The sequence below is a fragment of the Cohnella pontilimi genome (assembly GCF_005049045.1).
Classification (GTDB): domain Bacteria; phylum Bacillota; class Bacilli; order Paenibacillales; family Paenibacillaceae; genus Cohnella; species Cohnella pontilimi.
Genome location: NZ_SUPK01000008.1, coordinates 1 through 115,343, shown reverse-complemented (window position 1 = coordinate 115,343; position 115,343 = coordinate 1). Strand labels below are relative to the sequence as shown.

General features: G+C 51.7%; 92 protein-coding genes (1 of these 92 running past the window's edge). 22 read left to right on the top strand and 70 right to left on the bottom strand.

Going from position 1 to position 115,343, the window contains the following annotated elements:
• From E5161_RS16295 to ligD, 8 genes are all read right to left on the bottom strand, one after another.
• Positions 1-322, bottom strand: partial view of a GNAT family N-acetyltransferase gene (locus E5161_RS16295; protein WP_136778900.1) — the 5' portion only. It extends 266 nt beyond the left edge of the window; only the first 322 of its 588 coding nucleotides appear in the window; its start codon is at positions 320-322; the stop codon falls past the left edge of the window.
• A 221-nt stretch (positions 323-543) separates the two neighbouring features.
• On the bottom strand, positions 544-1,587 hold the full coding sequence (locus E5161_RS16285) for a class I SAM-dependent methyltransferase (RefSeq protein WP_211246752.1): 1,044 nt from the start codon (positions 1,585-1,587) through the stop codon (positions 544-546).
• Positions 1,588-1,876: 289 nt separating this feature from the next.
• Positions 1,877-2,098 (bottom strand): cold-shock protein, encoded by a 222-nt coding sequence (locus tag E5161_RS16280; protein ID WP_136778899.1) that lies wholly within the window; start codon positions 2,096-2,098, stop codon positions 1,877-1,879.
• Positions 2,099-2,187: 89 nt separating this feature from the next.
• Positions 2,188-2,388, bottom strand: a complete 201-nt coding sequence (locus E5161_RS16275; RefSeq protein ID WP_136778898.1) for a cold-shock protein — start codon at positions 2,386-2,388, stop codon at positions 2,188-2,190.
• Between the two features lie 223 nt (positions 2,389-2,611).
• Complete coding sequence (locus tag E5161_RS16270; protein ID WP_136778897.1) at positions 2,612-3,268, bottom strand: FMN-dependent NADH-azoreductase; 657 nt, start codon at positions 3,266-3,268, stop codon at positions 2,612-2,614.
• A gap of 34 nt (positions 3,269-3,302) precedes the next feature.
• Positions 3,303-3,458, bottom strand: coding sequence for a hypothetical protein (locus E5161_RS20875; RefSeq protein WP_169306729.1), 156 nt, complete (start codon positions 3,456-3,458; stop codon positions 3,303-3,305).
• Positions 3,459-3,602: 144 nt separating this feature from the next.
• Positions 3,603-4,382, bottom strand: coding sequence for a protein-glutamine gamma-glutamyltransferase (locus tag E5161_RS16265; protein ID WP_136778896.1), 780 nt, complete (start codon positions 4,380-4,382; stop codon positions 3,603-3,605).
• A 578-nt stretch (positions 4,383-4,960) separates the two neighbouring features.
• Positions 4,961-5,869 (bottom strand): non-homologous end-joining DNA ligase, encoded by a 909-nt coding sequence (gene ligD / locus E5161_RS16260; RefSeq protein ID WP_136778895.1) that lies wholly within the window; start codon positions 5,867-5,869, stop codon positions 4,961-4,963.
• A gap of 89 nt (positions 5,870-5,958) precedes the next feature.
• Here ligD and E5161_RS16255 point away from each other — a divergent pair, with 89 nt between their 5' ends.
• Positions 5,959-6,906, top strand: a complete 948-nt coding sequence (locus E5161_RS16255; protein WP_246042340.1) for an ATP-dependent DNA ligase — start codon at positions 5,959-5,961, stop codon at positions 6,904-6,906.
• Here the strand turns inward: E5161_RS16255 and E5161_RS16250 are convergent.
• The 3 genes from E5161_RS16250 to E5161_RS16240 form a co-directional block, all read right to left on the bottom strand.
• On the bottom strand, positions 6,903-7,781 hold the full coding sequence (locus tag E5161_RS16250; RefSeq protein WP_136778893.1) for an alpha/beta hydrolase: 879 nt from the start codon (positions 7,779-7,781) through the stop codon (positions 6,903-6,905). The two genes, E5161_RS16255 and E5161_RS16250, sit on opposite strands and share 4 nt — an antisense overlap.
• A gap of 446 nt (positions 7,782-8,227) precedes the next feature.
• Positions 8,228-8,821 carry a TetR/AcrR family transcriptional regulator gene (locus tag E5161_RS16245; protein WP_136778892.1) on the bottom strand — a complete coding sequence of 198 codons (594 nt, stop codon included), beginning with the start codon at positions 8,819-8,821 and terminating at the stop codon, positions 8,228-8,230.
• A 145-nt stretch (positions 8,822-8,966) separates the two neighbouring features.
• Complete coding sequence (locus E5161_RS16240; protein ID WP_136778891.1) at positions 8,967-9,176, bottom strand: hypothetical protein; 210 nt, start codon at positions 9,174-9,176, stop codon at positions 8,967-8,969.
• A gap of 387 nt (positions 9,177-9,563) precedes the next feature.
• Between E5161_RS16240 and E5161_RS16235 the strand changes: the two genes are divergently transcribed.
• Positions 9,564-10,157 (top strand): YcxB family protein, encoded by a 594-nt coding sequence (locus E5161_RS16235; RefSeq protein WP_169306728.1) that lies wholly within the window; start codon positions 9,564-9,566, stop codon positions 10,155-10,157.
• Between the two features lie 110 nt (positions 10,158-10,267).
• On the opposite strand, the gene E5161_RS16230 is transcribed toward E5161_RS16235, so the two are convergent.
• The 5 genes from E5161_RS16230 to msrA all read right to left on the bottom strand — a co-directional run bounded on the left by E5161_RS16230 (position 10,268) and on the right by msrA (position 15,065).
• Positions 10,268-10,546 (bottom strand): GNAT family N-acetyltransferase, encoded by a 279-nt coding sequence (locus E5161_RS16230; RefSeq protein ID WP_136778889.1) that lies wholly within the window; start codon positions 10,544-10,546, stop codon positions 10,268-10,270.
• 107 nt (positions 10,547-10,653) lie between these two features.
• On the bottom strand, positions 10,654-11,025 hold the full coding sequence (locus tag E5161_RS16225) for a hypothetical protein (protein ID WP_136778888.1): 372 nt from the start codon (positions 11,023-11,025) through the stop codon (positions 10,654-10,656).
• A 155-nt stretch (positions 11,026-11,180) separates the two neighbouring features.
• Entirely contained in the window at positions 11,181-12,428 is a 1,248-nt protein-coding gene (locus E5161_RS16220) for a DUF445 domain-containing protein (protein WP_136778887.1), read from the bottom strand.
• 126 nt (positions 12,429-12,554) lie between these two features.
• Complete coding sequence (locus E5161_RS16215; RefSeq protein ID WP_136778886.1) at positions 12,555-14,357, bottom strand: carbon starvation CstA family protein; 1,803 nt, start codon at positions 14,355-14,357, stop codon at positions 12,555-12,557.
• A gap of 69 nt (positions 14,358-14,426) precedes the next feature.
• Positions 14,427-15,065, bottom strand: coding sequence for a peptide-methionine (S)-S-oxide reductase MsrA (gene msrA, locus E5161_RS16210; RefSeq protein WP_211246751.1), 639 nt, complete (start codon positions 15,063-15,065; stop codon positions 14,427-14,429).
• 124 nt (positions 15,066-15,189) lie between these two features.
• Here msrA and E5161_RS16205 point away from each other — a divergent pair, with 124 nt between their 5' ends.
• From E5161_RS16205 to E5161_RS16195, 3 genes are all read left to right on the top strand, one after another.
• On the top strand, positions 15,190-16,326 hold the full coding sequence (locus E5161_RS16205; RefSeq protein WP_136779065.1) for a GAF domain-containing sensor histidine kinase: 1,137 nt from the start codon (positions 15,190-15,192) through the stop codon (positions 16,324-16,326).
• Positions 16,323-16,976 (top strand): response regulator, encoded by a 654-nt coding sequence (locus E5161_RS16200; RefSeq protein WP_136778884.1) that lies wholly within the window; start codon positions 16,323-16,325, stop codon positions 16,974-16,976. Before E5161_RS16205 ends, E5161_RS16200 begins: the two co-directional genes overlap by 4 nt.
• A gap of 149 nt (positions 16,977-17,125) precedes the next feature.
• Entirely contained in the window at positions 17,126-17,692 is a 567-nt protein-coding gene (locus E5161_RS16195; RefSeq protein WP_136778883.1) for an NADPH-dependent FMN reductase, read from the top strand.
• Positions 17,693-17,839: 147 nt separating this feature from the next.
• On the opposite strand, the gene E5161_RS16190 is transcribed toward E5161_RS16195, so the two are convergent.
• Complete coding sequence (locus E5161_RS16190) at positions 17,840-18,334, bottom strand: GNAT family N-acetyltransferase (protein WP_136778882.1); 495 nt, start codon at positions 18,332-18,334, stop codon at positions 17,840-17,842.
• A 123-nt stretch (positions 18,335-18,457) separates the two neighbouring features.
• Between E5161_RS16190 and E5161_RS16185 the strand changes: the two genes are divergently transcribed.
• Together E5161_RS16185 and E5161_RS16180 are read left to right on the top strand one after the other, a co-directional pair.
• The gene (locus E5161_RS16185) at positions 18,458-19,006 is read left to right on the top strand and encodes an RNA polymerase sigma factor (protein WP_246042339.1); all 549 of its coding nucleotides are present in this window, start codon (positions 18,458-18,460) and stop codon (positions 19,004-19,006) included.
• A complete protein-coding gene (locus E5161_RS16180) occupies positions 19,006-20,220 on the top strand; it encodes a SurA N-terminal domain-containing protein (protein WP_136779063.1) in 1,215 nt (404 codons plus the stop codon). Before E5161_RS16185 ends, E5161_RS16180 begins: the two co-directional genes overlap by 1 nt.
• 10 nt (positions 20,221-20,230) lie before the next feature.
• Here E5161_RS16180 and E5161_RS16175 read toward each other — a convergent pair whose 3' ends face one another.
• The 22 genes from E5161_RS16175 to E5161_RS16070 form a co-directional block, all read right to left on the bottom strand.
• Positions 20,231-20,401, bottom strand: a complete 171-nt coding sequence (locus E5161_RS16175) for a type II toxin-antitoxin system antitoxin (protein ID WP_136778881.1) — start codon at positions 20,399-20,401, stop codon at positions 20,231-20,233.
• Positions 20,402-20,411: 10 nt separating this feature from the next.
• Positions 20,412-21,284 carry an SPFH domain-containing protein gene (locus E5161_RS16170; RefSeq protein ID WP_136778880.1) on the bottom strand — a complete coding sequence of 291 codons (873 nt, stop codon included), beginning with the start codon at positions 21,282-21,284 and terminating at the stop codon, positions 20,412-20,414.
• Between the two features lie 156 nt (positions 21,285-21,440).
• The gene (locus E5161_RS16165) at positions 21,441-22,691 is read right to left on the bottom strand and encodes a Zn-dependent hydrolase (RefSeq protein ID WP_136778879.1); all 1,251 of its coding nucleotides are present in this window, start codon (positions 22,689-22,691) and stop codon (positions 21,441-21,443) included.
• Positions 22,692-22,711: 20 nt separating this feature from the next.
• Positions 22,712-24,067: a dihydroorotase gene (locus E5161_RS16160; RefSeq protein ID WP_136778878.1), complete on the bottom strand. Its 1,356-nt coding sequence runs from the start codon at positions 24,065-24,067 to the stop codon at positions 22,712-22,714.
• Positions 24,068-24,095: 28 nt separating this feature from the next.
• A complete protein-coding gene (locus tag E5161_RS16155) occupies positions 24,096-24,839 on the bottom strand; it encodes an IclR family transcriptional regulator (RefSeq protein WP_136778877.1) in 744 nt (247 codons plus the stop codon).
• Positions 24,840-25,814 carry a nucleoside hydrolase gene (locus tag E5161_RS16150; RefSeq protein ID WP_136778876.1) on the bottom strand — a complete coding sequence of 325 codons (975 nt, stop codon included), beginning with the start codon at positions 25,812-25,814 and terminating at the stop codon, positions 24,840-24,842.
• A gap of 4 nt (positions 25,815-25,818) precedes the next feature.
• Positions 25,819-27,354: an HAL/PAL/TAL family ammonia-lyase gene (locus E5161_RS16145; RefSeq protein WP_136778875.1), complete on the bottom strand. Its 1,536-nt coding sequence runs from the start codon at positions 27,352-27,354 to the stop codon at positions 25,819-25,821.
• 20 nt (positions 27,355-27,374) lie between these two features.
• Entirely contained in the window at positions 27,375-28,460 is a 1,086-nt protein-coding gene (locus tag E5161_RS16140; RefSeq protein ID WP_246042337.1) for a thiohydantoin desulfurase, read from the bottom strand.
• Between the two features lies 1 nt (position 28,461).
• Positions 28,462-30,132 carry a thiourocanate hydratase gene (locus E5161_RS16135; protein WP_136778874.1) on the bottom strand — a complete coding sequence of 557 codons (1,671 nt, stop codon included), beginning with the start codon at positions 30,130-30,132 and terminating at the stop codon, positions 28,462-28,464.
• A 48-nt stretch (positions 30,133-30,180) separates the two neighbouring features.
• Positions 30,181-30,813: an ABC transporter permease gene (locus E5161_RS16130; RefSeq protein WP_136778873.1), complete on the bottom strand. Its 633-nt coding sequence runs from the start codon at positions 30,811-30,813 to the stop codon at positions 30,181-30,183.
• Between the two features lie 45 nt (positions 30,814-30,858).
• Positions 30,859-31,491: an ABC transporter permease gene (locus E5161_RS16125; protein ID WP_136778872.1), complete on the bottom strand. Its 633-nt coding sequence runs from the start codon at positions 31,489-31,491 to the stop codon at positions 30,859-30,861.
• A 6-nt stretch (positions 31,492-31,497) separates the two neighbouring features.
• On the bottom strand, positions 31,498-32,448 hold the full coding sequence (locus E5161_RS16120) for an ABC transporter ATP-binding protein (RefSeq protein ID WP_211246750.1): 951 nt from the start codon (positions 32,446-32,448) through the stop codon (positions 31,498-31,500).
• Between the two features lie 32 nt (positions 32,449-32,480).
• Entirely contained in the window at positions 32,481-33,380 is a 900-nt protein-coding gene (locus E5161_RS16115; protein ID WP_136778871.1) for a glycine betaine ABC transporter substrate-binding protein, read from the bottom strand.
• Between the two features lie 240 nt (positions 33,381-33,620).
• A complete protein-coding gene (locus E5161_RS16110; RefSeq protein ID WP_136778870.1) occupies positions 33,621-34,013 on the bottom strand; it encodes an iron chaperone in 393 nt (130 codons plus the stop codon).
• A gap of 116 nt (positions 34,014-34,129) precedes the next feature.
• On the bottom strand, positions 34,130-34,561 hold the full coding sequence (locus tag E5161_RS16105) for an RbsD/FucU family protein (protein ID WP_136778869.1): 432 nt from the start codon (positions 34,559-34,561) through the stop codon (positions 34,130-34,132).
• A gap of 18 nt (positions 34,562-34,579) precedes the next feature.
• Positions 34,580-36,073, bottom strand: a complete 1,494-nt coding sequence (locus E5161_RS16100; RefSeq protein ID WP_136778868.1) for a rhamnulokinase — start codon at positions 36,071-36,073, stop codon at positions 34,580-34,582.
• A 26-nt stretch (positions 36,074-36,099) separates the two neighbouring features.
• Positions 36,100-36,762, bottom strand: a complete 663-nt coding sequence (locus tag E5161_RS16095) for a class II aldolase/adducin family protein (RefSeq protein WP_136778867.1) — start codon at positions 36,760-36,762, stop codon at positions 36,100-36,102.
• A gap of 17 nt (positions 36,763-36,779) precedes the next feature.
• Positions 36,780-38,573 (bottom strand): L-fucose isomerase, encoded by a 1,794-nt coding sequence (locus E5161_RS16090; protein ID WP_136778866.1) that lies wholly within the window; start codon positions 38,571-38,573, stop codon positions 36,780-36,782.
• A 39-nt stretch (positions 38,574-38,612) separates the two neighbouring features.
• The gene (locus tag E5161_RS16085) at positions 38,613-40,802 is read right to left on the bottom strand and encodes an alpha-galactosidase (protein ID WP_136778865.1); all 2,190 of its coding nucleotides are present in this window, start codon (positions 40,800-40,802) and stop codon (positions 38,613-38,615) included.
• Between the two features lie 46 nt (positions 40,803-40,848).
• A complete protein-coding gene (locus tag E5161_RS16080; RefSeq protein ID WP_136778864.1) occupies positions 40,849-41,658 on the bottom strand; it encodes a carbohydrate ABC transporter permease in 810 nt (269 codons plus the stop codon).
• The gene (locus E5161_RS16075) at positions 41,655-42,593 is read right to left on the bottom strand and encodes a carbohydrate ABC transporter permease (protein WP_136778863.1); all 939 of its coding nucleotides are present in this window, start codon (positions 42,591-42,593) and stop codon (positions 41,655-41,657) included. The genes E5161_RS16080 and E5161_RS16075 overlap by 4 nt, the downstream gene beginning before the upstream one ends.
• Before the next feature lie 105 nt (positions 42,594-42,698).
• Positions 42,699-44,036, bottom strand: a complete 1,338-nt coding sequence (locus E5161_RS16070; protein WP_136778862.1) for an ABC transporter substrate-binding protein — start codon at positions 44,034-44,036, stop codon at positions 42,699-42,701.
• Between the two features lie 190 nt (positions 44,037-44,226).
• On the opposite strand from E5161_RS16070, the gene E5161_RS16065 reads away from it, so the two are divergent.
• The gene (locus E5161_RS16065; RefSeq protein ID WP_136778861.1) at positions 44,227-45,966 is read left to right on the top strand and encodes a cache domain-containing sensor histidine kinase; all 1,740 of its coding nucleotides are present in this window, start codon (positions 44,227-44,229) and stop codon (positions 45,964-45,966) included.
• A complete protein-coding gene (locus tag E5161_RS16060) occupies positions 45,963-47,471 on the top strand; it encodes a response regulator transcription factor (RefSeq protein ID WP_136778860.1) in 1,509 nt (502 codons plus the stop codon). Before E5161_RS16065 ends, E5161_RS16060 begins: the two co-directional genes overlap by 4 nt.
• 117 nt (positions 47,472-47,588) lie before the next feature.
• Here E5161_RS16060 and E5161_RS16055 read toward each other — a convergent pair whose 3' ends face one another.
• Together E5161_RS16055 and E5161_RS16050 are read right to left on the bottom strand one after the other, a co-directional pair.
• Complete coding sequence (locus E5161_RS16055; RefSeq protein WP_136778859.1) at positions 47,589-53,081, bottom strand: OmpL47-type beta-barrel domain-containing protein; 5,493 nt, start codon at positions 53,079-53,081, stop codon at positions 47,589-47,591.
• A 635-nt stretch (positions 53,082-53,716) separates the two neighbouring features.
• Positions 53,717-54,445, bottom strand: a complete 729-nt coding sequence (locus E5161_RS16050) for a hypothetical protein (protein WP_136778858.1) — start codon at positions 54,443-54,445, stop codon at positions 53,717-53,719.
• Between the two features lie 181 nt (positions 54,446-54,626).
• On the opposite strand from E5161_RS16050, the gene E5161_RS16045 reads away from it, so the two are divergent.
• Both E5161_RS16045 and E5161_RS16040 read left to right on the top strand, forming a co-directional pair.
• Entirely contained in the window at positions 54,627-54,890 is a 264-nt protein-coding gene (locus E5161_RS16045) for an AbrB/MazE/SpoVT family DNA-binding domain-containing protein (protein WP_136778857.1), read from the top strand.
• Between the two features lies 1 nt (position 54,891).
• The gene (locus E5161_RS16040) at positions 54,892-55,293 is read left to right on the top strand and encodes a type II toxin-antitoxin system death-on-curing family toxin (RefSeq protein ID WP_136778856.1); all 402 of its coding nucleotides are present in this window, start codon (positions 54,892-54,894) and stop codon (positions 55,291-55,293) included.
• 188 nt (positions 55,294-55,481) lie between these two features.
• Here the strand turns inward: E5161_RS16040 and E5161_RS16035 are convergent, their stop codons facing one another.
• Complete coding sequence (locus E5161_RS16035; RefSeq protein ID WP_136779058.1) at positions 55,482-55,949, bottom strand: SRPBCC family protein; 468 nt, start codon at positions 55,947-55,949, stop codon at positions 55,482-55,484.
• 267 nt (positions 55,950-56,216) lie between these two features.
• Between E5161_RS16035 and E5161_RS16030 the strand changes: the two genes are divergently transcribed.
• From E5161_RS16030 to E5161_RS16005, 6 genes are all read left to right on the top strand, one after another.
• Positions 56,217-57,413, top strand: coding sequence for a branched-chain amino acid ABC transporter substrate-binding protein (locus E5161_RS16030; protein WP_425456534.1), 1,197 nt, complete (start codon positions 56,217-56,219; stop codon positions 57,411-57,413).
• A gap of 104 nt (positions 57,414-57,517) precedes the next feature.
• The gene (locus tag E5161_RS16025) at positions 57,518-58,501 is read left to right on the top strand and encodes a branched-chain amino acid ABC transporter permease (protein ID WP_136778854.1); all 984 of its coding nucleotides are present in this window, start codon (positions 57,518-57,520) and stop codon (positions 58,499-58,501) included.
• 10 nt (positions 58,502-58,511) lie between these two features.
• Complete coding sequence (locus tag E5161_RS16020; protein ID WP_136778853.1) at positions 58,512-59,804, top strand: branched-chain amino acid ABC transporter permease; 1,293 nt, start codon at positions 58,512-58,514, stop codon at positions 59,802-59,804.
• On the top strand, positions 59,801-60,586 hold the full coding sequence (locus tag E5161_RS16015) for an ABC transporter ATP-binding protein (protein WP_136778852.1): 786 nt from the start codon (positions 59,801-59,803) through the stop codon (positions 60,584-60,586). The genes E5161_RS16020 and E5161_RS16015 overlap by 4 nt, the downstream gene beginning before the upstream one ends.
• Positions 60,583-61,287 (top strand): ABC transporter ATP-binding protein, encoded by a 705-nt coding sequence (locus E5161_RS16010; RefSeq protein WP_136778851.1) that lies wholly within the window; start codon positions 60,583-60,585, stop codon positions 61,285-61,287. Before E5161_RS16015 ends, E5161_RS16010 begins: the two co-directional genes overlap by 4 nt.
• Positions 61,288-61,345: 58 nt before the next feature.
• The gene (locus E5161_RS16005) at positions 61,346-62,461 is read left to right on the top strand and encodes a threonine aldolase family protein (RefSeq protein ID WP_136778850.1); all 1,116 of its coding nucleotides are present in this window, start codon (positions 61,346-61,348) and stop codon (positions 62,459-62,461) included.
• 45 nt (positions 62,462-62,506) lie between these two features.
• Here the strand turns inward: E5161_RS16005 and E5161_RS16000 are convergent, their stop codons facing one another.
• Complete coding sequence (locus E5161_RS16000; RefSeq protein ID WP_281279889.1) at positions 62,507-63,352, bottom strand: molybdopterin-dependent oxidoreductase; 846 nt, start codon at positions 63,350-63,352, stop codon at positions 62,507-62,509.
• Between the two features lie 236 nt (positions 63,353-63,588).
• Here E5161_RS16000 and E5161_RS15990 point away from each other — a divergent pair, with 236 nt between their 5' ends.
• The gene (locus E5161_RS15990) at positions 63,589-64,938 is read left to right on the top strand and encodes an MFS transporter (protein WP_136778848.1); all 1,350 of its coding nucleotides are present in this window, start codon (positions 63,589-63,591) and stop codon (positions 64,936-64,938) included.
• A 67-nt stretch (positions 64,939-65,005) separates the two neighbouring features.
• Here the strand turns inward: E5161_RS15990 and E5161_RS21185 are convergent, their stop codons facing one another.
• The gene (locus E5161_RS21185; protein ID WP_136778847.1) at positions 65,006-70,183 is read right to left on the bottom strand and encodes a glycoside hydrolase family 3 N-terminal domain-containing protein; all 5,178 of its coding nucleotides are present in this window, start codon (positions 70,181-70,183) and stop codon (positions 65,006-65,008) included.
• Between the two features lie 208 nt (positions 70,184-70,391).
• Positions 70,392-72,089, bottom strand: a complete 1,698-nt coding sequence (locus E5161_RS15980) for a M3 family oligoendopeptidase (RefSeq protein ID WP_136778846.1) — start codon at positions 72,087-72,089, stop codon at positions 70,392-70,394.
• A 146-nt stretch (positions 72,090-72,235) separates the two neighbouring features.
• On the opposite strand from E5161_RS15980, the gene E5161_RS15975 reads away from it, so the two are divergent.
• Positions 72,236-73,291, top strand: a complete 1,056-nt coding sequence (locus tag E5161_RS15975) for an LLM class flavin-dependent oxidoreductase (RefSeq protein ID WP_136778845.1) — start codon at positions 72,236-72,238, stop codon at positions 73,289-73,291.
• A gap of 229 nt (positions 73,292-73,520) precedes the next feature.
• Here E5161_RS15975 and E5161_RS15970 read toward each other — a convergent pair whose 3' ends face one another.
• The gene (locus E5161_RS15970; RefSeq protein ID WP_136778844.1) at positions 73,521-73,946 is read right to left on the bottom strand and encodes a GreA/GreB family elongation factor; all 426 of its coding nucleotides are present in this window, start codon (positions 73,944-73,946) and stop codon (positions 73,521-73,523) included.
• A 297-nt stretch (positions 73,947-74,243) separates the two neighbouring features.
• Positions 74,244-77,363: a beta-galactosidase, LacZ type gene (lacZ, locus tag E5161_RS15965; protein WP_246042332.1), complete on the bottom strand. Its 3,120-nt coding sequence runs from the start codon at positions 77,361-77,363 to the stop codon at positions 74,244-74,246.
• A 112-nt stretch (positions 77,364-77,475) separates the two neighbouring features.
• Here lacZ and E5161_RS15960 point away from each other — a divergent pair, with 112 nt between their 5' ends.
• Complete coding sequence (locus E5161_RS15960; protein WP_136778843.1) at positions 77,476-78,306, top strand: AraC family transcriptional regulator; 831 nt, start codon at positions 77,476-77,478, stop codon at positions 78,304-78,306.
• A 142-nt stretch (positions 78,307-78,448) separates the two neighbouring features.
• Here E5161_RS15960 and E5161_RS15955 read toward each other — a convergent pair whose 3' ends face one another.
• The 4 genes from E5161_RS15955 to E5161_RS15940 all read right to left on the bottom strand — a co-directional run bounded on the left by E5161_RS15955 (position 78,449) and on the right by E5161_RS15940 (position 86,665).
• The gene (locus E5161_RS15955; RefSeq protein WP_169306727.1) at positions 78,449-82,711 is read right to left on the bottom strand and encodes a phosphodiester glycosidase family protein; all 4,263 of its coding nucleotides are present in this window, start codon (positions 82,709-82,711) and stop codon (positions 78,449-78,451) included.
• A 266-nt stretch (positions 82,712-82,977) separates the two neighbouring features.
• Positions 82,978-84,036 carry an ABC transporter permease gene (locus tag E5161_RS15950; protein ID WP_136778841.1) on the bottom strand — a complete coding sequence of 353 codons (1,059 nt, stop codon included), beginning with the start codon at positions 84,034-84,036 and terminating at the stop codon, positions 82,978-82,980.
• 22 nt (positions 84,037-84,058) lie between these two features.
• Positions 84,059-85,546, bottom strand: a complete 1,488-nt coding sequence (locus E5161_RS15945; RefSeq protein WP_136778840.1) for a sugar ABC transporter ATP-binding protein — start codon at positions 85,544-85,546, stop codon at positions 84,059-84,061.
• Positions 85,547-85,639: 93 nt separating this feature from the next.
• On the bottom strand, positions 85,640-86,665 hold the full coding sequence (locus tag E5161_RS15940; RefSeq protein WP_136778839.1) for an ABC transporter substrate-binding protein: 1,026 nt from the start codon (positions 86,663-86,665) through the stop codon (positions 85,640-85,642).
• Between the two features lie 174 nt (positions 86,666-86,839).
• Between E5161_RS15940 and E5161_RS15935 the strand changes: the two genes are divergently transcribed.
• Positions 86,840-87,856: a glycosyl hydrolase gene (locus E5161_RS15935; RefSeq protein ID WP_211246749.1), complete on the top strand. Its 1,017-nt coding sequence runs from the start codon at positions 86,840-86,842 to the stop codon at positions 87,854-87,856.
• 136 nt (positions 87,857-87,992) lie between these two features.
• Here the strand turns inward: E5161_RS15935 and E5161_RS15930 are convergent, their stop codons facing one another.
• The 7 genes from E5161_RS15930 to E5161_RS15900 form a co-directional block, all read right to left on the bottom strand.
• Complete coding sequence (locus E5161_RS15930) at positions 87,993-88,643, bottom strand: amino acid ABC transporter permease (RefSeq protein WP_136778837.1); 651 nt, start codon at positions 88,641-88,643, stop codon at positions 87,993-87,995.
• 23 nt (positions 88,644-88,666) lie between these two features.
• Positions 88,667-89,323, bottom strand: a complete 657-nt coding sequence (locus E5161_RS15925; protein ID WP_136778836.1) for an amino acid ABC transporter permease — start codon at positions 89,321-89,323, stop codon at positions 88,667-88,669.
• Between the two features lie 72 nt (positions 89,324-89,395).
• Complete coding sequence (locus E5161_RS15920) at positions 89,396-90,196, bottom strand: glutamate ABC transporter substrate-binding protein (protein ID WP_136778835.1); 801 nt, start codon at positions 90,194-90,196, stop codon at positions 89,396-89,398.
• A 26-nt stretch (positions 90,197-90,222) separates the two neighbouring features.
• Positions 90,223-90,951: an amino acid ABC transporter ATP-binding protein gene (locus tag E5161_RS15915; protein ID WP_136778834.1), complete on the bottom strand. Its 729-nt coding sequence runs from the start codon at positions 90,949-90,951 to the stop codon at positions 90,223-90,225.
• Positions 90,952-91,342: 391 nt separating this feature from the next.
• Complete coding sequence (locus E5161_RS15910; protein WP_342773877.1) at positions 91,343-92,239, bottom strand: response regulator; 897 nt, start codon at positions 92,237-92,239, stop codon at positions 91,343-91,345.
• Positions 92,236-93,516 (bottom strand): sensor histidine kinase, encoded by a 1,281-nt coding sequence (locus tag E5161_RS15905; RefSeq protein ID WP_246042366.1) that lies wholly within the window; start codon positions 93,514-93,516, stop codon positions 92,236-92,238. Before E5161_RS15905 ends, E5161_RS15910 begins: the two co-directional genes overlap by 4 nt.
• 267 nt (positions 93,517-93,783) lie before the next feature.
• On the bottom strand, positions 93,784-94,617 hold the full coding sequence (locus E5161_RS15900; RefSeq protein WP_136778832.1) for a helix-turn-helix domain-containing protein: 834 nt from the start codon (positions 94,615-94,617) through the stop codon (positions 93,784-93,786).
• A 146-nt stretch (positions 94,618-94,763) separates the two neighbouring features.
• Between E5161_RS15900 and E5161_RS15895 the strand changes: the two genes are divergently transcribed.
• Positions 94,764-95,192: a VOC family protein gene (locus E5161_RS15895; RefSeq protein WP_136778831.1), complete on the top strand. Its 429-nt coding sequence runs from the start codon at positions 94,764-94,766 to the stop codon at positions 95,190-95,192.
• Positions 95,193-95,235: 43 nt separating this feature from the next.
• Here E5161_RS15895 and E5161_RS15890 read toward each other — a convergent pair whose 3' ends face one another.
• From E5161_RS15890 to E5161_RS15835, 12 genes are all read right to left on the bottom strand, one after another.
• Positions 95,236-96,690, bottom strand: coding sequence for a M56 family metallopeptidase (locus E5161_RS15890; RefSeq protein WP_136778830.1), 1,455 nt, complete (start codon positions 96,688-96,690; stop codon positions 95,236-95,238).
• Positions 96,687-97,046: a BlaI/MecI/CopY family transcriptional regulator gene (locus E5161_RS15885; protein WP_136778829.1), complete on the bottom strand. Its 360-nt coding sequence runs from the start codon at positions 97,044-97,046 to the stop codon at positions 96,687-96,689. Before E5161_RS15885 ends, E5161_RS15890 begins: the two co-directional genes overlap by 4 nt.
• Positions 97,047-97,153: 107 nt before the next feature.
• Positions 97,154-99,136, bottom strand: a complete 1,983-nt coding sequence (locus E5161_RS15880; protein WP_136778828.1) for an S-layer homology domain-containing protein — start codon at positions 99,134-99,136, stop codon at positions 97,154-97,156.
• A 304-nt stretch (positions 99,137-99,440) separates the two neighbouring features.
• Positions 99,441-100,007: a hypothetical protein gene (locus E5161_RS15875; RefSeq protein WP_246042328.1), complete on the bottom strand. Its 567-nt coding sequence runs from the start codon at positions 100,005-100,007 to the stop codon at positions 99,441-99,443.
• 81 nt (positions 100,008-100,088) lie between these two features.
• Entirely contained in the window at positions 100,089-101,444 is a 1,356-nt protein-coding gene (locus E5161_RS15870; RefSeq protein WP_169306726.1) for an acyl-CoA reductase, read from the bottom strand.
• Positions 101,441-102,646, bottom strand: a complete 1,206-nt coding sequence (locus E5161_RS15865) for a LuxE/PaaK family acyltransferase (RefSeq protein ID WP_169306725.1) — start codon at positions 102,644-102,646, stop codon at positions 101,441-101,443. Before E5161_RS15865 ends, E5161_RS15870 begins: the two co-directional genes overlap by 4 nt.
• Before the next feature lie 142 nt (positions 102,647-102,788).
• A complete protein-coding gene (locus tag E5161_RS15860) occupies positions 102,789-106,991 on the bottom strand; it encodes an FIMAH domain-containing protein (RefSeq protein ID WP_136778824.1) in 4,203 nt (1,400 codons plus the stop codon).
• 504 nt (positions 106,992-107,495) lie between these two features.
• A complete protein-coding gene (locus tag E5161_RS15855) occupies positions 107,496-110,618 on the bottom strand; it encodes a glycoside hydrolase family 2 TIM barrel-domain containing protein (RefSeq protein WP_136778823.1) in 3,123 nt (1,040 codons plus the stop codon).
• Positions 110,619-110,637: 19 nt separating this feature from the next.
• The gene (locus E5161_RS15850; RefSeq protein ID WP_136778822.1) at positions 110,638-111,468 is read right to left on the bottom strand and encodes a carbohydrate ABC transporter permease; all 831 of its coding nucleotides are present in this window, start codon (positions 111,466-111,468) and stop codon (positions 110,638-110,640) included.
• On the bottom strand, positions 111,468-112,328 hold the full coding sequence (locus tag E5161_RS15845; protein ID WP_136778821.1) for a carbohydrate ABC transporter permease: 861 nt from the start codon (positions 112,326-112,328) through the stop codon (positions 111,468-111,470). Before E5161_RS15845 ends, E5161_RS15850 begins: the two co-directional genes overlap by 1 nt.
• A gap of 66 nt (positions 112,329-112,394) precedes the next feature.
• Positions 112,395-113,693: an ABC transporter substrate-binding protein gene (locus tag E5161_RS15840; protein ID WP_136778820.1), complete on the bottom strand. Its 1,299-nt coding sequence runs from the start codon at positions 113,691-113,693 to the stop codon at positions 112,395-112,397.
• A 119-nt stretch (positions 113,694-113,812) separates the two neighbouring features.
• On the bottom strand, positions 113,813-114,844 hold the full coding sequence (locus E5161_RS15835) for a LacI family DNA-binding transcriptional regulator (RefSeq protein WP_136778819.1): 1,032 nt from the start codon (positions 114,842-114,844) through the stop codon (positions 113,813-113,815).
• Between the last annotated feature and the right edge of the window lie 499 nt (positions 114,845-115,343).

The window sequence follows — 115,343 nt, the reverse complement described above, 5'->3', positions numbered from 1 at the left end:
TAACCTCGCTTCTCCAGACCGAAGGCGTCAGCCAAGTCGATCCGATCTCCAAATTCCGGTTTGCCGCCGAAATATCGAAAAACCGCGTGCTTCCGATCAATTTGCCGGTCAGCCGGTCTTTGATGACAAATGGGACGGCTGCGGGCTGGTCCAGCGCTTTGCGCACATAAGCCCCCGCATCTTCCATCGACGCGATCCAGCCCTGGGTTACCGTCCAGATGTCAGGGAAATTCCCCGCTTCATACAGCCCTTCGGCATGCCCTTCTTCCATAGGCAGTAATTCGACCCTGTTCCCCGTTAAAACGACCGGTTTCACTTCCATAACGTCATCTCCTCCATCATCATCTCATATCATTTGTTTGACGAATAAACAACCCATTCGAATCGGAGGTGCCCGCAACTCATGAGCATGACGCGTTCATGCACCGAACCTTGCACCGCTTTGATCGCTCGCACGGACCCGAATGAACAAGAGAGCGTCCTTCTGCTGCCGGAACTCGATACCAAATAGAAGGAGCCGCTCGGATGAGCGGCTCTTCCTGTTTATCTCGGCTTCGCGACAATCCCGTTATGCACCTTGATGTACCCGTGCCGTAAAATATCGAACCCCGACTCATACACATACAAGCCCATTTGCCGCACGTCCATGAGTTCTCTATACGTATGATTCATAACATCGGCCATGATGGTGTAAAACAACCGTGACCTGAGCTGCACTCTCGGTGTCGTCATGACGGCATAGCCGCCCGGCTTCAGAAATTTGCGGTGCCAGTCCATCACTTCGGGCTTGAACTCGTCCGGGAAATGCTCCAGCAGCCCGACGCTGAGCACGATATCAAACTCTTTGCCGAAAGGCAGATTGCGGATATCGTCCACCAGGTAATGGATATTCATTTGCGATTTATGCCAAACCTGCGATTGGCCGGTGGCTGGATTCGCGCCTAGAAAAGGATAGCTGTCCGGGAAGTGCCCGAACCGGTCCGTGCGGCAAAAATCGTCGTAGTCGACCATCACGACTTCGCCTTCCGGATACATCGCATGCAGCTGCATTGCCTCGTACCCTTCCGCTGCTCCCAAGAACAGAATGCGGGGCTTACGAATGTCGAGTCCTTGGAATAACGCCCGTTTGCCGCGCGGATCCCAAATCCCGTCCTGAATCCGGTGCGCATAGTTCCACAGAGACAAGCGGGCGGTTTCGCCCAGCGCTTCCTTCACCTCGTGAACTTGAAACCGCGCCAAATGTTTATAAAGTTTCTTTTTCGCTTCGGACAGTTCCTCCGGCACATCTTTCACAAACCACTCATGAAAAGAACGATTGAAAAATTCCCACGAGGTTTTCACCGACATGTGTCCGTTCTGTTGTTCCCATTCTTGCTTGGACTTCGCCATCGTCTTGACTTCATAAGGCTTCCCGACTGTTTTCCAAGTCAGCTGCGACCAGTCCGATACCAGGTTGGCGTTGATGAAGCGGTCCAATTGCTCATTCCCGGGATTCCGCAAATCGATACGGTAATTAGGGGTCAGGCGTGTTGTGCCTAGTTCCACATCCGAAATCGACATCGGATCGCTCAAACTTGCTTCCGGCATCCCTGCACCTCCTCTATCCGATTCCGGCAGTTCCAACCGTTTCTCTTCGTTTTGCATTCGACATGCAGCTGGCGTTTCCTTCCGGCAGTTTAATCAGCACATATGACATTAAATGATTATATAATTATTCGTTGATTTCATATCAATTGGGATTACAAAATAAAGCCCATGACCAAGGACACCGTACATAACGTAAAAAACGCGGTCAGCACCAGCAGAAAATTATACTCCAAACAAAATAAAAAGGCCCGCCAGAATGATCCGGCTGGCCCTTCATAAACGGGGACGCTTAGTGAGCGTCCGTTTTGTACTGAGCAGGACTGGAGTTGACGATAACGGCGAGCATTCTCTCGCCTTTCTCCATCTCGGATCGGCATAGCGGACAGACGGGCTGATCAGAAAACGTGAAGTTCGCCCGCGTCCAGCCGTTGCATGCATCGTTGGTGCAGGACCAAATTGCGGTAAGTTCTTCAGGTATTTCTTCCACCGGTTTTTTCCGTGAGTTATACATGAACGTCCCTCCTTGAAAGTCCTGGCTCATTCCGTATTAGAAAAACAAAAGTACCCCGAACCGCAAGGCTCGGGGTACTTTGCTGTGGATTACAGTTTTACGACGTTCTCGGCTTGCGGTCCGCGGTTGCCCTGAACCACATTGAATTCAACGCGTTGTCCTTCGTCCAACGTTTTGAAACCATCGCCAGTGATTGCACTGTAGTGCACGAATACGTCGTTGCCGCCTTCAACTTCGATGAAACCGAAGCCTTTCTCAGCGTTGAACCATTTCACTGTTCCTTGTTGCATGTGTAAAACACCTCCTTTATAGTTACGCGACCTCTTTATTTCGTGAGAAATAAAAAATTCACATATTGTACAAGGTTATTTCCAAATCATAACCCTCTACAATATGCGAGTTCAGGTCAAGAATTTGAATTACCTCCATAATACCCGATCAATCGTGGAATTGCAAGCGGATGGGCAATTGTATTCAACTTTCAAAGATCAGCGTAACCGAAACAGCGCCCGACTATACCCGAACCGGCTCTTTCGCAAACCATTTCGCTTTATCTGCCGCACCGCTGATGGCCTTCTCTTTGATTTGCTGGGCCTTATCCGGCATTTGCGCCATGCCTTCGATGACGAGCGTGTCGGCATCCGTAATCCCGATGAATTGGAAAATTGCCCTCAAGAACCGGTCGCCGAATTCGATCTCTTTGGCGGGACCTTCCGAGTATACGCCGCCTCGTGCCTGGATATGCAGCGCTTTTTTGTCCGTCAGCAGACCCACCGCGCCGTTCGCCGTGTACTTGAAGGTTTTGCCGGCAATACAAATATTATCGATGTAGGCTTTGACGCGCGGAGGGAAGCTGAAGTTCCACATCGGCGTCACGAACACATATTTGTCGGCTGCGACAAACTGATCCGTCAGTTCGTTGATTCTCGCCACCTTGGCCTTCTCGTCCGCCGACAATTGGTCGAAGGCTTTGCCTTGTTGCAGCTTGCCCCAACCGCTGAACACATCGGTATCGATATAGGGGATGTCGATTTGATAAAGATCCAAATGGACGATTTCGTCTTCCGGTTTTTCTTTCCGGTAGGCGTCCAAAAAAGCCCGTCCCACGGAAAGGCTGAACGATTGTTCTTCCGCTTTCGGGTTCGCCGTGATATAGAGCACTTTTGCCACTTTCGCTCCACCTCTCCTGGAATTGAGTATTTCGTTACGTGATTGAGGAATCGGAAGACGTCTCAGGATAGATGTCTTTTCCATATTCGAACGGGTACTGCATCGGACTTGCCGGCTCGGTTGGAATCGGATCCTTCCGATCCTGGGGCACGACGTCATCCAATGGGATATCTTGTCCGTAAACGAACACTTGACTAACCTCCTTCACTCAGGCTGATGTCAGTATGCCCCGTTTTCCGGCATTCATGAGAACTTCTGCACAAAAAAATTCGCCATTACCTGTCCGAGGTGGGGGACAGATCGGCGAACTGCAGCCCATGCTAACCTAAGAAGTTCACAAGTTCTGGATGTAAATGCTCGATCCGATCCTCCCCACAATGCCGGATAATCTGCGCAAATACGCAAAATCCGGAAACACCACCCGGTCCGTCAGGTAGGCGGAAATCTGGCTTCCCGGTCTCCTCCTTCGGTTCAAACCGGCGATAATCCCTTCCGTACTCTTGATTCCAATACCGTGGCCGTAATGTACGCCGCCCGGGAGCAGAACCGTATTCTCGCCTTGCCATTGCGGCTGGTCCGGGGCATGATCGGGATTTTTGAAGTACAAAACATCTCCCACATTGGCTTCCTCAATATTGTCGATCGATTTCATCCGCAAATCTTCATCATAGTGCCAATCGTACAACAGCAGATCCCGGAAATAGAGGTTAAACGGCCCCCGTCCGATCGACTCCAGTACCGCTCGATACAAAACGATCACGATCGCGGTTGCGCATTCTACGGCGTATGCTCTTCCATTGTAGAAAATATCGAGAATGGCCTCGGATGGCTGTATGTCCGGATTCAGACGGAGGCCCCCGTTCACCATTCGAAACCAATACGGCTCACGGCCCTCGGAATATTCGAAAGTGGTAAACCGGATTCCGCTGGCCAGCAATGCATAAGCCGAGTCCACGATCCGGCTTCTCATTCTGAGCTCAAACAGCAAGGCGTCGGTCGATTCATAACGGTAAGTAACCGGACTGCGCTGTTTTTTCATGGCCACGGCTCTTTCCGTTTGGGACAACGGCAGTGCGCCGATATCGACCGAATCGCTATTCCCGATCAGGATCATGACGTACCTCCCAACTCCATCGTTACAAATTATTGTATGGGCGCTCCCCCAATCAGGTGTGGAAAAAAAACAAATAGCCTCCGTTTATATACTGCATAAACGAAGGCTATCGCTTGCCGAACCTACTATTCATTTTTGATTGTTCCCTGCCCTTTCACTGACATGCACGACATGTCCTGGATATTCATGAATTTTCGGATTTCCATTGCCTTTCATGGGGACATGTTCAGCATGTTAATCCAACCGTATGCTTGCTCTTGCTCTTGCTCTCGGTACCCGCATGCCCACAGATTACGAAAAAGTTGTCACCGGCTTTTTCACTGTGCAATCTGCTTTCCGCATGCTTCGCCTATCCCTTTTCCATTGGACTATCCCCTTTGTCTATGGAATGTATTTTAATCAGCTCGAGGCGGCGTCGATTCTTTCGGTGACCCGTCCCTCGGAATGCAGGACCTGTTGTTGTCACCCGTGAACGCCTGAGTCTGACTAAAATCGTTGGGCTGAAGCGTCATTTGTTTCTACTCTTTATTAACCCTATGTAAAGAAAAATAAACATTTTGTCGAAAATAAAATCCCGTTTATGATGTCCGCTCAATAAACTTCAATATTTCCTCCACCGGCTGCTCCGTTCGGAACTCTGATGAAGATATCGCTCGAAACAAGTCCCCAACCTTTTGGAGGCGCTGCGGCACTGTGACGATCGTAAAATCGGACGGATGGAATCCTTGGTCTACTTCGTTCCAGGTGACAGGCGTGGAGACGGTAGCCCGCGGTTTCGCACGAACCGAATAAGCGGCCGCCATCGTGCGGCCGCGCCACAGCTGCAAGTAGTCAAAATAAAGCTTGTCCCCGCGCTTCTCCACCACCCGCTCTAACGTGATGAGGCGCGGCATTTGCTGCAGCATGTACCTGGCGATGAACGTATTGATGCGGCGAGTTTCCTCGAATGTATATTTCGGTTCGATGGGCACGAAAATCTGCAGCCCTGTCGCGCCGGATGTTTTCGGAAAGCTCTGCAGGGACAGTCCTTCCAGCACGTCTCTCAGCTTCAGCGCCACCTCGCGCACCGCGTCGAAAGGCATGCTGTCCGCCGGATCCAGGTCGAATACCAGCTCGGTCGGATAATCCTTGCGGTCATGCCGGTCGAAAGGCACATGGAGTTCGATCCCGCCTCGGTTGGCCACCCATACCAGCGTTGCGGTATCGTTAAGCAAAATCCTTTCCTTATCCGCATACTCGACTCGGGGAACCCAATCCGGGGCATGGCCGTGAATGGATCGCTCCTCGACCCTCCTTCCCTGGATGCCGTTGGGATATCGCCATACCATCAGCATGCGGTCTCTCGTATAAGGCAGAAGAAAGGGCGCAGCTTGAATGAGGTATTTTAAATAATCCAGCTTGGTAATGCCCGCTTCCGGCCATATGACGCGTTCCGGATGAGAGATTTCGACTTCTTTGCCTTCTATCGCGACGATCTGCTTCTCCATAGGAAAATCTCCTTACTGGGTACAAGCTGGTCATTATTTTGCGTCCGGCTGTTCAGAATATGTAAGAAGGAAAGATGAGAGGAGCAGCCATGGAGCCGATTTATCCGTTCGAACCGGTGATCAGCGACACGATCCCGGCGGAACCTTATTGGAGGTACGAGATCAAGTGGGACGGCACGCGTATCCTTACTTACCATGATGAGGAAAGTACCAAACTGTATAACCGCAAGCAAAATGAACGTACCCGCCATTATCCCGAGCTGCTGGACACCCCCTCCTACTGCCGGGCCTCTTCCGTCATTCTGGACGGAGAGGTCATCGCTTTGGCCGGGGACGGCAAGCCTTCTTTTCATGAAGTGATGCGCCGCGATCTCATTCAGAAGCTCGACCGCGTCCAAGAAATGCAGCGGCTCGTGCCGGTCAGCTATATGATTTTCGATATTGTCTATTTCAACGGCGAGTGGGTGAACAGCCGGCCTTTGTCCGAAAGATTGGCCTTGCTGCAGGATATCGTCACGCCGAACGAGAACGTCCAGCTTGCCGCGTTCCACCATGACGGCGATAAGCTTTTCGAGGTGATGCGGCAGCAAGGCATGGAAGGGATCGTATGCAAAGATTTGCGTAGTTCCTATTCCCTCGGAGGGAAGGACGATCGGTGGAAAAAAGTCAAAAACTACGGAGATGTGATCGCGGTCATAGGCGGTTTTACGTTAAGCGGTGGATTCGTAAACGCCGTGCTGCTGGGGCAATACGATCAAGAGGGGAAGCTGTGGTATATCGGCCATACCGGAACCGGCAAGCTGTCGAAGGCCGAATGGCGGGATCTGACGGAGATTTTGACGCCCATGAGGTTGAACAAATCCCCGTTCGCCAATCGGCCTGACCGACATCGGGATGCTTATTGGGTTACACCGAAGCTAACCGTAAAAGTGCAGTACAGCGAATGGAGATGGCAGGAAGGCCGCGCGCTGCGACAGCCCTCCATCCAATCCTTCGTCAAAACAGCCCCCGAAGAGTGCAAGCTGCCCTGGGTTTAAGCCAGGCCCTCTCTGAGGAATGGAAGCAACTCGCTCCAAAAGTGTGGATCTTTGTGGGAATTCCGATGACCGGGTGTATGGAGATACCGGTGCCGGGTTCGGGGTGCGTGATCCATCAGATACTGTAATTCACTCACTGGGACATAATCGTCGTTTAACGAATGCATCATGAGAAGCGGCGTGGTTGTACTTTGGATAATCGGCACGAGATCGAAACCGGCTGCCTCTTGGCTGCTGATTCCGGCTCTCCACATTCCGATTCGTAACAGAAAATACGGCAGCGGCAAGCGTCTCAGCTTGGATTTTGATAAGTATGCTTTCATGATGGAGTCAAAACGTGCAGGCATCGAATCTGTCACCAATGCCCGGATTTTTTGCGTTTTCTTCAATGCCAGCACACTGCCGAAGCCTCCGAACGAATGCGCCAATATTGCGATACAGTCCGAATCCACCTCATCCCTTCGCGAAGCATATTCGAGTGCGGCTAACACATCGTCCCGGAATGACTTCACTGTAGGCGCGTCGATCGGCCCGCTTTCCCCATGACCTCTGGCATCGAACATGAGGATCGCATAACCCGCCTCATATAAAGGCGTAACGTATCGAAGCATTCTGGATTTACCGGATCCCCAACCGTGAGCCAAAATGACCACCGGTCTTTTATGTACACTGTTCTCCGGTTGATTCGGAATGAACCAACCCGCGATCGATGTTCCTTCGCTGGAAAATAACACTTTCTCATACGGGTAAGCCGGCTGCTCCCCTCCCGCCAATCTTTTGGGCGACTGACTCTTCACGGTAAGATACCACAACGATAGGCCCGCAACTGCCCCTGCTGCGAACAGCACCCCGATAATGATCCACATCAATTGCATACGAACGTCTCCTTCCCTTGCTCACAAGGTAGATTGGATTTTTTGGCTACAAAAGCTTCCCAGACCACGATCTCATAACCTTTCTTTTCAATTGCCGGTTAAGACCGATCGGTCTTTTTTTGTGTCAAAAGAGAAGACGCCATTGCGTCTTCATGGATTTGAAGAGAATCACATCGTTATGGCCGTATCACCAACTTGAAACTTTCTTGTGTAACTATATTTTGCCAAATTGCAGAGCAGACTTAGGGACCAACGCATGCTGTAACGACAATTTACGAGCTTACAGAAGCTATGTGAGCACGCAACTCCACCCAACACCTTTCCAATTTCGCAAAATATCACTGCGGAAATATTCTGGGTAAGTTTGCTGCTGCAATTTGGCGAAATGTCGTAAGAGCTCCCCTGAGGAATTACAAGCAACGGCGATCCGTGAGTTCTTAAGTTTCTTATTTCACTAATTCTTTCAGTATATAAGCCTTCATCTGCCGGAAGGTCTGCTGCATATACCCGCTGTCACCGTATAACTTGCTCAGCATCACACCGCCCTCGAAGGTCGCGGTAAGATAAGTAACGACGGGCTCGATATCCAGATCATCCCGGAATTCGCCTTTTTTTATGCCTGAGCGTATGATCATTCGTACCAAGTCGTACCATCGGTTCATGGCAGCTTGCGCTTTCTGCTTCAGTTCGGGGTGTGTATCGTCGGAATCGACCGCTGTGTTCAACAACGGGCAGCCCCCTTCAAGCGGCGGATCCTCTACGATGTTGTTGTAGATGGAGAACAAGGAAATCAATTGATCCACCCTTGATTCCTTGCCTTCGATCGCTTTCATATAGCGTTCTTTCAACACGTTAACGGCGTAATCGAACGCCTCGAAAGCCAGCTCGTCTTTGGAAGAAAAATGATTATAGATCCCGCCTTTGCGCAGGCCCGTCTCTTCCATAATGTCCGAGATCGCGGATCCGCGGTACCCTTGCCGATTGAACAGCCGAGCCGCTTTGCCGATTATGTACTCCCTCGTTTGTTGCCCTTTTCGCATGCTGACCTCCCCACTCACAATCCAAAAACAAACCGATCGGTCTCATTTTATCCCAACGGTTTCCGAAGGTCAATGGGCCAAAACAAAAAGCCGGACACGTGAAGTGCCCAGCTTGGATATCCCTGCGCCTCAGCCTAATGCCGCTTTAAAATAAAATCCGGTCGGTGGGGAGCATTTTTTTATGCATCAAGAGTTGAATGGCCACAATGACTTGCAAATCGGTCAAATGGCACTTCTTGGCGATTTGCGCGATGTCTACCGGCCTGCCCTTTTCATCGGCTAAAGCGTGGTAAACGAGCTTTTCCGAGACGGTTAATTGCTCCAATGTATTGGAGGACGCGTTCGTATCTGACATCGATTAATTCTCCCGCTACCGTATTTCATCACATTATAGGTAGATTACCCGAATGCTTGGTTGGTGACACACTTTGTATCATATTTTTTTCAGCATATTTTGCAATTCCTTGGTAGAATAAGAAAAACCAGTGCATCATGGAGGGGAACGAGTTGGAACGAATCCGAAGAAAAGCTTTATTGACGGATGGAAGACTCGACGCCACTCATCCTCCGACCGGACACCGGATGAAGTATATCGATTCGTTAAGACTCTATGAGCCGCTATACCAAATGACCAATGAGACCCACCGGCGACTTCTCAATGAAGTTTCCACGTTATTTCAGCCAATGGAAACCGAAATTTTGGATCGTTACAGAAACTACTTATATTACTGAGGGTGATGACATGAGCGAAACCGTGCAGGCTTCTACCGTTGGAATTGAATTGACCAAAAAAGATATTTTGGATTTTAATTTCTCGTTCTGGCGTAAAAACGGAACGCTATGGATCATGCTGTTTTTCGGGTTCGTGATCCTGTTGGCCGTGATGGCTGAAATTGCGGACGGACGTCCATTTCAGGATTACGTATCTTTTCTCGTTTTCCTGCTGATTATTATCCTGATGCCCTTTCTCATGTATTTCAGCGCGAAAAGAAGCTTCAACAACAAGTTTCTCCAAGAGAAAAAGACATATGTTTTTACCCCTGAAGGATTTACTGCAACCTCTGCGTCGACGTCGGTAAACACGCTGTGGACGGATGTTCAGAAAGTGCAGATGACGAAAAACACGGTATTATTGTTTATCGCCAGCAACGCCGCGCATATTCTCCCGCGGAGATATTTGACGGGACATCCGGAGATTTATACGATGATCCAGCAGTATATTCCGAAAGAAAGCCGCAAAAAGGGCAAGTCCCGATGGCTTCGGAATGTTGTCTTTTATATGGTGATCTTTTTGGTCACTGTCGCTATTGTACAGTTCATGCTGAGCCGCCAGTAATCCGGCTATGCTACCAACAGATAGGTCCGCAGGGTGGCTGTCTGTTAGTCAGTCTCGCTGACTGACGGTGCAGATTAGTGTATGCTGCAGGCGGTTTTACCGCCTGCATGTCAATCCTGCTGCCAAACATCCTGGTATTCTTTTTTTCGCCTGAACAGCGCGTGCGCATAGGAACAAGCCGGAATAATTTTGCGGTTCGTTTCCCGCGCATGTTCCACCACCCGCATCACCAGCTCTTCCGCGAGCTTCTGACCCCGCCAGGCCGGATCCACGTAGGTATGATCGATTACGAGCGTTGCTTCCCCTTGCGGCACGAAAGTGATTTCGGCGACCGCCTCTCCATCGTCCTTCATGACGAAACGATTGCCATCCTTTAACGTTTCCAGCATTCTGCTCACTCCTTTATCTTACAGGACTACCATCCGAATATTTTACCCCATCAAACAAACAAAAAAACCGGCCTTGCGGCCGGCGTATCGTTGGATAACTCCCTTGCTTATGCTTTCGATTTCGATTTAAAGATGCCGAACATCAGAATGACACAGGAAGCAATGTAGACATACGGACCGCTTGCCGCCGCATTCACGGATGAGCCGAAGAATTCGATCGTTTTCGAATTGATGTACACGATGCCCAAAATAACGCCGATCACAGCCGAGATAAAACCTATCATTTTATTGAGCGGTTTCCCCGTCCACACCATGATCGCCGGATATGCGAAAGCGAGGATCAAATAGATCGCACCTTGCCCGAAGCCGGTTTGGGAAATAAACCCGACATCCACCCACTTAAAAAAGAACGAAAGAAATGCGAGAATCGTAGAGCCGATAATGACTTTTTTGCCCAAATCCCAGCTGCCGAAATTCAATGTGGTTTCCTCCTGCTGTATGTAGTGCCGACGGACGGCTAGAGCACAGTATAGCAAGAGTGTTTATTTTTATATAGGACAATAAGTGGAATATTCTTATAAATTTTTCATAAAGCCTCCTAAAGACAAATGAAAAGGAATGGATCGCTCCATTCCTAGTGGCGTAACAGTTCGATCGCGGAGAGCACCAGTCCGATCACAAAGCCGCAAATCGCCCCGTTCACGCGGATCCACTGCAGGTCTTTGCCGATTTTCTCCTCGAGCATCCGAACCAGAGAAGCGTCGTCCATGCGGTCGAGATTCTCTTTCACCAGTTGGCCGATCCGGTAATGGTTCGACTCCACCAAATTGACGACATAATCTAGCAGCCGGTTCTCGGCGGTCTCCAGCCATTCCGATTCCTTGCTCAGGCTTCGTACCACATTCCGATAAAACGAAAATACGGCGCGCCCCCCTCGTGAGCGTTCCAACGCCAGCTTATCCAGCAGCATGCTTCGCATTTCTTCCAGCCGCACTTTCAGGAAAGCTTGGCCTTCTTCACTGTTCAGCCTGCTCACCGCCCACTCCTTGATTTGACCGAGCCGATTTTCGTCGCCCGCGATTTGAAACAGTTGAATCCGGATTTCCTGCATGATCCTTTCCCTGTATTCATTGTCCTGATCCAATAACTCCTCACCGGCGGAGATCAGCATATTTTGAATCATAGAGCCCAGCTTATTTTCATCCATAAATCCGGCAAAAGCCTGGATCGCAAATCCCATCAGGCCTTTCGCTCTCGCTTCGGACAACTTCCCGAGCGCCATTCTGCCGAGCAAGCTTCCGGTTTCCGGCCGCGCCGCCCATTGAAGCGCTTCGGTGATGACATAATCGAACGCTTTTTGATCCAGCCGGGCATACATCGCTTTCGTCAGCGCCGATTCGGCGGCCGCCGCGGCATCTACACGGCGAATGTAATCCGAAATACCGGATTGCAGCACGGGAAGCGATTGTTCCAACGGCAGCCGGCGCACGATGGTCATGAGGAAGTCGACGATGCTTGTCCTAACCGTACGTTTGCGAAGCAGCTTGACGGAAATAGAGCCAACAGCCCGCAGCAAGTGAAGCTGACGCAATTTATTTTCAATGCTCTCTTTGTTGAGCAACTCGTTTTCCATGGCCGATATGAGCGAACGCACAATTTTGTCCCGGTTCTTGAGCAGCAGCGAAGTGTGCGGAATGGGAATACCGAACGGATGGCGAAACAGGGCGGTGACGGCGAACCAGTCCGCGATGCCCCCGACCAAACCGGCTTCAAAGGCTCCTCTCAGCAAAAAAACGAGAGCAGTCTGCGGCATCCATAACGTGACCAGAAAGCCGCATGCCATGATCGCCAATGACAACCCGGCTAAATATTTTGAACGCATGCCGCATCCCTCCTTTACGCACTCCATTCTACCCATTTTCACAGCCGGCGATCAAATCGCCTTTCTTACAAATATAAACGGGCTGCGTTTAACGCAACCCGTTTATCATATAACCTATTTTATACATTAAGCCGTTTTCGAACGTACGGGGCGTTCCAACCGGAGTCTGGGCCGCTTCCACAGCTGACGCCATTTGCCTATCGCGGTGACGATGATGACCACACCGAGCGCCAGCATAATGATCGACAGTACCGCGTTCAGTACACTGTGTCCCGGACCGGAACCGAGATATACTTTGGTGATCATCCAGATCCCGGCGTACATTACCGTGGCATACAGATAAATGAGCGGAACGAGACAGGTTAAGGCGTACATGCGGTGACTCGCCATTTTCAGAATCACCGTCGTGCCGACGATCAGCCCGATGGCCGCCATCAGCTGGTTGGACACCCCGAACAGCACCCAAATCGAACTGATATCGCCCGAGTAGAGCAGGTATCCCCACATGAAGCAGGCTAACACGCTTGAAATAATGACGCCGGGCATCCAGTCCGACTTGCGAAGCGGCTTATATAGGGAACCGAAAAAGTCCTGAATAATATAGCGGGAGACGCGTGTACCGGCATCGATCGCCGTCAAAATGAACACAGCTTCGAACATAATGACGAACTGGAAGAAATACGAGGCCAAGTGGTTAAACCAAGGGACGCTGCGAAAAATGTCGGTCATACCCACCGCCAAGCTCACGGCGCCGCCGGGTCTGCCTTCCAGATTTAATCCGATTTCTTGGCTCAATGCCGGCAGGTGATGGACCGTCATGCCGAGCGTTTGGAACTTCTCCGGCGTCGAATTGATGGCGAAATAATCGCCCGGCATCAGTACCGTAGCGGCCACAAGAGCCATAACGGCGACCATGCTCTCGACCAGCATCGCGCCGAAACCGACCATTTTGATATCCTTCCATCGGTTCAGCATCTTCGGTGTCGTGCCGGAGCCGATAAACGCGTGAAAACCGGAAATCGCTCCGCACGCGATCGTGATCGAAACAAACGGCCACACCGGGCCTCCGATGATCGGTCCACCGCCGTTAACGAACTGGGTGAACGCCGGGAACTGAATCGCCGGATTTACCACGAACACGCCGGCAATCAAAGCGACGAATACGCCGATTTTCATAAAGCTGCTCAAGTAGTCGCGCGGGGCGAGCAGCAGCCAAACCGGAAGCGCCGCAGCAAAAAAGGCGTAAATCGGCAAAATGATCGCCAATGTCTTGATATCCAGCGTGAGCAGATCACCGATGGCCGTATCCTTGATGTAGGGACCGGCAATCACAGCGCCTGCAAGCAATAGAATCCCGACGACGGACGCCTTTTTCAAATCGCCGGTTTTCCGATGATACAAACCGATCAGGATGGCGATCGGAATCGTCATCGCGACCGCGAACGTACCCCACGGATTTTGGGCCAAAGCATTGAGTACGACCATGGAAAGACCGGCCATCGTAATCGTGATGATGAACAGCATCGCGAGACCCGTACAAAACCCCGCAACCGGGCCCAATTGCTCTTTGGCCACTTCGGAGAGGGACTTTCCTTCCTGCCTCATCGAGGCGAACAGGACAACCATATCATGCACAGCGCCGCCGAGCACGGCACCGATCAGGATCCACAGCAGGCCGGGCAAAAAACCGAACTGCGCCGCCAGCACCGGTCCCACGAGGGGTCCGGCAGCCGCAATGGCCGCAAAATGATGGCCGAATGCCACCCATTTGTTCGTCGGGACATAATCTTTGCCGTCCTCCAGCGCATGAGCCGGTGTCGGGCGCGTCTCTTCGATTCGAAGAACCTTCACCGCCATGAACGTCCCGTACAGACGATACGCAATCATCAACACACAAGCCGCCGCAATCACAATTGTAACCGCATTCATTAATGCTTGCCTCCTCTCTACACACCTGCCTCATCTGTAAACACAAAATGCGACGGCTGAAACTGCCGTTTACCACCGGATTTGACGGATCAGGTCCATGCATCGAGACTGATTCTCCGGAGTTATTGGCCATTGTTCGATCTCTTCCTTGATCTGTTGCAAATTGGTATAACCTTTAGCCAATCCGTTCAAGCGGGCCGCCAAAGTAGAATTCGTGATCTCGTCCTCAGAACAATAGAGTATGTTCATCTTCTCCACGGCATTCGGATAACGTTTCAAATAATATTTTTGGTGCCTGTCTTCGGCTATGTAAAATTGCGTGAATGGCAGAATCTCCGTATCCAGCTTCCCCTTTTCTTGCTCCATCCGCTGCTTCACGCGATGCATGGCCTCTTGTTGCTCGCGATCGCGATAAAACAATAGGGACATATATTGACGTCCTTTATAACCGTTAATATTCAAGGGATTGTGGTTGTTCCAGAACACGTTCAAGATCTCATCTATCGAGACAATACCGGGATCAAAATCGATTTCGACCGTCTCGGAATGGTCGCCCATCTCACGATAAGTAGGATCCGGAGAATGACCGCCCGCATAACCGACGCGTGTACGAAGAACACCCGGCAATGACCCGAACAAGGCGTCCGGACTCCAGAAGCAACCCATGCCCAACGTAAGCGTGTCGGTATTCTTCGTTTTATTACTCATGTTCGTCCCTCCCCGCATATGAACACATTATAAAGCAAAAACCACAGCCTCATACGGGAAATGGTCTGCCATGTTCAATTCCGTTGCGGTAAGATAGAAAGCAAAGGAGAGAACGCCCGTGACGATGGATCGGCATGTGCAGGAGCTGGTGACGCTCAAAACGATCGCCGAATCCTTAAATCAATCCAACGATTTAACCCCTATGTTGAACAGCGTGCTGAAAAAACTGCTGGAACTGACGGGATTGACCACCGGTTGGATCTTTCTGGAGGACGGACCGCGTCATTATCGTTTCGTAGCCGATCACCATCTTCCTCCCGCCCTGCAAATCGACGACAAGCAGCCCATGCGCTGCGGCGACTGCTGGTGTATGGACCGCTATTGGGCCGGAAGGCTGAAAAACGCGGTCAACATTCTGAATTGCAAACGGATAGAAGATGCGATCGAGCATCGGACGGGTGATACATACGGGATTACGCATCATGCTACCGTTCCGCTGAAAGCCGGCAATCGCCGATTAGGCGTCATGAATGTGGCCTCGCCCGGCAAAAGCAAATTCACCGATGAGGAGCTCGCCCTGCTGGAAGCGGTCGCCTTGCAGATCGGCAGCGCCATCGAAAGAGTTCGTCTGTTTGAAGCGCAGCAGCAGCGCGCGCGTATGGAAGAGCGCAACCGGCTCGCGAGAGATTTGCACGATTCGGTCTCTCAGATGCTGTTCTCACTCTCCATGACGGCCAAAGGCGTGGAAAGCCTGATCGCTTCCGGGCAATTGGATGCCGCGCGGGACAGCATACGGGATATCCAATCGCTCTCTCAGAATGCTTTGAAAGAAATGCGCGCCCTGATCATGCAGCTGCGCCCAGCGGGCCTGGAAGCCGGGCTTCTCACAGCCCTGAAAGCATATGGCAGCCAGCTCGGCTTAACGATTGACGCAAGCATGACGGGCGTCCGGCAGCTGCCGCGCCACGTAGAAGAGGCGCTATGGCGCATCGGCCAAGAAGCGCTGAATAACGTCATCAAACACGCCGGTGTCCTTGAAGCGAAGGTGGAGCTGGAGATGGAGGCCGAAAAAGTGGTTCTGCGCATTACCGACAAGGGCCGGGGCATGACCACTAGAAGCCGCCGGTCCGGACAATCGATTGGCCTATCCACGATGCGGGAACGGTGCGAAGCGCTGGGCGGCCGATTTGCGTTGACAAGCCTGCACCGTAAAGGAACGGTGGTTGAAATTACACTCCCGCTCGAGGTGGCAAACCCGTGACGATCAAATTATTGTTGGCCGACGACCACGCGATGGTCCGTAAAGGATTGCAAGTCTTTTTATCCACGCAGCCCGACCTGGAGCTGGTCGGTGAAGCTTCGAACGGAATGGAAGTGCTGGAAAAAGCGGCGCTCTTATTACCGGATATTATTCTCATGGATTTACAAATGCCCGTTTTGGACGGAATGGAAACGACGAAGCGGCTCAAGGAAGTACAGCCTTCCGTGAAGGTCATCGTGTTGACCTCCTTCGCCGATCAGGCGCATGTACTGCCCGCTATCCGCGCCGGAGCCAGGGGTTATTTGCTCAAGGACGTGGAACCGGAGGAGCTGGTACGCGCCATCCACAGGGTGCAGGAAGGAAAAATCGAGCTGCATCCGGAGGCAGCGGGCCAATTGGTGAACCTCGTGTCGGCACCGGAACCACCCCCGGAATCGCGAGACGCTTCTCCGTTCTCTTTGCTGACCAAACGCGAGCAGGATGTGCTCCGTCTTCTGGCGGCCGGCAAAAGCAACAAGGAAATCGGCAGCGCTTTGTTCATTACCGAGAAAACGGTGAAAACCCACGTCAGCCATGTACTCGACAAGCTCGGATTGGCGGACCGGACTCAGGCGGCCATACTTGCCGTCAAGAACGGATTTGAAATGTAAGCACACTCCGCCTCATACCAAAGTCGTAGAAATGTTCAGCCGAAGGTTGAACATTTTTTTTCGTGAAATCAGCCGTTTCGCCGACGTCTCGGCCCGGGAGCTGCTCTACAATAAAATCATAGAAGAGCAACCAGAAAGGAAGATCGCGCATGAACATTGTCATTATCGCAGGCAGCAACCGGAAAGACTCGACCAGCACCCGACTGGCCGAATATATGGGGCGTCTTATCCGTCAGCAGGGCCATCAGGCCGCCTTATTCGATTTGCACGTCTCGCCTCTTCCGTTTTATTCACCGGACGAATCTTATGTGGAGCACGCGACGCTCCAACAATTTAAAAAGGCGATGCTCGAAGCGGACGCGGTCATTTTGTCGACTCCCGAGTATCATGGCGGCATGTCGGGCGTACTCAAAAATGCTCTCGATCATCTAGGCCAAGACCATTTCAGCGGCAAGGTCGTGCTGAGCATGAGTTCTGCGGGCGGAGCCGTCGGCGTCAGTTCTCTCCAGCAAATGCAGGCGATCGTCCGAAACCTTCACGGCATCAACTGCCCGGATTGGATCTCGATCGGCGGCTCTCAGCGGAGATCGTTCGAGAGCGGACAAGACGAATACGAGAGGCCGGAAATCGATGACCGCCTTCACCGCGTACTGGCTTCTTTTTTGAATCTTGCCCGGTTGGTTCGCGGTCAGTCGAATCATTCCAAAGCCGTGTAAGACGAAAAAGCCGCCGGATCGCCTCCGGCGGCCAAGTACCCTCTTTTTTTCTACTTCCTTAGATCGTCATGCCTGCTGCGTATGTTCATGGCGTTTTGTTGGACAGGACTCTTGTTCAGTGCAAGTGAATTTAAGTAGAAACCATTATTATAACAGCTTATAAAGGTAGTACTCGTTTACATATTCACCGTTCACTTTCAAGGAATGTACTTTTTCTCCCTCTAGGATGAATCCCATCTTCCTATATAAGTTAAATGCTTTATGGTTGTCTTTCATCACCGTGAGTCCTATTCTTAATAATCCAGCTTCTTTTGCCCATTCGAACACTTTATGGAACAATTTTGTCGCAATACCTTGCCCTCGATAGTCTTCAAGCACTCCTACAACGAGATGTGCGGAATGTCGATTCCGGATCAGATTGCCGCCCAACGCAGCAATAAAGCCTACAAGATTGTTTTCCATTTCGGCTACAAAGAAAATTGTGGTCGGTTCGGCTAGAATTTTTTGAATATATTGTTTTTGTTGTTCAACGGTGGTCTGTCGTTCTCCAGGATCGTACAACATAAAACCGGACTCATCGAGTTCTTTGTTTAAATTCAAAAAGTTTTCCGCATCATCAACTTCAATCGGTCTAATGTTCATCTATGGCTCTCCTCGGTAAGCTTTGCTTCAATAATAACAAGTAAAGGGTTCAAAAAAAATGTTGGAAAATAATTGAACTCTTTCATGGTGATCGTTGTCTATGTTTAAGGGGGGATGCGCTCAGTGGAATATGATTACCTTCGGGTTATGACCGGAGAATATTCGAAAAATGAAATATTAACCGATATCATGCGATCATACGGCAAGGACGTCTGGAACTACGCATTCGCCTTATCAGGCACACGGGACATGGCCGACGATATTATGCAGGACGTGTTCTTCAAAGCACTTAAGCATCTGGACACTTTTCGCGGTGAGTCCTCGATGAAAACGTGGCTATTGAAAATAACACGAAACACAGCCCTAAACCATAAAACAACATGGTTTATTCGAAAGGTCGTTCCAATCGATAAGTGGCTTGAGCACGGCAATAAATCTGAGTTTCCATCAGCAGAGACAAAGGCATTGGAGCGCATTCAATTAAATGAGGCTTGGACCCATGTGATGAAGCTGCCGGTGAAATTTCGAGAAGTTCTGATTTTGTTCGCGTATCACGGCATGACGCAAAAGGAGATCGCGGAGACGATCCGTATTCCCGAAGGAACGGTGAAATCGCGACTGCATCATGCACGGATAAGATTTGCGGAGCATTACCAAAGGGGTGACGACTAATGGCTCAGTACCGCTTAGATCTGGAAAACGAGTTAAAGCAGTCGCCCATTGACGATAGCGCCATTTTCTCGAGTATTGAAAAGGTTACAGCTCGCCACAATAAACACCTAGAAAAATCGAAAAGAAGGGCCTTGCTTACCATTAGCTTTACGGCATTATTATTGATTGGTGTTATCGCACTCCTAGCTCTCGGTCCCCTTTCCGAAACTTTTTTTCATACAAAGACTGCAAACACAGCTGAAACGCCTTTGGTCGAAGGTGACGGCATTCGGATCATGCCGGAGGAGTTTTTTCTCTATAAAAGCGGTGTTGCGTTAGGTAATCAGCAGCCCGGTCTCAGTAAAATCAACGTTACCGACGAGCAAATTGTAGAAAATTTGATTATGGGGCAATTAACTGTACGATACGCTAAAAAATTGGGTCTCACCGTATCGCCGAAAGAATTGGATAAGGAAATTTCTTTTCAGAGAGACTCCCTAAAACAAGCTTCGAATGATAACCCAGTAAAACAGGTGATGGCAAAACGTATTGAACAAAGCGGTCTTACCGAGGATGAATTCTGGAGAAGCGAACTCATCAGAAGAAAATATGAAGAATCGATTTTGAAGGGGAAACTTTATACAAAACTCATTCAGGACGGAACGATCAAGAGTGGGGATGGGTCGGAGTTCGGGGAATTCCAGAAGAAACTGCTCGCCGAGAAAAAAGAAAAGCTTACTATTAACTGGTCAACTGTTTCTGGAAGCAAAGCGCAATGGATAGAAAGAATCGCCCACCCATACGAAAACGTTAAAACTTTGACAGGAACAGCAGTCATCCAAAATCAATCGTTATCCCAAAAAGTTGAGTTCCAAAGGACCAAGAGTTCAAATGGAACGCAGTTCTCATTTACGAGCCCGGGTGCGACAAGTCCTCCTACCCCTTTTGAAGAGAAAGCTACTCGTACTTTTATTGCACCTATGACGACTCTTTCGTGGCTGGCTTCTGATATTAACCTGTGGTCGATTGAAAAGCCGGAAACGTATCTGGGCCGCAACGCCCATGTACTAGAAGGCAAACTGCCATTGGCGAAAGCACAGCAATGGCAGGCGGAGACATTTAAGCTGTGGTTGGATGACGAAACGAGCATGGTGTTAAAAATGGAACTTTACGATTCTAAAGGCGATGTTGTGGAGAGCATTGCGGTGAAATCTTTGCAAGTGACTTATGAGTAAGAATTGACGGTCAGTTTTTATCCTGAGATTTGCGGAGACGACCGGCCTTATTCGCCGTTTCACGAAGCAAATATTCGATATGGGCGTTCACGCTGCGAAACTCGTCGGAAGCCCATTTTTCGAGTACTTGATATAATTCAGGATCGAGCCGGAGCGGAAATGCTTTCTTCTCTTTAGGCATGGGCTCGGTCCTAGCTGTAGAGCGTTCCCGTATTGATGACCGGTGTTGCCGCGCGATCGGAGACGATCGAGACCATCAGATTGTTCACCATAGACGCCCGACGTTCGCTGTCCAGCTCGATCCCTTTTTCCGCCAGCCGGGTCAGGGCCATATCCACCATGCCCACCGCACCCTCAACGATGATTTGCCGGGCCGATACGATGGCGGATGCTTGTTGTCTCTGCAGCATCGCGCTGGCGATCTCCGGAGCGTAAGCCAGATGGGTGAGGCGCGTCTCAATGATCTCAACGCCGGCTACCACGAGGCGGTTTTGCAGCTCCGCCATAAGCTCGGACGCCACTTCGTCGGCATTGCCTCGCAATGAATGACGCTGATCGTCCGCATAGGTATCGTAAGGATATTGCGCCGCGATATGGCGAATGGCGGTTTCACTTTGTATTTCTACAAACTTCTCGTAATTGTCCACATCAAACTTCGCTTTTGCCGTGTCGACGACTTTGAACACGACGACGGCAGCGATTTCGACCGGGTTACCCTCGGCGTCATTCACTTTCAGCGTTTGGCTGTTAAAGTTACGTACCTTTAGCGACACCTTCGATTTGCTCGTGAACGGAACGACCAGCCAGATGCCGCTATCCAGCACGGTCCCCATATACCGGCCGAAAAAAGTGAGCACTTTCGCTTCGTTAGGCTGAACGATGGTGAGCGATGTCAACGCCACAATAAACAGGATAATCAAAATAATGCCCAAAGTGATGAGCCACCCGTTCGGATTCGTTTCGGACCCTCCGGCGACGAAGCTCGCAATCGAACCGGCGAGCATCACGAAGGAGAGCAGCAGTACCAAAAAACCGTTCACATGCCATGCGATACGTTCCTTCATCCCGGCACACTCCTCAAATCATTTTGATATATTTATGATATCACTTTATTAAGAATATGGTAAGTGCGTGCATGAAAAACCCCCTCTCGTATCATGGGTGAATCGCCAGAGTGGCGTTTGGCCAATATCCACGAGAAGGGGTGCTATGGTTGTACATTATAATTTCTGGTCGAACAGCAGCAGCGCCCTCGCTACCGCCTCGACTCCCAGCGCCACATCTTCATATTCCGTCCATTCCTCGGGACAGTGGCTTCTGCCGTCACGGCTGGGGACGAAGATCATGCCGACCGGTGCAATTCGTGCCAGCTGATTGGCGTCGTGTCCGGCGCCGCTGGGCAGATCGAACGATGGAGCGGTCTCCCGGCAAGCGGCTCGGATCGTTTGCTGCACGTCGTCGGCTACTCGGATCGCTTCCGATTTGGACAAGCAATCGACATGAGCCTGCAGCTTTCTCTCGCCCGCAATCCGATGAACGCTCTCTTGGAACCGGCGCATGATGCCTTCGAGAATGTCCGCATCCAGAGATCGAACCTCCAGCTCAAACACCGTTCTACCGGGAATAACGTTCGCGCCGTTCGGTTCTACATGCAGCTTGCCGATGGTGCCGACCACCTGTTCGGCGTATGTTTCCCGGCAGATCGATTCTAGCTCCAGCACCATTTGGGAAGCGCCGGTTAAAGCGTCAAAGCGCATGTTCATCGGTGTCGTCCCGGCATGATTCGGCTTTCCTTCGACCGTGACGCGGTAGCGGTGAATACCGACGATGCCGGTCACGACACCCAGCTTGTTCCCGGTCTGCTCCAGCACGGGACCTTGCTCAATGTGCAGCTCCAAATAGAGCGACACATCGCCTTTGTTCCTGGCTTCCCCGGCGATGAGCTCTGGGCGTCCTCCCGCCATACGGATTCCGTCTTTCAGCAGCAAGCCGGTCAAATCTTGCCTGTCCATCATTTCCGCGGACAGGTTGTTCACCATCCCCCTGCTTCCGATCGTCGAGATGCCGAATTCGCTCGGTTCCTCCGCGGTAAAATCCACGATTTCTAACGGATGCCGCAGCACGGTGCCCGTTTCGCGGAGGCGGCGGGCTATCTCGATCCCGGCGATCACACCAATGATCCCGTCGTATCTTCCGCCTCCCGTTACGGTATCGGTATGAGAGCCGATCATAATCGGGGGCAGCCCCGGCTCGCTTCCCGCGATCCGGCCAATCAGGTTGGATGCCGCATCGATGCTGACATCCAAGCCGCAAGCCGCCATTTCTTCCCGCAGCCAGTCTCTTCCCTGTTGATACCAGCCGGTGAATGGACGGCGCGTCCAACCGGGCTTGCTCTCATCCACGAATGCAGCCAACGATTCAATATTGCTCCGCACTCGCTCCGCATCCGGTTTTAGCGGGAATGTGCTCATTTTCCGACACCTCCGGAACTTTACTTATGGTTCGCACGGACAAACCGCCCATAACCTTCTTGCCCCACGACCTCACCGTTATAGACGGCCGTGCCTCTTACGTAGGTCGAACGGATTTTCCCATAATGGAGCATGCCGTTGTACGGGCTCCAGCCGGCGCTGGAATGCAGCGTGGATTCATCCAGGACGTAACGGTCATTCGGATCGAGAATGACCAGGTCGGCGTCCAGTCCCGCTTCAATTTTGCCTTTGCGGTCTTCGAGGCCGAATCTCCGGGCCGGATTCTCGCTTAGGAGACGTACCAGATCCAGAATGGTCATTCTGCCTTTTGCGACGCCTTCGCTATAGATCACCGGCAGCAAGTTCTCCACACCCGGAGCGCCGGACGAATTTTTGAAAATATCCGGATTTGTTTTCTTTTCCAGCAGCCAAGGAGCGTGGTCGGACGTAATCATGTCCACCTGCCCCTTAGCGATAAGCCGCCACAGCTCCTCTACATCACTCTTCGACCGTAACGGCGGGTTGATTTTCGCCTTTGCGTGCAAGGTGAGCATGTCATCCTCGCTGAGCGTGAGGTAATGGGTGCACGTTTCCGCCGTAATGTCCGCACCTTGGGACTTGTAATATTCGACGAGCTCGAACACGCGGGGAAATGTCGAGTGGTAGAGATGCAGCTTGACCTGTGTGTAGTAAGCCAGCTCCATCACCAGCAGAGCGGCGGCCGATTCCGCGACCTTGGGCCGGCTCCAGGCATGAGAGCGCGGGTCTTCCGTGCCCTGATGCTCAAATTTTCGGATGTACCGGCGCACAATCTCGTCGTTCTCCGCATGCACGCCTACCGGACAGCCCGTTTCCGCGATGACGCCGAAAGCTTCCAACAATTGCGCGTCGTCGATGCGGGGAAACCTGAACGAATCCGTGTTAAACATCGAAACCTTGAATCCGCACGCGCCAGCACGAGCCAGTTTAGGGATCTCATCCAGTCCGTTCTCTTTATGAATAGTGGCCAGCAGCGCCATGTCCACGACCGATTCGCGCTCCAGCTTGGCGGCTTTCTCGACAAACAGCTCTTCCGTACAAATCATGCCCGTCGCATCATAAGGCATCTCAATAATCGTCGTAACGCCGCCTGCCGCCGCGGAGCGGCTCGCGGTCGCGAATCCCTCGTCCAGCGAGCTGTAGCAATGCACGTGGGCATCAATTGCTCCAGGCAAAATATAACACCCGGACGCGTCCACGACTTCGCCGGCTGTGACGCCTTCATCCGTCTCCAATACCTGCTCAATTTTGCCTGCGCGGATCCCGATTACAGCATCGTACAACACACGATCGGGCAAAACGGCATTCCCTTTTACAATCAGATCGAAGTTTTTCATGTTAATTGTACGCCCCCGCTTCCCTGTCTTATCGCTTCAATTTGGCCAGCTTCTCGGAGATTTCCCGGGCGGACTCCATAACGAGTACGATCGCTTGATCCCTGGCTTCCTTCGGAAAGCGGTCAATCGGTCCGACAACGGTGAGACTGGCGATGACGCGCCGGTAACCATCATAGATCGGGGCGGCAATGCCGCACACGTCCATATCCACCTCGCCGATCGTCATGCTGTAGCCGTTCTGCACGATATCGCCCAGCTCTTTGTCCAACTGCCCGCTCACCTGCGAATCCTTGCTTGCATGCGTAAGCTGCTCTAGAATTCGCTTGTTTTCATATGCCAGAATCGCTTTCCCTGAAGCTCCTTTATGAAGAGGGAGTATTTTCCCTTTCGGTATGGTGAACCGAATGAAACGAGGAGATTCGACACAGTCGATACAAATCGCCTGAAGACCTGTTCGGAAAGCCAACAAAGAGGTCTCGTTCGTCTTTTCGGTCAGCTGCTCCATCACCTCACGTGCGGCTATGATCAGCTCATGGTCGATTTGCTGGTGCAAGTTTCTGGCCAGATCCAAAATGCGGAGTCCGAGCCCAATCTGCCCTTTCGCTTTGCGCTCGACGATCCCGTTCTGCTCGAGTGTTTGCAGCAATCGGTACGCGGTACTTTCGGGAATCGCGACTTTCTCCGCAATTTCACATACCGATAACGTCCTCTCCGATTCCCCGAGCACAAACAAAATATCAAGCGCACGGCCCAGCACTTGCGTTCCGTTCATTCATCTCTCCCTCCCGACGCGATTAGGGCCGTTCTCGAGCAGCTCAACCATCCATGCCCAAAAAGCCTCGACATCCACTTCAACCGCCGCATCGACATTCGGTTCTTTTTGCATCACGTCGTTAAAATCGGCTACAGTCATACCGCGGGTAATATCCCCTTGCGTTTCTACTGTCATAAAGTACTTGCGAGTCTTTACGAGATCGGGGCGCACAGTAACCGCGAGAGCCAATGCATCATGCACAAAAGCCTCGTTCAATTCTACGGTCCCGTACAACGAAACTCCGGTCGTTTCGTTTCTATGCAACATGTATCGAAAAATTCGAGCGGCCAGTTCGGCAAAAGGGTTTGAAATGGAGCAAATCCGCTCATACACCGGCAAAGGGACTTTGCACTTCAGCGTAACGTCGAGTCCGATCATGGTGAGCGGAATGCCGCTGTCGAACACGATTTTGGCCGCATCCGGATCGACCCACATATTGAATTCGGACGTCGGCGTCATGTTGCCGCCCACCAGAGCGCCGCCCATAATTGTAATCTGCTTGATCATGTGCTTGATTTCCGGATAACGGGTCAACGCCAGCGCCAAATTGGTAAGAGGGCCGACGGCCAGGACACACAACTCCCCCTCACACTCTTTCGCAAAATGATAGAGGGTGTCGGCGCCGTCCTTATCGTATAAACCACGCGGCGACGACGGCAGAACGACATTCCCGAGACCGGTGGTGCCGTGGCTGATGGCGGTATAAAGTTCTCTTCGGAGCGGTGCCGCTGCGCCTTTCGCTACCGGGATGTCAAAGCCCAATTGGTCGACAATGTTTAGTGTGTTCGCGCTCGTCTTTGTGACCTCAACGTTGCCGGCAACGGTTGTGAAGGCTTTGATATCCAGCCTGTCTTGGGCAAGCAGCGCACAAATGATTGCGATCGCATCGTCCGTACCCGTGTCACAATCTATCACATACGGGATTTTGCTCATACCATCATCCCTCTCTCGTCGAATAGGAACAGGAACGGATCAGCGAGCGATCGAGAATCATCTCGTAAGCTAAACGAATTTCGTCCGACAACACTTTGTCCAGCTCCAGCGGTTCGATCTGTTCACGGAAGCGGGAGTACGCTTTTTCAACCCCATCGCCGAGGCGTATCTCCCCTCTCAAGTGGATAGCTTGGGCGGCATGAAGCATCTCAATTGCCGCAATATGCCTCGACAGATCGATGATTCGTTCCAGTTTGCGGACGGCAAGGGGCGCGTTAACCGCGAGATCCTCCATATCCCCCGCAAGGACGGCGGAATCCAAGGAAGAAGGCTGGGCCAGCAAACGAATCTCCGACTCTAGCGAAGAAATCGTCTTCTGCAGCGTAGAAAAGCCAATGACACTCTGATCATCCGGGGACAAAAAACGCGGAAGACCCGTGAACGCAGGCGTCCCGAGCCGTAGTGTCCGCTGAACGGAAGCTTTGGCCACGTGCGCCAGCGCAATCGCCAGTCCTTCCAGAGGCAGAATCCAATGAATGATTTCAAAATGCGCAGAAGGGATGATGACTCCTTCTTCCGGCAGCACACACGGATTATCGTCCGAGTGATTGATATGAAACAAGAATTGCCGCAGGCTGGCTTGCAATGCCGAACGTGCCGCGCCATGAATATGCGGGGCGCTGCGGAAGCTGATCGGATCTTGAAGCGGGCGGCTGAGCTCCGGGTTCCAGAGATCGCTGCCCTCTAGCAGCCCTCGAATTCTTGAAGCCGTTGCGGTGCAACCCTCTTCGGTCCGCACCGCGACCACTCTCGGATCAATCGAAGATACATTGCCCCGGATTCCTTCGAGCGACAAAGCCAGCACCATGTCGAAGTTGTCGAGCAAGTCAACACAATCGAGAAGCGCCAAACCGGCCTTACCCGCCGAGAAGGCGTTGGAACTGACGATCCCGAGTCCGTCTTTAGGTCCAAGCCGAAGCGGCTCCAGGCCCGCATGCTGCAGCGCTTCGCCCGCAGGCATGCGTTGTCCCCGATAGATGACATCGCCTTCACCGATCATCGCAAGCCCGATATGGGAGAGAAGCGTAATATCCGCCTCTCCCACGGAACCGAGCTCCGGAATGATGGGGTGGATGCCCAGATTGAGGAATTGCATGTACCTTTTCACGACATCCGGCGATAATCCGGCATGTCCGTTCAGCGCGGCGTTCAGCCGGATCAGCATGGCGGCACGCACCGTTTCCTCAGACGCATCCGGCCCGGTTCCGGCGCAATGGGAGCGAATCAGGTTTCGGTTGAAATCCGCCATCGCATCGGCTAAAACAAGCCTGTCCTTATTCAGCCCGACGCCGCGGTTTAATCCGTACACCGCTTCGTTGCCATGAAGGTAGGACAGCACCACTTCATTCGCATTGGCCACGATCGCAGACTGGGAAGGATCAATTGCTACTTGCCGGCGATGTAGCGCAACCGCCTCGATTTGTAAGAGTGATAATGTTTTGCCTGTTAAAAGAACGGCATCCTCGTGTCGATGCTCCAAACGAACTCATCCTTCCCTTTTCACGCGAAAGCGTAGGAAACCAAATCGATGCCGAGCGCTTTCTCGACTTCCGGATACACGCTCCGGTCCGTCACGCTGGAACTGAGCGGAATATAATTTTTGTGGATGTGGAACACGGCGATTTTCATCCCTTTTTTCAAATGCCCTACGCTGACGGGCGCCCCTGTTTCGGCATTGATCGTCGTGATGACGTCCGGGAAGGTCGCGAGGCGGTTCCCCTTGCTGTCCTCTATCGCCATATGTTCATTCATGACATGAATCTTGAATGGATTGCCAGGTACGTCGATCGTGATCGTGCCGATATCGAAAGCGCCGGAGTAGTGTACGTCAATCGAAGAAACTTCTCCCACACCCAGCACTTGTCCGTTTGTTTTATTGCAAATCGTTTGAATGATCGCGTCTCCGCCCTTGGACTCCACTTCTATAATCGCGTTGCCCAGGTCGATCGCCTTAGAGATGCCTCCGATCGCCGCGTGCTTCTTAATGTAGCTGGCCGGAAGCGGATGTCTCGCCGACGCGATAAATCCGCCGGACATGTCCGACGCAGTGCGTAAAATATTCGAGGTTTTGGCGGGAGTTCCTTTCACCACGAGCTCGAGATAAGAACCGGTCGAGCGCTTGCCCCCGACGACTACCTGAATTGTCTGGTAATCCAAACGGCTCGCCATGCCCATCGATCCCATCTTACCGGTCGGATGCGCGCGGATATCGCCGGTGGCGTCGACGACAACCAAATCCAGAGCCGCCGCAGGCAGCCAGCCGTTGATGGAGCTGGACATACCGTTTTGCGGCGTCATCACGCCGTATACCTTACCGTCGAAATTATCCATTAACAGTTTAACGGCTTTAATATAATCGCTGCCGAGCATTTCCCACTCGTTCCCTGCCGGGGCGCCGATCGCCGTTGTCGTAATGATGATCGCGTCGTCGGGAATTTCATCCACCGAGGCGAGCTTCGGCTGCCCGATCGTGACCGCCGCGCCGCCGATTTCCAACCCGTGATCGACCCAGCCGCCGCCTCCGCAAGCGTATACGGAACCGCCTTTTACTGCCGCTTTTACATCATCCATCGTTAATGTCCGCATTTCATTTCACTCCTTCGGTTTCAATCCGGCGAATGCCTTTTTTATCAATTTCATCGAACGATTCTTCATATCCCGCATCGGCATAGCGCAACACGCCGATGCCGGTATCGTTATCGAGCGCAGTCTTCAATCGTAGATCTGACATCTCGGTGCCGTCGGCCACGATTGTCACGCCTGCGCTGGTCATGTAACCGGAATACCCGCCGCCGCCGGAATGGATCGCGACAAGGTCGGCCATCGACGAGCAATTCAACATCGCATTTAGCAGCGGCCAGTCGGATATCGCGTCGCTGCCGTCTTTCATGCGTTCCGTCATAATATTCGGATGGGTCATCGCACCGGCATCCAAGTGATCGCGCGAGAAAGCGACCGGTCCGCTCAGGACGCCCTCCCTTACCATTTGGTTCACGGCAAGCGCCAGCTTCGTGCGCTCTCCGTGCCCGAACCAGCCGATCCGCGCAGGCAGCCCCTGGAAAGGAACATACTTGTTGGCGAGGGAGATCCAATTGGTCACAATTTCGTTATCCGCAAAATGTTTCAGAATATACTGGTCGATTTTGCGAATGTCCTCCGGATCGCCGGTCAAGGCCACCCACCGGAACGGTCCGATCGCTCTGGCAAACAGCGGACGCAAGAAGGCTTCCGTGAAAATATCGATGTCGAAAGCGTCCTTCACGCCATACTGTTGCGCTTGCGTCCGAATGTTGTTGCCGTTGTCGAACACGATGGCCCCTTTGCGCTTGAAGGCGAGCATCGCTTCGACTTGACGGGCGATGGAAGCTCCCGCCTTCGATTGGAGTTCCTCGGGATGTTGTCCCCTCATGCTGCGAACCTCTTCTTGACTTAAGCCGACCGGGATATAACCGTACATCAGATCGTGAGCCGATGTCTGATCGGTGACGATATCCGGTGTAATGCCTCTTTCCACGAGCTCGGGATAAATTTCCGCAGCATTGCCCACGAGCCCGACCGAGACACTTTCTTTGCGCTCCATCGCCTCCCGGATCCAGGCCAGCGCTTCGTCCAAGCTCCGGGTCTTCTTTTGCAAATAGCCGACTTCAATGCGCTTGTCGACACGCGATTCGTCGGCTTCAACGCAAAGAATCGCGGCGCCGACCATGACGCCGGCCAAAGGCTGTGCGCCACCCATGCCGCCCAAACCGGCGGTAAGGATGAAGCGTCCGGCCAGGCTTCCGCCGAAATGCTGGCTTCGGATCGTCGAGAAAATTTCGTACGTTCCTTGAATCACGCCTTGGGAGCCGATATATTGCCAAGCGGCTGCCGTCAGGCCGCCCCAGATGATCAGCCCTTTCTCCTGCAGATCGTAGAAGTTTTCGCTTGTCGCCCATTTGCCGACCATATTGCAGTTCGCCATAATGACGATCGGCGCCAACGCGTGCGTCTTCATGATGCCGATCGGTTTGCCGGATTGGATAACCAGCGTTTCGTCATCTTCCAAGTTTGTCAGGGTGTCCACGATCGCGTGATACGATCCCCAGTTTCTCGCCGCTTTGCCGAGCGCCGCGTAAACGATCAGCTCTTTTTGATTTTCGCCGTTTTCCAGCACATTCTCCAGCATGCGAAGCAGCGCTTCCTGTCTCCAGCCTTTGCAGCGGAGCTCCGTGCCTCGAGCCGCTTTGATCAATTCCACGTTACCACCCTTTTCGCCCATTTATGACACAAACTAGACTGAAATTCAGTCTAGTCCTCGTCGTCATTCTTATATAAATCGGCTGTACCTTCTCTGAACCAGAGAAAGAATCACTTCCGCCAACAGCGCAATGACGGCAATCGAAATCCCGCCAAGCACCAGCTTCACCATGTCGTTCATCATCATGCCCCGGAAAATGTAAATGCCGAGGCCGCCTCCGCCCACGATCGCCGCCAAAGTGGCGCTGGAAATTACATCGATAAAAGCGGAGCGAATTCCGACGAGAATGAGCGGCATGGCCAAAGGAAATTCCACTTTCGTAAAAATATCTCTCTTGCTGAGCCCCAGCCCGGTTGCCGATTCGATGGCGAACCGGTCGACGCCGGTTAATCCCGAATACGTATTGATGCAGATCGCCGGCAGCGCGAGAATCGTCAGCGCGAAAGCCGTGGGCATAAAGCCGGTCTTCAGGATCGGCATAAACACGATGAGCAGGGCGATGCTCGGAATCAACCGCAAAAAGGTAAACACTCCGATAATCGGGTTGGCCAGCTTATCGTATTTCGCACACAGAATGCCGATCAGCACCCCGACCAAAACCGCCGCAATCAGGGACACCAAGCTGAGCAAGACATGCTCCCGGATGGCCAAAGTAAACTCTTCCCGATGATCCATTACGTATTGCCACATGTCATGAATCAATGCCGCGCACCTCCCGTTTCCCTTGGGTTATCTTCCGCCTTATCCTTATCGTTCTCCCCGCGCGATACGCAGCGAGCGTTTTTCAAGCACGGAAAGCCCCCAGTTCAACAGGAGGGTGAAACTGCACACGAGAATGACACCCAGCCAAATTTTATCGAAATTGTTGGTGCGGATTCCGTCAAACAGAAGTACGCCTAACCCGCCTGCGTTGATCAAGGCGGCCACCGTCACAATGCCCGATGTGCTGATCGTTGCCACCCGAAGTCCGCCTAGGATCGCAGGCAACGCAAGAGGCAATTCCACTTTCCGCAGCCCGTTTAAGAACCCGATGCCCATGCCCTTGGCCGCTTCCGATACCGACGAGGGCACCGATTTAAAAGCGGCGAGAATACTGCGGATCAAGAGCACCTGATTATAAAGGACGAGCGCTAAAATAGCTGTCGGTTGGCCCAATCCGAAGAAGGGAATGAGGAAAGCGAACAGCGCAAGACTTGGAATACAATAAACACCGATAAACAAGGCCAGCAACACACCTGACATCGCCTTGAACCTGCGCGCCACAATGCTTAGGGCGAAAGCAAGTACAAACGAGATCAGTATGCTCACAAATACCAGTTTGCAGTGATCGACCAACATCGTGAAAATTTGGTCGTAGTACTTTCCGATGTATTCCAGCATGCTTTTTTACCTCTTGATTAGGATATCGTCACGCGATAAGGTCAGCACCGGCTTGGCGTTCTCCACCAGAATGATCTTGTCGACATTTTTGTCACTCATAAAAAGATCGAACGCTTGCTCCATTTCGGCGTCGATCTCGATTTGCGGACCCTGATCGCCGGGTGCATAAGGCTTGGCCAAATCCCTGGCGTTCAGCATTAAGAGACGCTGAATTTCGCCCCGGTTGCCGACGATGTCCGCCACATACTGATTTTCTTTGTTCAACAGAACATTAGCCGGCGTATCAAACTGCTGAAGCACGCCTTCCTTCATCACCATGACCCGAGTTCCAAGGCGCATGGCTTCATGCACGTCATGGGTTACGAAGAGAATCGTTTTGCCGAATTGCTTATGGATATCTTTCAATTCCTCTTGCAGCTCAATCCGGATTAGCGCATCGATGGCGCCGAACGGCTCGTCCATCAGCATGACATCCGGGTCGGCGACCAGCGCGCGCGCAATGCTCACCCGCTGCTGCTGACCGCCGGAGAGTTGACGCGGATATCGGTCTTTGTACTGGCCGGGCTCGAGACGGACAAGGCGCAGAAGCTCCCGCACCCGCTCCCGGGTTTTTTTGCGATCCTGTTTCAGGCAATCCGGCAGCAAAGCGATATTATCCTCCACGGTCATGTGGGGAAACAAGCCGCTCTGCTGAATGACGTACCCGATCTCCCGGCGGAGCTTGTCCGGCTCGAGAGTCATGATGTCTTGGCCTTTGAAGAAAATCGTTCCGCCGGAAGGCTCGATGATGCGGTTGATCATTTTCAAAACGGTCGTTTTCCCGGAACCGGAACCGCCGAGAATGGTAATGAATTCTCCCGGCAAAATCCCGACGCTCAAATTCTTCACGGCAGGATTCTGGCTGTTTTTGTACTGCTTCGATACGTTTTCGAATTGAATCATGAATTCATTCGCCAAGGCGATTCCTCCCGGGAAAACAAGACAACGTCTTATTTTTTGAAATTATTGTCGTAAAACTCTTTCGCCACTTCCGCATACTCGCGTTTCTTCAAGTCGACTTCGCCGTTCAGCTTCTGCATGGTCGGAGTATCCAGCTTCGCGGAAATTTTGTTCAGCACGTCTTTGATCTCCGGATACTTGTCCAGCGTCTCTTGCTTTACGATCGGCGCAATGTTGTAAGGCGGCCATACATGCTTGTCGTCTTCGAGCAGCACATATTTCGGGTCGGTCAATTGTCCCTCGGTGGTGAACGCGACGGCCAAATCCATTTGTCCGTTTTCCAGAACCGAGTATCTCAAACCGTTGTCGAACGCTTTAAGCTCTTTAAAGTCGAACTTGCCGTATGTTTTCTCCAGCGCCGGCAGTCCGTCCGCCACTTCTGCGAAAATCGGCGTCGCCGCAAAGCGGATGTTGGACGCCTGCTTCTGCAAGTCGGAGATCGTCTTGATGCCGTACTTGTCAGAAGCCGCTTTGGTGATGACAAGACCTTGCGAGTCATTGGCTTCGGTTTGGCTCAGCCATACCATATTGAATTTCTTCTTATACTCTGCCGCTACCGTGTCATACACTTGCTGCGCGTCCGTCATCATCGGCAGCTTCAGAACCTGGAGAAGACCGGTGCCCGTATATTCCGGGTACATCTGGATGTCGCCTTTCTCCATCGCCGCTTGTGCAACGGCGGTTCCGCCCAGGTTGAACTTCCTGTCTACCTTAAAGCCCTGGTCCTCAAGAGCCAAGCTGTACAATTCAGCCAGGATGAAAGACTCCGTGAAGTCTTTCGAACCGACAGCAATCGTTTTTCCGTTCGATTTGCTGCCGCCGCAAGCGCTCAGCACGAAAAGCAGGATCAAGCTTAAAGCCGATAGCAAAATCGCTTTGCCTTTTCTCATTCGGGTGACCCTCCATCATATAGTGATAATTCATTTGAATTAATTATCATATTATTTGAGTGTACTTGTTTCTGTCAACGCCAAATTCCTACAATACCTACTATGTTAGTATGGATTTAAAAGCCGACAGCACGAATCAACTGCCACCCTTATTTTAGCCTTGCGGAAACGAAAGGAAACGCAAATACACAAAAGCCTCGGCGCATCTGCCGAAGCTTTTCGATTTTGTTACTGTTGCATCTATTTTTTCTTTTTCTTGCTCAGAGCTTTTTGAAGATTTTCATTCGCTTTGAACGCGGCGATCTTCTGGATGAGCTCCAAAGGTACCGGTTGGCTCGCCGGAAACTTGACCGCCGTTTTGGACATCTCATAGCCGGACAGTTCTTCCTTAAAGGCTTCGAAAACGGTGAAGGGCGGCGGAACCGAAATCGAATAGTGATCCTTATACGCGGAGTAGTAAATCACCATTCCTTGGTAAGAAAAGGCCGGCAGCTGGTAGCTGATCACTTCCTCTGCTTCAGGTATAGCCTCTCGGATCGCGCTCTGCATTTGCCGCAGAACGTGTTGCACTTCCGGCGGAAAGCTCGCTATGTAGTCATCTACCGTCTCGAATTTTACTTTCTCGCTTGCCATGTCACCCTCCTACCTCGCCATATGTACGGCGCTATGTTTACCCTCTATAAGAATACCAATTTTGTATAAATTTGAAAATGGAAAGACCCGCACCGTGTGCGAGTCTTATTCAAGGCCTATTCCGAGATGACTCCCTTTTTCAGGATCACGTTGGCGTACAGCGCTTGTTCTCCCGTGGCGACAATGGCGTATGCCTGCTTTGCCTTGTCGTAAAACGCGAACCTTTCGATAGGGTCGAACGGATCGGTACGTCCAGTACGGCTTCGGATAATGTCGGCATAACGATCCCAGATCGGTGTTTCAACCGTGTCCCCAGGTACGACCTGCATAAGGGCAGCCGGCCGCAGCACGTAAGTATCGAGGGGAAACAGCTTCAATATCGCGTCGAGCAGTTCGGGGATTCCGTGTCCGTCGCAGCGAATCAGTCGCCGCGCGTGGCTGGCGGAAGGGAAATTCCCGTCCGCCAGCACGATCTCATCTCCGTGGCCCATTTCCATCAGTACCTTCAGAAGATCAGGCGACAGGATGGCCGGCACGCCGATCAACATTTTGCATACCCCCTTCTTTTAACGCCATGCGCGGCAGAACCGTTCATACTCATCCTCCCACTCGGAAGCGTCTTCCGGCGGATCGTACACTTCAACCGGAAACGATGCGGCCGACAACCGGCGGGCGTCATTCAAATCCGTGCACAGCCCCTGCGCGATAAATTGCACCAGCAGGTTGCCGATGGCACTGGCTTCCACGGGTCCGGCCCATACGGGACGCCCGAGCGCATTCGCTGTGAACCGGCACAAGAGCCGATTTTGGATGCCTCCTCCCACCATATGCAACCGCTCAAAGCTGTAGCCGGTCAGCCTTTCGGCTTGGTCCAGCGCCTGGCGATAGCGAAGGGCCAAACTTTCGAGGATGCATCGCACGAAATCCCCTTCGTTTCGAGGCTCCGGCTGGGCGGTTTCACGGCAAACGGCCCGGATTTTGTCTGTCATCCCGCCGGGCCCGTAGAACCTCGGGTCATCTGGATTAACGAGAGACCGGAACGGCTCCGCTGCTTCCGCGGCGGCTACCAGTTGGGGATAACCGATTTCGTTGCCCGCTTCCTCCCACTCTCTTTTGCACTCTTGGAGCAGCCATAATCCCATAATATTTTTGAGAAGCTGGTAAGTCCCGCCCACGCCGCCTTCGTTCGAGAACTGAAGCTCCATCGCCTCCGGCGTCAGCAAGGGGGAATCCATTTCCGTGCCGAGCAGCGACCAGGTTCCGCATACGAGATAAGCGAACGGACCCGCCTCGGCCGGAATGGCCGCTACGGCGGATTCCGTGTCGTGTGAGCCGACGGCAACCCCGGTTACCGCCGGCACTCCGAGTTCGCGGCATACTTCCGGGGCCAAAGGTCCGACCGAATGACCGGGTAGAACGGGCTTCAAAAACAGATGCGGCGGAATGCCGAGCTGCTCCATCAAGCCGGTGTTCCAAGCTCTGTCCACCGGATGGAACAACTGGGTGGTCGTCGCCATACTAAACTCGCATACTCGCACACCTGTCAGCAAATACATCAAGAGATCGGGGGTAAGCAAAAGCGTGTCGGCAATTTGCAGCTTCGGCGAACCGGCCTTTTTCATTGCTAAAAGTTGATAGAGGGTGTTAAACGGCATAAATTGCAAGCCGCTTTGCCGATATAAAGCCTCACTGCCGATCAGCCCGTTCACTTCCTCGATCAGTCCCTCGGTTTGAGGGTCCCGGTAATGATACGGATTGCCGAGCAGCTCTCCATCCGCATCCAGCAGTCCGAAGTCGACTCCCCAGGAGTCGATGCCGAAAGTAGCCGGTTGATAACCTTCCCGAAAGGTCTTTCGAATGGAAATTTTGATTTCATGAAGCAGTCTCAAAATGTCCCAATGCAAATGGCGTCCGACCTGAACGGCATAGTTCGGGAAGCGGTGCAATTCCGACACTTCGAGCTTTCGCCGGCCGTCAGCCTCTACCGTCAGCCGGCCGATCAAAGCGCGCCCGCTGGACGCGCCGAGATCGAATGCCAGGGCGGCGGGTATTTCCCACATGGGCGTTCACCTCTTATCGCGGCTGCCTACTTCATTTTCTGAAGCAGCTGGATTCGATAGGCCTCGCTCTCCAAGGAGGCGATTTCATCCACTTCCTCGTCGCTGAGCACTTTCGGTTCCCGGACGGATTTGGCGATCAAATAAATTTTCGCGCTCTCTTCCACAACTTCCGTCCGGTAATACGCCTCTCTCAAATTGCGGCCGGTCGTCACGAGTCCATGATTGCCGAGCACGATGGTACTGGCTTCGTTCACCTTCTCCGCGACAGCTTCCGCGAGTATGTCCGTCGTCGGAAGCACGTAGGGAACGTACGTCGTTCTTCCGACAAGGGCGGCCTGATCCGGGAACATGATCGGCAGCTCCCGCTCCACCAGCGAGAAAGCGATGCAAAAGGGCGGATGTGTATGCACAATGGCCCCGATCCCGGGATTCGCCCGGTAAGCGTACAAGTGCATGAGGACCTCGGAAGAGGGACGCAAGCCGATATCGATGACGCTTCCGGAAGCGATGTCGACCTCGACCCATTGCTCCGGAGCGATTTCATCCAAGGCGAATCCGCTTGGAGACAAATACATTTTTCCTTCGTGACGAGCGCTGATGTTGCCGCCGGGACCGACGACAAGTTTGTTTGCGACGGTCTTCTGCGCGTACTTGCACAGTTCCTCGCGAATTCGGCCGTTGCCGCTCATGCTGAATGCCCCCTTCGTCAACGCCCGTAAAGCGGCCCATAATTCGAACAGGCGCGATAATCAGCGCTTTCCATATCGTCCGTGCCGAACAAGCTCCATGCACGAGGGCGGAAAATTCGCTCAGGCGCCACATTGTGCATGTTCACCGGGATGCGAAGCATCGAAGCGAGCGTGATCAGATCGGCACCGATATGACCATAGCTAACGGAACCGTGGTTGGCTCCCCAGTTATCCATCACGTCGTACACCGAACGGAATGCCCCGCGTCTGGTCAAAATCGGAGCGAACCAGGTCGTCGGCCAGGTCGGATCCGTCCGCTTGTCGAGCGCATCGTGCACGTGTTCCGGCAATTCGACCGAGTAGCCCTCCGCGATTTGAAGCACGGGTCCGATGCCTTTGATGAGATTGATTCTGGACATCGTCATCGGCATGCCTCCGCGTGTCAGGAAATCGGACGAGAAGCCGCCTCCCCGGAAATATTCCACCGATGCCGGACGCCAAGAGGTTGCCTGCAGACATTTGTCCGCCTCTTCCTCGCTGATCTCCCAGAACGGCTTCATCGCAGGTTTGCCGTCCTTCGTCTGCTCTCCGGTGCCGTCCAAAGCCGCGGAGCCGGAATTGATCAGATGAAGCAATCCGCCGGCTGCAGGCCCTGTCAGTTCGTGACCGGTCACCCGTTTGACCGATTCCGGGCTCCAGTAGGTCCGGACGTCGGCGAAAATTTGCGCCGTATTCGTCAGCAGGTAGCCCATCAGCATAACCGTTCCGTTGAGACTGTCGTTTTCCGTGGCCACGAGGTATGGGGCTCGGATCCCGTTCCAGTCGAACGAGGAGTTCAGGATCGACTCCAGGAAATCTCCGTTCGGAAAATGGTCCGTCCATTGCCGCTGCCCTTGGAATCCGGACAATATGGCATGGTGCCCCAGCGCCTCTTCCCCGAAGCCGAGCTCCGCCAAACGCGGATTGCCGGCCATGAGGTCCCGGGCGATCATCGTCATCTTGACGACCGTCTCCCAATCCTTGTCCTTCTGCTCTCGGGAGGTTTGCAGATGCGGCGGATTGTTGTCGGGTCCTTCTTTGCAGTTCTCCTTCACCCATTTCAGCGCGGCCTCAAATTCTGCAGGATCGTAAATGCCTTCGTCCATCCGGCGTACGAACTCCGTCATATCGATATATTCGTTGCGCATCCCCAAATAATCTTGGAAAAAGGAATCGTTCACGACCGAGCCGGCGATCCCCATCGATACGGAACCCATGGAGAGATACGATTTCCCCCTCATGATTGCCACGGCCAAGCCCGCTTTCGCGAAAGCGATCAGTTTCCCTTGCACATCTTTCGGAACCGAAGTGTCGCCGGCATCCTGTACATGCTCGCCGTAGATTCCAAACGCCGGAAGACCTTTTTGCGCGTATCCCGACAGCACCGCCGCCAAGTAGACCGCACCGGGCCTCTCCGTTCCGTTAAAGCCCCACACCGCCTTCGGTATTGTCGGATCCGTATCCATCGTTTCGGTTCCGTAACACCAACAAGGCGTAACCGTAATCGATACGCCCACCCCCGCCTTGGCGAACTTATCCGCGCAAGCCGCCGATTCCGCCACACCGCCGATGCACGTATCGGCAATGACACATTCGACGGACGAGCCGTCCGGATAACGCAGGCTTTCCGACAGCAGCTTGGCCGTCGCCTTCGCCATGTTCATTGTCTGCTCTTCGAGCGATTCGCGAACACCCTTGCGCCGTCCGTCAATGGCAGGCCGAATGCCGATTTTCGGGAACCCGCCCGCCCACCGATAGTTTTCATGCGTCATGCTCATAACCTCCCATGAATCATTTAGTATCGCGAGCTGTTAAGCACGCTGTTTCAACCACCAGGTTGCGCTTTGAAAATCCCCTTGCAAAGACGGGATTGCGACACCCGCATGCAGCAGCTGATCCCCTCCGTAACGCTCTCCGCTGCCTTCGACGACATATTCGGCTTCCGGATCCAAGCCCTTCAGCTTCAACCAACCCGTCGGAGCATAGGATTCCGATAACACCCGGAAATACGCGACGAACGCTTCCGAGCGATCCTCGGATACGACCATCCAGGCTGCGTCGTTCCCTTCAAACGGGTTCCGCAAACGATAAAATTCACCGAATTGAATCAGGCTGCGCAACGCTTTATATTCCATCACCTGCCCGGCAGCTATTTTCTTCTCCTCCGAGGTAAGCTGCGACAAATCGAGCTCATACCCGAAATTGCCGAACATGGCCACATCGCCGCGCATGCGCAATGAAGTCGTGCGGTGAACCTGATGATTTGGAACGGCCGTGACGTGGGCGCCCATCGCGCTAATCGGATAGACGAGGCTGGTTCCGTACTGGATATACAGCCGGCTGACCGCATCCGAATTGTCGCTCGTCCAGGTTTGCGGCATGTAGTACAGCATCCCGGGATCGAAACGGCCGCCGCCTCCCGAGCAGCATTCGAACAGCACATTCGGAAACCGGGCGGTGATCGCTTCCAACACTTCGTACAAGCCCAGAATATAACGATGCGCCGTCTCCCGCTGACGTTCCGGCGGAAGCTTCGCGGAGCCGATCTCCGTCATGTGCCGGTTCATGTCCCACTTCACGTAATCGATCGGCGCGGAAGCGAGCACTTCGCCGACTGTCTCGACAATATAGGAGCGGACATCTTCCCGGGACAAATCCAAGATGAGCTGGTTTCTTCCCTGAGTGCGCCGCGCTTCGGGCACGTGCAGGCACCAGTCGGGATGCTTGCGGTACAGCTCGCTGTCCGGGGATACCATCTCGGGCTCGAACCACAAACCGAACCGCAAGCCCATGCCGTTCATCCGGCTCGCGAGCGCATCCAGCCCCTGCGGCAGCTTGTTCCGGTTCACGAACCAATCTCCGAGCGAGCTGGTGTCGTCGTTTCGCTTGCCGAACCAGCCGTCGTCGAGTACGAACAGCTCGATGCCCAGGCCGGCCGCTTCCTCGGCAATCGCCGTCAGCTTATCCGGGTCGAAATCGAAATACGTCGCTTCCCAGTTGTTGACCAAGATGGGACGCGGACGGTTCCGGTACTCCCCGCGGCACAGTCTTTCGCGGTACAACCGGTGATAGACGCGGGACATGCCTCCGAGCCCTTCACCGGAATACACCAGCACTGCCTCCGGCGTCTGGAATGCTTCCCCCGGCTCGAGCCGCCAGCTGAAATCAAACGAATGGATGCCCAGCGATACGCGCGCGGTGCGGAACTGGTCCACCTCCGCCTTCGCGGTGAAGTTTCCGCTGTACACCAGGCTAAAGCCGTAAACTTCACCCGCGTCCTCACTGGCGTTCGGCGACAGCAACGCCACGAACGGGTTGTGCTGGTGGCTGCTTGCCCCCCTGCTGCTGCTCACGCCTTGCACGCCGGACGCGAGCCGACGCCGTTCGATATGCCGCTCCCGCGACCAAGAACCCGACAGATGCAGCAACTCATAATCGGCATGACGAAAATCGACGCTCGCGCTCAATGCCCGAAGCAGCGAGACCGTCTGCCCGCCGGCATTGACGATCCGAGCCGATCGGGCAACGGCATCGTGCTCCCGGAAAACCGAGTAGAGCAGCTCCACACGTAAGCCCGTTCTCGCATCCGCCAACGTCAGCTCCAGCGTCTCCGCTTCCCCATCCTCCTCCACATAAGTGGCCGGGAGCCCATCGAGCCGCGACTTTCCGGAGAGAATCCGGTGAGATTCGTAGAGAAGCTCCGTTACGGTCGTACCATCGGTAAACTGCACTTGATAAGCCGGCGTCCGGTAATCTCCGGTTCCGTAGCCCGGGTACTCTTGAGGCAGCGTGTCATAAGCGATGCTTTTGTCGTCCGGGAAAGGATTGGGCGAAAAGCCGGTCCTTTCTTCAAAGGTGAGCATACCGGGCCAGACGGCTGTACGAAGCCTGGGTCCCCAGTAAACGTGCGCCGCGTTTCCGCGGATCAACCGGATGATGTAGCTCGTGTTCGGTGTCTGCAAATGAAAGACGCCGTTCAAGGCGTCGTAATGGATGGGCATCGGTTCATTCCCCCGGTTGTCTGAACGGACGGACCGCGAATCGCGCTTACCCTTTGATCGCGCCGTCCGCCATTCCTTTGATGAAATACTTTTGCAGGAACAGGTAGAGCACGGTCAGCGGCAGCATTCCGATCAAACACCCCGCGGCCACCCAGTTGATATTGTTGGAGAACTGCGAGATAAACATGGATAAGGCGACCGGAATCGTATTCACCTGCGGCTTCTGCAAGAAAAACACGGAAAATTGATAATCGTTCCAAACCTGAACTCCGATGACGATGATAATAGTGGCGACGATCGGCTTCAGCAAAGGCAAAATGATCCGGAAAAAAATCGCATACCGGCTGCACCCGTCAATCAGGCCGGCTTCATCCAGCTCCTTGGGCACCGTGCCCATGAATCCCGTCAGCAGGAAGATGGTCAGCGGAAGCGAGAAGGTGACCTGAATCAGGATTGTGGCCCAGTAGTGATTCATTCCGCCGATGTCCACCACAAACTTGTAGAGCGGCACCAGAATGGTGAGTGCAGGAACGATCAAGCACGAAATGCTGAGTCCGTAAACGAAATTGTTCCAGCGGGTGCGATGACGAGCGAGCGGATACGAAGCGAATGCGCCGAGCAGTACAACAAGCGCGACTGAGCTTATGGTGACGATCAAATTGCTCATGAGCGCTCTGTCGATATGCGCGTTCACCCACGCGTTTTTGAAATTCCCCCCGTATATCGTGTGGGGAGGCAGCCATTTGCTGCTCGTATCGTTGGACGGCTTGAAAGAGAGATTCACCAGCAAATAGAACGGGATTAAATGAAAGAGAACGATCAACACCGAAAGAGTACGGGAAACGGCCTTGCTCATAACCGCAGCTCCTTTCGGCGGAGCATAATCAGCGCGGCCATGCTGATGATCAGGATAATCACGAACATCAGATTGCCGAGCGCTGCGGCATAGCCGGCATCCTGTCTGGCGAAATAGAGATTGTACATCATTGTGGACAGCGACTGAGAGGCATAGCCGGGTCCGCCGTTCGTCATGGCGACGATGACGTCGAACAGCTTCAACCCGCCGATGATGTTGATGACGATGTTCACCGTGATGGCGGGCGCGAGCATCGGCCAAGTGATATTGCGGAACTGCGAGCCCCAGCTCGCCCCGTCGATTTGCGCCGCTTCATAATAATCCTTCGGGATCGACTGCAATCCTCCCAAATAAATAATCATCGCAATGCCCATATACTGAAAGGTATTCACGAGGGTGATGATATTGACGGCGCGAGGTCCGTTGGACAGCCAGTCGAGGGGCTCTTTGCCCAGCCAAATCATGATGTCGTTGAGCGCTCCCCCGTCATATTGAAAAAAGAAGTAAAAAATATATCCCATAATGAGCGGGCTGATAATCACCGGCAGGTATACGACCGTCCGGATCAGTCCCTTGCCCCGGATATTCCGATCGAGAAATAAAGCGTAGGCGAGCCCGAACAAGTTTTGAAGCAAGGTGCTGCCGAGCCCGTAAATCAGCGTATTTTTCACCGTTGTCGCGATTTTCTTATCATGGAACATCAAGGAATACTTTTTGAGGCCGGCCCAGGTCGATTGCTGCGAATAGCCGTCCCAGTTGGTGAAAGAGATTCGGATGCCTTTGGCAAGCGGATATAGAATGAATACCCCGAACAGAAGGAGTGCGGGGACGTACATGAGATTCAAAGCCGTGGGCGATTGAAAAAATTTGCGAATCCATGAAGGCGGTTTAGCCGGCCTCCGGTTGTTCTGCGGCAGAGGTTGCGCTGACTGCATCGGTTCTCTTCCTCCTCTCTCTCTGTTCGCTCTTGCGAATGGAAACGGCAGCCCGCTGCAGTCTCTCTGCAGGCAGGCCGCCTCCATTCCCCTCGTCAGTCCGCCTTATTTGGAAGCGGCACGAAGGCGCTCATACTCTTGCTTCATATTTTCCGAGAACTGGCTGACGTTGATGCCGCCCGCAAGCAGATCCTGTCCGTTCTTACACATCACGTCCCACATGCCGTTCGGCAGATAGACACGGTCGAAGTAAGGGATTACCGGAGTCGAAGCGTACTTTTGGAAGTCGGCAGTCATGTCGCCCGCATCGATGTCCACGCCTTTGATGCCCGGAGGCAGAGCGTCCGCCTTGGCAAATTTGGCGACATTTTCAGGCTTCGCATAATAAGCGACGAATTTTTTGGCGGCTTCCTGGTTCGGCGAATCTTTCCATACGCCCCAAGTTGCTTTCTCGCCGCCGGCAAGCGTAGGCTGATCGCCCGCAACGACAGAAGGAATCGGCATCAAGCCGCCTTTGACGTTCGGATTCGTTTTCTTGGCTTCTTCGATCAGGAACGGTCCGTAGAAGCCGAAAGCCGTTTTGCCTTCGCCGAACGCTTTAGCACTGTCGCTGTATTTGGCGGTCAGGACGTCTTTATTCAGGTAGCCCTTCTTCTGAAGGTCGAGGAACATTTGCGGCAGCTTGTCGAAGTTCTTCCAATCGAAGGAACCGTCAAGCAGCTGGGAAGCATTGTTCGTCGGCGCGCTGATGAACGAAGGCGTCGCCATGAAGTCAAAGAATTGTCCGATCGGCCAGGAATCCGCGCCGCCGATATGAATCGGAGTCACTGCGCCTTTGCTTTTCGTCTTGATTTCTTCGCAGGCTTTCATGAATTCGTCCCATGTGGTCGGCACCTGCACGCCGTATTTGTCCAGCACCTCTTTGTTGTAGACCGGACCGGACTTATCCTGGTCGATCGGCAGCACGTACACTTTGCCGGATTCGTCCGTGACGGCCGGCTTGATGGCGTCGTCGATCTGGGAAGCCCACGCTTCGTCTTTCAGATCGGCCAGGTATTGACCGTAACGGATTTTGGCCCATCCGTGCGTGGAGAACACGTCAGGCATGGCGTTGGAGGCCATTTTGACTTTCATGATATTCTCGTATTCGGCGCCGGGAGCGCTGAATTCGACTTTAATGTTCGGATTTTCGGATTCGAAAGCTTTTGCGATTTCCTCGAGCACTTTCGACGGTTCGCCGACAATGTTCGTCATGACGGTCAACGTCACTTCTTTGTCTGACGCGGAAGAACTTGCGGACGGGCTTGCAGATGAGGCCGCCGGCGAGGATGCCGGAGCGCTTGAAGAAGCGTTATTGCCCTTGCTTCCGGAGCCGCATGCCGCCAGTGTGAAGCTTAACAGAAGCAAACTGCTCAGCAGCAGCAACCATTTCGATCTTTTCATGCTATGTCCCCCTGGTATGTGGATTGAGGGCGGGAACGCCCTGCTGCCTTTAATCTACCTCATGATGCGAACGCTTTCATATGTAACTTATCTACGATGAGAGCGCTATTTTCTACACTGGCGAACAATCGTTATTGACCCCCGGCACCCGCAAAGGATACCTTAATAAATAGAGGGGTCGATATCCGACATGAGACTGTTCCATACGCTGCGCTTCAAACTGACCATTTTTTACGTTCTCTTTATCGTCACTCCGTTCGTCATTTCGGCGTTTGCGCTGCCCTACTATATCCAAGGCATGTTGACCCGGGAAACCCGACAGCTCACCGCGGGCACCGTAGCCGCGATGTCGAGGAATATCGAGACTTACTTGGACGATTTGGACCGGCTGTCAACCTCTCCTTATCTCAGCGATGAGGTGATGTACGCCCTGAAGCTGAAAGCCAACGACCGGTACCGGACGGCGAACGAGTATACGAAGCTGAAAACCGACCGCGCGCTGAGCGGAACGCTGCCGCAATACTTGATCAACACACGCCCCGACATCCTCAACACCATCATCATTCCGAGAACCGGCCCCGCCTATTTGACGGCCAAGGGCGGACAGTTCGAGCTGGTACGGGAGTTTCCTTTTCAGGAGCAGGAATGGTACCGGCAAGCGGTGGAAGCGGACGGCCGCGGCGTCATTGTCAGCTCGCATCCGCAGAACTATTTCACGGCGAGTCCGGCCCGCCAAGTGTTCTCCGTAGCCCGGCTGATCAAGGATCCCGACTCCAGACAGCCGTTAGCCGTCATTTTGGCCGATGCCGATACCCAGATTTTGCGGAGAATCGCCAAAGACACCCGCTTTAACGTCTCGTCTACGATCGTTATTTTAGATCAAAATGAAAGCGTTCTCTATTCCAGCTCCAAGCTGCCCCAGGAACTGACGTCGATGCTGCCGAAATTTCATCAGGAGAACGAATGGCAAACGGACGCGTACACGGCGGTGTCGGATAAGGTCGGCCGGTTCGGTTGGCGGATCGCCGTCTTTCTTTCCAATCAGGAGTTCGATTCCAAGGTGCGCTGGATATATGTCCTCGCCTTGACGCTTTCGGCAGGAGCGCTTACGGTAACATTCGGCGTATTTCTCTATTTCTCCCGATGGATCGTCAAACCCTTCAAAAAAATGAACCTGATCATGAGCAAAGCCAAAATGGGAGACATGTCCGAAAGATTCGTCGCTCGAGGACAAGACGAAATCGCCCAGCTCGGTATTTCCCTTAACAGCATGGTTTCTCGTCTGGATGAGCTGATCAACCAGGAATACCGCGCCAAGCTGGCCACGCAAAACGCCGAGTATCGGGCGCTGCAGTCGCAGATTCGTCCCCATTTCCTTTTCAATACGCTGAACGGCTTTATCGGATTGAACCGCCAAGGCAGAACCAAGGAACTGGAAAACGCCATCCTCTCCTTGAGCTCCATGATGAGATACACGCTCGAAGACAATCAGACTACGACCATCGAAAAAGAGTTCCAATTCTTACAAAAATATTGCCTGCTGCAGCAAACCCGGTTCGATGAAAGTTTCACGGCGCACGTGGAGTGGGAGGAAGAACTTGCGGGCGTACCCATCCCGAAGCTGCTCATTCAACCGTTGGTGGAGAACGCTGTCATCCACGGCATCGAGCCGGACGAGAAACAAAATGTCCTTCTGGTGACGGCACATGCCGTACAGGAGAATGGAAAGAAATACGTGGAAATCACGGTGCAAGACGATGGATTGGGTTTCGACTCCATACAAGCCTCGTCGCAAGGACATGTCGGGCTGTCGAACGTCCGAAGCCGCCTTCTCATGAACGATCCGGACGCGACTTTCACCGTCACCAGCCGTCCAGGGCACGGGACGAAAGCCGTCATCCGAATTCCGATAGGAGCTGCCGCCTCATGAACATCCTCATTGCAGACGACGAAATTCTCGTTCGTTCCAGCCTGAGAAGCATGCTGGAAGAGCTGGACCTCCCCATCCGGATCGCGGGAGAAGCGCGAAACGGCGAAGAACTGCTGGCCCTTCTGGATTCGGAATCTCCGGACCTCGTCTTCGTCGATATCCGGATGCCGAAGCTGAGCGGGCTCGATGCCATAAGATTGGGCAAGGAAAAAGCGCCGGGAGCGCATTGGATTATTTTGACCGGCTTCACCGAATTTGAGTATGCCCAGGAGGCCATTCGGCTTGGAGCCACGAATTATTTGCTAAAGCCGGCCGACCCGGCCGAGCTTGCCTCGTGTGTGCAGCATACCCTCCGGGAAGTGCAGAGGCAGGCGCATTCCCTCAACTGCGAATTCGAGCATTGGATAAGCCTGCAGATCCGGGAGCTTCATACTCGTTTAGCGGGCGGATCGCAGAATCCTTTTCCCGAATATTCCTTTGCGGCGATGGAAGTGGTGGCGGATAGCCGACGCGCGGCGGATGACACGCAATCCCGGTTGCAGAAGGTTGTCGGAAAGCTTCTCGACGTAACCGTTCCCGCCGAGTTCCGTACCCAAGTAAGGTTTTGCAGCTCAGGCGACGATCCGCACCGGATGTCTTGTTATTGGGCGTGGCCGGCAATCGAAGGAATTGCAAGGTCAGGCACGCGGTTTCCTTGGCGGGAATCGGCGGAACACGTTCTGCGCGGTTCGGAGGATGACGGCTTTTCCGTGACCGCTCTGCTCACAGATTCATGTGGTGACATCCGGACCTTGCTCCGACAGGCGGAAGAGCTTCACTCGCTTGCGCCTTTGCGGATATTCCGGCCCGAAGACACCGTTCTTACGCCTTCGATATTGCGTGCGGAAGCCTCAATCGCCGGTCGGCTCGAACGTTCCAAAGCCTGGATGCTGCTCACCGATTCGTGCAGCCGGCGGGATTTCATCGAATACGCCAAGCGTCTCGGAGAGCTTCGGAAACAAGAATCGCGGGACTGGCATCCCGATTCGCCCTCGTGCCGTGCGCTGACCCGCTTCGTCCGGACAACAGTCGGCGCCCGGGTGCAGGAAAGCATGCAGGTCGACGAATGGTTTCACGCCCTCTCCGCCGTTGGAGACAAGATGCTGGCAAGCGAGGCGGGAGGCTCTGCTTCCCAGGAAAGCATTGTGCAGCGCGTGATCCGGTATGTCGACCTGCACTACATGGAGGAAATCGGGATCGGCAAGCTGGCCGAAGAGTTCGGCTTGACGCCCAATTACTTGAGCTCCGTATTTCATAAGAAGCAAGGCGTCACGTTCGTCAAGTATTTGACTTCCACAAGGATGCTCAAGGCGAAGCAGCTGCTGCTTACCCAGCCCAGCCTCAAGGTGAATCAAGTGGCCGAAGCCGTCGGCTACTTCAGCACGAGGCATTTCACCAAATTGTTCGTCGAGCATTTTGGCGTGTATCCTTCGGATTTCCGCGACAAAGCGGCGCAGTCTTCGTAACGATGTAAACATAGAGGGTAACCGAAAACATTCGGTTACCCTCTATCTATTGAAAACAATGTACCGCACGCCATGCGGCTCATATCGAGGCGCTGGCGTGCGGTTTTTTGTGTAAGGTTATTTCTTGGACAAGGAGCGCATGATCGTGTCGAGATCCTTTTCGATCACGGCTTTCGCCTTCTCGCTCACGGTAACTTGTTTCGGGTTGTGGTTGATATGCTGCATGACTTGCGGCAGCACTTCCAGCGCATCGTTTACCTCGCCTTTTTGAAGAAGCGAGAGCGCTTTATCCAAGATTTCTGTGAGCTTCGCAGCAAACATGCCTGTAATGTCGCCCGATGCGATATACCGCTCGATCAGCTTTTTCAGCGACCCGATCTCGGTCTTCACTTCGAACGAAATCGTGCGGTCTGTGACATTGCCCGCTTCATCGCGGACAACGACCCGAAGTTCGTGTTTTCCGAGCTTGCCTGCTAAATCGACAGCCGATCCTCCGGTGTACGGCTTTCCATCCAAGAACATCTGCTTGTCGGCTGCTCCGGACGTCGCGTCTACAGCGGTCAGTTCGAAGGAAATGATCTTATCATCCGTGAACACGGCCTGATCCGCAAAAGGAGCTCCGTTCACCGTCAGCTCAAAAGAAGCCGGCGTTTGATCGATGCGAACGGTGAGTGACTTGGCCGACTCCTCGTTGCCTGCGCGATCCGTCGAGCGGTAGAACAATTCGTAGATGCCGTCCTCGCTGAGGACAACAGGTGACTCGTAGGTTTGCCACTCTGCATCTGCGGACAGCTTGTATTCGGTCATGGCAATACCCGAAACGTCGTCCTCGGCGGTCAGGGTCACCGTCACCGGACTGCGGAACCAGCCGTCGGTGTACGCCGGATCGGTCTCAGCCCGGGTTACCGGAGCCTCCGTATCGGGGACGAGATTCGCCACTGCGGTTTTGACCGCTTGCTCGGCTGAGTCGATGCGCTCCTGCGGCGCGTTCGGATCCTCGTTTACCGCTGCCGCGCGTTGAACCGCGGACTGCAGGGCAGCCCAGGAATCCGGTGTGTACTTCTCTTCGATCAATGCCTCTGCTGCCGTAATGGTCTCTGCCAAGTCGGTCTTATCCACGTTGATATAGAGCTCCATTTCAGCAATGTTCGCATGGCTGCCGTTGGTTCCGAGCCAGCGGTAATAGCGGTAAGCCGTCGTATTGTTCAGCGCTTTGACATACCACGAAGAAGCGTTGGCCGTGCTCGGCTGATCGGTAATCGTGACCAAATCTACGTATCCCGCGGTAGGCGATTCGTTAGATCCTTGCAGCTTCGCTTGGTAAATACGTGCGGCGTTCGTGCCCGAACGCGGCAGGAACCGCAGCATGTTCATCGCTGCCGGCTTACCGAAATCCCAGCCTACATAAGGAACGGTGGCGCTGTGATCGTAGAAGGTGCTTGCATTGCCGTCGAACGCGTTTTTCGGCGGATAGCTGCCGCCGCTCGTCGAGCCGAAATAGGTGCCGAAACCTGTCGTGCTGGAAGCCAGGTTAGGCATCGCTGCTAAATTGCTCACGGTGACGGAGACCGTTTCCGCTTCACCTCCGGCCGGCGTAGAGGTGATCAAGTAAGTTTCTTCTGCCGTTGCGTACAGCAGTCCCGTCGAATCGATCTTGGCATCCGCGGTTGCGGAGCCGTCCGGATTTGTGACAGTCCAAGTCCGGGCCGCAACGCCGCTCGCCAGGAACTGCACCAGGTGACTGCCATAGATTGAGGCGGTACCCGCAGATATGTCCACCACCGGCACCCGGCCGGCAGATACCGAAATCTTGGCTTTCGCCATGGCAGCCTGCAGGGCTGTCAATGCCGCATCCACTTCTTCCTGGGTTGCTTCTGCATTGTCATTGACCGAAATGGCCGCGGCCAGCGCCGCTTGCAGTTCGTTCCACTGCTGCTCGGTATCGAAGTTGGAATCCGTCAATTTCGAGGCGGATTGAATGGCGGCCGCCAGCGAGGTTTTATCGATACCGTTCAACTCAATTGCCTTGGAAGGATCGATAACCCGGATGGCTTCATTCAGCGCGACTGCGGCAAAATAGGCGGTGTCCCGGCTGATGTTAACCGTCGAATAGCCGGAATATTTGTCTTTCACACCCAGGGCGTTGATATGTGCCATCTGGAAAATCTCCTGCTTACCCTCCCAATCCGGGCTGGAAGACACACGCCGGAAGCCTCCGCTGGACGTTTTGTTGCCGGAATAGATGGAGATGGCTTTGGCATTCTCAAGCACGGCGGCAAGATTGCCCTCATTGGAGTAGTCGACTCCCGCTGCGGTGACGGTAACGGTTGTGGTCACCGGTGGCAGCGCCGGGTTCGCCATGCTCGTTCCGGTAATCGTTGCCGTTCCCGCTCCGCGGGCGATCACCAGACCGTTCTTATCGACCATGGCCACATTGTTGTTACTGGATTTCCACATGATTCGCTTATCGAACACATTGGAAGGCTGGATGGCCGCCGTGAGCTGCAGCCTGTTGGTCCCGGTTACTTTGGCCGTGGAAGCGCCCGTGCTGGCCGGTCCGTAAATCGTGGCTGTGCTTGGACTAATCAAAGTAAGGCTTGTCGGAACTGTGCTCACGTCCGCTACCCTGACCTTAAAGGTGCGTTTAATGCCCGGATCCTGAGCGCTCGCAGCGGTGATCGTGGCTTGCGCCACTTTGCCGGAGCCGGTTCCGACCGCCGTCACGGTCGCCGTTGCGCCGTTGGCCGTGACACTAGCTACTGCCGGGTCGGAGGAACTCCACGTTACCGTATCGCCCGGATTGCCCTCTACCGTAGCTTGAACGGCTATAGTATTCGTCTCGCCCGTTCCGCCGAGAATCAAATCCGCGGAGTAACGGTTTAGCGTAATGCCCGATGTATGGACGGCAGGGTCGGAAGAATCGTTCATGACCATGTAGCGGGTATTCTGACGCGCATCAAAAATGATTTTGCCGGCACGAATTTCATAGCTGACATCCGCGCCCAACGTTCCGTCCGCAGATACCTCGCGGATGACCGGTGTTCCTTGGGTCCATGGATTGACCAACGCGATTTTGCCGTTACGCTTGCTCTTCAGGTCCACATAGGGAACGTTCTGCGTTTGCGCATCGTAGGCACTTGATATTTCGACGTTGCCCATCGCACCCAGACGTTCGTAGGTGACGGAACGGGATTTGTCCCAGTTCGGGAACGCCCAGACGGTGGTCGGCAATTCCGGCGTTGTGCTGCTCTGCATCAGCATGGAATTCAGCGCTTCCATCGACGCAACCGTCTCGATGGCCCCTCCGCTGCCGTAGTAGGTGAGATTGCTGGTTCGCACTTTGGCGTTAAGTGCGATTCTGAACTTGGCAAGAAGATCGGCCGCCGGCCAGCCCGCTCGAGCTGCGATCGGATACACTTTCGGGAATCCGTTGTTCTGGCTGCTCCAGCCGGCAAAGCTTCCCGCCGCCCAGCCGTTCATATACTCCAGCGTGTTCCGCACCTTTTGCAAAAGTTCCGGATCGCCATCGAGCAACTGTGCATTTTCAAAAGGGAACACGACTCCCTCGAGCTCTACCGGCTGATCTCCGGGTTCGATCAAATCGACATGCGCCTGGTTGGGCGACATATAGTCGACCGCGAGCAATGTAGGAACGTAATTGTCCGTATTTGCGGCGTTGAAAATCCCTTTCGGAAGCATCGCTTCCGGGAAAGAGGTGTGGTCGGCAATATCCTTCCAACGCGTGAGGCTGGCCGGATCTTCGTTCATTTTGAACGCGTGCAAGCTGAGGAAATTGGACAAAAATTTAATCGCGCCGATATCGAGATCGGGATTGATGTCCGCGGCGTCACCCTCATGAATCGATGATCCGATCACCGAGTAGTGATATAGTCCGTTTCCGTCGTCCTGTCGGAGCACATAGGAATCGTAAAATTTCATGAGCTCCTTGAGATATGGATACAGGACGTTGCGCAAATACTCCTCGTCCAAGGTGTATTCGTAATAGAACACCATCGGAACGACGGCAAACATGCCGTTCGACTTCTGGTCCGTGGAACTGGCATTAAAGCCGTACACCTTCGTTGATGTCTTCGGATTCAAGGCGGGCTGCGCGCTTGCCATCAGATGGAAGGGGGAGAGCGTTCGTACATGAACCGCTCCGTCATGCCCTTGGGCTGCGGCATTGTTGATTTGCCATGGTTTGTCGTAGGCAATGACCCGGTTATAAGGAACGGCCGTTTCGATCCGATTCGTGGAACCTGAGGCGTAGTAATGCGCCTGCTGGTTGTAGTTCAGGAAGTATCGCCCTCCCCAGCCCATGTTATCTGCCGGAATCCAAGGGCCGTACATGGAAGCGGGAAGATTGTACTTGTTCACTTTACCGTTTGCGCTCGTAGGCCGGTTGGAGCTTCCGAGCACATAGAGCGAGCCGTAATAATACTGATTCAGGTCGGCGTCGTTGAATTGTACATAGCTTTTCAGCCAATAGTTCTTCCACCAGTCCGAATGCTCTTGCTTCAGACGATTAATCGCCTCTTCCGTCGTGTAGGAGGCAATTCCGGATACCGCGTCCGCCTGCACTTGAGATACGGATTTGATGGCATTGTACGGACCGCTGCTGCTGGCAAAATAACTGAGGACATAAACCTTCGACCCGGCGTTCACCGTGAAATCGCCGGCTTCCCCGAGAGAATTGTAATATTTCCCCTTGTTGCTATCGTAGTAGTCGGTTGCCTCTATTTTTTGACGTGCATTCTCCAGCTGTGAACCGACCACTGTTGTTGCCGTAGCCATGCGGCTGCGGAAATTCGAAGTGTTGCCGTTCGCACCCGCATTTGTGTCCCGCGTGGTCCACAGCACAGGATTGTTTCCCTTGGAATCGATTCCTCCCGTGTAGGGATACGTGCTTTGGGCATCCGTCAGGTCTGTCGCCGAACCCGAAGCATACGCCATAGCCGGCACCCACTGCTTGGCGCTCAGCGTCACGGGACTTGTCCCTTCGTTCGTGATTTCCGTGACGAACACGTTGTCGGTGTCCGCCGTCCATGAATTCATCGTGATGGTAGCATCACTGCCGGCGGTATCCTTAAGCTGAAGCGTTGTGATCACTTGCGCGTTAAGAAGGTCCTGTTTCATGTTAAACACCGAAGCGGCCTTGCTGCCTGCGGCGCCTGTCGGTCCGATGGAAAGACCGCCTCCCGACAAAATCCCTTGGTTATCCTTCACTGCATTGCTTTGCGCATGAAGCGTTCCCCAGAAATCCTGCTTGGCAAAGTAAAACTGCTGGGACGTCGTCGAAATGCCGGCGGCAATCGCGCCGATGTCCCCGTTGCCGACCAGCTGACCCATGGTGTATTTTCCTGAGTTGACGTCGGTAATCTTAAGCGGCGTGGTGATCGTGCCGTAAATACCTGACAGAATGTTTCGCAATTCGCCCCAATCATCCTTGTGCAGATGATCGAGTACGGCCTGCGGCGGCACAAAGCCGGAGGCCGCTCGGACCGTGCCTGCAAAACCGGTAACACCGGTCATGCATGCGCTGACGGTCAATGCGGCGGAAAGCGTGACGGACAGAATACGACGCAGCGATCGTGGCTTGGTGGCTGACATGACAAACCTCCCCCAATAATTTGGTGAAACCGTTTTCAATATATCACGAGCCTACTATCGCCAACATGATGCAATTCTCCAGTCGAAGCGCTCTTTTCTCCACCTAGCAAGCAGTCATAGATTGGGAACTGATTCTGTCTAACAGGAAATCCCCGCCCAGCAGGACGGCCAAGAGGGGATTTCTTATGCATGCGCGGTATTTTGCTTGATTTGTATATTCACACTGTCAGCAGGCTTATCCAAGCATATCCTATTAATGTGATGAAAAATCACAAATTCAAGCTTGGAGGTGATTCATATGACTCATCACGTTGGTATCGGTAGAATGGCAGCCATCGTACTTGTTCTTTTCATTCTGCTGGTCATTATTTTGAGATCCTGGTAATCGGAAGTTGACCGCTTTCTTGTGGAGGTGAGACACAAATTGGCGAAAGCAAAGAAAGGGCATAGGAAAGCAAAAGCCGTTCGCACGAAAGCTTTCTTCCCGTTCGATCCGTTCGAACGATTTGAATCCCCCTTTTTCGAGCGATTCGAGGGATTTTTTCCATTCTTCTTCTAAAATTCTATCTTATTTGCACAATCCCAATAGAGAATCCAACACAAAATTGAGCAGTGACGCTATCTCCCTGCTCTTTTTATTTTGCAAGCCTGATCCGCCAATCCGCCAATTCGATGAATTTCATCAAATACTCGGTCAGGACGGACAAATCCGCCTCCAGGTATTCTTTCCAATAGCTTTCGACCTGCCAGCCGCGAACCCGCAGTTCTTGTTCCGTCATCCTATAATCCTTGTATTCCTGATAGCTGCATCTTTTCTCCACAATTTCGTCTCCGGGAAATTGAAACGCGATCAGCTTCTCGAACTTGGCCGGATAAATATACAGACAGTGAGGAACACGCTTCCCCGGAATCGGAAACCCGACCTTCAGGTCGCTGAAATCGTAGTTGCATATCGGTCCCCACAGTTCTTGCAGGAACAGTCTCAATTCTTCAAAGTGTTTCTTGGCCGTGCTCGTGCGAAGCTTGCTCTCGATCCAGCGAATCACATTCGGATGAGTATGCTCCAAGCTTGTCTGCGGTTTCTTTCGTTCGGGCAAACGAAGCCAGTCGAATTCAAAATCCAGCGCGCCGTCCGTCAAGGATACGAGTTCTCCCGATTGATCGAATATAATAGTCGCACTAGTAATCGAATTTTTATAAACAAACCGCTCGTTCTCGTTGCCCATGAACATCAAATAACCGATCATGCAATCCGCCTGCTCCCGGTGATGGCGGTCAAGATAGTCTTGAAGCGGAGCAAAAGCCCCCTTCAGCCATTCTTGTGACGGATTGCCCTTCTTCGGAAGTGAAACTTTCGGATACATAGCCCATCCTCCTCTTGGATCTGTTGAAAATAAAAAACACCGTAACTGCAGGAATTCCTCCTGCAGTTACGGTGCTTCCGTAAATACATCATTCGATTGAGCAAAGTATACCATGTTATTCCTAACTTTTACAGTGTATAATTGTTATAACGATTGAATAGTATAATAAGGAGGGAATTTCGTGACCGAGGTGATGAAAATGGAACGCAAGGTTGCCAAGTTCGGCAATAGTCTGGGCATTACGATGACGGAAGCTTTAAAGCAAATCGGCCTTGATTCAGGAGATACTGTGGTTGTAGATGTCCGCAGCAACAGCGATGAAATCGTAATCCGTAAAGCCAACAAGGTCACTCTGCCGCCCGGGATAAGCGCCGACTTTTTAAAAACGTTGTCAGACGTCATGGTTCAGTACGATGAAACTTTAAAAGGCTTGAAGGATCGTTAAAATGCCAGATGTTCGTTATCTCCAGGCGCAAGAAGTTATCGGCATTAATGTCGCTGTGATTCAGAAATATAGTCCGGGTGAGCAAGTCGGCGTAAAAGACGACAATATGCTTCAATCCGCCGTTATGCGCCCCCAGTCCTCGGCTTTCAGCAAAGACGCTTACCTTTCCGTTTTTGAAAAGGCTGCCGCACTATTTGAATCGTTAGGCCAAAACCATCCTTTTCATAACGCCAACAAAAGAACCGCTTTTACCGCACTCGTCATTTTCCTGCGATATAACGGTTTTTCTTTTGAAATGGAACCGAAAGCCGCTGAAAATTTTACTGTGGACATGGTCAATCATGCGTTTGCCTTTGAAGAACTCACCTCCCTAATCAAGGAAAGTTGTAGAAAAAACCACTGACTCATGCGGTCAGTGGTGGCTGCCAGCTCATTTTTTGCTGGCTACATTGTGTATCCCCCTTAAGGTGTGATAATCTGATTATGCGAACTTTTGCAACCGCATACAATGAAGTCCCCTTCCACCTATCGGCGCATCCCAGCCACGAACCTTCCTAAAGTTAAGACCTCAAATTTAAGCCGGCATTATCTTTAATATTTCACATTCGCATCCGGAGCTTTGTCCGCGACAAGATTCAATGAGATATTATGTTCCAGAAGCGCCTTCAGCCCGCAAAGCACCATCGTATAACCTCCCATAGAGTCAATGGCTTGGTTTACAATATCGTCTCCGCTTCCCGAAAATCCTGAAATGACAATGGTGACCATGGTGCCCGTATTTTCCCGGGGACTGAAGATCCACTCGACGCTAGTGCCGTCCGACAATTTGATCTGAATCCGCTCGTTGGGCTCGACAGCTTCAACATTAATGTCATCTCCGACGCCGTACATCTCCCAATCCCATCGAACGCGTTTTCCCGCTTCCAATCTTCCGCTGCTCTTGGTAAACCAGAATTTCGTCGTTACAGCCGGATCGACGAATGCTTCAAAAACCTCTTCCACCGGTTTGCGAATCAACATCTCGGCCTTAACCACAGGTATTTCGTTCAGCGTGATCATCGTTTTGCTCCTCTCCGTGTTCAGATAAAGATCCATTTCCAATGCTGCTTCCCAACCTCATTAGTCTTCTCTTTCTTTCATTCTATCAAACCAACAAATGACGTTGTATAAAAGCCGCCAAAAAAAGCTCGAGCAGGCGGATTCACGCATAAAGCGCGGCTGTTGAACGGAAAGGAGTGGTGGCGGTACACCGGATCGGCTTACATATTTATGAATGGATGAGATGTGAACGTAAAACACACTAGTCTATGGAGGATGGATATGAGCATGAAAAAAAGTTTCGTTGCGCTTCTTATCTTTGTGTTAGCGGGCAGCTTGCTCGCAGCATGTGGTAAAAAATCCAACTCCGAGGCGTCGTCCGGAGGCGGCGGCTCCAATAAAACCGTGATCAAGATCGCAACACAATCGCCGCTGTCCGGCGGAAGCGCGGTTCAAGGCGAAGCTATCAAGCTTGGGGCCCAATTGTCGCTCGACGACCATAAAGACGAGTTTGCCAAACTGGGCTTCGATATTCAGCTGGCGCCATATGACGACCAAGCGGATCCCAAAAAAGGGGTAGCCAACGCCGAATTGGTCGCCGCCGACAAGCAGATCCTGGCTGTGGTCGGGCATATGAACTCAGGCGTCGCCATCCCTTCCTCCGTCGTTTACGAGAAATACAATATCCCCATGGTGTCACCCTCCAATACGGCAACGCAAGTGACCGACCGCAAGCTCAAGGTCGTGAACCGGATCGTCGCCCGCGACGATTTCCAAGGTCCCGCCGCCGCCCAGTATGCGGTGCAAACGGCAGGCGCCAAGAATATATTTGTCATTCAGGACAAGACCGCATACGGCCAAGGCTTGGCGGAGGCGTTTAAGACCGAGGCCGAGAAGCAGGGCGCCAAGATCGCCGGCTATGAATCCATTACGATCGGCGAAAAAGACTTCAACGGCATCCTGAACCAAGCGCTCACCAAAAAGCCGGATTTCATCTTCTTCGGCGGCTTATATGCGGAAGCCGGCCTGCTGGTAAAACAAGCGAAGGAAAAGGGACTTGACGTTCCTTTCATGGGCGCTGACGGCATCGACACGCAAGGGATCGTGGACGTCGCCGGAGACAAAGTAACGGGCGTTCTCTATACTTCCATCTCGACGGATATTACGAAAACCGCAGATGGCAAAGCATGGGCCGACAAGTATAAACAAAAATTCGGTAAAAACGTCGACGGATATTCGGCCTATGCCTATGACTGCATGAGCGTCATTCTGGAGGCACTGAAAAAAGCGATCAACGACAACGGAGGCAAGCTGCCTTCCCGCGAACAGGTTCGCGATGCGGTCCGGGCCACCAAAGATTTTCAAGGCGTCGCCACGAAAGTCACCTTCGACGACAAAGGCGACAACGACTACGCCAAAGTGTTCATTTACAAGTTTGAAAAGGCTGCTTACCCGGGTTCGATGATCTCCGATATCAGCAAGTAAAGAGCCGTGACCGGCAATCCCCGATCTTCCAAATTGCAAAAGAGGTAAGTGCGGACCGCTCTGCCTCTTTTGCCATTTTTATAATCAAATAAAGGAGCAATTCCATGGTCTCCAGCATTCTTCACTCCCTGCCTCAAGTTTTGGTCGACGGACTCACCCTGGGCGCCGTTTACGCCGTCGTCGCCTTGGGCTATACCATGGTCTACGGAATCCTTGAGCTCATTAATTTTGCGCACGGCGAAATATTCATGACCGGCGCCTACGTGGGCACCGCTGTGCTGTTCGGTTTTCATGCCTTGGGCTGGTTCGAAGGCGCGGGGTGGATCGCCTATATGCTGATTCTAGCGGCGGCGATGCTGTTTACAGGGCTGCTGGGCGTAGGCATCGAACGCGTCGCTTACCGGCCTTTAAGGAAAGCCCCCAAGCTCATCTCCCTCATCTCCGCCATCGGAGTTTCTTTTCTTCTCCAAGATTTCGTGCGTTTCATTGCCGAACTGAGGACCGGAAACTATATCGTGACGGGCATTACGCTCTACAACGACAATCACAAAATCGCGACCTCTTCGGTGTCGGGCGTGTTTGGTGACGCATTTTTGAAAACGAATACGATCATCGTGTTCATCGTCGCCGTGCTCATGATGGTCGGTTTGGATATGTTCTCGAAGCGAAGCAAATGGGGAGTCGCCATGCGCGCGGTGGCGCAGGACCGCGAAACCGCCTCGCTGATGTCCATCAACGTGAACAAAGTGATCGCGTTAACCTTTTTTATCGGTTCGGCGCTGGGCGGCGCCACCGGGGTACTCTTCGCGCAGCAATATGCCACGATCGATCCTTTCATCGGCTATATTCTCGGCTTGAAAGCTTTCACCGCCGCCGTGCTCGGCGGGATCGGCAATATCCGCGGCGCAATGTTCGGCGGACTGCTCATCGGTTTGTTGGAAATGTTCGCCGCCGCCAATTTGGGATTGATCACCCACGGCAATTTTGGAGCCGAGTATAAAGACGTCTTCACGTTCCTCATTTTGATTCTGGTTCTGATCTTCAAACCGCAAGGGCTCCTCGGCAAAGCCGTCAAAGAGAAAGTGTAGGTGAGCGCACATGAAAAAATGGATGGAGCACGTAAAGTCGAGTCTATGGGCGCAAGCTTCGTTGTACACGCTGTTTGTGCTCGCCACCTCACTAAGCGTCTATCTCATGGATAAATCGGCGATCGCCTTTTTGCTGCTGCTCGCCTCTCTGCTGCTGCTGTATTACACATCTTTTCCGGTCAAGCTGAAGTGGGCGGCAGCCGGCCTCCTCCTCGTTATTGTGATTCCGTTCGCCACCTCAGGCGGCCCCTCCCACGAATCGTATATGGAAGTCGCCACGCAATGCGGCATCTATATCGCTATGGCGCTCGGTCTCAACATCGTCGTCGGATTCGCCGGACTGCTGGATTTGGGATTCGTCGCTTTTTTCGCCATCGGAGCGTACACCTACGCCATTTTTGCCACCCCCCAGGCGAATAACTTTATTTCCGGTCATCTTTTTCCCGTTTCCGGGTCCACGTTCTGGTTGTTCATCTTCATCGGCGGGTTTATCGCCGCGTTGTTCGGCATCCTGCTCGGGCTGCCCGTGCTACGGGTAAAAGGGGATTATTTGGCCATCGTGACGCTCGGTTTCGGCGAAATTATCCGAATTATTTTCAACAACCTGGAGAAGCCCGTGAACATCACGAACGGAGCCATGGGTCTCTCTTCGATCAAACCGCCCGATCTATTCGGAATGGATTTTATATTCCCGCATCAAATCTACTTTATCGTGCTCGCGATCTTGCTTCTTGTCCTTTTCGGCGTACGCAGATTGGAGCATTCCCGCTTGGGGCGCTCCTGGAAAGCGATTCGCGATAATGAAATCGCGGCTCAGGCCATGGGCGTGCCCTTGACGCTTACTAAGCTGTCCGCTTTTGCCGTCGGCGCTTCCTTCTCCGGGATGATGGGCGTCGTCTTCGCCGCCAAACAAACCTATGTCGATCCGACCAGCTTTACGCTGCTGGAATCCATTACGATTCTGGCCATGGTTATATTGGGCGGTATGGGCAGCGTTCCCGGCGTCATTCTCGGAGCCTCTCTCGTCACTCTCCTCAATATCCAAGTATTGACGGATGTGACACAATGGCTGAACGAATTGACCGCACAAGGCGTTATTAACGTCCCGAGTGCATTGTCTCCCGCGAAAATGCAGCGTTTCATCTTTGGCGCCATTTTGGTGTTGATTGCAGTATTCCGACCTTATGGCTTGATTGCGTCCAGAAATCGGAAAGAAGACGTCGAAAAACTGAAGGAGCGCCGTTCTTCTGCGGCCATATCCGTCAATAGCACGAACGGTCCGAGCGGAGGGGTGACCCCATGACGGTTTTGAAGGTGACGAGATTGACGAAACGGTTCGGCGGATTGGTATGTCTGAGCAAGGTGGATTTTGCGTTTGAGAGAGGGAAAATTTCGGCTGTCATCGGTCCCAACGGTGCCGGGAAAACGACGGTTTTCAATGTGATAACCGGAATTTACAAGCCGGATGAAGGCGAGATTGATCTGGACGGCAAATCGATCGTGAATTTGAAGCCCGATCAAATTACGAGGCGGGGAATCGCCCGGACTTTTCAGAATATTCGGCTGTTCGGGAGCATGACCGTTTTGGAAAACGTGTTGGTCGGGATGCACCTTCATTTGAAAGCGGGTTTGTTCGGCACCTTGCTGTCACTGCCCCGGATTCGCCGGGAAGAAGAGAAAGCGAAGGAAGAAGCCTACCGGCTGCTTGTTTATGTCGGCTTGGAGGCCTTGTTGAACGAGCAGGCAGACAGCCTCCCCTATGGCGCCCAACGACGGTTAGAACTGGCCAGGGCGCTGGCGACGAAGCCGAGAGTGTTGCTGCTTGACGAGCCGGCGGCGGGGATGAATCCTCGCGAAACGGCAGAGCTCATCCGACTGATCAAGCGAATACAGCAGGATTTGGACATGACGGTGATTCTCATCGAACATGACATGAAATTGGTCATGGATCTGTCGGAACATATCATCGTGCTCGATCACGGTATGAAGATCGCGGAAGGCTCTCCCGCCGATATCCGTTCGAATCCCAAAGTGATTGAAGCTTATTTAGGCAAAAGCGCTGTCGGACAAGAGGTGGTCTCATGAGCTTGCTGCAGCTTCGCGGGTTGCATGCTTACTACGGTGGAATCGAAGCGTTGAAGGGAATCTCCCTTACGGTTAATGAAGGAGAGATTGTCACGTTGATCGGTTCGAACGGCGCCGGGAAATCCACAACGCTCAAATCGATCTGCGGCCAGGTCAAAATTCAAGGCTCGGTTGTATTCAACGGGAAAGATATTTCGGCCCGTCCCCCGCATCTGACCGCGTTGGAAGGCATCGCCCATGTGCCGGAAGGACGGCGGATCTTCCCCAGGCTCACCGTCAAGGAAAATCTGGAGATGGGCGCATTCTCGGTCAAAGACAAAAAGGTGATCCGGGAACGAACAGAACGGGCTTTTGCCTACTTTCCCCGACTGAAGGAACGCTATCATCAGCAGGGCGGGACGATGAGCGGCGGTGAGCAGCAAATGCTGGCCATTGGCCGCGCCTTGATGATGCAGCCCAAAATCCTTCTTCTGGACGAACCGTCCATGGGTCTGGCTCCCGTCCTCGTCGAGCTCATTTTTGAAATCATTCAGGAGCTGAACCGCGGCGGAATGACCATTCTGCTCGTCGAGCAGAACGCCTATCAAGCGCTCCAGATCGCGCATCGGGGCTATGTGATCCAAACCGGCGAAATTCTCATGGAAGACGAGGCCCAATCGCTGCTCAGCAACGAGCAAGTCAAGGAGGCCTATCTGGCTTAGAGACGCCGGAAGCGGTATACTTTACATATTTTCGTGTCCGGAATGGGAGAGGATCAGCATGGATGACAACAAGACGCTTATGGAAGCTTTTAAACAAGCACCGTATCCTTTAGGCGGACACGGGAAGCGAAACATTCAAATATTGAAAGAAGCGTTTCGCGAAATCGATGGCAGCCTGCCAAGCGATATGTATGGCAAAGGAGAAATCATCGAAGACTTTCAGGCGCGAATGGCGGATGTGCTAGGCAAAGAGGCGGCCGTCTTTTTCCCGAGCGGGACGATGGCCCAACAAATTGCGCTGCGCATCTGGTGCGATGCCAATGGGCTGCCGCGCGTCGCCTATCATCCTTTGTGCCATTTGGAAATTCATGAAGAAGACGGCCTCAAAAAATTGCATCGAATCGAGCCGGTTCTGCTGGCCGACAAGCATCGGTTGATCACGCTGGAAGATGTCATGAGGCTGCAGGAGGACATTTCCTGTCTCTTGCTGGAATTGCCTCAGCGGGAAATTGGCGGGCAGTTGCCGGCCTACGAAGAGCTGGAAGCGATCTCGGCCTGGTGCCGGGACAAGGGGATCAAGCTGCATCTGGACGGGGCGAGGCTGTTTGAAATTTTGCCGTATTACCGGAAGTCCGCTGCAGAAATCTGCCGGTTGTTCGATTCGGTATATATCTCCTTCTATAAAGGGATCGGCGGCATAGCTGGGGCGATTCTGGCCGGGGACGAGCCGTTCGTGCAGGAAGCGAAGGTATGGAAAAGACGTCACGGCGGCGATTTGATCAGCTTGTATCCTTACATCGTGAGCTCGGATTATTATTTTCAGCAAAGAATCGATAAGATGGACCCATACTATCGCGACGCGAAACAACTGGCCGGTTTGTTCAATCAATGCAATGGCGTTGCCACCCTGCCTGAGGTGCCCGTGTCCAATATGTTTCACGTTCATTTCCAGCTTCCGAAAGAGACGGTGGAACCTTTGCTCATCGGCGTTTATGAGTCAACGGGAATCGGCTTCACCTCCTATTTGCGGGATAACGATGCAGCGGGCTGCTTCTTTGAACTCAGTCTGGGTGACGCCTATGCCGATGTACCCGAGGATCGGATGAAGCTGGCCCTGCGAATGTTGAGCGACAAACTGAAAGAAAGTGCAATGGAAAAATCCACAACCTCATGAGGTTGTGGATTTTCGTGTTAAAGCGATCGCGGAATCATTTCTACTCTATACAACTACTTTCACTCGGTCCGCCGCATGATAACCGTAACCTTTTCGATTCCAATAGGCTTCCAGAGGCTGAGCTCTGCCATAGATATCTGAGGATCTTGAGAGTATCGTGAACTCCCCGGATTGATTGATCTCCCATTCATAACTCCAGTGCACCCAAGAAGGCGGCTCGAAAGAAGTTCTTCCGATCGTTGCCGCAACCCATGTATTCCCCTCATCCAAACTGAGCTCCACCCGGCTGATTTGTCCCAAGCCTGTCCAAGCAATCCCCTGAATGGCATGCTTGCCCTTCCTCAGAACAGACCGGTCAAGCGGCTGCAGAATCGAGGAATTTACATTCAGAATCGTCACCGGATATTTTACTTGTTCGTTCTCATTATCCGGATAGTACTGGTAATCCACGCTCTGAAAAGGACCCTGAAACAGGGCATCGACCGCAACAATTCTTCTTACCCACTTCACCGACGCCATGGCGTACCAATGCGGAACGATGAGTCTAAAAGGAAATCCGTGCCTCCACGTTAAGGGCTGTCCATTATATTCGTAGGCCAGGAGGGTATCGGGATGCATCGCTTTCGTTATCGGAAGGCTGCGTGCATAAGGGAATATTCCCGGCATATCCTCACGGCTTCCGGCATCCCAGCCTTCCACGATGACTTCCTGAGCCGACGGCTTCAAATCCGCTAATCGAAGCAAATGAGATAGAGATACTCCCTTCCAGAATCCTTGTGCTATAGCGCCTCTTTCCCACTGTTCACCGAATGTTTTCGGCTCGAAAAATGAACGTTTATTGCCCGCACATTCCAACACGACCGGAACGGTTCTGGATGGCAGGGAACGGATAAAGTCATGGGAAATGTTGCTCTAACGTATGTGGGGATATGCTCCTTCATTACATAAGCAGCTGTTTCTCGAAGCATAAGTAAGGTGTCTTCCGCATCGGAAACCGGATCGTCCCGACTTCCTCATACCCGGCCCGGCGGTACATCCCAATGGCTCCCGGATTTTCGGCAAATACATCTTTTGTGAAGAGTTATAATGGATAAATAATTGTTACGGAATATTGGGAGAGTTCACACATGCGCGCTATACGAAAAGAAACGCTATTGATCGCAGCCGTCGCACTCGGCACGCTGCTCAACCCACTGAACACCACCATGATTTCGGTCGCTTTGACACGCCTGCAAGAGGACTTCCATCTCACGTTCGCGGACGTATCCTGGCTGATTTCCACCTACTATCTGGCGAGCGCGATCGCCCAGCCTGTCATGGGTAAGCTCAGCGATTTGTTCGGACGCAAAAGAGTGTTCATGCTCGGCTTGTTTTTGGTCACCCTATCTTCATGCCTGGCTCCCCTGTCACCCGGATTCGGATGGCTGATCGGCTTCCGAATCATTCAAGCGGTCGGCTCTTCCTCCCTGTATCCGGCCGGCATGGGCATGATCCGCAGCCAAATCACAACCAATCAGGCGAGGGCTCTCGGCATTCTCTCCGTGTTCTCCGGAACTTCAGCCGCTTTGGGGCCGTCTTTGGGCGGGTTTCTCGTGCATTACGGGGATTGGCCGCTTATTTTCCTGTTCAATTTTCCGTTTATTCTCGCTTCCTTCGTGCTCGCCTGGAGACTGTTCCCCAAGGATGCCGCGCGCGGCGGCCCGAAGCCCGAAATGGACTGGTGGGGAGTTTTGTTCTTCTCGGTTATGATCTTTATGTGGCTGCTGTTCTTCTTGTCTTTCGAAAATGGAATCCAGTGGTGGATGATGGCGGTCAGCATCGTACTGACCTTCGGGTTTTACCGTTTCGAGCTTCGTAAAAGCAAACCTTTCATCGATATGACATTCCTGCGGAAAAATCGGAATGTTAGACTCATCTACTCGGGCTTTATTTTGATCAACATCGTGTTTTATTCCATTATCTTCGGCATCCCGTCCTACCTGATGCGAGTCCAGCATATGGATACGCAGCAAGCCGGCATCATCATGCTCTCGGTGGCGGGATTTGGAGTACTGACGACACCTCTGGTCAGCCGTTGGATTGACAGGAGCGGTTCCAAACCGGCTCTCTTGCTCGGCGCTTCGGCATTCGTGGCCGGCACACTGCTGCTTCTGTTCATTCAAGACGGCATGAATCCCTTTGTGCTGTTTGCCATTCTTTCGGTACTCGGCATCAGCAACGGGGTCAGCAATCTCGGCTCGCAAACCGCGCTGTACGATTATGTCTCCAAAGAAGAGACAGGCATCGCTTCCGGCATGTTCATGACGTCCAGATTTATGGGGACGATTCTCTCCTCCAGCCTGCTGGCAGCCCTGTTCGGCAAAAACATCACGACGGAGCATCTGCACAGTATGGCCTGGATTTGCGCGGTGATTAGTGTGGTGCTGGTTCTGCTTGTGGCGGCCTTGCCGCGGGCGGGTCGGGAAAATGCAGTGTGATCGTTTAACGGTTAAAAGAAAGGTGCAGCCCCGCTGGGGTCTGCACCTTTTGTCGTTCACGTTCCGATTACCGCTTGGAATTATCCGTCGAGTAGTAAATTTCATTGTTGGAATAGAGGACGACGAAGCTGTTCTCCATTCCTTCTTTGACCGAAATCGCACGAATGACGGAACCGCTCTTCACGTTGATTGGCCCTGAATAGATAGGGCTCTCCTTGGTCGGCAGCGAGCCGTCTGTCGTGTAATGGATGACGGCTCCTTCGGTGTTGGTCGACAGCTTGATCGCATGCGGTTTGCCTTGATGCCCGCGGTCGCCGTCTATGACAGGCGCTGCGGCTCGTCCGCCTGGTGCGGATCCGGGAACCGTTTTCTCCAGCTGGATCCAATCCAAGTTGGCGCCGTCACCGAGAATCGTGAGCCGAATCGTCTGCACGCCGCCGTTCAACTTCACGGTATCCGTGACTTGGGAATAGGTTCCCCAGCCGCCCGTGCTCGGCAGTGCGGTCACCGCTTTCGTTTGCCCGCCGGACACCAGAGACATGGAGACTCCGCCTTGTGTCGTCGAATAGCGGTATTTTACCACATAGTATCCGTCCTCAGGGACCGTGATCAAATAATCCAGATAAGTGCCCGCCACGGTGTAACCCAGGTTGACGACGCCTCCCTCATACTGGATCACATTTTGGCCGCCCTGGGTAAAGCTTTCCGCCTCGATCTTCAAGATCCCGTCCACTCCGGCCGTTTGCGGCACCACCTCTTCGACGGCGATCTCCTGCAAGTCGAACGACCCGACACTGCCGACGATTCGAAGCGTCTGGACTCCCGCTTTCAGATCAACGGCCGTCCTAGCCCCTATCCAGGCGGTCGATCCGAATAGAGAAGGGATGGTGACTGTAACCGCCGACACGCCTTCCGGGGAAATCCGGAAGCTGCTTCCGTTCGGCGATTTCGCTTTCACCGTGAAAGCATATTTGCCGTCCTTCGGTACGTTGATTTTGTAATCCGCCCAATCTCCCGGACCGAAGCCGGAGATGCTTCCCGCTCCAGCCGACACACCCGACAGCTGATAGTAATCGTCAGCGGTAATCGTGCCCGGAAGCGGCTTGGGCTCCGTCTTGTAGACGGTTCCTTGCAAGTTCACATTCACCGACAACGTCTCGCCTCCGGTCGAATCCGTATAAGCCGAAGGCGGAACGTTGAGGGTCAGCTTCGAGTTGCCATAGTATGGCGTCTTATTCCAACCCAACGTAACCGTAACTTCATCCGGTTTCCCATAGGTCACGCCGGTCACGGTAACTCCCATAGCCGCCGCTTCCCCTGAAACCGTGATCCCGCTCAATTGGTCCTCAACGAAAGTGCCTCCAGCAAGCTTGAGCAGAATTGATTTGCCGTCCACATCGTAATCCAGAGATTCCGGATCTGCGGTCAGCACCGGCGTTTGGCCAGGTTCGGAGTTATCTCCGTTTCGGTTCCACCGATACGTAGCAACCGATTTGGCCGGCAGCTTGGCGGCAATTTGCGTTCCTTCGCTTACCAGCTTGAATGTCTGTTCCGAGTTCGTCTGATTAATCACGACCGTAACGATCGTTTTCTGATCGGGACTCAGGAACGAAACGTTGGTCACGTTGTCCTTGGAGCCGTAATCGCTGTCGATCCGGACATACCCCGGCTCCACGAATTTCGAGAAGTTGCCCAAAAAGTAATATTCAGAAGTCATCCAATAATGGTTGCGGTCGGACGAATCCTGGACGAGCAGCGTCGGATCCGGCGTGCCGACCCACTGATGCGAGGCGATGTCGCTGTCGAGCATGGCGACCCAAGAATTGTAGCTTCTAGCCCAGTTACGGAAATATTGGGCGATCCGGTCGGCTCCTTCCGTTCCCCATACCGCGCGTTCCGTCAAATACACGTTTTTGTCGGGGTACATATCGTGCAATTGGGTCATCATCGCAAGGTCTCCGCCATAATCGTGGAAGGCGGTTCCGTCCACGGCGTCCCGGTTCTCCGGCACGGCGAGGAGCGGAGCAGGATAGCTCATCGTATCACTCGGGTTATGGTCGAAGATCCACAGCTTCACGTCCAAGCCCGCAGCCGCCAGCTTCGCCTTCAGAAGCTTGGCCAGTTCGGCTTCCTGCTGCCACGGAATTTTCGTGCTGGGATAATCGATCTCTAGAAGCGGCTCGTTCTGCAGCGTCATCGCTTCGATGTCGATTCCTTGGGCTTTATAAGCCTGGATGAATTTGACGTAATAGTCGGCCAACACCGGCAAATATTCGTCCTTCACCTGGCCGCGGATCATGCTGTCCGTCGTCTTCATCCAGCCCGGAGGACTCCAAGGCGATGCGAAAAACTGAATGTCCGGATTGATCGCCTTCATTTTCTTCAAAGCGCCGACGATGCCGAAATCGATATCCTTTTGAATCGAAAAATGCTCCAGCGTCGGATCGGTCTGTCCAGGCGGCATGTCGTCATACGTATAGAACTTCTGTGCCGTGAAATCGGCCGTTCCGATCGTGACGCGGACCAGGCTCATGCCGATGCCTTCCGTTTTGCTTGCCATTTTCCTGAGCCATTCATCCTGCTTGTCCGGCGACATCTTGACCAGATTATAGACCGTGGACTCTTCCATCGACGTCCCGAAGCCCAGCACCGACTGATATTCCTTGCGCGGATTGATTTTGATCATCGTGGCGCCGGGATCGTTGCCTACGGCCGTAATATCCAGATTGGCCTGTTGTTCCAGCTTCTTGTCGCCTTCTTGCCAGCGGGGTCCGTAGTACCACTTCTTGCTCTTCGAATCGCGTTCCGTGGTCACCCAGCTTTCAACGGCGCCGGCCGCCAAGACCGGCTGTTCAGCAATCGCTCCGCCTCCTCCGCCCGGCAATGCTGCAGGGGAGAAGCCGGCGGAACCGAACCAGTTGAGGTTGATGCCCCCCGCTTTGAACACCAGTTTGATTTTCTGCACTCCCTGCGTCAGCGGGACGTTTTTCACCGTGGTCGTTTGCCAATTTTGCCAACCTCCGGTTTTATTCACCGACAGCTCCCCGATTTTAGCTCCGGAAGCGTTAAAGATATCGACGCCTGTATTGTCGCCTTCGCCGGCGTGACGGAAATCGATATCGAACGAACCGGAAACGGGGACGTTAATTAAGTACTCCATCCAATCGCCGGGGTCCGTCCAACCGACGTTCTGACCGCCGCCGGCATCCGCCGTATTTTCCGTCTGAATACCCTGTTGGGCGATGAAGTTTTCCGCCTCCACTTTGACGTAGAGAGGTGTCCCCGGCTTCTCCGGAATTGCCGGAAGGGCGGGTGTTTCCTGGTTCTTGGTCAGCCCGTAACCGTAGTCGAACAAAATATATTTCGGATCCAAGTTCCGTTGCCCAGCCTTCGGGATCGTGTAGGCTTCGGTGTACATCGGCCAGCGGACGGGCAGCTTGCCCGTAAAATCATAGCTGCCGAACAGGACGTCGGCCACGCCTTGCCCCTCGGTTCCCGGCAGCCAAGCGGCCACGAGGCCAGCCATATCGCCGAGCTGATCGTTAAGGATCATCGGCCGACCGGAGACGAGCACGACAACCGCCGGAATGCCGGCATCCCGGACGTTCTGCAGTGTTGCCAGATCTTCCTCGTCCAGCTTCAATCCGCCCAGATTATCGCCGTTCCCTTCCGCATACGGCGTCTCGCCGATGACGACGATGGCGGCGTCATGGCCAGCGGCTCCGCGTCCGTGCTTGTTATAGGTGACGGTCTTCGAATCGCCGGCCGCGTTCCGGATCCCCTTCAGAATGGTCGTTCCCGGCGTAATGTTCCCTGAGGCGCCCTGCCAGGTGATCGACCAGCCGCCCGATTGAATGCCGATATTGTCCGCACTTTTGCCGGCCACAAAAATCTTCTTCATATTTTTCAGTTGGGAAAGAATCGGCTGTCCGTTCACTTTGTCGTTCTTCAGCAGCACGAGCGATTCCCGTACCGCTTGGCGGGCAATCGCGCGGTTCGATTCCGAACCGAAGGAAGCCGCCAACCGCTCGTCGGTCAACGGGTGCTCGAACACGCCGGATTCGAATTTGACTCTCAAAATCCGTGTCACCGCGTCGTCGATCCGGGACATCGGGATTTTGCCTTCCTCGGCCAGCTGCTTCAAGTACGTCAGACTGATCTTCCAGTCCTGCGGTTCCATCAGCATATCCATTCCCGCGTTAACCGCGACGGCAATTTGGTTCTTCAACCCGCTTACGGAGTTGCCGTTCCAGTCTTTCGAAATCTGATGGACCCCGTTGTAATCCGAAATGATAAAGCCGGTAAAGCCGAGCTGCCCAGGGCCGTTGCCTTTAAGGGCATCTGTGAGCAGCCGTTTGTTAGCATGCATTTTCAATCCTTGGATGCTGCTGTAAGAAACCATAACGGTTCTGGCACCGGCGTCAATCGCAGCCTTGTACATCGGCAGATCCAGGTCCAGCACCTCTTGCTCCGTCATGCCGGACACGTTGCCCTGGTTAGCTCCGTTGTCGGTCAAGCCCTCTCCGAGAAAGTGCTTCGCCGTGGCCACCACTTTATCGCTGTTCTTCAGTTCTCCGGGCGTCTGGCCCTGCAGCCCTTGTATGTATGCGCTGCCCATTTGTGCCGCGAGAGACTGGTTATCGCCGAAGCCTTCGTAGGAACGGCCCCAACGGACATCCTGCGGATCCGCGATCGTGGGAGCGAACGTCCAATTCGTGCCGGCCGCCTTGATTTCCTTCGCGGCGGCTTCGCCCACTTTCCGGACCAACTCCGGATCGCGTGTTGCGCCGAGCCCGATATTATGCGGGAACAAGGTGGCACCGATGAGGTTGTTGTTCCCGTGAACGCCGTCTACGCCGTACAGGATCGGGATGCCCAGATTCGTGGACAAAGCGGCGCCTTGATAAGCATCGACCAGCTCGGTCCACTTTTCCCGTGTGCTGTCTGCCTGCTTGCCGTTCGGGAAAGATCCTCCCCCGCTCAGAACGGAACCGAGCTTGTACGTATAGACATCCTCCGGTGTAACGGACGCCCTCTCCGCCTGTATCATTTGCCCGACTTTCTCATCCAGCGTCATGCGGGACAGCAGGTCGGCCACACGGGTTTCAACCGTGAGGGAGGTGTCGTAGTAGGGAAGCATTGCGGTTTTCGGAATTGGCGCAGCTGTTGCTGCCGGCATCAATCCCGTCATCGTCGAACAGACAAGTACAACGGCCATGGCGAATGAAATTTTTCGTTTCAACATGCTCCGGATCCTCCTTGTCAACGTAGATTGAAATCGTTTTCAGAAACTATTGCGTCTGCGCTTCATTAACTCCTTTCTATCATTTTGGATGAACGGCCTAAAACGCGTTTCTATTCTATCAGAGAGAAAATAAATATTTTGTTAGATGATGTCGCAAATACAAAAAAACACTGACCGCATGAGGTCAGTGTTTAAGGGATGGATCTATTTATTTCAGCTCATCGATCACGCTCGACACGAATTTGGAGGTCTTCTCCACACAAGGCTCCGAGAAGTCAAATTCAACGCCGGTATCCCGATAAATGCCGGCAATCGATTGATTGGGATCCGAACCTGCCCCTTGCTTGTAAAGCGCCGTCGCTTTAGCCGGGTTGTCCCGATAGATTTCCAACAGCTGCAAAGCGCCCAGCATCGACATGGAATATTCGATATTGTAGAACGGATAACCAAAATAATGAATGACAGCCGTCCACAAGGTCGAGACTTCTGCCTCAAGTCCCTCGATATTTACAGGGTGATAAGGGAAGCGCTTGTGGATTTCGAGGAACTTCGCATCCCTCTCTTCCGGCGTATGATCCGGATTCGTATAGAGCCAATGCTGGAACAGGTCGCCGGACAAGGGACCGATCAGCATGTTGAACGCGCGGCGAAGCTCTTCGCGCTGTGCAATCTTAAATTGCTGCTCATCGGTGTAGAATATATGCAGCTTGTCGAGCAGGAGCAGCTCCATGGCATGGGAGTAAAGTTCAGCCGCTTCCGCACGGAGGTTGTGTTCTTCCATGCCGTTCCCGGCTTCGAACTGAAGATAGGCGTTCACCGCATGACCCATCTCGTGAATGAGGGCAATGAGTGCGAAGAACGACGGACTGAAATTGCAAAATATAAAGGCATTTTGGCTCGTTGGCAATCCTTCGCAGAATCCGCCCGGCGCCTTGCCCGGGCGAACCTCAAGATCGAGCAGCCCATTGTCGCGCATGTGGCGGAATCTTTCCTGGAAATAAGTATCGGTCATGCCCAGCATCCGATCTACGCCGTCCATCAACTCGGTGAAGGTTTGGAACGGCGCACCTTGCATCGAGCATGAGCTGGTATCCCATGGGCGGTACATATCCACGCCCAGCTTGGCTTGAATGACGCCGGCCAGACGGTCCCATGCGGGAACGACGTGCTTCTCCACAGAGTCATGGAAGTCATAGCAGTCCTGGATGCTGTACTCGCGATTCTTCATCGTGAACATGTAGTCGCGGAAATTCTCGAACCCGGCGTTGACGGCCATCTGGTGCCGAAGCTTCACCAGTTCGTCCATCATCGCATCCATTTGCGGTTTCACGCGGCTGCGGGCATCGGCCAATGCACGCCAAGCACGCTCACGTACCGTTCTGTCCGGACTGTCCAATTGCCCTTGCACGAATGAGTAAGGCTTCGATTCGCCATTCCATTCAATGCTCAGACCGCCCATGATCTCATTGTACTGGGTGACCAGCTCCTGCTCCCGTACGGTAAGCGAAATGTTCTCTTCGCGGAATAGTTCCACCTTCGTTCGCCGAACCTTAAGCATCAAGCCGTATTTCTTGTCGTCCAACTGTTCGTGATAAGGACTGTTCAACAGCTTTTTGTCGAATTCAACTCCATATTTCATCAGCATGGGCTGCACAGCGGTTTGGTCATGGGTAAAAATGTCCCGTTTGACCGTATTGGCGGTATCGCGGTAGAAGTCGATCTGGTGGCCGTACATCGCTTCTCCGATTTCTTCCCGGAGCTTTCTTTCCTCGTCGAGCCAATTCTCCAAATCGGCGGCGGAATTGATTTCCTGCCGAAGCATCTGCTGCAATCTTGATTCCAGCGTTTCCAAGTCCTTCAGATTCATGGTGTCGGAATAAAACTTTACGGATGTAATTTCGGACACTCTTTTTCCCTCCCAAATAGGAAATCCGACTCCTATTATAACAGTAAATCCCAATCATTGATGTAAGGAATATGTTTCACTTACTTTTGTTGAGTACCACTAAATAAAATAGTATAATGTCCCTATCAAGAGGGGAGAGAATTCTAATGACCGATCAATCGAAATCGATGGAAATAGGAATCAGCACCTTCCTCGAGGCGAGGCCTCGTGAAGGGGGCGTCACACACACCCAGAGGCTGCGCCAAGCGGTGGAGGAGATCCAACTTGCCGAACAGGCGGGCCTAGATGTGTACGCGATCGGCGAGCATCATCGCATCGATTATGCCAGCTCGTCGCCCGCCGTCATTTTGGCCGCCGCGGCGTCCACAACGAAGCGGATTCGACTGTCCAGCGCCGTAACAGTACTGTCCTCGGACGATCCTGTGCGTGTGTATCAGGACTTCGCCACGTTGGACGGCCTGTCGAACGGTCGAGCCGAAATCATGGCAGGACGCGGCTCTTTCATCGAATCGTTCCCGTTGTTCGGCTATGACCTGAACGATTATGACAAGCTTTTCGAAGAGAAGCTGGAGTTATTGCTGAAGATTCGGGCTTCAGAGAAGGTGACTTGGCGCGGCGGCCATCGTCCGGCCATCCAAAACATGGGCGTCTACCCGCGAGCGGAGCAGAATCCGCTGCCGGTTTGGATCGGTACGGGCGGCAATCCGGACTCGGCGATTCGGGCCGGCTTGCTGGGACTGCCTGTCGTCTTCGCCATTATCGGCGGGATGCCGGAGCGGTTCGCCCCGTTGGTGAAGCTGTATAAGGATGCGGCTGCGAGTGCGGGGCACGATCCCAGCAAGCTGCAGATCGCGACGCATTCGCACGGCTTTATTGCGGATACGACCGAAGAGGCGGCGGAACGGTTCTTCCCGGCTACGGCCGAGCAAATGAACCAGCTCGGACGAGAACGCGGTTGGCCTCCTTACACGCGTGACTCGTTCGATGCGGCCCGCAGCCTTCGCGGCGCTCTCTATGTAGGAGACCCCGAATACGTAGCAGAGAAGATCGTGCTGCTGCGCAAAAACCTCGGGCTGACACGGTTCCTCCTGCACGTCGATGTCAGCTCGTTGCCGCATAGCGATCTGCTGCGCACGATCGAACTGCTCGGCACCAAGGTTGCGCCTATCGTTCATAAGGAGCTCGCTCGGGAACAGCTTTAAACATGTCCGTAACAAAAAACACTGACCTCTCGGGTTCAGTGTTTTTTGTTTGATTCTTTTCCTAACCCGCTTTTAAAATGTATGTTCACTTAAAAAGTTGATATAGACAGTACGCGATAATCCCCGCGATAATGACGACAATTGAGGAGTAAGATACGAACTTGGCAAACGCTAAAAATAGATCCGGTTCCTTGTTATTGTTATCCAACTCCGCTCCTCCATTTTCTGCTTATCGGTTACCGAAAGAATGTCCCTTGACCGTAATTCGGTATTTTCCTCCCGGGCTGTCGATCTCCGTGCTGTGTCCGGCTCTTGAGAGCAGGAGACGCTGACCGACCGGTGACAAAAATGAAATACGTCCCGAGTACGGATCTACATCCATAGGCAGCACAATCGATAAGCTCTCATCCGCCTGATCTGTCTCGTTTCGAACGGTTACGTTTGAACCGATCCATACCAAGGTATCCGGCCCCTCGCCGCTATGCCCGTTGAGACAGTGTTCCACCTGATGACAATACCTGCTCACAACATCCTTGAACGGTTTTCTGTCCCCGAAATTCGGAAAAGCATTCAACAGTTCGTTGATGTTTTCATCGAAGTAAACCAGCTGTTTCACCAGGCTTTCCTTGAAGCTGACGTTAAGACTATGGTTCATCGTAGATCTCACCTCCGAACCTCAATCCCTGATACTCGAAGTCTGCTGCATTCGTAATTTCCATGTATCTCGCTCCTCGGTTTTGTTATTTTCCAGCCGAATAGTTTTGCTGTCCGTGCGTAAATACAACCTTGGCATCACCCCATTATCCATTAATTGTTAGTTGTTCGAATATAGAACGAAGACACCTCGCCCCTTCGACGAGATGCCTTCTATAACTTAACATATAGCACAATTGCCAGCATAATTCAACTATTCATAATATTTACATTAAAAGTAAGTTGGCGTTCGTTTGAATCAGCCTTCGATGGCGATAAGTTTGAATGCAAAGGAATAGGTTTGGTTGGCATAGATCGTATATTCCGGATGGGTACGAGCACCCCAACTGTCATCTCCGCCGACGCCCATTTGCTTGTGAATGATGCGAACGACGCTTTTTTCCGGTTTCGGCAGCAGGTGATAATGGTCGCAGCGCTCAATCTCACTAGGCGTGTACGGCAGAACGTTGTACTCGAACGTCGGCTCACCCTCGATTCGGAATCCTGCCCCGGCGGCATTGGTCACAGTCGCGAAGCGCACGTCCGTTTTATTGCCGCACTCCTGGGGACGGAGATAAGGGACGAACTGATCCTCGACCCGTCCGCTGTGAAGTGCAAGCTTGGCGCCGGCTTTGCGGTCCCAGTAGCTTTCGCGCGGACCTTTGCCGTACCAAGTAATCCGATTAAACGATGGGTCCATCGTAAACATCATGCCGATTTCCGGAATTTCCGGCAAACCGAGTCCGGGAGTCAGACAGCCTCGGACTTCCACTGCCCCATCCCCGGAAACGGAATAATGCAAGTCCAGCAATGAATCCGGCGAAGTCGGAAGCGCATAGCGTAAGGACACTCGTACCTCTTCCAGGTTCGTTTGCCATTCCAATCCGGCCAGCTTCCGTTGGCTGCCCGCTTCGCGCCACGGGGCACACCGCTCAGGATGGCGATTGCCCCGGTCGTTGTCGGTGCTGGGCCGCCAGAAGTTCGGCGCCATCGGCTGCTGAAGCAGCTCAGTTCCCCCTACACGATAAGATGACAAATCTCCGGTTGTGAGATCAAATTCCACCGCGAAGCGTTGTCCTTCCACATGCAGAACGTTGCCTCGTTTTTCTGCTTGTGGAGCCGCAGCAACTTCAACGGAGAGGGCTTCGCTAGTTGAAGTCTTCACCGGAAGCACGAATTGTTCGAAGGCCGTCTCATGGCCAGCCTCCGCCCACGCGGTCGTCTCCTTCAAGGTCATACTGAAAGTCAGCACGTACTCTTCCGCTAGCATAGCTTCATTCGGATACGCCTCCGACAAATCCACAACCACGGTCTCTCCAGGCGCAGCTTCCACGGCCAATCGCCCTTGATGAACAGGCTCTCCGTTCCTGGAAAGCGTCCACTTACAATCATATTCGCCGAGATCCGTGAACAAATGTCCGTTGGAAATCCGGAACGTTCCACGAGCTAAGTCTTCCGCGGTAATCTTAACGTTCTGGTAGCATTTCTTCACTTCCAACAGCTTCGGCGAAACGCTGCGATCGGCAAAGATCAGGCCGTTGCCGCAGAAGTTGCCGTCGTGCGGAGATTCTCCGAAGTCACCGCCGTAAGCCATATAGGAGGTTCCGTCTTCTTGCTTGACACGGATCGCCTGGTCAACCCAGTCCCAAATAAATCCGCCCTGCAGCACCGGATATTTCTCAAACAGCGCCAAATACTCGGTCAACCCGCCGCAAGAATTGCCCATGGCGTGGCTGTACTCGCACAGAATGAACGGCTTCTTCGGCCCTTGCTGCAAGGCGTATTCTTCCAGCACCCGCGGCGGGGAGTACATCCGGCTCTCGATGTCCGAAGCCGCGTCGGATTTGCGCCACATCGTAACACCTTCGTAATGGACGGGCCGGGAAGGGTCTTGCTCGCGCAAATAGTCGTGCATCTTGACAAAATTGTCCCCGCCCCATGCTTCATTGCCGAGCGACCAGATGATGACGGAGGGGTGGTTCTTGTCGCGCTGCATCATCGAGTTGCAGCGATCGATGACGTTGGCGGTCCATTCCGGCCGGCTTGCCGGCACAATCTCTGCTTCCGGTTGGCCGAACGCCCAAGCTCCGTGTGTCTCCAAGTTCGTTTCGTCGATCACGTACAAGCCGTACTCATCGCACAGATCGTACCAACGGGGATGGTTCGGGTAATGGGACGTTCGAACCGCATTAATGTTGTGCGTCTTCATCAATAGAATATCGTGCAACATATCCTCATACCCCAATGCCCGGCCAGTATCGCATGAAAATTCGTGGCGGTTCACACCTTTGAGCAGAATCCGCTTGCCGTTGATTTTCATCAGGCCTTCTTCGATTTCAAACTTGCGGAAACCGACGCGGCAGCTCACAAACTGCAGCGTTTGGCCGAAGCCATCCTTCAAGCGGAGTACGAGCGTGTACAAGTTCGGCTTCTCCGCGCTCCATTTCAGCGGATTGAGCACTTGGACTGCGCCAGCCACTTCACAACTGTCCGCATCATCGAAGGCGCCTGCCATTTGGATTGGCTGCTTCAACACTTCGCGGCCCCCGCGATCATATAACTGGGCTTCGAGCGTAACAGCTCCGGCTTCCCGCCCATCATAATTGACGATCTTGGCCTGGACACGCAGATCGGCATCTTTGCATGGCTCATCCAGGTCGGTATTCACATGGAAATCGTAGACATGCACACCCGGAGCCGTAAACAAATACACTTCCCGGAAAATGCCGCTCATCCGCCAAAAGTCTTGGTCCTCCATCCAGCTTCCATCGCACCAGCGGTACACTTCGACTGCGAGCTTGTTTTCCCCTTCCACCAGATACGGCGTCAGGTCAAATTCGGCAGGGGTGAACGTATCTTCGCTGTAGCCGACGAGTTCTCCGTTCAACCACACGTAAAACGCGGATTCGACACCCTGAAAGCTGATAAATATCGGCTTGTCCTCCCACACCTTCGGAACGGTAAAGGTTCGGACATAAGAGCCGACGGGGTTATAATTTACAGGCGCAAACGGAGCGCGAATGTCGTCATGCTCGATCCAGGGGTAACGAACGTTCGAATATTGCGGATAGTCATATCCCTGCAGCTGCCACTGGGATGGCACCGGCATGTCGGCCCATCCGGACGTGTCGAAATCCCTTTCATAAAAGTTGACGATTCGCGAATCCGGATTTTTCGCCCATGCGAATTTCCATGTTCCGTTCAACGACATGCGATAGGGGGACGCTTCCCGATCACCTTTCAACGCTTCTTCCAGCGAATTGTACGAGATAAGGGTCGCATGTGCATCCATGCGGTTGACTTGAAAAATGTCCGGGTTGTTGTTCCATTCCGGATACCCGTTGGCAGGCGGAACGTAGGTGAATTTGGTTTTGGACAAATACGCCACTCCCTATCATAATATAACTATATTCAAATTATATTATCGTGGCATGCGCATTCCAATCCAATCATTTTCGGATCGATATCAAAATCTGAAAGGCTGAACAGTAATGGATGCCGCTGTATTTCCTGTCGTTACGAGTCAAGACGCCCTGCTGCCCCTCTACCTGACCAGCATCGGGCACTGGGATCACCAGGAAGCCGTTCGGCGGCCTGACGGTTTTCCCTCTTATCAGTGGCTGCAGGTGTTATCCGGGGAAGGGGAGCTGGAAGTCGGCAACCGGCGCTTTCAAGTCAGACCGGGGCAGGGCTTCTGCTTGTTTCCGGGCGTCCCCCATCATTACTTGCCGGTCAAGGAGCCTTGGCGGCTCTACTGGATTTCGTTCGACGGCGGCTTGTCCGCCTCGCTGCTGGGACAGGCCGGCATTGTTCGCTCCGGCGTCTACCCTGTCGCGCAGCCGGACCTTCCGGTAAGCGATATGCATCAATTGCTTATGGCGGCTCAATCCGGACAGCCATACTCCGGCTTCGAATATTCGAAAATGCTGTACAGCTTTCTGCTGGATTTGCACAAGGTGATTCAGGAGGGAGCGCCGGCCGCCGGCCGGTTTCGGCACCGGCTTCAACCGGCGCTGAGCTTGGTGGAGCAGGAGCTTCATCGTCCGATCGGCATCGCGGAGCTGGCGGAGGCCGTCGGGATGAGCCCCCAGCACTTATGCACGCTCTTTCGAAAGACGCTGCATATGCGGCCGATGGAATATGTCAATCGGGAGCGGATCAAGCGCAGCAAAGAGCTGATGTTTCGTGAAAGCGTCACTCCGATACGGGACATTGCGGCCAAGGTTGGCATGGGCAACCCGAGTTATTTCAGCGCCCTGTTCAAAAAGCTCGAGGGCATCAGCCCCGAACAGTTCAAACAGATGCACGGCCTGAAAATGTAAAGATGCTGCGTGCGCCGTACCGTGCCGATTAAAGCATGACCCTCGTTATGGCAGCCAGCAAAAAAACACGCCCTTTCCTCGGCGAACGCCGGGAGAGGACGTGCAGTTTTCGTGCTATTGCAAACTCCGGATCCGGGATTTTTTATTTTTGTTTCTCAGACTTCGAAACGACCGTCACATTCGCAGCAGCTTGTAAACCGCCGAATTGCGCTGTGATCACTTCATCGCCGGCCGCGTTCGCCCGCAATTTGCCGTTTTTGGCTTGCGTGATCAATCCGTTTTGGAAGCTGAAGGTCACATATTTCGGATTGAGCGCATAGACCGCGCCGTAAGCGTCGGTTGCTTTAATCGTCGGAATGATCTCTTTGTTGATCTTCACTTCAGGGCTCACGCCCAGCTCCAGTTTGACAGGATGCACATCCGCCGGATCCACCGCTTCGACGGTGATGGAATGGCTCTTGCCGCCAGATGTTGCAGTAATCGTCGCCGACCCCACAGCGTTGAAGGTGACAACGCCGTTCTCGTCCACGGAAGCCACTTTCTCGTTGCTGGAGCTCCAGTCAATATCGACCAGTTCATGATTGTTCAGCTGAGCGATGTACTGGCTTGGATACTCCCTGAAATCTCCGTACAGATCCAGTTGAACGTCGGAGCCGGCCACCGCCTTCATTTTGCCGTTCATGACCGCATCGTTCCGGATATACACGCTCGTCAGCAGCGGTTCAAAAGCGTAGTTCATTGTGCCCTTGGTCACGGTAATTTTCCCGCTTCCCAGCAAATCGCCGTCACCATGCGAAACGTAAGTCTTATTGGCCGCGTTGCCGCCGATGATGTATTTCACGCCGTCCGCTTCCCAGGATTGCAGCGTATGCAGATGCCCGAACAACGCGTATACATCTACTTTGGGATGCTTAGCTTTGTAGCTGCCCAAGATGGACTCGAACTTGGCGACATCCGAGGGATTCATTTCATGCATCGTGCCGAAACCGTCCCGGGAGACGACATGGTTAAAGACGAGCACATTCGGCTTGGTGTTCTTGGCCAGAACTTCCTCCAAATAGTGGAACTGCGTGGAGTCGGATGCCGAGATGCTTTGTCCGAAAGCCGAATTCAAAATGATAATCTGCGTATCCCCGTATTCGAATTGCATCGTCGGGGATCCAAAGGTTTTGAAGTAAATGTCCAGCGTGTTTTGGAATGCCTCGTGATTCCCCGCCATGACGAAGAACGGTTTGGATCCGAACCACTTGGTGGATTCTGCCGCGCTGTCATACTGTTCCTGCGTTCCGTTATCAACGATATCGCCCAGATGGATGATCAGCGAGGAATCATCCGCTGCCGCCCGTTTGAAGATCGGCTCGGCGAACGGGGACAGATGCGTATCCGGAATGACCGTGATGCTGTAGTTATTCTTGTTCTTCGGCTGCGGGATCGCGGTGACATTCAGCTTATCCGTATAAGTCGGCATTGCGTTGCCTACGTTGTCTTTGGCATTGATCGTCAGCGTATAAACGCCGTCCTTCAGATTCTTCACCGGTTCGGCATAGCCCCAGCCCGTGCTGTCGTCATAGTAGACGGGCAGCGATGCGTCGTTAAGCTTCACCGAGATGCTCGCGGCATCCACTTTCGACTTTTCATCCACCAGTTTGAACGTCACCCTGGGCGTCGGAATTTTCACCGTCACGTCCGAAGTCGGCGTCACTTTCGAAATCACCGGTGCTTCCGTATCCGCAGACAAATCCACGTGATAGGTTTTGTTAATCCATGGAACCGACTGGTTGGAGGCCAGGTCATAAGCTTCCACGAATACGTTGTAGTCACCTTCGGTCAGATTCTCCAATTTGAAGCTGAGGCGGCCCGTGCTTTCATCATACGTGTAAGCTTGATCCGCATGATTCACCTTGACGGCAATCCGGTTCTTGTCCACTCCGGACATGTTGTCTTTGATCACCGTCGAGAAATCAAGCGTGCTGCCGTATACATTATTGGACGAAGGCGTAGTTTCGGTAAATTCGGGACCGCTGAAATCCGTCACGTCATCGGTATACAGGAATTTCAGATCGTCAAAATAGACCGATCCGGAGTAAGGTACTTTCGATTTGTCCGTCTCCACCATGTAGAGGTAGTTCAACCGGATCGGCAGCTGCCAGCCTTGGGGAATCGGCACCTCGATGTACTTCCAACCGGTCCAGTTGATGTCGTCTTTATCGCTCGTCAGATCGATCGTTTTGTTGGCGTTGTTGCCATCCACGAAAATCGCTCTCAGCCACGGGGCTTTACCGTCACCATAGACCCACATCCCAAACTTCTTCGGATAGACGTCTGTTTTATAAGTCGTATCCATCTGCGCCGCAAGTTCGTTCGGCCATTTGCTTCCCGTGTACCAGTGCGGAATCCAGTTCAAGGTTCCGTTCAGCTGTTTCGTCCATTTGGAAAAGTCATAGTCCATTTTGAAACTGGAGTTGCCCGAATGCTTGATGTCCGTAGAAATGCTCAGCATCTTGCTGGTCCCTGCGGCGCCTGCGTATTGGGTGACGTTGCCGTATCCGTAGCCGCTGAGATGATAGCCTTCGATCGGATACGTCTCGAAATCGTCGATGACCTGTTCTTTCAGCCCGACCGTAATGGAAGCCGTGATCGTCTGGCCGCCGATCGTCGCCGTCAAGGTGCCCGTTCCATGTTCCGCCGCAGCCGTGACAAGGCCGCTCTCACTAACCGTGCCGATATTGCCGGTAAGGCTCCATACGGCCTGTGAAGGATCGACGATCACCTGATTGCCCGAAGCATCCAGGGCTTTAAAATCAAATGGCTTGGTTTCATTTTGCTGCATGACCACGCTATTGTTGGCCGTGAAAGCGATCGATGCGAACGAGTCGACGACCGTCACTTTGGCGCTGCCTTTGACGCCGTTCACGGTGGCCGTTACGTTTCCGCTTCCCGGCTGCTTCGGAGCGGTGTATTGACCGTTGGCATCGATGCTGCCGAACGTCGTTTCCCATTGAACGGTGCTCGCGGCATTTTTGATGGCATTGCCGAATTCATCCGTCATCCTGTAGGAAAAATCATAGCTCGATCCTTGATACAGCGTAACGTTCTTATCGACTACCACATGGCCGACAACACCGGTTTTGGCTGCCGTGCTGACGAACAGCAAGGAATTCGTGACTTGCCGAGAATTGCCGTCGCTCGGATGGTTAACGGTCACCGGACGATCGCTGCCCGCTTTGCGGACGATCATCTCCGTCGAACCGCCGCCGTCCAGATTGAGGGCGTTCACGGCTCCTGCTTCCTGCAAATACTTCGCGAGATCGGGAAGCGATGCCCCGATGCTCTCGCTGAAGGCGGTGCTGGGCTTGTCCACGGTAACGACAATGACGCTTCCGTCCGCTTTGATGCCCAGCGCCGTACGCGCGTTCGGACCGGTCGTAAACGTAGACTTGTCGGGCATTTCACTGGCCGTCAATGCATGGCCGTCACGCACCAGCCATGTGTTGAATGCCACAGACGTTGCGATATTGTTGTTCTGGTCAGCGCCCACATACAGGTCGTAGCGGAAGCTCACTTTATCCCCTTTGGGCAAAGACTCGACAACCGATTTCATCGTCCCGTAACCGGCGAGTACGACATACCCTGCAGGAATGTCGAAGCCGTCGGCCGTATAGATTTCTTCGATCGTACCGATGTAGTCTTTTCCAGGATTAACACCGTTAAAATGATCGACGCGAATGAGTGCAAATGCGGAATTGCCTACCGTTCCCTTATAGAAATGCGTCAGCTTGTGATTTCTCGTAATGTTGCTCGTATCGATGACCAAACCGTCGGAAACGCCTTGATTGCGATTCAACAAATTCACGTCATAAACGGTTTCGCCTACCGTTAACTTTCCTTCGGTATGTACGGAAGCGATCCCCGGTTTATTGTTTTGATCCATATAGAAACTGGTTCGGTAGGAACCGTTTCTTTCATCAGGGCCCTGGCTGGTCACCAACTGGCCGTCTTTCACCATCAACCCGTTCGGCATCCCCGTGCTCATGTCATACATATCGGCATTAATGCCGGCCACGACCTGATTGCCTTTCAACATTTCCCGCTGCGCTTGGTCGCCAATCGTTTCAATCGCATTGACGGTCTCCGCCGCTTTGCCGGAAATGATCTGGGTATTGCCGTCCGCAGGAATAACTTCCAGTTTGTTCAGGCGAACCCGTTTGCCCGTATTATAGTAATTGCTGATATCCTCTTCCGTATATTGAATGCCGCTGGAGATCTTTTCTTCGGCCAAAATGTTAAGGTTGGCTCCCTGCGCCGTTTCGGCTCTTGCAGGCAAGGACCCCCAGGCCAAGTTGAACGCCGCCGCAAATGCCAGCGCAATCGCCGTCACTTTTTTCTTGCTGATTACAGTTCCCATTTCATTCGCTTCCCCATCTCGTTGTGTTCTATTTGAAAATGGTCCGACTGTCTCAACAACGCTTGCTGCCTGTTTCAGCCGTTTTGTCCCGGACATCCATCCCCCTCTCTTAAACTACCAACTATAATTTAAGCAGGGCAGCAATCGCTGTGTGTTTTGTTTGGATTAAGGGAGAATTAAATGTTGAGAAAAATAGAAAAAGGTTTGCCCTCCGCCGCCACGGTGGAGGGCAAACCTTTAACAAAAATCACATTCTGTAGACTGGACTATGAAGTCTTTTCCTTTTTCTGCAATAATACTGCGCCAATCACGATTAACCCCTTGAAGGCTTCCCTTAAGAACGGCGGCACGCCAAAGAGATTCAATAAGTTGTTCATCACGGCAATAATTAGCATGCCATAAATGGTGCCCATGATGAATCCTCTTCCGCCGCTCAGACTGGTTCCTCCCACCACAGCTGCGGCAATGGCATCCATTTCAACGCCTCTTCCGGCATTGGAAAAGTCCATCGAACCGATGCGAGAAACTTGAATGATCGCCGCAATCGAAACAAGGACTCCCATCAGGGAGTATACACGCAGCTTGACCTTTTCCACATGGACGCCGGAAAGCCTTGCGGCTCGTTCATTGGATCCCACGGCAATGATTTGCCTTCCAAAGGTGGTTCGCTTGGAAACGTAGTACAGGATGTAAGCGATAAAGGCCCAATAGATAATCGGCATGATCATATAATTGCCGATTCTGAAACTTGCAATCTCTAAAAATTCCATAGGTACTCTCGGATTGTACCCCTGCATGAAGTGCTGGGTAACGCTTCTAAAAATCATCATCGCACCCAATGTCGCAATAAAGGGAGGCACTTTTCCTTTTGTAACGGTTGCGCCTATTAATGCTCCTAATAAATAACCGGCTAGTATCGCGAAAATAACAGCCACCGCAAATGCCGGAAAACCTGTTATCCCTATCCCGCCTAAAAACCCTTTGGTGCCTGTATCGAGCAACATCATCGCAAAAGCACCTGTGAGCACCAATGTGGAACCGACCGCTAAATCAATGCCTCCCGTCATGATGACGAACGTCATGCCTAAGGCTATTATTCCCGTCCCCGCATTATTTCGCAGGATATTGATCCAGTTGTTGGTCCAGGCTTGCAGCCAGCTGCCGAATGATTCATAATCGAATCCCAAAACCAAGGTCTGTAATATCACCATAATAACGAGCGCTATGGCAGTGCTAAACAGCGGTTCGCTCGACCATTTATAGGTAAACCATTGCAGTAGATTTCGATTTTTTCGTACATGCGTATAATCTAGAGCTGGTTTCATAATCGGCTTTCCTCTCCCTCGCCTAAGTCAGTTGGCCACCCGTAGCCAGACTCATGATGTTATGCTCGTTCATGGTCTCTCCAGCAACGTCCCCTTGAATGACCCCGTGATACATGACATATGCCCTGTCACACACGCGTATGATTTCCTGCGGTTCGCTGCTGAGCACGATGACGGCAATGTTGTCATCCGCAAGTTTCAAGATGATATCATAGATATCTTCCTTGGCTCCTACATCCACGCCTTGGGTCGGGTTGTCCAGGATCAGAAGTTTAGGACCCGCTGCCAGCCATTTACCTAGGACCACTTTTTGCTGGTTTCCGCCGGATAGACTCGTAATGCTGTCCGTAAGGTTTTCCATCTTGATTTTTAATGCTTTCCGCTGTTCTTCAAAGATCTCCTGATGCTTTTGCGCGTTGATAATACCCACTCTTGAAAATTTAGGCCATGTCGCGATCGATGCGTTCTCCATAATGTTCATGTCTTTGATGATGGCATTTTCTTTCCGATTACGCGGAAGATAGGCAATACCTTCATCAATCGCCTGTGTCGTATTCTTGATTTTCACTTCTTTGCCGTTTAAGGATATTCTGCCTGATAAAATTTGGACTGCTCCGAAAATAGATTCGAAGAGTTCACTTCGACCGTCACCCAGAAGCCCGGTAAAACCAACGATTTCACCGGCCTTGATGGAAAAGCTGATATCTCGAAAGGTATGATGGGATGTAAGTCCCTCTACACGCAAAATCTCGGCACCTTGTTTTTTCTCTCTCCGTAACGGTTCCGTTCTCACATCATGACCTACCATGTACCGTGCAAGGTCGTTCGTTGTTACATCGCTGACATTCCCATCTGCCACCAGATTTCCGTCCCGAAGCACAAAGTAGCGATCGCAAACTTGCATAACCTCATTCAATTTGTGAGAGATAAAAATAATGCCGACATTGTGCTCTTTCAACGTTCTCATCATCGAAAACACGCGCTCGATTTCGGGATCCGTTAGTGAGGTGGTAGGCTCGTCCATAATGATGACCGATGCGTTGGTCATCATCGCCCGGCAAATTTCCACGATCTGTTTGTAGGAAGCGTCAAGGTCGCGGACCATCGTTCCGGGATCCAGATGCACGTTCATTCTCTTAAACATCTCTTCTGTTTCTTCATACATTCTTTCCAGGTCCAAGCTGCCTCTCTTGGTTTTCCGTTCCCTGCCTAGAAACATATTTTCATAAATCGGCAAATCATTAATGAGGTTCAATTCCTGATGGATGAAGGCAATTCCGGCCTCCTGTGATTGCACAGGCGTACGAAATTCTACTGACTTCCCATCCACCGTGATTGAACCAAAGTCCAGTTGATGGACTCCACCTAAAATGTTCATTAATGTGGATTTTCCCGCACCATTTTCGCCAAGCAATGCGCATATTTCGCCGCCTTGCAGCGCAAGCGATACACCTTTGAGCACTTCATTGCTGCCAAAGGACTTTCGAATGTTTTTCATCTCAATGATCATGTCATTCACTTCCGCGCCTTTGATTAAAAGGAGAGGCTATAGTTAGGCTATAACCTCTCCTTCTTTGTGTATGCGATTGAAAAGTGCCTAGACTTAATAAGGCGATTTGTCGTCAATGAACTGCGTATAATTGTCTCTGTCTACAATGGTTGTCGGGATAATCGTCTCTTTTGGAGCGTCTTCACCTTTTAAAACCTTCAGGGCTACATCGACGGCATCCTTAACCATAGCCGGGCTGTAAAGTGCGGACTGAATCCAGATATCCTTATTTTCCGGCATCATTTTAAAGTACTCTTGCATACCGCCGCCACCGGTTACCACCTTGATATCCGTTCTGCCTGCTTCTTTGATCGCTTGCAGAACACCGATGGATGTTTCGTCATCCATAGAGTAAACGGCATCAATCTTTTTATTTTTGGTCAGGATATCGGCGAAATCCTTCAAGCCGTCCTCACGTGTAAACTTGGTAGCATAAGTCTGAACTTTCATATTCGGCGCTATTTGTTTTAGGGTATCTACAAAGCCCTTCTTTCTCAATTCAGAAACGGAACCCGAAGAAGGAACTTCCAGCATCACAACGTTACCTTCCTTGCCAATCTTGTTGACAATATAATTGGCGCCTTGAACGCCCATGTCCTCATTATTTCCGGCAACACGATAGACGCCGTCCGCGTTGATGACGATATCAAAGTTTACCACCTTAATCCCGGCATCCAGCGCTCTCTTGATCGGCACTTCCATGCCTTCCCACTGCGGGAATGCAACGATGGCCTGTGCGCCCCATGTCATTAAATCATCCAGTTGTGCAGTCATTTCTTCGGCGTTATTGCTTGTTTGGAGCTTGTACTCTATCTCATTGGACAATTCTTTTGCGCGGTTTTCTGCATGATAGGCAACAGCGGCTACCCAACCATGTGTGACGGCCGGTGCCAGAATGCCCACTTTGAATTTTTTCGTTGTGTCGCCGCTTGGGCTGCTGCTGGCACTGCTGCTTGGTGTAGTGCTTGCGCTGTTGCTTGGGCTGTTACCTGCATCGTTACTCGTACTTTTTCCACATGCGCTCAGCAGCGGTACCATAACCAATGCAAGCAACATGAATAGACGAAAAGCCTTTTTCATTTAGACAACCCCCCGATAATCAGAATGTATGTAAGCCCTTCCAGATATAGCTAAAGATATACTAGTAGAGAATTAATTATCCGTCAACTACTCCCAGTTAGGGCTGCGCTGTTAAAATTCTTTTGAAAACACTTTCGAGATTTTGAATTGAAGGAGGTACCTTGCCTGTTTACGATGAAGCTTAAAAAAGTTGCGATGCTGCTGCTCACACTTTGTCTGCTGGCCGTATCATTCAGTTACAAATCCGTCACCCTTGCGGATACGCGATGGAACCCCAACATGACGAAGGAAGCCCGCAACGTTCTCAAATATCTCTATACCATCTCCGGCAAAAACATTTTAGCCGGACAGCACTATTATTCGGTCGAACCGAACGCCAATTGGGCACAGGAAATATCGGGAAAAGCTCCAGCCGTCTGGGGCAACGACTTCTCCTGGGACGAAGTGGCCTCCTATCGTCAAGGCGTGGTAGACAAGGCGATCGAGATGTGGAACAGCGGATCCCTGGTCACCTTGAGCTTCCATCAGAACAAGCCGAACGATCCGCCCGAAACGGGCTGGTCGAGCGTACAAGGCTGGTACACGGAAGAGGAAATGCAGCAGCTCGTTACACCCGGCACCGAGCTTTATAACCAATGGCTGGTGAAAGTCGATGCGATCGCCGGGTATCTCAAGCAGCTTCAGGATGCGGGGGTTCCCGTACTGTGGAGGCCTTACCATGAGAACAATGCTTCCTGGTTCTGGTGGGGCGGCCGGGCGGACCTCTTCAAGAAGCTGTGGGCCAACATGTATGACCGTTATACGAACCACTTCAAGCTTAACAATCTGATATGGGTATGGTCGGCCGCCAACCCCAACGACTGGTCGCTGCCGATGGAGCCTTTCTATCCGGGAGACGATAAGGTAGACATTTTGGGAATGGACATTTACGATCCGTATAAGCAATCCTTCTACGATGGTCTCCTGAAGCTGGCGAACGGAAAGCCCATCGTAATCTCGGAATGCGGAAACCTGCCGGACATCGATTTTCTCAAGCAGAACCAGCCCAAATGGGCGTATTTCCTGGAGTGGGGCAACCTGCTGATGCAAAACAATACGGAAGAGCAGATCACAGCCGTCTACAGCAATCCCTATACGATCACCAAAGAAACCCTGAAAGTGCCGGCCGTGAACATGAAAGGCAATCCATAAAACCAGCAACCGGGATCGGTAGGCTATTTACATTCGTGCGCACCGCAAAAAAGCCAGCCTCATGCGGCTGGCTTACTTTAAGCGACCGTATTCCCGGCATGCCATTAATTTCACAAGATTCACACTATTCATCGGATCAATGGGTCTTCAGTTCCAAGCGCTTCGCCAACCGGGATAACGAGAAATTCACCAGAAAATACAGTACGGCCACCAACAAAAACGCCGGCATCGTATAATTCACGTTCTGGCTCTTCACAATGTTCATGTTGTGAACGACCTCGGGCAGCGCAATAATGACCGCTAGCGAAGTATCTTTCAGCAAGGCGATAAACTGGCTGACCGTCGGCGGAACCATCTTTCGAAGCGCTTGAGGCAGCACGATATGCCATAGCGTCTGCAAATACGTAAGCCCGGAAGCGCGCCCGGCTTCCGTTTGCCCCTTGTCGATCGAAAGAAGACCGCCGCGCACAATTTCGGCAATCATCGCAGACTCGAATACCGTCAAGGCCACCACCGCAGAAACAAAGACATTCATCTTGAACCCTACCTCAGGCAGGGCAAAATGCGTGAAGAAAATAATAAGCAGCAGCGGCAAGTTACGAATTGTCTCCACCCATAGACCGACGGCATGCGAGAGCCCCGGCATCTTGGAGTAACGAATGGTAGCAAGAATGCAGCCCAGTACGAAGCTTAGCACAATCGAGTATAATGCAACCTCCAGCGTCACCAGAAGACCCTGCAGAATAAATCTGATATTCGGCCATTCATACGCTCCGACAAAATCCAACTCGGCTCACCTCCGTTCTGCTGTTAATTGGACTGGGACAATCGGCGCTCAAGCAATTTCAATCCGATACTGATCGGCACGGTGAGCACGAGGTAGAACATCCCGACAAACAAGTATGGAGTGAACGTAATGTAAGTCTTGCTCGAAATTTTATCCGCATAATACATCAGGTCGAATCCGGCTACTACGCCGAGAATCGCCGAGTTCTTCACAATGTTCAAGAATTGGTTGCCGATCGGTGGAACCACGATGCGAAACGCTTGCGGCAAAATGATATGCCGCATCGTTTGCAGATACGTCAGGCCGGAAGCCCTTGCCGCCTCCGACTGCCCCTTCGGGACCGAAATAATGCCCGCACGCACCGCTTCCGCGATGAACGCTGCGGTGTAAACCGTGAGTCCCAGCGTACCGGATTTGAATCCGTCGACGGCAGACAGGCCGAACACCGGCGGGAGCAGGTAGAAGCCATAGACCACTAGCAGCAAAGGGATGTTCCGTATCACTTCCACATACGTAACCCCCACCACATTTAACAACCGAATCGATGAAATCCGAAAGACGGCGATAACCGTCCCCAGCACGAAGCTGCCCGCAATTGCCAGCAAGCACGCCAAGGCGACATTGCCCAGCCCTTCCATATACCAATCGAAATACTTCGTCAAAATGTGAAAATCCAACACGGGCGTTCCTCCTCTCCCGGAAGTAAACGGGATGAGCGGACATTCGCGCCGCTCATCCCGGATCCGTTCCTCTTACTTGCTCGGCTTCTCGCCCATCCAGTGTTCATAAAGCGTGTCGTATTCACCGCTCTCTTGCATCGATTTGATAACGTCGTTAATCAATTTCTGCAGCTCGGTATTGCCCTTCTTCACCGCAATGCCATAAGGCTCATCCGTAAAGATGCCGCCCACTACCGCGAAGTTCGGATCCTGCTTCGCCATGCCGAAGAGGATGGCATTATCCGTTGTCAGCGCATCGCCTTGGCCTGCCTTCAGAGCGGCGAATGCGTCCTGATAGTTGTCGAATTCCAACACTGTCGCATCAGGAGCCTTCTCGCGAATGTTATTCACAGACGTAGAGCCCTTGGCGCCCAGCACCTTCGTTCCCTTCTTGATATCCGCGATTGACTGGATCGGGCTGCCCTTCTTGACGAGCAAGGATTGGCCCGCCTTGAAGTACACGTCCGAAAAGTCGACCTGCTGCTTGCGCTCGTCGGTAATCGTCATCGTCGCGATGATCGCGTCGATTTCGCCATTTTGCAACATTGGAATTCGCGTCTTCGACGTTACTTCCTTCAGCTCCAGCTTGTTCTCGTCACCGAAAATCTTCTTGCTGATCGCCTTGGCCATATCGACGTCGAAGCCCTCTACCTGGCCGTTCGACGGATTCTTGAAGCCGAAAAGAAACGTATCGTACTTCACGCCTGCGACAAACTTGCCGCGCTTTTTGATGTCCTTAATCCCGCCTGCTTCAGATTTGCCGCAAGCGGCCAGAACCGTCATGACAAGCAGAACTGCCGTGATTATAACAGCTAACCGTTTGAAAGCATTCATGTCGTGTAAGCCTCCCAAATTTTTAATTAGTGGTTAAGCACCCGGCGAAGGAATACGCGTGCGCGCTCCTCGCGGGGATTGGCGAAAAACTCGGCCGGTGCGGATTCCTCCACGATCTGACCTTGGTCCATAAAGACGACGCGATCCGCCACTTCCTTGGCGAAGCCCATCTCATGCGTGACAACAACCATCGTCATGCCTTCTCTCGCCAGCGTTTTCATGACATCCAGCACCTCTCCGACCAGCTCCGGATCCAGCGCAGAGGTCGGCTCGTCGAACAGCATGATCTTCGGCTTCATCGCGAGACCGCGGGCAATGGCGACCCGCTGCTGCTGGCCGCCGGAAAGCTGCGACGGATACTGGTCGGCTTTCTCGGCAATTCCCACCTTCTCCAGATAAAACATCGCCGTTTCCCTCGCGGTCTTCGGCTCGACGCCGAGCACCTTGATCGGCGCAAGCGTGATGTTATCAATCACCTTCTTGTGCGGATAAAGATTGAATTGCTGAAACACCATCCCGAAGTCACGGCGCAGCTTGTTGATATCAGTCTTCTTGTCGTTTACGGCTATTCCGTCCACCGTCAATTCACCGCTCGTGATCGGTTCAAGACGATTGATACACCGCAGTAAAGTACTTTTGCCCGAGCCGGAAGGACCGACGATGACGACCTTTTCGCCTTGCTTGACGGTCAAGTTGATGTTCTTCAGTACATGGAACGAGCCAAAGTACTTGTTCACTTGGCGAAACTCAATCACCTGCGCACTCCTCCTCTCACAGAAAATAGAATCTGTAAGCGCTTACTTCCTGATGCATTGTCATCATATCGACACAACTACGCCATCCTACACAATCCTACAGAAATATAAATTTATTGTTCTTTTTAAGAAAAAAAAGAACGGCAGCCGTGCTTCTAACGGGTTCCGTTGTAAGCTGCAAAAACGGATTTATAAAAAAATGGCGACCGAATTGGCCACCATTTTTCTTTTATGTTAATGAGACAGCAATTTCCGTTTGTTGAGTCCACAATGAATTTTTATAGTGATAGTTTCAGGATATATTCTTCAACTTCCTCAGCTCGTGAATTGGAGTATCCCCTGTCTTCCCCTTCTATCTCAAAGCCACACTTTTCTAATACGCGAATGTTCCTTATTCCATTTTTCTGGATAGGTCCCAATAGAACGCCTGTAGAAACTTTTTAATACTCACTTTTCCTTTGCACGTCGGGGCTTCCTCGTCGATTTCCTTCATACGCAGACGCACCTCCTGAAAATCGAAGAACATCGGCGCATAATGTTCGAACTTCGGATTGCTGTAATCGGTTAAGCCCAGACAGGACAGATGGGTTAGCGCCGCCAGCGCCGTCCGCCGAATCCGCTGCTCGATAGCTTTACTCTCTTTGGCGATTTCCTTGTCGCTCTGCCTGTATTTGGCCGCAATCGCTTCATACAGTTCCTGCAGCGGGGGCATCTCCTGCTCCCGCCGGTCAACCAAGTACTCCATGATCGCTACGATATCTTTGCTTCCGCTTTCGCCGGTGATGCCCATGTCCAGCATCATATGATAGGCAGCGTCCCTCGCGGTCCGCTCCTTAACGACCGGCTTCGCTTGCGCTTTCCCTTGCTCAAGGTAGGCCAGGGATTTCCGGATTTCAAGAAGCGAGCGGTCCAACTTCAGCTGCCCGTTCACCTTCTCCAGTACCGCTTGAATTTCCAGCTTGTTGATCGGTTTGTGAATGAAGAACTCGATGCCCGTCTGATAGGCTTGACCGACCATCTCTTTGTCGACAACCTGTGAGATCATGATGAATTTGCCATGAAAACCGCCGGCTCGGAGCTGGGCGATCGATTCCATGCCGTCCTGGTCGCCCATCAGCAGATCAATCAGCACAACGTCCGGCTTCACACGAAGGATCTCGGCAACGCCCTCTGTGCCGTTGTCGGCCGTCCCGATCACCTCTCCCAGCCCGCTAGATTCTACAATAGACTGCAGCATCCTCCTGCTTACGTCATCATCGTCAATAATGAAGTAGGTCAGCGTCGTCACTCCTCCAATCTTATCGACCGCGTCGGCAAGCGAATCTCGAAAGCACTTCCCTTTCCCCCGAGCCCTGTATCAACATGGATGATCCCGCCGAAGTAATCTACGATATCCCGTACGTGCGAAAGTCCTATGCCGGTTGAAGCCGAACCGAGCTTATCGAACTTGGTCGTAAACCCCGGTTTGAAAATGAGCGGCCGCTCCTCCTCCGGAATTCCGTGTCCCGAATCCGTAATCTGAAATACCGTGTCGTCACCGCTTGTCTGGTAAACTCGGATCATTACGACCCCATTCCCGTCGATCGCCTCCACCGCATTCGCCAGCAAATTATTGAGCATGGTTAGCAGAGGGATCTCGTGCATGACCGGAAAATCAACATCCGAATCCCGACGGAACACAACCTCCTTGCCCAGCATCTCGCTATACTTCTCATTCGCGCGGACCGCATGATCCATAAGCTCCGAGAGCCGCAAATCTACGGCGATTTCCTTATCGAACAGCTTGATTAGCCCAGCCAGAATCCTCTGCGAATCTTTTTTCACCTCATGAATTTCCTGAGCGATGCGAAGCGCCTGATTGCTCTGCTCTTTCAGGTCGGAGCCTTTCAGCTGTTGATAAAGCTTGTAGCTTTTAGCCATAATGCCTTCTGTAGCCTCGATTGACTTCTTCAGGTAAAATACTTCCCCATACAAGCCCGCGCCAATCGACAGCATCTGCTCCATTCGCTTATTCTGCTCAGCATGCACGAGTTGAAGCTGACGAAGACTAAGGGTGCTGTACAAGCCGATGACGAAATAACTTCGAACTACAGCAATCACTAACAAATACAACCACTCGCTTGTCCAGAACGCAATCGGATATGCCGGAAGCTTACGGATCAACAACTCCGTCGAATTGGAGACGAAGTCGATCGCGGCCACCAGCGCACCGACCCGCAGCGGATTGAAATCGTCGAGCCTGCGGCGGATCAAGCTCATACCGGCCCCATACAAAATATAGAAGAAAGAAGCCGGCAAATGATTCAGCAAGCTTACGTCTAGCGCGATGCCCGTCCCGAAAAGCAGGTCTTGCAGCATTCGAAACAACAGTACGACAATCCCGGTCAGCAATCCGATCCGTACATGGGACAAGCTTCTTGAGAACAGCAGCAGAAACAAAAACGTGATGCTCCCCAGCGCAATCCGAAAGCTTTCCTCGTGAAAGGGAGTAACCTTCAGTTCCCCCGCCGCCGCGGTAACTAATGCAATGACGAACATCTGCCATCTGGAATCTCCCCAGATCATACGCCACACACGCGCCGCCTCGCTTTCTTCCGACTACCCTCCATATTATTCGGGTATTACACATGTTTTCAACCTGAATCACCGATGGCGGGCCATGGGCGCCTCAAAGGTAGGCGCTCGCCAGCCCCCATGCCGGTCTTTCTCCGTATACATGACGCCCATGCTGGGCGTACACAAATAAAAAACACTGACCTTGTGCGGTCAGTGTTTTTATGGTGGAGGCGAACCGTGATATGGAGAATCCTCGATCCTCCGCCGTTGAACGCCTTATACGTAAATGATCTCGCCCACCTCGTTTTGCAGCGAGGTGTACTTGGCTGGCGAGTGCCCCATGAATCGTTTGAATTCCTTTATGAAATGCGCCTGATCGTAGTAGTGATCGTTGAAACGTCCGCTTTGCAGGAAGCCGCGCTTATCTTGGAGTAACGCTTGGTAACACGATTGGAAGCGGATGATCGAAGCGAATGTTTTGGGACTGATGCCCAGCCGCTCCTCAAACTTAACGCGAAGCCACCGATCGCTTAGTCCCATCTCGTTCGAAAGCGACTCCATCGAGACCAGACCGCACGAAGCCATGATCGCGGCCGCCCCATGTTCGAACCTCGCGTCCCTCACTGTCCGGGTGAGCGTCCCAATCAGGTATTCTTGAAGCAGGTCTGCCTTATGCGCCGGATTCGACGCCAGATACATCCGCTCTTCCAGGATGCCGGCGGCCGATGTGCCGGTAAGCTCGCCAAACGGCACGATTATATTGCGCAATTCGTGTTGCGGAACGGCGAGCAGGCGATAGGCGGCCGCGGGATTGAGTTCCATACTTATACACCCAAATGGCTTGCCTTGATCGAAATCGGCAATAATGCGGCAGTCGGATACCCCCGCGACGAATAGCCGATGTTTCGGCATCAGAAATGCATTCTCGCCAACCCGGATCGCAGAAACATGCCCCTCATAGTAATAGAACAACTTTACCGAGCCGTTAGGCGCGATGATCTGCATCTCTTCTTCGGAAAGCCCCCCGTTGCTCTCAAACACCCAGATATCTTTGATGAAATCTTTCAATATCACGCGCGGTGATAAGCGCCTGATGGCAAGGTTATTCATGGAATCTCCTCCAAGATTTCATGCAAGTATCGTAACAAGTAGGGGCATGAAACTGAAACTTCCGATTCTTACAATACGGATTGTACCCTTATTTTGTAACTTTGAAGAGTGCAATTTTCAAATAAAATACATTTGAGGTGATCAAAATGGCATTGACGTCCACCCACATTTATGTGAACTTGCATGTGAAAGACGTGAAAAAATCAATGACGTTTTTCACGGGGCTCGGCTTCGAGTTCAACATGCAGTTCACAGACGAAGAAAAAGCGGCTTGCCTCGTGATCGGTGACAACATGTATGCTATGTTGCTGACGGAAGATTACTTTAAGTCGTTTACGAAAAAGGAAATCGTCGACACCGACAAATATGCCCAATTGACCATCGCGTTGGCCGCCGAAAGCCGGGAGAAGGTCGATGAAATCGTCAACGCTGCGGTATCCGCGGGCGGGAAGTTGTACAGTGATCCGGCAGATCACGGATTCATGTATCAGTGGGGCTTCCAGGACCTGGACGGCCACATTTGGGAAATCGGGCACATGGACATGAAAGCGTTCGAAAGCCAGGCCCAGGCATAAAAATCATCTTTTCCATCCACGTCAAAACTCTGACCCTCGAGGGTCAGAGTTTTTGTGTCCGATCGATCAGTTGTCGCAAGCTTTCTTCATCCGCAGAATATTGCCGAACATCCCCTCCGAGCAGCTTCTCGGCCTGTTCTCTGGTGAACGTAAAGCGATCCGTTGCTCCGGCATTTTGACCCGTGTGATCTGCAATCGAATAGGTCACGCGATCGACGTTATCGATCAGGCTGAAGAGCAGTATGGAATTGCGATAATAAAGAGCTTCGGTGTTGATCGTCCCCTCGTGAATCCCCATCGCGGAGTCGTTCTTGATATAACGGATGGTCAATCCGTACGGCTGAGCCGTTGTCTGAAGCTCTATCCCATTGCTCTCCAAACCTTCGGGCCGCGGCAATCCGCTGATCAGTCCGCCCACCTTGCTCGCGCTGCCGATATACGGCGTTTTGTTTTTCAACAGCAAATCCAAACGATATCCCAAATAGTCAGACTGCGCAGAGGGCTGGGAAGAAAGTTGCGGCGATTCCAGTATGGGCTTGGGATTCGCCGTACATCCCATAACCACGGCTGCAATTACGACCGCCGAGACTGCAACCGTCCAAGAGGAAGCCTTACGGTAAGCGAGTACGTTTTGGATTCTCGACTTGATATGGCTCTCTCCAAAGGCCAGCGGACTGCCGGTACTTAGCCCGCTTCTACTGACCGAAAGGGACAGCAAGGTTTGGGAGTAGCTTCCTTTCATCCGGTCGCCCATCTTGCTCATCACCTGCTCATCGCAGGACATTTCCATGTCTTTGCTCATCAGCGCATAGGACAACCACATCAGCGGATTAAACCAGTGGACGATCAGCGTCAGATATGCCAAAGGCTTGATGAGGTAATCCCGTCTTCGAATATGCGTCTGCTCATGCAGCAAAACGCAAGACAGTTCTTGCTCGCTCAGGCCGGTGGGAACGTAGATTTTCGGCTTCAGAAACCCGAACACGAAAGGAGTGGCGATCCGGTCGGTCTCGAAAAGGTTGTCCTTCACGAGGGTAGCCGTTCGCACGCTGGCCCGCATTTTCAAGTAGGAAAAGATGCTGTAGAGAAGCAAAACGGCCACGCCGGCGATCCAGACCGCACTTCCGATCCAAACGACGATTTGCATCGGATTCACGCTGGCCAACGGTTTCGCTGCAGGAAAGGACGTATTGACGATTCGGCTGATCCCCCTGATTCCGGTGTCCACAACCGGATTTTTCATCATTCCGATGTCCTGGGGCACGAATACCATAGAGCCTGTATCCGTTTTATCGGCCTGAGGCTGCACCAGCCGCAGAATGCTGAAAGAAGAAGTGAAACTCACGGGAATGACCAGTCTGATCGCTACGGCCAACCATAAGAGATAGGAAAAAATTTTAGGCGCGCGTCGGAGTGGAATTCTCGCAAGCATAACCGCAAGCGCCACATAGCTTGCCGTAACGCTCATATTCAGGATCAAGAGGAACAGGCTCGTCACTGGGTCGCCTCCTCAATGATCCTTTTCAATTCTTCGGCTTCCTGATTGGAAAGCTTCTTCCCCCCCAGAAAAGCGGTTAAGAACTGCGGCAACGACCCGTTGAAAGCTTTTTCGACGACCGTCTGGCTTTCGTATTTCTGCGCATCCTTTTTTTTCACGACGGCCGTTACCGTTGCATTCTCGTTACGAAGGATTCCGCGCTCGCACAGCTTTCTTAGAACGGTATAGGTCGTGGACTTCTTCCAACCCAGCTTGGTTTCGCTGAGCTTCACCAAATCCGTGGAATTGATGGGTTCATGTTCCCAAATCAGGCAGGCGAATTTGTATTCGGCATCGAACAATTTGTACGGTTCCATTGGGATCGCTCCCCCCCCCGGTAAGTTTACTGCGATAAACCTCATGATGATAAGTTTATTGCAGTAAACCTCCATCGTCAAGGGGCTCTTGCTTCCGGTTATTACCGTTATTTCGTCTTGGGCCCGATTTCAAGAGTCAATATGCCGCTAACATGGTTATAGGACACCTTCACCGTTCTTCCGTTCAACTTGAACTGATCGGGAATATCGTTGCGGTTGAAGTAGTCCCAGACCGTCTTCCAATTGTCCTCGAAATAGAATCGGAACAGCTGCGCCGAGACAACCGGGATCTTGAACGATTCCGACAACGTAGGTTCCAGCTGTCCGGGAGGCGTCCCCCATCCCGTAAATCTGAGTGTTACCTCCGTGTCCTTGGAATCGCCCTGCATGACGGTAATCGCACGAGAAGCGCCGGTAATGCTGTAGTAACGTCCACCGTCCTTAAAACCTAGCTCTTCCTCGAAAGCTTTGAAATTGTCTGCCGGCTTGGACGACCACTTCGAAGTGAGCTGCGGCGCCTTCCAACCCCCTGGATATTTCATGTTCGGATCCAACGGATTGAAATCGAAGGTGGAAGGGTACTGGCCCTTGGTTCCGAAATAGTTCGCGGTCGGATGCTCAGGCACGGTACCGATCAGAATCATGGTTGTCTTCCCATCCATCCGCGTCGTCACCGGATAATATTGAGAGACGAAATCCAGCGGAACGAAAAGAGAGCCATCCTTGGAAATCGCTTTGACCGTAAGATCCGAATCGTCCATCCCGATGGAGGTTCCGATGAAAGTGGCGCCGTTCTTCTTCGGAACCCCGTCCCATTCGAATTTCCACTGGTAACCCCGTTTCAAGACGACGGTCACGACGTTCCAATCATCGCTCATGTCCCAGGAGCCGCCAATGCCGGGCAAGACGTCGCTCACAGGCACGTAGATCGTTCCATTCTTATCGAATACCGGCTCCAAGAACGTATTGAACCCCGGCCCCCGCTTCTCCTCGCCGTTGACGAAGAGCGCATAAGGCTTCGAGTTCGTGGCGTTCTGCGGGTCATTGTTCCTATGCTCCCCCCACTGGACGTGGTAGCCGTAGTAGTACGAGGTTTGGATTGAGATATTTCCTTTCTTGTAAGTCTTGCCTACCTGGCCGTATTCGAGCGCCAGCAAATCCTTCAGAAGTGCGCTCGTTTCCTTCGCGCTCATCGGCAGACCAAGCTCCGTTAGAATAGAGGTCATCAGTCCGATCCTGTTTTTATCCAACTTGATAATGGTCATATGCCAATTCTCGCCCACATCTCCATAGGCGAACTCATCAAATTGGAAATCCAGGGTAATCCCGCTGCCCTCTACCCGCGTCTGATACCGTTCGGCATTCAAGGAAGCGGTGACTTTGACGCCGGCATTCTGAGCAATCGCCTTGATCCGGCTGGCGAGAGAGTCGTCAACTTTAGCCGGTTTGCTTGGCGGCTTGATGGCTCCCGCCTTATAATCCTTGATCTTCGTTAAGAAGAGAGCGGCCTGAGCGCGAGTAAGCAGTTCCGTCGGACCGTAATTGGTGAAGTAATCCCCTCGGTTGCTGTATGTACCGGAAGTCAGGTTTTGTTGGTATAAAAATTTCACGGCCACTTTCGATGACAGGTTCTCGACATTGCCGTTGAGCAGCATGTAGATGATCCTAGCCGCTTCCGCCCGGGTAATCTGGACGAGTCTCTTATCGCTGTCCCTGGGCCAGAAATCTTCCAATGAGGTGACACCCTGCTTCGCCAGCGACTCGTAGGCCCAATCCGACCATCTCGGCGGCACGTCTATGTCCTCCTCAGCCACAGGAGTTGCAGCAGACTTGCCGTATAGAATCTGGGCAGCCATGGCGATGAATTCTTCCTGCGTAATATACGCATTCGGCTTGAAGGAGCCGTCTGGATACCCGTGAACGACGTCTAAATCGGCTAATCGAGTAATGGCGGCATTCGCCCAATGGCCGGCGGGTACATCGGTGAATCCCTGCTTGGCCGCCAGGGCATCCCCAGCGGGGATAAGAGAACCGGCGAGCAAAACTGACAGAGCAACTTCGCTAATCCTTCTTTTGCTGATGCGCTTCATGATGCTGTAATCTCCTCTAAGCTGTAGGATATAGGCCACAGGCCGAAGGGCCTGGTCCTAGTCCCATCATATCACGTTCTTAAACATGCATGTTCCAGAACTTGGAACGGAATCTTGAGGATTCATGTTTGAGTCGAAGGGAGTATCTGATTTCGAGCGGGATCTTTGCAGGAAATCTCGCTCATGTATGCGTGGGACGAATCAAGGAGCTCGATTAAAAAAAAGAACAGTCATCACAGAGGACATCCTCCGCGATCTGTTCTCCCGGTTCAATCGTTTTCTTTTACATTGTTGCCCTCCGTACTTAGTCGGACTCGTTTAATAGAAGATTGCGGTATGGATATTTGCTGAACGAATACTCGAATAATAACGCGAATCCGGAACCTTCAATCGAAACCGATTTTAAAGCTGGCGTTCTGATGCAAGAACGGGTCATACAGGTTACGGCTTTAGTATCACCTTTGCGAATCGCTTTCGCTAACGTCGAGGCAAACGGTCTGAACTCCGCGATTCTGCGGTAAAAAGGCAATACACTATGAGCGATTGAACGGTGTACGCGTGTGTCGAAATTGAACTGAACGCTTCCAGGCGGGATGGTCGTTCCGTTCGTATAGTTGATGGTACTATTCGATAACGAGAACGTGACGAAGTATCCGATTCCATTGGAACCGAGCTGATTGCCGGCCCGAGGCGAAACTTGACGCAGCATCTTCTGCATCTTCGTAAGATCGGCTTTGATAACCGCCTTGCTCCATCGGGCAGCATATTGCGGTTTAAGAGCAATCGCGGTGTAAAAAGGCACCATGGCTGTCGACACGCTTTGTAATATGTGCGCAGTGATATATCGCTTCCGATTCGCTTGTTTAACCACGTTTGCCCCCATAGGATTGATGATGATTCATCTATCATATGAATGTAAACTCACATTCGCTTGGGGCGTTTTTTAATTAAATCACTTTATATTTGTAGTAGTATCCGGACAAGAATGAAGTGTGGTCAACGCAGTCAAGTTGTATCCACCGTCGTGTGAAGCTCCCGGCGCAGGACAGCTCATCTCCCCAATCCGGGAAATTCGGGCGACCCCAAGCTGCGTGGCGGTATCAAGAAAATCCGAATCGTTACCTTCATAGGCCATTACCTGAAAAAGCCGCCGCTGATGCCGACCGAACGACGACAAATAAGCGAGTACCTCTTCGTTTGAGGCTACTGGACACACGAACACAAAACGATCGGTAGACGCATTTATCGCAGCATGATCGGGCAGTATCTTCGACAGCACAACGGTCCAACTTTGGGAGTCGGCAGATGCCAAAACCTTGCCTTGGCCGCTCAATCCCAACTGGAGTTCATACTGATGCCGGTGTGCGGCAACTCGCACTCCTCTTCCTACATCACTAGGCGTAACCGGCCATCTGACAGTCGCCTTTTGAAGTGACAATGCTAGTGCTTCGGCAATAGCCTCCGCATCTGAATATCCAGTATCCGCACGTACAAGGATGAATCTGGGCGATGAGCACGCCTTCTGCTCCCACAACACTAGGTCTGAGGCTATACCTTCTGCCAAGTCCGCAAGATCGCACGGCAATGGTCCGTCCAAATACGTAAAACTGAATTTGGGTCCATGTGCAAGCAGGGGCACATCATGCTCGGCAGCCAAATGTGCAATCGAACGTTGTGACTGTTCGCCCCCCCAGTGAATGACTCCATCCAGAAGTGGAAATAGTGCGCGGTAAACTGACTGATCAGACCCAGACCACTGCAAAACAGCAAGTTCATCGGCAAGCTCCGGTGATACCGATAAGATGGATTGAGCAAAGGCTGCTGCGAATATCGGCTCATCCGTCGGTATTTTTACCAGATTGACATTTTTGGTGATGAGCCCGTAAGCAAGGCTGAGGGGAGCCACGATTAGCGCGTTCCCCGCCAAATTATGCAATAACAATCCGCGTGATTGGCGGCGCAGTCGCAACCCCGGCGCTTGAATCCAGCTGTCTAATATATTGATGCTGCCAAGTTCCTGCTCCACCATTGATGCCAGATAATCCCGCGTTAGCAATCGACTCAAAGTGTCAATTTCATATTCCACAAGCTCCGGCGAGTGACCGGTAGAGGCGGCGAGCATGGGTACAATCGGTGCACGATAGCCAGGGTTTGACCATAGCTTTCCAACTTCATCTAAAAGGTTCAGGTAATAGGCAACGGGACGGGCTCTTGCCGCTGTTATCCCTGGACGAAGCCGTTCCGCTGCAGCAACTGCATCGTCGCACCCGATACGACGAGGTATTTCCGGTAAGTTAGCAAATGTCATTCGAACATCACCCCGCATCCTGCTTTATGAGAATGAGGGACTCGACCGTGAATTCGAATTGCCGTCCCAGATATTTTGGAATTAGTAGGTTCGACCAGGCTCACTAAATCATCGACCAACACAGCTGCGCCGGCATGCGTACTCATACCGTAAGGCGTAATGAGTTCCAGAAGCCCCTCTTTTCCATACTCGGATATCGGCTCCAGTGTGTTTGGGTCTCGCACGAGCGCATGCGCCCACGGAGGCACCTCATACACAAAATCCCGCAAATCGGCATCATAACAACCCGGCAGCATCGTGGAGGACTCGGAGAAACCATAGCGATCCGTTATATGTTCCGGCGGAATGCCCAGTATACGGGTCATATCCGACACAAACGCCTCCTTGGATATCGTTCTGCTGATGTTCACCTGTCCCTTCTTTCCATCCCATCCACCCGCTCCTGGCAGAAGGTATCCATTGGAACCTAGATCGAAGGTCTCTCCAGTACGGTCGTAATGATCTTTAAGAGTTAAATAAAGCAGCGGAGTGGAGCCAATCAACAGGGTTCTCTCCTTGCTGTGAACCGCCTCACGAAGTCTATCTAGCAAAATGGGCAAATTAATCTCCATGCGAAGGGTTTCCTTGTTTGGTTGCATTAAATAGTGAAGCTTTTGGGGATCGTGTGTAACCCGTTCCGATTGAATAATATACAGGGCGAAGGGTTCTACCGGTTTACCGTAAAGATTTCCCGACCGGGCCTTCATGACCGCCGGATCCGGCCAAAAAACGAGAGAGGTATCAAACGGCTCGTTGCCGAATAAACGGGAGAACAGGCTGAGATACGCAAGTTGGTAAGTCCCGACATCCTCCCATCGCCGCCCGGAAAGGCTGGGGTCTCCCCTTGTGCTGCTCGAAGCGGTCCAGAGATCAATCTCTGACACTGGGATACGCAAAAGCTTTGGAAAAAGTCCGACGGATTTTTTAAATGCCTGTGATGTGATATAAGGTATGCGAACAGCATCCTCCATCGTTGTCAAATCAATATCCGGGTTAAAATGCCGGTTCCTGCAAAGCAAGGAATAAGCCTCGCATTCGTTCACTGTACCCGTCAGCGTGTTTCTAAGATCGTCAATAAATCTCTCTTCCTTTAAGCTTGTGTTCCCAACCGCGCCGATAGCCTTCGTTTCAATAGGTGCTAATATCACCTTCTCCTCCTTCACATTGTCAATCCTAATTTCAGTCCGATGTCTGAAATTCATAAAAATTTATGCACGAAAGACCCAATTTTATACAAAAAAATTTTACGATCGGGGAACAACTAAAATAACGAAGAATCCCCCGCTGCGGGGGATTCTTCACATCCTAGTTGGTCAAGCTACCTATCAAGCTTGCCGCACGAGCACCCAAAATCGCCTTGGCGGCTTCGGATATATTGCCCGGTTGGGGCGGTTTGTTCAGTTGTCTTAAGAATTGTTCCAAATGATCAACCGCTTGCTTCGTCCGGCCTCCATTCAAGTGATGCTCGACCTGCTGTAAAGCGTTTGTCAGTTGGCTAACCGACGGGCCGTTAACGTTGCCGGATGCAATGAAATAGTTAAGCTGCGCTGCCAGGTCGGCCGCAGTGATGCTGCCGGCGAAGGCGCCGATAGCCGTTGTTCCGACATCCATACGAGGCGAAGCAGTCAAGGTTGCCGGATTGACAGCATCATAGTCAACGCTCAAGAGTGGGTTCGGGAAAGCATTGTCCTTATTTGTCATCTGGACAGGTTTACCCACGTAAGTACTCATATCGAATCCTTGAACAGGCCATGGAGCCGGGTAGTCGTACAACGTATTTGCCCAATCGCCCCAAGCAGCCACCGTTTGCTCAACCGGTACGCCTGCTCTTCTCAACGGACTATTTGCCGCAGGGTTAAAGTTTTTCACCTCAGCCCGGGCATCGATAAATTCAGGGTTCGTGCCGAAGATCGTGCCTGCCCATTCATTGCCGCCCGGCACGTCAAGCGCATTCGTCTGAACCCAGTTGTTCGCTCCCTTCACCTGTCTGCTGCCGGAAGCCCAGTTCGCTCTGTTAATGGAAGACGGATCCGTATTTTCTGCAACAATGCTCATCGGACTACCATCAGGCTTATAGAATACGTTGTTGTACAGTTCAACGCTTTCCACGCCGAATTCAATACGGATCGCTTGTACCTCGGAATCATTCGCATAATGAACGAACGTGTTATTCACGAAACGGTAACGACCGTAAGTCTGGCCGAAGGACGGACCGACTTTACCCGTATACTCGGATAAATCGGATGTGCCGTCTCCGCCTACGCGAACGAGAGAGCCTCGCGTATGAACAATGACGTTGCCGACGACATCCGAATCTTCCCTTCTGAATAACTCGCCGTACTCAGGGTTCGTTTTCCTTAACTCTTCGACAGTCAAGAACGAATATTTTCCGCCGTCTATTCCGAAATCCGGGTCAGGTCCAATCAGCTCGAGGCTCTGATAATAATTGTTTTCGAACCAGTTATAGTACACTTCATTACGGCCAGCCCTTGTTTTCAAGCCATTTCCGGTGTTGGAATCGTGGATGTAGTTATATTGCACCCTTGCCACGGAATCCGGATGGGCCGCCTCGTCAGCCGAAAGATACAGGTTATGGTGGCCTCCATTCGTTCCATTGCGGTACACCTCGTTGTATTCGACCGTAATGCTGCCGGAACCGAAGTCGGAACCCAATATTCCCATTCTAGCGTCGTGGATCACGCTGTTTCTAACAACAAGATTATCGGCCTTGTGGAAGATAGCCCGGTAAACCGTCTGATTGGAAATATCGGTTCTGACAGCGCCCGGCTGCGACATGATGTTGCCGTAATGAACGCCCGGAAATCTTGCCAGCACTTCGGCCAGATTACCCGCCACTTCAAAGTTGTCAATTACAATGTGATTCGCGTCGATCTCCATCATATTCGCGGCGTTTAATGTTTTAAGAATCGGCCTGTTGCCATTCGCCGATACGCCTTTAATCGTAATCGGTTGCGCTTTCGTTCCGGAATTGTTCACATCCATGAAGATCGGAGCCGGATACACCGTATCTCCATCCACTTCCACTACGTCCCCTGGCTGCAACAATGCCACGACGTCCTGAACCTTTTTAAATTTATGGGTCGGGCCTACGGAAAATACTTTCTTCCCATTAACGATAGCTGGATTGTTCGTCTCGTTCATGCCAGCCTTATCGTTATCGACAAGTCCGATCAGCTTCTCGCTGATGTTGGTCACTTTGAAGCTTCCTTCCGCCGCAACTACGCCCATGACGCCGACGTTATATTTAGCAAGTGCTGCATTGCTGCGGAACGCATAGTTTTCGGCGAGCTTGACACCGTCGACCGTAGCGCTATACCTTTTATTATCAACATCGATCCTCATGGCAACATGGTACGTTTCGCCCTTGGCGTACGGAATCGCATTGACCGACTGAGTGGCCGTGTTGTTGTTGGCTGCGAACCGGCCGTTTGCTCCAAGCATCAGGTTTATTCTTCTGTCGGCAGAGAAGCTCATCACGGCATTCGCCGAGTTGAAGGCAATATGACCATTTACGCGATCCTCAAGCGGCGTGACATCAAACTCGATTTCAACCACACCCGTCTTAGGCTCCGCAAAAGCATAAGTCGTTACCGGAGCGTTAGGCGTATACGGCACGTAAGCGTAATAATCGCCGTTAGGCTGAGCCGTGCTTCTGCCGCCCAATTGTTCCATCACCCACGAGAAGTGGCCTGTCGTTCTCAATTGCCAGCTGTATTTTCGCGGCGGAGTTACCCGGTACACATATTTATTCCCATCGGATGGATGCGGCAGAATCCAGTAATTGACCCCAATTTCAAAAGTATCGTACAGACGGTTTGCCAGCTTGGTTAAGGCGGTATCCGGCGTCCCAAGCAACTTCGAGAAATAGGCCCCCCACGCGACAGCGCCTGCAACGTCAATCGCATGTTCAACATCGTCGTTCCAGCGCATATTGCTCGAGCCATCGATATTCAACATATAATCCGGGAAAACAAGCGCTCCCGGATAAATACTGGAGTAAATATGCGGTTCCTGCTCGAATGGCGGCTCTTCCTCCCAAATGTCTCCTGTCTTGGACAGCTTGCTTGCCGCTTTGAATACATTAGCTAACCTCTTGATAAACTGGGCGATATCCCCACTTTCCGTAAAGGCGTACGCCCGAACCATCGCGTCGTTGACGAACACCGACATCCATGGGGACGCTAGCCATGTGTTAGGAGCACCTTCATCGTGCTGCGCATCCGTATGGTACAAGCCTCCATCGATCCGCTGCGCCGGAATTTGCCCACCCGCGCCATTTTGGTGCCAGATCAGGGAGTCGATAATATCGAGCATCGAGGCTTTGTATTCATCCCCAAACACCTCATAGGCGACAATATTGGCGAGCAGCTTTAATCCAACAATGCGCTCAGTCCAGAAACCCAGGCTCGGACTCCATCTGTGAACGTCATTTTTATAGGCATTGACGATCTTCGGAATACTTTCTTTCACGACATTATCACCGGTCAGCCAGTACGTATAGGCCAAATTTTCATTCGTGCTGTACATGGACTTGGCTCTGAGAGAAAACATTCCGTTATCTAACAATTTTGTCCGATAAAACTCCGTGCTGCGTACTGCTTCTTGCAGCATTTTGAATGAACCGCTGCGCATATAGGACACAAACATCGTTGACGAGCGGTCGAAGAGCCAGACATCCCCTACGGTTTTATAATTCATCAGCCTGTGTTCAATCGGATCATCTTCATTAATGGCCGTATAGAAGTTATTGACCGAAGAATGATCGTAAGCCAAATATTGATCCATGGGCAGCTGCGATTTCACCTTTAACGGATCTTGTCTCGTAAGCGGAATATCGTCGTTCATCGGAGTCATCAGATGCGGCCTGATGGCCCCGTCGATCATGATGTCTTTAGGCAAAACCGCATAAACGTCGGGCTCATATACGTTGTCTTCGGCGACGAAGGTTCCCGATGTGACGAGATGCCATGCGCTGCGGGGATCTTCGAGACTGCTCACATTTTGCGCGCGGGCGGGACCGCCCCATTCCACCGTAATTTCTTCGTAGCTCGGATAAGTTTGGACGAAGGTGTAATGGATCTGGATCCGCGCAAATCGAACGGATGCTTGATCAATCCCGGTATTCGAAACATGACGCCAAGGCGTGAGCTGCTCAACGAATGCGGGAATTTCCACACCGTTCTTCATAACCCTAACCTGCTCAAGCTGCTCTTCTGTCACCGATCCCCGCGTAAAAGGAACACCGAACGTGACTAATGTAGGCGTTCCCGTTTCCACAGCTTCCGTCGGATAGAGTTTTACGGTCATGCTTCCTGCATGCTGAGCCGGAGCGAAGAAGTCTTGCACCTCTGTTTCCGTCCCCGATCCCGGCTGTGATGCTGCATCTGCCGCTGACGCCGGTAGAACGCCAGCCATTATGGATAAGACCAATATGACAGAAAGTAGCCAACTGAGCGTGGCCTTGCCTTTGTTAAAGGCTTTGAACATACTTGACTTACCTCCTTTATATTGGGGTTTCTTTCCACTCTGATTGATGAAAGCGCTATCGTAAATAGCTCGATTTTTTGCTCTTTCATCAATTTTTAGAAAATTAGAAAAAGAATGGACTTTTGAACGATTTGTGGATTTTCAACTAAAAAGACTTGGAGAGCCACTCCAAGTCTTTACCGATCTACACTCTTTCTATTAACCAATACATGGACGAACCTAGAACTGCGCCTTGCCTAGCAAATTTCCATTGACTTTCCCTCTCTTCGCGATAATTTTTAGAGACTAAGAACGCCAATATGGAACGGCATGACTCCCCATTCTACTCCACCAACAAAAAAAACACTGACCTCGTGCGGTCAGTGTTTTTTTGTTGGTGGCGAGGGGAGTATCTGATTCCTGATTGAATTTGCTAACGACACAGAATCGTCTACAGCGTAGTCGCGGTTTAGAATGGTGTTACATTTTCTATCTCATCTTCACTGATTTTGCAGTATTTTTTTCTTAAATACTAATAATCTTTTTACTTAATGCAACAGGAGAATGGGCATTTTCATCGTATGGTAGAATCGAAAACGAAAGGTCAAAATTTTTATTCTCTAAACGATACTGTTCCTGTACTTCTTGACCACAGCTGGCAGAGCCCAACCCATATTGCTGTTGATCAACATGTAAAGTAATATACGGCTGTTTCAATAGGTCACATGTATGTTTGGCCGCCTCCAACTGTTCAACTGTATAATAGCTTGCAGTGAAATCAAAAGAGGAACCACTGATGAACAACCCTTTTCCATTCTCTTGTGTAAAACTTGCCCATTTGGTTTGATGTCGGTTGCCGTTTTCTTGCGGGAACACATACGGTGTATGCAGGCCATCAACGGTTGATGACCAAACGCTCATTCTCGCCGCCTGTCTGCTATCGCTATAGGCTTCATTTGGTCCTAATCCATACCACTGTACGTGATCATAGACTCCTTCCACCACCATCTCAACACCAATCCGCGGCAGGTACTGAGGTCCCTCGCCAGATTTCACACCCTTGATCTCTATGGCGATTCTTCCATTCGAATAGATGGTATAAAGATAGGTCACCTGGAATCCCCACGCAAGAACAGGCGGTGCTAGCTTGGCTACACACTGAATGACAACGGACTTGAGGTCTTCACTAATCGTGACGTCCGTACCGATCATTCGATGTTGAATGGCATGTACACCAAATTCCTTCCATCGTTTTGTAGCGGAGCTTGCGTTAAACTCTTCCGACCCCAGTAAATCATTATCGATTGGCGCTCTCCAGAAATTTAGCCTTGGTCCTATTGGCATCACGAGCTGACCATCAAAATAATAATCTTCTATTCGTCCATTTTGTTTATTAAAGGTCAATCCAAAGTTTGGCCCCTCTATTTTCGTCGTGGAGGCTTTATCCAATATCGTTAATCGACCTGAAGGTTGTGGTTCAACCGGAACATAACGAGAGATTGGGAGTTCATATTGCGACCACGCAACCGTATGACCTGGATCAGCCCATAACGTTCTTTCTTTCGTCTTCCAAACGAGATTTAACCAATAATCTGTATTTTCCTCCACCACTGCCGGTAGATGAATCGGTAAGTCAACCACCTTGGCCGTGTTTGCAGGAATTTCCGGAACATCGACAATTCCACCTTCAAGGATTCGTCCGTCAGCTTCAATAAACCACTCGCACTGTAACCCCGATAAATCGGAAAAATCAAATCGATTTTGGATCCGTACGGTGTTTTCTTTATCATTAAAATCCGATGTGACGACGGGTTCAATCACTTTTTTAAATTCAGCTAACGCTGGTGATGGCTCACGATCCGGCCGAACCAACCCATCGATCACAAAGTTTCCATCATGAGGCGCTTCGCCAAAATCACCCCCGTATGCAAAATACTCCTTACCCTCTTGTGTATATTGGCGTAAACCGTGATCAACCCATTCCCAAACAAAACCGCCCTGTAATCGATCATAGGCATAGAAGGTCTCCCAATATTCTTTAAACCCGCCTGGGCCGTTTCCCATTGCATGGGCATATTCGCATAAAATATGGGGCTTGTTTAAGTAGGTTAATCCCCCCATTACCTTTAATTTTTCAATTGGCGTATACATGGATGTATGAACATCTGTTGCTATAGGGTCCTTCGTGGGGACAAAGTTATCCTCCGACAATATCACCCTTGTCTCTCCTTCATAGTGGACCAGTCTTGAAGGGTCTCTCCTTTTCGCCCATTCGTACATCGCAACATGATTTTGTCCAAAACCGGACTCATTCCCTAATGACCACATAATGACGGAAGGATGGTTTTTGTCTCGTTCTACCAATCTTTCCATTCGATCTAAATAGGCATTTTTCCACGCCGGATCATTACTTAATAAATGGGGTTGCCCAATCTTGGTCAAACCATGACACTCAAGATCGGCTTCATCAATCACATAAAAGCCAAATTGATCACAAAGGTCATAGAACCTCGGGTCGTTCGGATAATGTGCCGTTCGGATGGCATTAATGTTATGCTGTTTCATTAAAACTAAATCCTCAATCATAGATCGTAAAGGGACAGCCCTTCCGTGATCAGGATGCGCATCATGCCGATTCACACCTTTAAACATGATAGCTGCACCATTTACGAGCAATTGGCCGTCTTTAATCTCAACTGTTCTAAATCCGCATTTTTGCGGAATAACTTCTACTACTTCCCCCGCAGGATTTAGCAAAGTAACCACCACATCATATAAGAAAGGAGTTTCAGCATTCCACGATTTTACCTGACCCAGATGAATGGAACCTGTCACTGTTTCGCTCGCTAAATCTTGTTTGTGCAAAGCAACAACAGTGCCCTCCTTTTGGATTTCCACAGTCACTGTATGATCTTGATACACTCCTGATAAAGCAATCTCATAATCAAGCCGGCCATCCTGATAGTCATGTTCTAAAGTGCCATTCAGAAACAAATCACGGATATGAACATCTGATTTCGAGAGAATATAGACATCCCTAAAGATTCCGCTTAACCACCACATATCCTGATCTTCAATATAAGAGGATTCGGCCCATTGATAGACTCGTACCGAGATCCGATTTTCGCCTTCTCTTACAAAACGAGTAATATCAAACTCTGAAGGAAGTCGGCTGCCTTGACTATATCCTACGAATTTTCCATTCATCCAAACATGGAAAGAGCTATCAACACCCTCAAACATGAGATAGCATTTCCCTTGTAAAGCTTCCTCTGTGATATAAAAGGTTCGGCTGTACGATCCCGTTGGATTCTCGGAAGGAATGTACGGAGGATCTGCTGGAAAAGGATACTGAACATTTGTATAATGCGGTTTCCCGTACCCTTTTAATTGCCAATGAGATGGAACGCTGATATCCGCCCAATGATCTGTGGAGTACTCTTCCCGGTAAAAATCACTCGGCGATTCCATCGGCGAGTTCGCATAATGAAATTTCCAATTGCCATTAAGCAATAAGAAACCTTGAGAGTCTCCTCGTTCGTACATAAGGGCTTCCCGTTTACTCTTATAGCTAAAAAAGGTTGACCTGACTTGCAATCGATTCTTATATAACACGTTCAAGTTTTCCCAATCATTTTGTAAACTCATCTATATACTCCTCTCGATATTAACCTTTAACAGATCCCCCATAAATTCCGCTGATAAAATACTTCTGCAACAACAGGAATAAGATTAATACCGGCACAATACTGATAACCGTTCCCGCTAATACTTGGCCATAATAAACGACCTGGCCCGGAGCCACTAATTGGGATAATAAAACAGGCAACGTCGTACTTTCTCTATCCTGCAAAATAATCAGCGGCCACAAATAATTGCCCCATTGTTGGATAAAGCTCAATATGCCTAATGCAGCTAATGGCGGTAAGGAAGTAGGCAAAATAATTTTATGAAAAATGGACAACTCAATAGCCCCATCAATTCTCGCCGCTTCTATCATTTCTGTCGGAATACTCATCATATTTTGCCTCATAAAAAAGACTCCAAAGGCATTCGCGAGCGCCGGTAAAATGACCGCCTGCGGTTGATTTTGCCAGCCAAACCCGATAACCATTTTGAATAAAGGAATCAAGGTCACTTGGTGCGGCAGCATCATCGTAATTAATACGAGACCGAACATGACATTTTTCCCTTTAAACTCAAATTTAGCAAAGGTATATCCCGCGATCGCACACAAATACAAGGTAGCAATCGTAAAAACGACAGAGATAAGCAAGCTATTACCCAATGCCCTCCAAATAGGTGCAGTAGCCGCTAGTTCTGTTATGTTATTCATAAATTCCACACTTGGAAAAAACCTGGGAGGACTTTGGAAAATGTCACCGTCTGATAGGGTAGAACCTACAAACATCCAATAAAACGGATAAACAGAGACGATAGTCACAATAATCAAAAATAGATATCCTGCTGATTTTGTTATAAAGGATGGTCCTTTCATTATATTTTTCCTCCTTTCGTTATCTTGATTTGGAAGAAACTTATAACACCAACGATAATGGTAATAACATACGCCGAGGCTGATGCGTAACCAAATTGGAAGCTTTGGAAGCCAAATTGATAAAGGTACATAATCGGTGTATTGGTCGCATTATTCGGTCCGCCCGCTGTTAATAAGGAGGGCTCTGTAAATAACTGAATAGTACCAATGGTAGAAAGAATTCCACAGAACAACAGGATTGGTTTTAACATGGGAATGGTGATCTTAAAAAATTGGGTGAATTTATTGGCCCCATCCACTTCAGCGGATTCATACAACGAATGATCAATCGTCGTAATTCCTGCCAACAAAATAATCGTATTATAACCAGTCCATCTCCATGTCACCGCGATAACAATTAACACCTTTGACCAGATCGGGTCGCTAAACCAATGAATAGGGTCAATATGAAAGAGTCCTAAAACGTAATTCATCATTCCGAATTGCTCATTAAAAATAAGAGTAAACACAATGGAATAGGTGACTAAATCAATTAATACCGGCAAAAAGATGAATAATCGAAAGATGCCCTTTCCCTTAATAAATTTAGAGTTTAATAGGACAGCTAAGAATATCCCTAAAATGAGCATTACCGGCACTTGAACAATTAATATGATAAAAACATTGTAAAGGGACTTCCAAAATAATCCGTCCGTCAAAATGTTTTTAAAGTTTTCCAAACCAACCCATTCCGCCTGATTTCCTTGAGCAGAAGTGAACGACAAATAAAACGATTCGATAATGGGATACGCCATGAAAACAGCAAATACGATGAAGAACGGCGATAGAAACAGGTATGGGGTTAATTTTTTGGGGTTCATTTTGCCACCTCCCATAAAAAAGAGCAGGTGTTTGTAAGTTGAACACCTACTCTTTTTTATATTCTATTATTTATTTACATCAAGCTTGGTTGATTTCGAAATAGATTCTGCGGTAGTTTCCATCGTTTTATCTACATCATTTCCTGTTAACACACCATCAATCATATCTTTAAGCGGCTTCGTTGCGTCCAGCATAATTGGACCATATTCCATACCTTTGATGGTTGTGGTTAGTTTCGCGAAGAAAGGATACAATTCCATTCCAAAGTACTTGTCTTCCGTATTAAATACTTCGCTTTTATAGAATGGAGTGTAGGAAGGGAAAAGTCCATATTGCAGCATAATCTTTTGACCTTCGTCAGTCGTTAATACATATTCAATAAATTTAAATGCTGCATCTGCATTTTTAGACTGTTTCGACACTGCTAAAATGGAGCCGCCTAAATTAGCTTGTGTATTTCCACCCTTTTCAAAAGCCGGGATCGGAACGATCCCCCATTTACCGGCTTGTTTTTCAACAGAATGGCTCAACGTACCCGCATACCATACAGGTAAAATAACACTGGCAACTTTATCGTTCGTTAACGCCGGAATTCGTCCATTGCCATCGTGAACATTAATGGCAATGCCCTCATCCTTCATTTTCTTTTGAAGTAAGAGTGCCTTTTTTGATTCCGGCGAATTCACATTAATTTTGCCATCTTTCACATAAGAACCACCCATTTGGTTTAAGAAGATTTCATAAAGATTAAAATCGTCGGTATAGAGGGTCATAGCTGTGCCGGGGATTGCTTCTTTTAATTTCTTGCCAGCTTCAATATATTCGTCCCATGTTTGAATAGATTTAACATCGATGCCCGCCTTTTCAAATAAATCGATTCTGTAATACAAAGCGGTTGGACCTAAGTCCCACGGCAGGGCGTATACTTTATTATCTTTTGTGACGCTTTTCCACGAAGATTCAACAAAATCATTTTTGTATTTTTGCGTTTTGTCTGTTATATCCACAAATTGATCGGGGAATTTCTGAAGGAACGCCTGAAAATCCCTTGCCTGGGTTTGAATAACATCCGGAGCTCCCGTTCCCGCCGCTAAAGCCGGAGTAACTTTGGTATATCCGGTATCCGCGCGCAGTATTTCAACTTTTATATTGGGATACTTTTGGTTAAATCCCGCAATCTGTTCAGTTAAAGCGTCTGCCGCGGCATTCCAAGCCGCCACCGTAATCGTAGCTTTTTCATTGGTAGAACCAGCCGTTTCATTAGTAGAGCTTGCCTTTCCATCTTTTTCTTTTCCGCCACTGCATGCCGTCAAGAAAATAGATAAAACGACTAATAAAGACAACAAGACCGAGAACCTTTTCATTTTTTTCGCTCCTTTTATACAAATATATGGTCACGTGACCACATTGCGGAAAAATAATGTGGTCACGTGACCACATCATGGTTTTAAAATAAGTTATTTTGAAACCGTTGTCAATCAATTTATGAAATAATTAAATTCTTTACAGATTCCCTTTCCTTCAATCTAACTTCAACTTCAATACTTTTCGCCATAGTGCTTTCATTCTGAATTTGATCCATCAACTGTTGAACCAGCATTCTGCCAATTTCCTTTTTTGGAATATTCATCGTAGTCAACGTTGGAGTGACGATTTTAGCCAACTCAATATTGTCAACACCGATTACTGAAACATCCTGAGGAACTTTTTTCCCGCTTTCTATGATCGCTCTTATGGCCCCAGCTGCTAACAAATCATTAGACGCAGCTACAGCAGTAAAATAATACCCTCTATCCAATAACATTTTTATAGCATCGTAACCCGTCGTCAATTTATCTTCATACATTTCAATGAATATTTTATAATAATCCTTTATCGGTAAGCGATGTTCCTTCATAGCCATTTCATAACCTTTATATCTTGGATTACTGTTGCTTTCTTCGTTATAATAATGGCCTAAAAAGACAATTTCCTTATGTCCATTTGTTATCAAATATTCTACGGATTGCCTCATTACCTTCTTTAAATCGATATATACATGAGGAATTTGTGCTTTAAGGGGAATGTCCATTCTTTCAATTCGATCCCAATAGGTAACCAGCGGCATTTTTTTCGTAATTTCAAGAATATCTTCAACCATGGTTAACTCCTGAGATCCCAGCAGAATAATGCCATCATAAGGACCTTCTAAAACTTGCTTAATATAAGGATGTTTCTTCTTCGTAATATTATATAACGATAAGGAATATCCGTATTCGATTGCCATTCCCTCTATCCCCATAAACATTTCTGAAAAAAAGGAGTTACTAATAGAAGGTGAGATACAAGCAATTTGTTTATAGGATCTCGTCCGTAAATTTTGTGCCGCTCGGTTCGGTATATAGTTTAGTTCGGCAATGGCTGCTTCTATTCGTTCTCTTACTTCAAGAGCAACATATCCGTTTTTGTTGATGACGCGCGATACTGTTGATGGTGAAACTCCTGCTTTTTGTGCCACATCTTTTCTTGTAACCATACACACTCCCCCATCTTAGCCACGTGCCTTATCTCGGAAATTGGCGATATATCACTATATCGATTTTATATTCTATGACATTCATCAGCAAGAAAGTAATTCGTTACTTCCGCAGTGTATAAATCATATTGCAGTTGTTATCCCTATTATGTAAAAAAAATCCACAACCTCATGCGGTTGTGGATAAAAATATCGGATTTGCCCAACTTAAATTTTCCACCAAGATGAAATAGGAACAGAAAACTCTCCGATTAATGGAACAGTTTCTCCAATTTTAGGAGTAATTAATTTAACTTTTGCTTCCTCTGCCTTTTGTAATGCTCGTTCCACCGGTTCTGTCCAACCATGATGTGGTGTAGTTTATTGAGCTCAGTTCCCCGTTAGCCGCCCATGCCCCTCACGGGGCACCACAGAATAATGAAAATTTTTACTCCGCATTTTATACTCTTCTTACGGCTGGTGAGGAAGGTCGTTTAACTATGGTGTCGCGAACCCAACC

Coding starts and splice junctions, on each gene's coding strand:
- E5161_RS16085 (WP_136778865.1), bottom strand. CDS start 40,802: ATGCCCATCCATTACGACGCCTTGAACGGCGTCTTTCATTTGCAGACA.
- E5161_RS16080 (WP_136778864.1), bottom strand. CDS start 41,658: ATGAGCAAGGCCGTTTCCCGTACTCTTTCGGTGTTGATCGTTCTCTTT.
- E5161_RS15870 (WP_169306726.1), bottom strand. CDS start 101,444: ATGACATTTGCTAACTTACCGGAAATACCTCGTCGTATCGGGTGCGAC.
- E5161_RS16105 (WP_136778869.1), bottom strand. CDS start 34,561: ATGTTGATCGGCGTGCCGGCCATCCTGTCGCCTGATCTTCTGAAGGTA.
- E5161_RS16280 (WP_136778899.1), bottom strand. CDS start 2,098: ATGTATAACTCACGGAAAAAACCGGTGGAAGAAATACCTGAAGAACTT.
- E5161_RS16160 (WP_136778878.1), bottom strand. CDS start 24,067: ATGAAAAACTTCGATCTGATTGTAAAAGGGAATGCCGTTTTGCCCGAT.
- E5161_RS16215 (WP_136778886.1), bottom strand. CDS start 14,357: ATGAATGCGGTTACAATTGTGATTGCGGCGGCTTGTGTGTTGATGATT.
- E5161_RS16285 (WP_211246752.1), bottom strand. CDS start 1,587: ATGCCGGAAGCAAGTTTGAGCGATCCGATGTCGATTTCGGATGTGGAA.
- E5161_RS15845 (WP_136778821.1), bottom strand. CDS start 112,328: ATGAACCCCAAAAAATTAACCCCATACCTGTTTCTATCGCCGTTCTTC.
- E5161_RS16020 (WP_136778853.1), top strand. CDS start 58,512: ATGAAAAAATGGATGGAGCACGTAAAGTCGAGTCTATGGGCGCAAGCT.
- E5161_RS16175 (WP_136778881.1), bottom strand. CDS start 20,401: ATGCCTAAAGAGAAGAAAGCATTTCCGCTCCGGCTCGATCCTGAATTA.
- E5161_RS15905 (WP_246042366.1), bottom strand. CDS start 93,516: ATGATCTGGGGAGATTCCAGATGGCAGATGTTCGTCATTGCATTAGTT.
- E5161_RS16100 (WP_136778868.1), bottom strand. CDS start 36,073: ATGTGGGAAATACCCGCCGCCCTGGCATTCGATCTCGGCGCGTCCAGC.
- E5161_RS16090 (WP_136778866.1), bottom strand. CDS start 38,573: ATGACGCATGAAAACTATCGGTGGGCGGGCGGGTTCCCGAAAATCGGC.
- E5161_RS16205 (WP_136779065.1), top strand. CDS start 15,190: ATGGATCGGCATGTGCAGGAGCTGGTGACGCTCAAAACGATCGCCGAA.
- E5161_RS16060 (WP_136778860.1), top strand. CDS start 45,963: ATGAACATCCTCATTGCAGACGACGAAATTCTCGTTCGTTCCAGCCTG.
- msrA (WP_211246751.1), bottom strand. CDS start 15,065: ATGAGTAATAAAACGAAGAATACCGACACGCTTACGTTGGGCATGGGT.
- ligD (WP_136778895.1), bottom strand. CDS start 5,869: ATGGAGAAGCAGATCGTCGCGATAGAAGGCAAAGAAGTCGAAATCTCT.
- E5161_RS16035 (WP_136779058.1), bottom strand. CDS start 55,949: ATGATCACGCTGAACGAAATACCTGTGGTTAAGGCCGAGATGTTGATT.
- E5161_RS16050 (WP_136778858.1), bottom strand. CDS start 54,445: ATGTATCCGAAAGTTTCACTTCCGAAGAAGGGCAATCCGTCACAAGAA.
- E5161_RS15855 (WP_136778823.1), bottom strand. CDS start 110,618: ATGAGTTTACAAAATGATTGGGAAAACTTGAACGTGTTATATAAGAAT.
- E5161_RS15920 (WP_136778835.1), bottom strand. CDS start 90,196: ATGAATGCTTTCAAACGGTTAGCTGTTATAATCACGGCAGTTCTGCTT.
- E5161_RS16180 (WP_136779063.1), top strand. CDS start 19,006: ATGGCTCAGTACCGCTTAGATCTGGAAAACGAGTTAAAGCAGTCGCCC.
- E5161_RS16240 (WP_136778891.1), bottom strand. CDS start 9,176: ATGTCAGATACGAACGCGTCCTCCAATACATTGGAGCAATTAACCGTC.
- E5161_RS16155 (WP_136778877.1), bottom strand. CDS start 24,839: ATGAACGGAACGCAAGTGCTGGGCCGTGCGCTTGATATTTTGTTTGTG.
- E5161_RS16235 (WP_169306728.1), top strand. CDS start 9,564: ATGAGCGAAACCGTGCAGGCTTCTACCGTTGGAATTGAATTGACCAAA.
- E5161_RS16005 (WP_136778850.1), top strand. CDS start 61,346: ATGGATGACAACAAGACGCTTATGGAAGCTTTTAAACAAGCACCGTAT.
- E5161_RS15935 (WP_211246749.1), top strand. CDS start 86,840: ATGAAGCTTAAAAAAGTTGCGATGCTGCTGCTCACACTTTGTCTGCTG.
- E5161_RS16275 (WP_136778898.1), bottom strand. CDS start 2,388: ATGCAACAAGGAACAGTGAAATGGTTCAACGCTGAGAAAGGCTTCGGT.
- E5161_RS16245 (WP_136778892.1), bottom strand. CDS start 8,821: ATGCGAAAAGGGCAACAAACGAGGGAGTACATAATCGGCAAAGCGGCT.
- E5161_RS16110 (WP_136778870.1), bottom strand. CDS start 34,013: ATGGCAAGCGAGAAAGTAAAATTCGAGACGGTAGATGACTACATAGCG.
- E5161_RS15950 (WP_136778841.1), bottom strand. CDS start 84,036: ATGAAACCAGCTCTAGATTATACGCATGTACGAAAAAATCGAAATCTA.
- E5161_RS16265 (WP_136778896.1), bottom strand. CDS start 4,382: ATGATCCTGATCGGGAATAGCGATTCGGTCGATATCGGCGCACTGCCG.
- E5161_RS16040 (WP_136778856.1), top strand. CDS start 54,892: ATGCCAGATGTTCGTTATCTCCAGGCGCAAGAAGTTATCGGCATTAAT.
- E5161_RS16165 (WP_136778879.1), bottom strand. CDS start 22,691: ATGAGCACATTCCCGCTAAAACCGGATGCGGAGCGAGTGCGGAGCAAT.
- E5161_RS16095 (WP_136778867.1), bottom strand. CDS start 36,762: ATGAGCGGCAACGGCCGAATTCGCGAGGAACTGTGCAAGTACGCGCAG.
- E5161_RS16015 (WP_136778852.1), top strand. CDS start 59,801: ATGACGGTTTTGAAGGTGACGAGATTGACGAAACGGTTCGGCGGATTG.
- E5161_RS16230 (WP_136778889.1), bottom strand. CDS start 10,546: ATGCTGGAAACGTTAAAGGATGGCAATCGTTTCGTCATGAAGGACGAT.
- E5161_RS15900 (WP_136778832.1), bottom strand. CDS start 94,617: ATGAATAACCTTGCCATCAGGCGCTTATCACCGCGCGTGATATTGAAA.
- E5161_RS16220 (WP_136778887.1), bottom strand. CDS start 12,428: ATGCGTTCAAAATATTTAGCCGGGTTGTCATTGGCGATCATGGCATGC.
- E5161_RS15990 (WP_136778848.1), top strand. CDS start 63,589: ATGCGCGCTATACGAAAAGAAACGCTATTGATCGCAGCCGTCGCACTC.
- E5161_RS15880 (WP_136778828.1), bottom strand. CDS start 99,136: ATGAAGCGCATCAGCAAAAGAAGGATTAGCGAAGTTGCTCTGTCAGTT.
- E5161_RS16190 (WP_136778882.1), bottom strand. CDS start 18,334: ATGAACATTAGACCGATTGAAGTTGATGATGCGGAAAACTTTTTGAAT.
- E5161_RS15860 (WP_136778824.1), bottom strand. CDS start 106,991: ATGTTCAAAGCCTTTAACAAAGGCAAGGCCACGCTCAGTTGGCTACTT.
- E5161_RS15960 (WP_136778843.1), top strand. CDS start 77,476: ATGGATGCCGCTGTATTTCCTGTCGTTACGAGTCAAGACGCCCTGCTG.
- E5161_RS16115 (WP_136778871.1), bottom strand. CDS start 33,380: ATGAGAAAAGGCAAAGCGATTTTGCTATCGGCTTTAAGCTTGATCCTG.
- E5161_RS16195 (WP_136778883.1), top strand. CDS start 17,126: ATGAACATTGTCATTATCGCAGGCAGCAACCGGAAAGACTCGACCAGC.
- E5161_RS16150 (WP_136778876.1), bottom strand. CDS start 25,814: ATGAGCAAAATCCCGTATGTGATAGATTGTGACACGGGTACGGACGAT.
- E5161_RS16025 (WP_136778854.1), top strand. CDS start 57,518: ATGGTCTCCAGCATTCTTCACTCCCTGCCTCAAGTTTTGGTCGACGGA.
- E5161_RS16075 (WP_136778863.1), bottom strand. CDS start 42,593: ATGCAGTCAGCGCAACCTCTGCCGCAGAACAACCGGAGGCCGGCTAAA.
- E5161_RS15945 (WP_136778840.1), bottom strand. CDS start 85,546: ATGATCATTGAGATGAAAAACATTCGAAAGTCCTTTGGCAGCAATGAA.
- E5161_RS15970 (WP_136778844.1), bottom strand. CDS start 73,946: ATGAACCATAGTCTTAACGTCAGCTTCAAGGAAAGCCTGGTGAAACAG.
- E5161_RS16030 (WP_425456534.1), top strand. CDS start 56,217: ATGAAAAAAAGTTTCGTTGCGCTTCTTATCTTTGTGTTAGCGGGCAGC.
- E5161_RS15885 (WP_136778829.1), bottom strand. CDS start 97,046: ATGGAACCGTACAAATTGTTCGATGCCGAATACAAATTCGCCTGCCTG.
- E5161_RS15955 (WP_169306727.1), bottom strand. CDS start 82,711: ATGGGAACTGTAATCAGCAAGAAAAAAGTGACGGCGATTGCGCTGGCA.
- E5161_RS16140 (WP_246042337.1), bottom strand. CDS start 28,460: ATGCGGACATTAACGATGGATGATGTAAAAGCGGCAGTAAAAGGCGGT.
- E5161_RS16170 (WP_136778880.1), bottom strand. CDS start 21,284: ATGAAGGAACGTATCGCATGGCATGTGAACGGTTTTTTGGTACTGCTG.
- E5161_RS16135 (WP_136778874.1), bottom strand. CDS start 30,132: ATGGGCGAAAAGGGTGGTAACGTGGAATTGATCAAAGCGGCTCGAGGC.
- E5161_RS15840 (WP_136778820.1), bottom strand. CDS start 113,693: ATGAAAAGGTTCTCGGTCTTGTTGTCTTTATTAGTCGTTTTATCTATT.
- E5161_RS21185 (WP_136778847.1), bottom strand. CDS start 70,183: ATGTTGAAACGAAAAATTTCATTCGCCATGGCCGTTGTACTTGTCTGT.
- E5161_RS15850 (WP_136778822.1), bottom strand. CDS start 111,468: ATGAAAGGACCATCCTTTATAACAAAATCAGCAGGATATCTATTTTTG.
- E5161_RS15940 (WP_136778839.1), bottom strand. CDS start 86,665: ATGAAAAAGGCTTTTCGTCTATTCATGTTGCTTGCATTGGTTATGGTA.
- E5161_RS16250 (WP_136778893.1), bottom strand. CDS start 7,781: ATGCAATTGATGTGGATCATTATCGGGGTGCTGTTCGCAGCAGGGGCA.
- E5161_RS15975 (WP_136778845.1), top strand. CDS start 72,236: ATGACCGATCAATCGAAATCGATGGAAATAGGAATCAGCACCTTCCTC.
- E5161_RS16070 (WP_136778862.1), bottom strand. CDS start 44,036: ATGAAAAGATCGAAATGGTTGCTGCTGCTGAGCAGTTTGCTTCTGTTA.
- E5161_RS16255 (WP_246042340.1), top strand. CDS start 5,959: ATGGAGCCGATTTATCCGTTCGAACCGGTGATCAGCGACACGATCCCG.
- E5161_RS15835 (WP_136778819.1), bottom strand. CDS start 114,844: ATGGTTACAAGAAAAGATGTGGCACAAAAAGCAGGAGTTTCACCATCA.
- E5161_RS15895 (WP_136778831.1), top strand. CDS start 94,764: ATGGCATTGACGTCCACCCACATTTATGTGAACTTGCATGTGAAAGAC.
- E5161_RS16010 (WP_136778851.1), top strand. CDS start 60,583: ATGAGCTTGCTGCAGCTTCGCGGGTTGCATGCTTACTACGGTGGAATC.
- E5161_RS16125 (WP_136778872.1), bottom strand. CDS start 31,491: ATGCTGGAATACATCGGAAAGTACTACGACCAAATTTTCACGATGTTG.
- E5161_RS16055 (WP_136778859.1), bottom strand. CDS start 53,081: ATGTCAGCCACCAAGCCACGATCGCTGCGTCGTATTCTGTCCGTCACG.
- E5161_RS16065 (WP_136778861.1), top strand. CDS start 44,227: ATGAGACTGTTCCATACGCTGCGCTTCAAACTGACCATTTTTTACGTT.